Below are 113,474 nucleotides of genomic sequence, written 5' to 3' on the forward strand. Positions count from 1 at the left end.
CCGCTGCCACCGGCGGTCAGCGAGACGACGGTGCCGGTACCGCGGTCGAGTTACGGTACACAGAAGTTGATGTGTGAACATCTGATCGCGGACTGCACCCGCCGCGGCTTCATCGACGGGCGGGTCGTGCGGCTGATGACGGTGGCGGTACGTCCGGGCAGGCCCAACGCGGCCGCCTCCGGCTTCCTGTCCGGCATCGTCCGCGAGCCCCTCGCAGGTCTGCCCGCCGTCTGCCCGGTCGATCCCGGCCTGAAGGTGGCACTGTCCTCCCCTCGGCGCACCGTGGCAGGAATCCTCCGCGTCGCCGAGGCGGAACGCGGCAGCGGACCGGGGCACTTGGACGGGCCGCTGCCGGTCAACCTGCCCGCCCTGACCGTCTCGGTCGCCGACATGCTCGCGACCCTGCGACGGGTGGCCGGTGACACCGTCGCCGACCGTGTCACCGTCGCCCCCGACCCGGCGGTCGAAGCGATCGTCGGCTCATGGCCGGCCGTCTTCGACCACCGACGCGCCGCCGCACTGGGCCTCGGCCCCGACCCGAGCTTCCTGTCGGTGCTCCAGGACTACCTCACCGATCACCCGGACGCGGTCGCCACCCCAGTGGACTGACCCACGGCAGACGGCCATGTCGGACGGCACCGGCGGGTTGGTCGATCAACACGGGCCGGCCGGCCGACTCGCGGGCAGGGCGCGGGCACGACGAGAGAACGCCGGCAGCACCCTCACAGCGGGTGACCGGCACCGGGGGCGCCACCTGATTACCATGCTCACGGAGGCGAGTCGCCCCCCCCGTGAGCCGCCGGCCCGCCACCGCAGCCACGGACCGGCCTCTCGGTGGATCCGTCAAGGCAGGATCTCGACGTACCCGTCGGTTCCGTGCACGCGGATCCGCTGTCCGTCCCGGATCCGGCGGGTGGCCTGCTCCACGCCCACGACGGCCGGCAAGCCGTACTCGCGGGCGATCACCGCGCCATGGGTCATCAGACCGCCCACCTCCGTCACCAGGCCCGCGATGCCCACGAACAGCGGCGACCAGCTGGGATCCGTGAAGGTCGTGACCAGGATGTCGCCCTCTTCGAGCTCGGCCTCCGCGATGTCGAGGATGACGCGGGCCCGTCCCTCGATGGTCCCGGTGGAGACCGGCAGGCCGACCAGGGCGCCGTCCGGCACGTCGTCGCGTCGGTACGCCCCGTTGAGAGCCTCGCCGTCCGAGGTGAGGACCCGGGGAGGTGTCAGCGCCTGGTACGAGCGGAACGCGTCCTTGCGTCGCTGGACGAGCCGGTCGTCGACCTGCTTCGAGCGCACGACGTCGTGGAACTCCTGGAAGGTGAGGTAGAAGACGTCCTCCTTCCCGGCCAGCACGCCCGCCCGAACGAGGCGCTCGGCCTCCGCCAACAGGGCCTGCTTGTAGACGAAGTAGCGGCTGATGATGCCGTACTTCGGGTACTCCCGGTATCCGATGAAGGTGCGGACCCGCTCGATCATGCCCTTGGTCTCGTCGGCCTTCCGTTCCCCGTCCGGCAGGGTCCGCAGGCGTGACAGCACCTCCTGTTCCTTCTGCTGCGCCCTCCGGCGCCCTTGCTCGAAACGCCGCTGGGCCGCGCCCTGTTCGAAGTTCCTGACGTTGTCGAGGATCACGGGAACAAGGGTGCTGGGGCGCTCGCGCCAACGCGGCCTCGTGATGTCGATCTCGCCGACGCAGCGCATGCCGTACCGGTCGAGGTAGTCCTCGATGGCATCGCGCGCTTCGGTCCCGCCCGGGAGCTTCACCAGCTCGTCGAGGAAGCCGTCGTCCTCGACGCCCTCGAGGAACCCGACCACCTCCGGATGCGGGCGGATCGCGTCCGCGACGTCGAGCAGCGCGAGTCCCATCTCGGACGTGACGTTGCCGGGGGCGGACAGGGTCAGCGTGTCAGCCGCGTTCTTCTCGCCGAGCCACTCCTCCAGCTTCTCGTTGAGCCACCATGTGGCCTCCATTCCCGCCATGATCACCTGGAGGTTCAGCGGATCACCGAGGACTCGTTTGTGCTCCTCGAAGGCCTCCAGCAGGAAGTCGAACAGCGCCGGTCCGGTCTTTGCCCGGGCGTCGCGCCGGAGGGCGGCGACGGACGCCCGGCTGCGCTCGATCAGCCCGGTGACGACGGCCGGATCGGTCGCGATCGGAGCAGGCGGGGAGGCGGCCGACGGCCTGCCGGGAGGCGCGTCCGGAAGCGACGGGACGAAATCCTCGCGGTCGAGGACGGTCTCCAGCGCGTCCCGGACCAACGGGTCGCCCTTTCCCATGAGGTCCAGCAGGCCCGTGCGGCTCGCGGGCGATGCCAGGCGCCGGGTGACGTCGACGAACAGCCTCCCGCCGGCCTCGTGCATCGGCACCATGGCCGTCAGCCGCCACAGGGAGAGGCCCAGGGGCTTCATGGCGTCGGTCATCATCTGCTGATGACCGACGGAGACATAGACGTGGTTCTCCTGGTCGTCGCTCTCGGGGACGGGGAACAGCGTGGTGATCGGCCTGCTCTGCACGATGTGGAAAGCGTCGTCGACCAGGCACCATTCGATGTCCTGCGGGCGGCCGAAGTGCGCTTCGATCCGCCTCCCGAGCTGCACGAGCCGGACCGCCTGCGCGTCCGTCAGCGCCGGCTGCTCCTGTCGCCGCGAGTCGATCTCCACCTCCTGTGTGCCGCCGGACGGCAGGGCGTGAACGGCACGCTGTTTGGCGGAGATCGTCCCGGCCACGACTTCGCCGTGCCGCACCTTGAAGACGTCCGGGTTCACCAGACCGGAGACCAGGGCCTCGCCGAGGCCGAAACCGGCGTCCACGGTGGCGACCGTCCGGTCGCCCGTGACGGGGTCGGCCGTGAACAGGATGCCGGACGCCTGCGGGAAGACCATCTGCTGCACGACCACGGCCATGTGGACCGTACGGTGGTCGATGCCGTTGCGTCGGCGGTAGATCACGGCCCGTTCGCTGAACAGTGAGGCCCAGCACCGGCTGATGTGCCGAAGGATCGCCGTCGGTCCCACCACGTTCAGGTACGTGTCCTGCTGGCCCGCGAAGGAGGCCGTCGGCAGGTCCTCCGCCGTGGCGCTGGATCGCACGGCGTAGGCGGCCTGCTCATCGGACCGGGCGAGCGCCCGAGTGATCGCCGCCGCGAGGTCGCCCGGGACGGCGATCTCTTCGATGGCCCGGCGGATCTCCGCGCTGAGTGTGCGGATCGCCTCCTGATCGTCCGCGTTCACGCGCGACAGCTGTTCGAGTTGATCGTCGATCGACGGCGTTTGCGCCACGACCCGCCGGAAGGCGTCCGTCGTCACGCAGAAGCCCGCCGGTACGCGGATGCCGTCGATCCGGGACAGGGCGCCCAGGTGCGCGCCCTTGCCGCCGACGACGCCGATCTGACTCTCGTCAATCTCTTGAAGATCCAGCACGTACCGCTCGGTCATCGCAGTACCGTCCCCGGTTGCGTTCCCCGTCGACGAGTCGGTCGAGAACAAGTCGTTTCCCCATCTCCGCAGGTTGTGGCCTCGGCCGACGATTGTGCGCGGTGACCCGGGTCTTGCCGCAAGCCCCCCTGCGCGCTATAACTTGAGAGTGGCAAGGAGAGTTCTCTCCTTGCCTTTGCCTTTTGCCGTCCGCTGGGATTCACACGATCTCGCGAAGCGTCCAGGCCGAGCCGCCTGATGTGTTCGCCGCGAGTGGCGCTCGGGTCGGGTCGAGGAGTGATCATGTGCTTGCTCGGCGACTGATCGGGTACCGCGTTTGAATGAGGGTGGTATCTGCATGGCCAGGCGATGACTGAAAGCGATGCGTGTGTGACTCGTCTCAGTGGCTCGGGTGATGACCCGCTCTCCGTCGCATGGGAGATCGCCGATGCCGTGGACGGTCTCGCGAACGTGTGGTCGGTGGCCGCTCAGGGGGCGAGTCTGAGGTTGTCGCCGCACCAACTGAGAGCCCTTCGGGTCCTGGAGTCGGAACCGGGGCTCAATCTCACCACTCTGGCGGAGAGCATGGACATAGGGCCGCCGACTGCCAGTCGGTTGTGCGACCGGCTGGAGGCGGCCGGCCTGCTGGAGCGGCTGCTGCATCCGCACAGGCGACGTGAGGTGCAGCTCGTTCTCACGGGGCGTGGCCGGCAGATCCTGAACGAAGTCGCCGCGCGCAGATCTCAGGCGCTTGCCGTGGTCCTCGCGGCCATGGAGCCCGGCGAGCGGGCGGCGCTGGGCGGCGGCCTGCGGGCTTTCCTGACCGCGCAGGGCGATACCGGCACGCCGAGCGACGACCCCGAGCGCTGACGGTCCGCCCTGGCGTCGAGGCTCTGCCGCAGGAGCCGCTCGCCGAAGCCGCCCGTCGCGGAACGGGTGCCGTGGACACCGGTGTTGACCACGATGAGACGGTCGCCGGGCTCGACGTGGAACGTCTCCTCCGCGTGGAGAGGTCGGTGAGACCGGGTCCCATGCCGTCGGCGCCGGTGGACCGGCCCAAGGTGTTGTCGCCGATGGCACAGACGGGTTCGAGGCGGCCGCCGAGGACGTACGCCTCGCGGGCGCAGCCCCGGCCGGGCAGGAGCTGCCGTCGCATCTCGGCGGCGAGGGGCGGCCGACGGGGGCGGCGGGCCTGGGGGGTGGACGGCGGTGTCGCGGTCCGCGGCGGTGAGCTCGTGTCCGAGTGCCGTGGCGAAGTCTCCGAGCTGGAGCACAGGTGGGTCACCGGTGGCAGGACGGCCAGGCCGTTGCCGGCGACCGGGAGTGACCTCTGCTGTGCGCCTACCCGTTCGGCTGTGGTTCAGAGGCTTTCACGGCGTCACGGTGTGGCACAGCAGCAGGCAGACGTCGTCGTCCCGTTCGGAGTCGTGCAGGAGGGGTTTGAGCAGCGCGTCGGCGGCGGCGTTCAGGTCCTGTTCCAACTCCGGTGTGTTCAGCGCCGCGAGGGCGTGGCTCAGACGGCCGATACCGGGGTCGATGCCCTGCCCCCGGCGTTCGACCAGGCCGTCGGTGTACAGGACCAGGGAGGAACCGGCGGGCAGGTCGGCCCGGTGATCCGTGTACACGTAGTGCAGCGGGATGCCGAGCATCACGCCGGGTTTGGCGTCCAGGACCCGTACGGTGCCGTCGGCGGCGCGCACGACCGCGGGCGGGTGGCCGGCCGACGCCCAGACCACTTCCGGTTCGCCCGGCCGGAAGCGGGCGATCAGCGCGGTGGCGTACAGGTCGGGCTGCAGGTGGCCGAGCATGCGGTGCAGGCGCGTGAGGATCTCGCCGGGGGTGGCGTTCTCGACGGCGTAGGCGCGCAGGGCCGTGCGCAACTGGCCCATGACGACTGCGGCGTGCAGTCCGTGGCCGGTGACGTCCCCTATGACGGCCAGCAGGCTGCCGTCGGGCTGGAGGAAGGCGTCGTACCAGTCGCCGCCGATGTTCATGCCCCAGGTGGCGGGCAGGTAGCGCGCGGCGAGCAGCACGCCGGGCGGGGTGGGCAGTTCGGTGAGCTGGGCACGCTGCAGGGCCACGGCGGTGTTGCGGGACTGCTGGTAACGGTGGGCGTGGTCCAGGGCGACGCCCACGCGGCGGGCGAGTTCGACCAGCATGACGGAGGTGTCCTCGTCGAAGCGGGGGCCGGGGGCGGTCAGGGTGAGCACGCCCAGCAGGCGCTGTGCGACCAGCGGGATGGCCAGCAGCGGCCGCTGGGGGGACAGGACGGAGGGCGGGAGGTCCTCGACGCCGGGCAGGCCGCCGGGGTGGGCCGCGGCGTGCTGGGGACGGCCCGTGCGGGCGGCGGCGACGGCGGCGGCCGAGTGCTCCCGGACGCGGAGTGCGTGCTCGTCGTCGTGGTCCGCGTACTCCTCCTCGTCGAAGAGCCAGACGTCGAGATGCTCCGCGTAGTCCGGCACCAGCATGTCGGAGAGGCGGCGCAGGATGGCCGTATGACTGAGCGACGAGGTGATGGCGGCGCTGGCGTCACCGAGAAAGGTCAGCAGGCGCCGGGCTCGTTCCGCCTCGGCGCGCGCGGTCCGCTCGGCTTCCAGGAGGTCGCGCTGGGCGCGTGCCGCGGCCTCCAGGTCGGCATGGAGCGCAAGAACGCCCTGGTTGGTCTGATGCAGTTCCTCCCGGTGCAGCCGGACCAGGCTCTCCTGCTCGTCGAGGAGGTTCAGCACCGCCGCGGTGTTCTCGTCGGCGCGCAGGAGGGCCTCCGGCAGCGAGGTGGCGACGCCCAGTCCGTCCTGGGCGCGCTGGTGAGGCAGGGAGCACGTGAGTGAGGGCGCTGCGTCCAGCGGGCCCGGCCCGGACTGGCCCACCGGGCTCAACCGAGCCTCGAGTCGACCGGTCTGCCCGGTGGCGGACTGCCGGACGTGGAGCAGGAGTTCCCACTCTCCGCCCCGGCCGAGGCAGCGGCGCAGCCGCGCCGTCAGCGCGGTCAGGAAGCGGGTTCGTTCCAGCGCCGGTGCCCCGGCGTCCGTGGCGATGCGGTCGACGGCGGCGCGGGCCCGGGCGGCGTCGGCGACGGAGGCGATGTTCCAGACGTCAGGGGGTGCGGTCATGCGGGTCCGTCCGGGGAGCAGGGGTCAGTACGGCCACACTGGCGTCGTCGCGCAAGGGGCGGGCGGCGCTGCCGGCGTCCCTCAGGACGACCGCGGCCACCACGGCCGGGTCGTGCAGGCCGAGTTGGGGATCGCCGGGAGGCACCCAGCGGCTGGGGAGTCCGTCGCTGTGCAGGACGAGCAGACTGTCCGGCGCCCAGTCGGTCGCGGCCAGCGGCACGGTGGCGGGGAAGTGGGCTCCGACGATGCCCGGGTGGGAGATGAGGGGCCGCCACGCGCCGTCGGTGCGCAGCCTGGCGCCGATGTTGCCGACACCGGCGAACGAGAGCCGGTCGCTGTCCTCGTCCAGCTGTGCGACGCCGACGGCCGCGCCTCGCGTGGCCCGCAGCGCTGTGTGCAGTTGCCGAAGGATCTCGGCCGGGGGCAGGTCGGCGCACCGGCGCAGTTCTTCTACGGCGGCGGTGGACGCCTCGGCCGCCTTCTGCCCGTGGCCCAGCCCGTCCACGAGCATCAGCGTGACGCGCGGACCGGAGCGCACCCGGCTGAAGGCGTCTCCGGAGAGCTCGGCGTGAGCGAGGGAGGTGGTGATCCCTCCGGCCCGGGTGCCCGTGCGCGAGCGGACCTCCCGGGGCTGAGGGCCGCCGGGCGCCCGGGCCGGGGCGATGCGTGCCACCGCGACGGTGCCCCCACCCGGTCGGCTGTGCAGGTCGAACTCGCTGGAGATGCGTCGGCAGGTGCCCAGGCCCGCCCCCAGGGAGGAACGGGCGGTCGTGTGACCGTCCCGCATCGCTGCCGGGATGTTGTCGATGCCGGGTCCGTGATCGAGCGAGGTGATCTGCACGCAGGGCACGTTCTCGGCGCAGGTGTCGGAGGGGGCGGCCAGATTGATGAGGACGCGCCCGCCGCCGGCGTGCTTGACGAGGTTGGTGCCCAACTCGGTGGCCACCAGCGCCGCGACCGCCGTGGAATGCGCGTCCAGTCTCGCGCCGGCGCAGGCGGCTTCGGCGGCGACGCGTACGTCCCGGACGCGGGTGCTGTCCTGGACCGGGATGTCCCACACCCTGCTCAAGGCGCACCTGTGCGGGGCGCGGGCAGGCCGGAGACCCAGTCGGTGATGGTGACAGTGGTGCCCTGGCCGGGACGGCTGTCGAGAGCGAACTCCTTGACGAGCCGCTTGGCCCCGCTCAGCCCCATGCCCAGGCCGCCGCCGGTGGTGTAACCGTCGGTCATGGCGAGCTCGACGTCCCGGATGCCGGGGCCCGCGTCGACGAAGGACAGCCGCAGTCCGCGGTGGGTGCCTTCTGCCAGCACCGTCATCTCCATGTGCCCGCCGCCGCCGTGCACGAGGGCGTTGCGGGCCAGTTCGCTGGCGGCGGTCACCAGTTTCGTCTGCTGGACCAGATTGAAGCCGAGGTCGGCAGCGCTCTGGCGCACTTGTTGTCGTACCCAGGCCAGGTCGGCGTCCGAGCCGATGGGCAGACGCGTGGTCGCGGTGATGGGGGCATGCATCATGCACCCTCTTCCAGGTGAGCGGTCGGAGCCGCCGAGGACGCCCGGCCCAGCAGGGACAGCGCCTTCTCGACGTTCAGGGCGGTGCTCAGGCCGGGCAGGGTGAGACCCAGTTCGACCAGGGTGATGGCCACCGCCGGACGCATGCCGGCCAGTGTGGTGCGCGCGGCCAGCAGGCGTGCGCTCGCGGCGATCTCGGCCAGGACACGGCCGAGGAAGGAGTCGATGATCTCCACGCCGGAAAGGTCGATCACCACACCCGCGACGGGCATCGGACTGGACGCTATGCGCCGGGAGATGTCGTGCTGGAGTTGTTCGGCGGCCCCGTCGTGCAGTTCTCCCTGCAGGGTGACCAGCAGGACGTCTCCCAGGGCCAGTACCGGTACGGGGCCCGGTCCGGGATGCATGGCGGGGAGGCCGGTCACCGCGGGCCCGCCTCCGTGACGGGGCGCGCGGAGACGACGATGCCCTGCCGGGTGAGCGCGTAGGCCAGCGCGTCGGCGAGGCCGGCCCGAGTGATGATCGACCCGAGGTCGATGCCGAGCTGGACGATGGTCTGCGCGATGGCGGGACGGATCCCGGAGACGATGCACTCCGCGCCCATCAGCCGGGCCGCGGCGACCGTCTTCATCAGGTGCTGGGCCACGAGCGAGTCGACGGTGGGGACGCCGGTGATGTCGAGGATGGCGTACGCGGCCCGCTGGTCCACGATGGCTTCGAGCAGGCTCTCCATCACGACCTGGCTGCGGGCGCTGTCCAGGGTGCCGATCAGCGGTACGGCGACGACGCCGTCCCACAGCTTGATGACGGGCGTGGCCACCTCCAGGAGCTGCTGGCGCTGCCGGGCGATGAGCTCCTCGCCCGCGCTCACCGTCGTCTCCATGATCACCAGGCGCAGCGTGGAGGTCAGGACCGTCACCGCCTGCGTGCAGGCGGTGACCCGCGCGTCGTCGGCGTCGTCCTGGAACTCGGCACGCAGCAGCGCGGTCACGGGCTCGCGCAGGCCCGCGACCTCGCCGGCGATCTGCGTCGGCGTGAACCCGGCCCGGGCCCGGGCCGCGGCCATCCGGCCGAGCTGGTCTCTCACGGTGAAGAATCCGGGAGCCTCGACATCCTCCAGCCGTCCGGAGCGGGACACGTCGGCCAGGGCGTCCACCACCGCTTTGCACGCCTCGACCGCCTCGTCCCGGGAGACGGTGAAGACCGTACGGAACAGGGCGGCGTCCGCCCAGCGTTGGGCGATCTGTTCACGACGGTGTTCCAGAAAGGCACCCAGCTCCTTCGCCGTCCCCGGGGCCGTGTCGTGCTCCGCCACCTGCATCGTCTCCTTGCCTGCGAGGCCGTAGGGCCCGCCGGGCGGTCAGGCCATGTAGCAATTATTGCCGCATGGCAAACGTTAACGCGAGCGTGTGGGGCGAACAACATGCGGTCGCCGCCATGGGATCGTTCGTCCGTCACGTGAACTGTGGCCTGCCACGCCAGTCCAGACACACGATCAGCGCGTCGTCGTCCGGCATGGCTTCGCCGCGGTGGCCGGTGAGCTCCCGCAGGATCGCGCGCGGCACCTCTGCGGCGGGCAGCAGTCGCGTGGAGTGGATGGCCCGGGCGAGCGCTGCCTCTCCGTAAGCCTCTCCCTTGGGGGAAGCCACGGCATGGACGCCGTCGCTGACGAAGACGAGCCGGTCACCGGGCTCGACGTGGAAGTCCTGCGCCACGTAGTCGGTCTCCTCGAACATGCCCAGCGGGAGCTGGGCGTCGAAGGCGACGCGTTCCACGCTCCCGCCGCGCAGACGCAGCAACTGTGGGGAGCCGGCGTCCACGACGGTCGCCCGGCCGCTGGCCAGATCGAAGTCGAACATCAAAACGGACACATAGCAGTGTCCCCGGTAGTGGGCGTAGACGGCCTGGTCCGACAGGGCCGCCTGGTCCGCGATGGAGAGCCCGGCACGCCGTGCGTTGCGCAGCGCTTTGATGGCCAGGTTCGTCAGCAGGGAGGCCTCGATGCCCTCGCCCATGCCGTTGGTGACGTACAGCATCAGATGGTCGGCGGTGGCGGACCAGTCGAAGTTGTCGCCGAAGATGGCGTAGGCAGGCTCCAGTTGGGCCCCCAGGTCGTACTCCGGGCGGGAGCAGGCGCGGCCGGGCAGCAGCTGCCACTGCATCTCGGCGGCCAGCGTCAGCCGGTCCTTGCGCCGCGCCTGGAGATACACGTCGGTATCCCGCTCGGCCACGACCACCTCGTGCCCCAGTACGTCGGCGATGTCTGCCAGTTCGGACTCCCACCGGTGCGCGGCGTCGCCGTCGGACAGCGTGAGCGACAGCACGCCGAGCCGGTCGCCGCGCACACTGACCGGCAGATGCAGGCGGGTCCGCCCGTTCCGTCCTTCCTCCCGGTACGGCTTCTGGGAGCCGAAGGCCCGGCCGGGCGGGCTGTTGTGCACCGACATCGGCACCAGCGTGTGCGGCAGCACCGACACCGGCTGGAGCACGCTCAGGCCGTAGTCGGCCATGAACAGCTCGACGTCCTCCGCGCCGTACTGCTCGATCAGTACGGCGCGGATGGCGTCGAGCAACTCGTGGGGGGCCGCTGTACGCAGAGCGCGTTCAACGGCCAGAAATCTCTTCATGATGTGAAATACACCTGTCCTTCGCCGGACGACGTACGGGGTCCCACTCATCCCGGTCCCGTGTGGTCAGCGCGTGTGCCTAGTAGGCTGACAGCAGCCCAGTGCCTGCGAGAGTGTGATCGTGACTGCCTTCCGCCGCCGCTCAGAGCGCGATGAGGTCGCACGCGTGACCACCACAGCCGTCGAGCTGCTGGAGGTCGTGTGGGGCCGGGCCTCGACCGCGCCCACCTCCGCGTCGCAGCTTCGGGTGCTGCACATCCTCGAACACCACGACGGCATCAACCTGCGCACCCTCGCCGAGTCCCTCGCCTCGACCCCGCCGTCCACCAGTCGGCTGTGCGACAGGCTGGTGGCGGCCGGGTTCGTCGAGCGGGTCGTGAGCGAGGAGAACAGGCGTGAGGTGCGGCTGCATCTCAGTGGTCCGGGCCGCGCCTTCCTCGTCGACCTGCGCGCCCGCAGGGAGAGGGAGTTGCAGACCGTGCTGGCGGACATGCCTGCCGCCAAGCGGGTCGCGCTGCTGGAAGGGCTGGAGGCGTTCTGCGTCGCCGCGGCCACGCAGATACACGACGACGCGGCGGATTCCGGCAGCCGGACCGCCTGAACCGACCATCGCGCCGACAGCGTCTTTGTCACCTCTCGACAGGTCCTTCCCCATACGTCCGACACGGTTGCTGTGTTGCTTCCCGGCTTTTGTTGTCAAACGGCAACAGTGCGTCTGACCGCCCTTACCCGAACTCGGTTACCCCGTCATGGCGAGTTCTTCGGTGGGTGTGCCGTTTGTCTCTCGAACGAGGGAAGCCGTGCATGTGCGGAGCCATCCGGGGAAGGGGATGGATTTCTGCTCAGCCGAAGCGCAACGTACGCGGCGCGAAGGTGCCTTCGGGGCCGTCGGCGCGGCCGACCGACCACACCGTGTCGGTGCCTGGTACCGGTGTCAGTCGCAGTGTCCGGGAGTCTCCCTCTCCCGCCACCGTCGGTTCGCTGTACTCGGTGAACGACTGGCCGTTCCAGGAGAGGAAATCCGGCCCCGGGACAAGCGGCGGAGAGCTGCCGGCCGGGCCCCACTTCTGCGAGCGGGCCACCGACACCCAGGCCAGTCCGCCGGACGGGGAGGCCGCCAGTGAGCTGATCGAGCCGAAATCGGTGGGGACGCTCACCCGGTTCCACGTCTGCCCGTCGAAGCGGAGCAGCAGCGGTGGAATCGGCCGGCCCGGCGGGCCGCCGACGAACCCGGCCGTGCCACCCGCCCATACCTCGGTCGGCGAGACCGCCAGCACACTGCCCACCGCCGACCGCGGGAAGCCGTCCACGATCGTCTGCTGCCACGCCTGCCCGTCCCAGTGGGACACGGCCGCACCGGAGTCGGTGGCGCCCGCGGCCCAGACGTCGTCGGCCGCCTTGACGTGCAGGCCGTACACCGCGCCCGGCGGCACGGGCATGTCCCGCCAGCCGCTCCCGTCCCGGCGCAGCAGCACCTGGGCACCGTCCCGTGAGCCGATCAGCCAGGTCTCATCGCCGCCGGTGACGACTTCGGTCAGCAGCACACCGGACGGCGGCCGGCTCTCCGACCAGGCGATGCCGTCGAAGCGGAGCAGACGGGCGCCGCCCGCCGCATCGCGGCCGACCGCCCAGACCATGGTCGGTGAGGTGGCGGCGATGGACAGCAGCTCTCCCTGCCAGCCGATCCCCCACAGGCTCTGGCGGTGCCACGCGGTTCCGTCCCAGCGCAGCACCAGCGGGAAGCCCGGCGCCTCGCGCCCCACGGCGTCCGCGCCCACGGCCCACGCCCGGTCCGGGCCGAGGGCGACAGCCTCGTTCAGCGCCGCCTGGGGGCGTACCTGTGCCGGAACCGGAACGTGCTGCCAGGACAGGGGCTGCGCCGCGGCCGAGCCCATGACCGCGATGAGGGTCATGGCGACAGCGAGGGCCGCGACGAGAAGTCTTCTTGTCATGCTCAGCCTCCCAGACGCTCGCTCATCAGGTTCGGTTTCGAGCCGTAGATCTCGACGGTGCCGAAGGACAGCAGTGAGGACCCCGCCCTCGTCAGCACACGCGGTGTGACGTCGATCGCGTTCGTGCGCTCCGGACCGTAGGAGAAGGTGGTGCGGGGGCCGTCCACCCGCGCGTACTTCGACTGGAACGCGCGGTCGCTGCGCACCGGCAGCCACAGAGCGCCGTCCGGGCCGCGCACCATGCCCTCGGTATAGGTGTCGCCCAGCGGCGGGTGGGAAATGCGCCAGACGCGTCCGTTGAAGGTCATCAGGTAGGTGCGGGCCACGCCGTCGGTGTACTGGCTGCCACCGATCGTGATCCGGCCGGAGGGTTCGAGCAGCAGCGTGTGCACGTTGCTGTCCGGCGGCAGCGGTACCTGCGCGTCCTGCCATGCCGTGCCGTCCCAGTGCAGGACGGCGGTCCCGGTGCTGGTGTCCGCCCAGGCCCACGCGTCGTCGGCGGCACGCGCGGTGACTCCCATCAGGTACAGCACGCCGGCCGGGGTGGTCTGTGCGGTCCAGCGCGAACCGTCGTAGTGCAGCACCTTCAGCCCCGTGGCGTCCTCACCGACCACCCACGCGGCTCCCGGCGTCGCGGTGAAGTCCTGGTAGGTCCACAGGGTTTGCGGCAGCGGGAGGGCACTCCACCCACTCGCCGACCGGCGCAGGATCTCGCCCTCCCCCGCGCGGTTGTGGAAGATCCACACGTCCGTGCCGACGAACTGCACCTTGCCGAGCCAGCCCGGCTCACCGGCACCGGGGAAGGTGGTGTCCCGGCTCCACGTCGTGCCGTTCCACCGGTACAACATCGGCCGCAATCCGTCGGAGGCCTGTTCGTACCCGGTCGCCCACGCCTCGGCCGGCCCGCGGGCGGCCAGATCGGACACGGTCACGGGCGGGGCCGCCGCGGGCACCGGTAGCGCCGACCAGCCCGGTGTCACGGCAGGGTTCTGTGGCACGGCCGCAGCCGGCGACACCACCGCGGCACACGCGATCACAAGACAGACGACGACCGCACGGAGACCGTTCACGAGACCTCCCAGAATGCGAAGGCCGCACACGTTATGGGCCTTCACCGATCCGTGGACAGACGGCATTCGGCCGATCGCGGTCCCTGGGAGCGTGGGGCAGCAGGGTTGCGGGTTCGGGCGGGGGCGCGAGATCGTTTGAGGCGATACTGCTGGTGTCGTCCTTCGGAGGCCCTGCGTGAGCGATCCCGTGCCCGCGTCGCTGCCCGCCCCGCCCTATTACGCGGTGGTGTTCACGGCAGTGCGGACGGCCGGCGACAACGGCTATGCGGAGATGGACGAGCGGTTGTTCAAACTGGCTGCCGACCAGCCGGGATTCCTCGGTGTCGATGCCGCTCGCGGTGCGAACGGCCTGGGGATCACGGTGTCGTACTGGAGGGACGAGGAATCGATCGCCGCATGGCGGGATCACGCAGAGCACGTCCTGGCCCGTGCGTACGGACGCGAGCACTGGTATGCCTCGTTCTCGCTCCACGTGGCCAAGGTCGAGCGTGCCCACGCCTTCACCCGCCCGGCGGACGCGTAGGTCCTGTTGCGTTCGGTCGGGCGGGCGTGGGCTCGAGGCGTACGACGATGCCCTTCGACGTGGGCTGGTTGCTGATGTCGGCGACGCTGTCCAGCGGCACCAGGACGTTGGTCTCGGGGTAGTAGGCAGCCGCGGAGCCCTGGGCGGCCGGGTACGGGACGATCTCGAAGTTCTCGGCGCGGCGCTCGGTGCCGTCCGCCCAGACGCTCACCAGGTCGACGTGGTCGCCCTGGGCGAGGCCGAGTTCGCGCAGGTCGGCCGGGTTGACGAGCACGACGTGGCGGCTGCCGTGGATGCCGCGGTAGCGGTCGTCGAGCGTGTAGGGGATGGTGTTCCACTGGTCGTGCGAGCGCAGGGTCTGCAACAGCAGATGGCCCTCGGGCGCCTTGGGGACCACGCCCTCGTTGCGGGTGAACAGCGCTTTGCCGGCCGAGGTGTTGAACACGCCCTCGTTGACGGGGTTGGGCAGTTGGAAGCCGCCGGGTCGTGTCACCCGCGCGTTGAAGTCGTGGAATCCCGGCACGATGCGGGAGATGCGGTCACGGATCGTGCCGTAGTCCCCCTCGAACCGGTCCCAGGGGATGTCCGGCTTGCCGTCGAGGGCGCGGCGGGCCAGCCGGCACAGGATCGCGACCTCGCTCAGCAGCAGGGGGGACGCCGGTTCGAGGCGCCCCTGGGAGGTGTGCACCTCGCTCATGGAGTTCTCGACCGTGACGAACTGCTCGCCGTCGGCCTGTACGTCGCGTTCGGTGCGGCCGAGGGTCGGCAGGATGAGCGCCGTGTCACCGCAGACGGTGTGCGAGCGGTTCAGCTTGGTGGAGATGTGGGCGGTCAGCCGGCACGAACGCATGGCCTCCTCGGTGATCTCGCTGTCGGGAGCGGCGCGTACGAAGTTGCCGGCCAGGGCGAGGAACACCTTGACGCGGCCCTCGCGCATCGCCTTGATCGCGTTCACCGAGTCGAGTCCGTGCGGGCGCGGCGGATCGAAGCCGAACTCCTTCTGCAGCGCGTCGAGGAAGGAGTCCGGCATCTGCTCCCAGATGCCCATCGTGCGGTCGCCCTGGACGTTGCTGTGTCCGCGCACAGGGCAGACGCCGGTGCCGGCGCGGCCGAGGTTGCCGCGCAGCATCATGAAGTTGACGATCTCCCGGATGGTGGGCACGCCGTGCTTGTGCTGGGTGATGCCCATCGCCCAGCAGACGACGACACGTTCGCTGCGCAGGACCTCGTCGTGGACCTTCTCGATCTCCGCGCGGGTCAGCCCGGTCGCCGCGCGCACGTCGTCCCAGTCGACGCTCCGGGCATGCCGCGCGAACTCCTCGAAGCCGGCGGTGTGGGCGTCGATGAAGTCGTGGTCCAGGACGGTGCCGGGCCGGGCGTCCTCGGCTTCCAGCAACAGGAGGTTGAGGGCCTGGAAGAGGGCGAGGTCGCCACCGGGCTTGATGTGCAGGAAGCGGTCGGCGATCTGGGTGCCCCGTCCGATGACCCCACGTGGTTTCTGCGGGTTCTTGAAACGCCGAAGCCCGGCCTCGGGCAGCGGGTTGACCGCCACGATGCGGGCGCCGTTGCGTTTGGCCTCCTCCAGGGCCGTCAGCTGGCGCGGATGGTTGGTGCCGGGGTTCTGCCCCACCAGGAAGATCAGGTCGGCGTGGTGGAGGTCGTCGAGGCTGACGGTGCCCTTGCCGGTGCCGAGCGTCTCGCTCAGGGCGAAGCCGCTGGACTCGTGGCACATGTTGCTGCAGTCGGGCAGGTTGTTGGTGCCGAAGGCACGGGCGAAGAGCTGCAGGACGAAGGCGGCCTCGTTACTGGCCCGGCCCGAGGTGTAGAAGACGGCCTCGTCCGGGGTGGCGAGGGAGGTGAGTTCTCCGGCGAGCACACCCAGGGCGTCGTTCCAGCCGATGGGCTCGTAGTGGTCCGAGCCCGGCCGCTTGATCATGGGTTCGGTGAGCCGGCCCTGCTGGTTGAGCCACATGTCGGAGCGCGAGGCGAGGTCGGAGACGCTGTGCTCACGGAAGAAGTCGGCGGGGATCCGGCGTTTCGTGGCCTCGTCGTTGATGTGCTTGGCGCCGTTCTCGCAGTACTCGTTGCGATGGCGCTGCCCCGGGACCGGATCAGCCCAGGCGCAGCCGGGACAGTCGATCCCGCCCACCTGGTTCATGGCCAGCAGGTCCACCCCGGTCTTGCGCGGGGAGGTCTGCTCCAGGGAGTACTCCAGCGCGTGCACGACCGCGGGGACCCCGGCCGCCCACTTCTTCGGCGGTGTCACCGAGAGGGTGGTCTCCGGCTCCTCGCCGGACGGGTTCTGCATCGCTTCGCCTTTCTCTTGCCGCGTCCGTCCTGCCGCGTCCGGTACGGGGGTCAGCCGACGGGCCACTGGGCCACACGGCTCCTCGGCGGTTCCGGGTGGTCGTGCTGTACCCGGCCGTTGCGGATGGTCCCGCGCCAGGCCCCGCCCTCCTGTCCCAGCCCCTCGATGAACTGCTTGAAGTGCTGGAGCTCGCGGCGGACCACCCGGGCGGTCACCTGCGTGACCTTGGAAGAGCCGGTGAGCCGTTTCGCGGCCCCGCGTGGCTCGAGCAGCATCCGGACGGTGATGGCCGTGCCGCCCGACTCCGTCGGCCTGAACTCCACCTCGCCCTGGTGCGAGGGGCGCTGCTCCAGGCCACGCCAGGCCAGGTAGGAGTCGGGGTCCTGCTCCACGATCTCCACCGCGAAACGGCGGCGCAGCGGCCCGTAGCCGATGGTCCACGCGGTCACGGTGGGCCTGACCTGTTCGACGCCGTGCACCACGGGCGAGAACCGGGGGAAGGTCTTGAACTGCGTCCACTGGTTGTACGCGGTCCGCACGGGCACGGCGACCTCGACCGTCTCCTCGACGTGCTGCCTCGGCAGCGGCCGGCGGCGGGTGACACCGTCGGGGTCGGGGCGCATGCCCGGCGTGTGCGGGACGGCCTGCCGGGAGTCCTGTTCGCGCGCCATCGTGGCCTCTCCTCCGGTGCAGGGATCCGGGCCTCGTGCACCCGCCTCCCTCTCGTGTGTCAGTGCTCCTCTCCCGGTTCCCCCATCGCGGTCTTCGAGTCGTGCGAATGCGCCTCCATCCTGCTCGGTCCCCGGCGTCGGGGTCCGGGGCGCCGTCGGCGGTCACCCGGCACAGGGGCAGCGCCCCTCGACCGGTCGTAGGGACCGTCAAGAGGCGCTGTGCCGGGTCGGACCTGCTGACGCTCAGCGCGTCGCGGCGCGCGTCCTGCGGCGGCGAAGGGCGAACACCGTGGTCGTGGCGACGGCGGTGGCGAGCCCGGCGGCGAGCGTGATCGGCAGGGCCGGGGAGGTGCTGCCGCTGTCGGCGGCGTTCTGTGCCTTGAGGTCCGCGACGTACGGCGCGTACGGGGTCGTGTCCGACGTGGCCGAGGACGCCTGGAAGTGGCGCGGAATCCTCTGCACCGACTTGACCGAGCCGTCGGTGTTCAGCAGGACCTGCTTGTTGTGGGGGTGCCGGAAGTCGAACATGCCGGTGAGGCTGCCCGCCCGCTGGTCGAAGGAGGCGCCGCCGATGCGGCCGGTGCGCCAATTGTTCTCGATGAACTGGGTGATCGACGTCTGCTCGGTGGCGGTGTGGTCGACCTTGTTGACCTTGCTGTAGGGGGAGATGACCAGCAGCGGCTGCCGGGTGCCGGGTCCGCACCGGTTTGCGTCACCGCCCGCGGCGGCGGGACCGGACTGGCAGGCGGGGCTGTCGAGGGCCTTGCCGTTGGAGCCGACGGTCGTGTCCTGGGAACCGTTGAGCACCTCGGAGGTGACGTGGTCGTACCAGCCGTCGGAGTCGTCGTAGGCGATCACGATCGCGGTGGACGTCCACTCCGGGGACTTCTGGAGGGCGTTGATCTCCTTGACCAGGAAGTGCTGCTCGTCGAGCGGGTCGGAGTAGCCGGCGTGGCCGTCCTGGTACTCGCCGGCCTTCAGGAAGCTGACCGCGGGCAGGTTTCCGGCATCGAGCGCGGCGTCGAAGTCGCTCAGGTCGTAGTTGTGGTTGGCGCGCCCGTCATGGCCGATCTCGGCGACGCTCCTGGGGGCGAGGTGGTGCGGGTTGGCCGTCGACTTGTAGTAGGCGAACGGGTTGTGGTGCGGGCTGTAGTCGACGGCCGCCGCGCCGCCCACGTTGGTGTGGGCGGTGTCGCACTTGGCGTAGTCGCTCCGCTCGCCGTCCCACGCGGTGCTGGGCCGGAAGCCGCCCTGGAACCAACCCCAGCTCACGCCCTTGGAGTTGAGCAGGTCACCGATGTTCCTGCCCTGCATCGCGGCGAGCGCGCTGGTGCTGGTGTGGTCCCTGTCCGCGCAGTCGTCGTAGGCCGGGTCGGGGTCGTTGACGACCGTACCGACGCCCTTGGCGTCCGGCGAGACCACGGCGTACGAGTCCGGCGTCCTCGTCTGCTTCGGGTTCTCGGTGCCGGTGGACGGGTCCACGGAGATGACGCCGTGCGTCTGACCGGAGACGAGATTGAGGGCACCTGGCGTGGAGGGGCCGTAGACCGAGCTGAAGGAGCGGTCGTTGAGGGAGTAGTGCTGGGCGTAGTTCCACAGCGCGGTGACGGTGTTGCCGTCGTAGTAGTCCACCACCAGGCCGGGCTCGCCGAACAGCCCGGTGCACTTGGTGACCTCGGTGTTCTCGACGTACTTGTCGGCCTTGCCGCCGTCGGCCGCGTACTGCTCGGGGCCGTAGGAGTGGTTCTGGTCGCAGGTCATGGCCTGGGAACCGGCCAGCCGCTCGGGGGCGTACAGGTTCGGGTTGTTCTTCAGCAGCCCGGCGCTCAGGAGGTTGTCGGCCTCCGGGGTGTGCTTGGCCGCGGTGAACCGGGTGCCGTCGGTGTTCGCCGCCTTGGGGTAGGTGGCGAAGTAGTGGTCGAACGAGATGTTCTCGTCGTAGATCACCACCATGTGCTTGATCGGCGTAGTGGTCGGAGTGGCGGGGTGGCCGTGGTGTGCGGTGGCCGCCGTGGCGGGCACCGCACCGGTCGCCGCGAGGGCGGCCGCGCCGAGCAGGGCGCCCACGGTTCTTGCTGTGGTCGAGCCGATCATGCTGTCTCGCCTTTCCAGGGAGCACGGGGGAGGGGGTTGCTCCAGGAACCCTCGGCCATGGTGACGGTGGATCAGGGGAGCGGCGATGACGCGCGGGCGAATGTTCGGTCAGGAACATCTCATGGGATTTTGAGCCGTTCTTGACCGGTATCGGCGGGCGGCATCACGCCATCAGAGCGCGACCCAGCCAGTCGGACGTGTTCCTCACCCCGGGCAGGGCGAAGAAGTAGCCACCGCCGAACGGGATGACGTAGTCGACCAGCGGCTCACCGGCCAGCCGTTTCTGCACGGTCTCGAACTGCCGGGTCAGGTCCTGCTGGTAACAGCAGAAGAGCAGACCCATGTCGAGGTTGCCGTTGCTGTCCGTACCCCGGTCGTAGTTGTAGCCGCGGCGCAGAATGCGCTGGTCGCCGGTGGAGCCGGTGCGCGGATTGGCGAGCCGGATATGGCTGTCCAGCGGGATCACCTCACCCTGCGGATCCTGCGCGTACCGCGGTGCGTCCCTCTCGTGGCGGCCGTCCAGCGGGGCGCCGGTGTCCCGGGCGCGGCCGAACATCCGTTCCTGCTCGGTGATCGAGACCCGGTCCCAGAACTCGACCAGCATCCGGATAAGCCGTACGACCTGGTAGCTGCCGCCCGCCGCCCAGTCCGGCTCACCGCTGTCCGCGCCCACCCACACCAGGCGGTCCATCGCCCGGCCGTCGGTCACGTCCGGGTTGGCGATGCCGTCCTTGAACCCCAGGTGGTTGCGCGGGGCCCCGGAGGGCCGGGAGGGGCTGACGAAGCCGTCCATGCGCCAGCGCACCTGCATACCGCCGCGGGTGTGCCGGGCGAGGTCGCGCAGGGCGTGCAGCACGGTGTCGATGTTGTCTGCGCACAGCTGCACGCTGAGGTCACCGTGGCACCAGGCGGCATCGAGGTCGTCGTCGGGGAAGGACGGCATGGTGGTGAGCCGGTGCGGTCTGCGGGTGGCGAGGCCGTAGCGGTCGTCGAAGAGCGAGGCACCGACGCCGACGGTGACGGTGAGCCGGTCGGCGGGGACCTGCGGGCCGAGGGTGCCGGAGTCGGCGGGCGGGGCGGTGATCCCGGGGGAGTCCGGGGAGCCTCCGGTGGTCAGGAAACGGGCCCGTTCGGTGAGCGTGCGCAGCAGATCGGTCAGTTCGGTGCGGTCTTGGGCCGTCGCGTCGAAGGACACGAACGCCGTGGCGCGCTGTGCCGGCGTGAGGATGCCGGCCTGGTGGCGGCCGTGGAAGGGCACGCTCGGGGTGTCGCTCGCGGCGCCCTCGGGAGCACCGGCCGCCACGAGGCCCGTGCCCGCCACGACGGCCGCTCCTGCCAGGAAGCCCCGGCGGCCCACCTGGTTCGCGGAGATCACGCGGTCCTCCGTACGTCGGTGAGGGCGGCGACATCGGCCAGCCGTTCGACAAGTTCGCCCAGGTCGGCGTCGACCTTCTCCCGCTGGGCGCGGGACAGTTCGGCGAGCGGGGTCCAGCGGCCGTCGTGGGCGAAGGCGTCCAGAGTGTGCCGGGCGCGGTTCGTCCACGCGTCGATTCCGGTCAGCCCGGTGGTGCGGGTCTTGAGGAGCGGGCGCAGGTAGCCGAGCAGGACCCGGGTGCCGTCGAGGTTGGCGCGGGCCGTGGCGAGGTTGGTGCCGCTGCCGTAGTCGGTGCGGCCGGTCAGTTCGAACTGCACGGTGTTCTCCAGGATCTCGTGGGCCCGCAGGCCGACGTCGGCCGGATCCATCCGCTGGTCGGGCCACCTGTCCCGCAAGGCGTGCACGGCTTCGTCGAGCCGGTCGGCCGGCCCGCGCAGGCCGCTCGCGGACTCGCCGTGCCACAGCCCGTACTCGACCCGGTGGAAGCCGGTGAAGTCCCGGTCACGCACCCCACCGGCCAGCCCGGCCGTGGTCCCGTCGATCTGCGCGTCGGCGTCGCCGAAGGTGCCGTAGGCGGCACCCATCCGCTCGTACACGAGATGCGCGGGCAGCCAGGCGGCCCGCGCGGCGGCCAGGTCCCCGCGGTCGACGGCCGCGCGCAGCACATCGGTCTCGCGGGCCAGCTCGACCGTGCGGGCCTGGATCCACTTCTGGTAGGCGAGAGTGGGCGGGATGAGCTCCTGCTGCGTGACCGGCACGGCGGCCGGGCCGCTCTTCACGCTCCCGCCGCCGGTGATCCGCACGGTGGGCCCGGTCACGGCGTCGGCGTCGTCGGGCAGGCAGGTGAAGGCGTACGAGCCGTTGCCGAGAGTTGCCCGGAGAGGCCGGGTCGTGCCGGGGCCGAGCCCCTCGACCTCGCCGTGGACCGCGCCGGTTCCGGCGTCGGTGAGATACACCTCCGCCGGGGTGGCGGAGGTGTTGTGCAGGTCGAAGACCTGGGGCCCCGGCACGGGGTGGGTCCAGCCGCGTCCACAGCCGCTGGTGGCGACCTGGATGGTGGTGTGGGGCAGACCGTCGGGGGCGAGGGCCTGTCCGTCCCTGCCCGCTCGTGCGTCTCCGGTGGCCAGTACGGCCACCGTCACCCCTGCCGAGACCACGAGGGCACCGGCCGCGAACAGCACGCCACGCCGCCGGAGGACCGGGAGGGGCGCGGCGGCCACGGCTCCGGGTTCGGGTGGGGACACGCCGGGGCTCCAGAGGGTCGTACGGGATTCATCGGGGCGCTGACGATCGTAAGCAGGCCGTCGGTCCCTGAAGCGCCTTCCTGACCAGCTCCTGACCAGAGGGAAAGCCAGAATTCGTCGGCGGTTCATCCACGGCTCGCCGCGTGCGGCGCGGGGAGGTTCACCCGAACGGCCTGCCCTGCAAGGCCCTGCGCGTGCCGTCCGTCCGGGTCTCCAGGGCGTGCAGCACGGCCACCATGTCTTCAGCGCTGCTCAGCTCATCCGGCGCGACGGGGTCGCCGCCACCGGCATGCGTGAGGTCGCCGCACACGCCGGCGCGCCGCGCGGTTCGCTCCAGCACTACTTCCCCGGCGGCAAGGAGCAACTGGTCAACGAGGCGGTCGAGTGGGCAGCCCGGTACGCGGGCAACCGGGTCGCTCGTTTCCTCGCCGCCCTGCCCGAACCGACGCCTGGCGGGCTGTTCGCGGAAATGGTGCGCCAGTGGACCGACGAGTACGAGAGCGTCGGCTTCGCGGGAGGCTGCCCCGTCGCCGCCGCCACAGTGGACTGGGCGGAGTCGACCACGTCCACCCGGGCGGCCGTCGCGGACGCGTTCGCCACCTGGACCGCTCCGGTGGCCCGGGCGCTGACCGGCATGGGCGTGCCCGGGGAACGAGCGGCGGCGCTGGCCACCCTCATGGTCAGCGCCTTGGAGGGAGCGATCCTCATGGCCCGGGCGGAGCGGGACGTACGTCCGCTGACGACCGTGGCCCGCGAACTCGGCCCCCTCCTCGACGCGGCGGTGAGCAAGGACGGCTGACCGACGAGGGTGGCCAGGGTCACGCCGAGCAGGGGAGTTCGAACTGCGAGGGGTCGCTCCTGCTGACGCGCGCGGAGGCGATCGAGATGGCCGGTCCGCTTCCCCTGGCACTGGCTGGGCCCGGTTGACGCATCGGCGGAGACGGCCGAGCTCCGGGACGCGACCACCGGACCGGTGACTCGCCACGGCCACGGGCGTGCAGCACCACGAGGCCTGGGAGAACAGCGCGGTGGAGTGGTCCGCCACGTCCAGGCGACCGTGTCGACATCAAGCGAGCGGTGTGACCGGGGACCACTCGCCCATCCACTGTTCGGCGTCCCACTTGACGAACCTTTGCACCTCGGTGAACCCCAGCCTGGCCGCGAGTCGCATCGAGCGGGCATTGGCGGTCTGGGTGTAGAGCACCACCGGCACGCCGGGACGTGCGTGGGCGAACCAGTCGAGTGCCGCTGCGCACGCCTCGGCGGCGTACCCGCGTCCCCATGCGCCCGGCAGGAACAGGTAGCTGAGCTCGGCCTCCCCGGCGTCCGCACGGACATTGCCACGACGCTCCGCTTCGCGCCGGCTGACCTCGACAGTGCCGATCATCGCTCCGTCGAGCTCGATCACGAAAAGGCCAGGGCGCCGCCCGGGCGTCTCGGGCACCGAGCGCTCGAGCTCATCACGCGGTTGTGGTCCACCGAGGTAGGTATGCACCTCCGATGAGGCGAGCAGCTCGATGAACGCGGCACGGTCCCGGGCCTCGGACTCGCGGAGCACGAGCCGCTCGGTTCTGATGGGGGCAAGTGGCCAGGCGACGACACCGAGTTCAGTCATGACGGGCAACTTATCGCAGGCCCGGGAGACCGAGCCGTCGCGTCGGCTACAGGTCCGGTCGGTCGGGGTTCCACCGGTACTGCGCGTCCTGGTTCTTCAGCAGCAGGCCATGCGCCCACGCCCACAGACTCCACGGACCGCACCGCACCCGTACGCCTGAGAACGGACACCGGCGCCCCGTACCGCGCCCGGCATGACAAGCTGTGATTCCCACTGCCCGAACCCAGGAGGTCACGATGACCGCAGAAGCTGCATCCCCAGAAGGTTCGGAGCCGGCTGAGCCCGAGACGTCCGCACTCGCGCCCGACAGCGACGGCAACTACGACCTCAAGCGCAAGTTCCGCGAGGCCTTGGCGCGCAAGCGCGGTGCGCAGGCGGATGCCGCCGACCTCGCTGCCAACCCCCAGGCCTCGAAGATCCGTGGAGCGCACGGCCCGGCTGCGAGCCAGCGGTCGTTCCGGCGGAAGAGCGGGGGCTGAGCCGGAGCGGTTCCGGGAAGCTGCCGCTGCTGAGGGGCGACGACGTCGTCGTGGCCGCGCTGTGATGGCCACGACCAGAACCCGATCCACCATGCCGACGGACTGACGGCAGCCGGTCGCTCGGACGGGCTGATGGAGCAACGACCGCCCGTGGGGGAGTTCATGAATTCCCCCACGGCGATCTGGGCTCTGGTCTTCAGTGGCCGATGGTGAAGCGGCGCTGAACGAAGCCCGAGCTGGTCGAGGACGGTGTACAGGACTCTTCGGAGTTCGGCGCGCACCGCTCCTGGTTCGATCCGGAGGCTGCCGGCGCCGCCGATCACGATGATCGCCGCACGGTGTCCTCACGCCCCGCCTTCCCCGACCTGCCACCCGCAGCCGTCGCCCACCTCCCGCGTATGTCGGCCCTCCAGCGCCGGCACTGAACGGAGGCCTGGGCGGCCACGCGCCCGACCGACCCGCGCTGCGTGTGCAACGGCCCGCGCTCCGAGGCTGGTCGAGGTGGCTGTCACCCCCGCCGGGATACCCCGTTGAACGAGCTGTCACCGCCACATAGGTTCCGCGTATGACGAACGTACGGATCGGCGTGATGTACGACCGCGACTGGGCCCCGGAGGGGCTGCCCGACTTCGCGCGGCAGGCAGAGGCGCTCGGCGTGGACGACGTGTGGGTGGTGGAGGACCTCGGGTGGAACGGCGGGGTGTCGGCAGCGGCCGTGGCCCTGGGAGCCACGGAACGCATCAAGGTGGGCATCGGCATTGCCCCGGCCCCGTTGCGCAGCCCGGCGCTTCTGGCGATGGAACTGGCCACGTTGGCACGGGTGTTCCCCGGACGGCTGGTGGCCGGCATCGGGCACGGGGTGCAGGAGTGGATGGCCCAGGTGGGCGCCGCGGCCCGTTCCCCGCTGGCCCTGCTGGAGGAGACGATCACCTCGGTACGCGCCCTGCTGCACGGAGAGCGGGTGGAACTCGCGGGCCGCGAAGTGCACCTGGACGGAGTCCAGTTGACACATCCGCCCGCCGAAGTGCCGCCGGTGGTCGCGGGCGTTGTGCGCGCTCGCTCCCTGGAACTGTCCGGCCGGGTCGCGGACGGCACCGTGATCACTGAGGGCCACGGACCGCGCGACCTGGAGAACGCCCGCGTGCTGACCGCCAAGGGCGGCGCCGCGTCCGACCACGCCCTGACGGTCTTCGCCTTCGCCTGCGTCGGTGAGGACGCCGACGAAGTGGCCCGGGTCCTGCACCCGCACATCGAGGGCCACGGCGCCTGGCTCGGCCGCCCGCCGCACGAGGTGTTCACCGTCTCGGGCCCCGCCTCGCAGGCAGCCGAGCGTCTTCGTGCTCTGGCGACGGCCGGCGCGGACACGGTCGTCCTGCGGATCGCCGGCCCTGATCCGCTACTTCAACTGGAAGCCGTACTGGATGCCCACCGCGGTGGGACCGCGGAACCGACGCCCCGGAGCCGGTCGGTGAACCCGATCTGATCGGCGTCTACGACGCGGCCGCCGAGCCGGCCCGGGGACGGCTCGGGTATGCCTCCGAAGAAGTTCCACTCCTGGGGTCCCAGTGATACCCGGACCGGCCGGCCGCTTGGCCAAGGGGTCGTGGCCCGGCGGGTGATGCGCGAACGCACTCCCGCCGGGACCGCGAACCCACCGCACCCCAGGGCCGCGCCCGCCGTCGCGCCCATGGTCCGTGGGACATGGCAGCGGCCGCGACCACTACTTGGGCGGCAGACTCGCTGCGAAGGCGCGTCCCTCGTCGATCCACGCTCCCAGGGCCTCGTCCTCCGTCACGGCGGACCCGGCGACCACGACCCAGCCGCGCATCGGGCGGCCGGTCATGTCGAAGACGCGCGCCCCGGGCCGGGCGAGGGCCGCGTCGGCGGCGTCGGGACCGATCCGGACCATGAGCTCGTCGCCGGTTACGCCGACGGCCATGTTGCCCCGGTACAGGAAAACGATGCTGCCGAACATGCGCTTCTCGGTGATGTCGTGATCCGCGCCGAGGTATTGGCGGATGCGCTCGGCGAGCCCTTCGTCGTACGCCATCAGATGTCTCCTTGCCGCTCGGAGAGTCTGCGCTCGAGGTCACGCAGATCCTTGGTGAGGGAGGAACGGACCTGGCGGGCGAGCAGGGGTGATGCCAGGCGCAGAACACCGTCGGGGCCACCGCGGACCCGGATGGCTGCGAGTGTGCCGCGCGGGTGCGCCTCGAAGGAGTAGGTCACGTGCATCGGCATGGGAGCGACCACGGAGACCATGTCCAGCAGCCTCGGGGGTTCGTACGCGGCCACACGCAGGACGTAGTCGATGCGCCGGCCGAGAAAGTACGCCGTACGGGTGACCTCGGCGCCCGTCCCGAATCCGCCGCCGTCCGTCTGCCGGGTCAGCTCCGCCCTACGGATGCCCTGCGTCCACTCGGCGTCGTGTCGCCAGTCCATGGCGTACGCCGCCACCCGCTCGGGCGGCAGCGGGATCTGGCGCCGCACTGTCACGTCGATCGTCATCGTCTCACCGCCTCGTACCCCTGACCCCGGTTGCCGTCGGTGCGCTCCGTCGCTTCCAGCATGGCCGTGATCGTCGGCGGGTGCGCGCCGCAGGGGTCGCGCCCACCTCGGAGAACGACTCCACCAGAGGTGGGGACGGAACAACGGGAGAAACGACCTCTGAAGACAGTCGACCGATTGTTTCGCGTAAGACAACCTTTGTCAGAGCCTGAACGTCCAATGAACAACAGGAGACGCATAGTCTCCGTTGGGGGGAGCGTTCATGCTGAAGGTCAGCATCGTGGTGCCCGTCTACAACGCGGGTCGTTACATAGACATATGTGCGCCGTCACTCTTACGTCAGACCCTGGGGGATGACGCGTACGAGATCATCTACGTCGACGACGGCTCGACCGACGACTCCGCGCAGCGGCTCGACGAGTTGGCGGGCAAGCACGCCCATGTGCGCGTGATCCACCAGGAGAACTCCGGCTGGCCCGGCAAACCCCGCAACGTCGGCATCCGGGAGGCCCGCGGGGAGTACGTCCAATTCGTCGACCAGGACGACGAGTTGACCCCGACGGCCCTCGAACACCTGCACCGACTGGCCACCCGCAACGGCTCCGACATCGTCCTGGGCAAGGTCGTGGGCACCATGGCCGGCCCCAGCAACGTCTTCAAACGCACCCTGGAGCGCTGCACGGTCGAGGACGCACCGCTCATGGAAAGCCTCACCCCGCACAAGATGTTCCGCCGCGACTTCCTGCTCGCCCACGACCTCAGGTTCCCCGAGGGCCCGGTGCGGCTGGAGGACCAACTGTTCATGGTCCGCGCCTACTTGCGCGCCAAGACGGTCTCGATCCTCGCCGACCACCCCTGCTACGTATGGAAACGCCGGGACGACGGCGGCAACACCAGCAGCCGCGCCTCCACCCCGGAGGACTATTACGGTCACCTCCGCACCGTCGTCGAGGCCATCAAGCAGGAGACCCGACCCGGCCCCCTGCAGAACCACTTGCTCCGCCGCTCCTACCGCGTCGAACTCCTCCGTCCGGTGGGTGAGCCCCGTGTTCTCCAGCGCACCGGCAAGAACCTCGAGCGCTACTTCGACGTCGTACGCGCCATGGCCCTCGAGGCCTACCCGCCCGGTGTCCGCGACGGCCTCCCCGCACTCACCCGACTCCGGGCGCACCTGCTGGAGGAGGGCCACCTGGACTCCCTCGTCGAACTCACCCGCCGCACCCAGCGCATCAGGCCCGAGGTCACCGTGGACGACATCCGCTGGCGCGACGGAAAGCTCCACGTCACCACCACGATCGGTATGCGCCGCGCCGACGGTGAACCCCTCGCCCTCGTCGAGCGCTACGGCCGTATGCTCCTCGACCCCGACCTGTTGGACGGCATCAAGGGCGCCGAGGGCTGGGAGGCCCCGCACCCCCTTGGCCACGCCTACGGCGAACTCCTCGTCCACGACACGGCCCAGGACCTGTGGTGGTACCCGGACGCCGACCTGACCCCGCGCACGCAGCCGCTCGGCGGTGGCCGCCACCGCGTCGTGCTCACCGGTGAAACAGCCATCGACCCCCTCACCCTGGCCGGCGGCCGGCCGATGGAGCCCGGCACGCACGTGGTGTGGGCGAGCGCCCAACTCCTCGGTGTGGGCCGCAGGGCGCGGGTGACACGCAGCGACACCGCAACGCGCGGTGTCGGCCCAGGCCCCGGGGTCGTCCCCGTCCCCGTCCCCGGTCTCGGCTTCGGCTCGGTCAGGGTCGGTACTCCACCCCACCTGGTGGTCTCGGGCTGGGGCGGCGCGGCCGGCCAACTCCGCCTCGCCGTCCGCCCACCGGGCCGGGCCACGCTCCCACACCGCATCTACCTGCGCACCACATCGGTCCCGCCCATCCGCCGCGCGGCCCGTACGGTCCTCCACCGTCTCCCCCCGGACGCACGCCGCCGGGCGAAGAAGCTGGCGCGCAGGGCGGATCCCTGGAGCGGCGCCTGAGAAGCGGGGGACACGCGGCGGAGAGCAGGCTTCCGGGCTGACCTGCCGCCCGCAGGGGTACTTGCAAGACCTGCGGTGGCGGTGGTGAACGTTCCCGGGGAGGTCTTGTGGCGCACCTGCCCGGGCGACGGTGGCGGGGGTTGAATGGCCATCATGTTGCGTAGAGGAACGTCATCCACCCCCGCCGTTGCCCTGGTTGTCGCTTGCGTGTTCGCCGTCCTCACGTCGTGTTCCTCGGATTCTTCGGACGGGCCCTCCGCCGGAGGCCAGGCCGGCAGGTCCGGATCCGGGTCGGCGTCCGATCGCACACAGACGGCCACGCCGTCGCCCTCGCCGACGGGACCATGTGCTGACGGGACGTGCGAGATCAAGGTCGCCGTGGGAGACGCCGTGACAGTTCCGGAAGCGTACGGTCTGGGGCCGATCAAGGTGACCGCGATCGCCGACGGAGAGGTGAACATGGTCGCTCAGCTGACCGGGTCGGGTTACAGCATCTCGGGCTGTTCCGGTGGCGGCAGCGTGTCGTCGGACGGCGGAGGCGGTGTCGGGTTCAGCTGCGGCGAGGGCCCGGCTGCGACCATCAACGACGCCATGAGCCTGACGGTCGTCGACATCCTGGATTCGACCGCCGTCCTCCGCATCAAACCCGCCGGTTGACGTACGGCCCGGTGCTGGTGGCGGGGCCGTCCCTTCGTCATCGAGGTCGTCGACGATGCGATAGCTGCCCTTGCCGCCCATGGCGGCAAGCACAGCGCGGACCCCCGGGTCGCGGAACGCAGAGTTCAGGTCGGAGACACGATCCTCGGCGCGAAGTCCGCAAGACGTCAGTACTTGAACAGACTGTCCAAGGAGTCCGTGCCGCGATCTTGCCGCGCACGTCCAGCCGAAGCCAAGCCCCGCGGAGCAGTCACTCGTCGGCAGGCGAGCAGGCAGGCGTGTGCGGAAGAGTCGTGAGGCGCTGAAGCAGATCGAGGAGGGTTGCGCGGTCCGCGTCCGGCAGGGCGGAGAAGCAGTCGGCGAGCACTTCGTCGGCGATCTTGTGGCCGGCCGCCAGGATTCTTCGGCCGGCGGGTGTGAGGTGGTGTTCGATGCGCCGGCCGTGTCCTGGTCGGCGTTCCACGAGGTCCTGGGCGGTGAGGCGGCCGGCGAGTGTCCCGAAGGCCTGTTCGGTCTGGAACGTGGCTGCGGCCAGTTCACGGGCGGACGCTCCGGGGGAGCGGCTGATCGCGCGCAGGGCGTCCCACTGGGCCAGTGTCGTGTCGATGGCCTGGAGGGCGCTGTCGAGGGCCCGATGCTGACGGTACTGGGCCTGTTTGACCGCTCTGCCGAGTTCTTGCAGCTCAACGTGCATGCATCGAGTCTACGCCATGACCAAGCTAGCTTATATAAAGATGTTTAGTTACTATGGTCGGCATGTCCATCAACGCATCAGCCATGTACACCGACCTGTCCCTGACCCTGTCCGAGGCCGGAACAGGCAGGCCGGTCCTCGTCCTGCACGGCGGCGGAGGCCCCGCCACCGTCGCCGGCCTCGCCCAGCACCTCTCCCGCACCGCCCACACGATCACACCCGTGCACCCCGGCTGGGACGGCGCCCGCCGCCCCGCCGGGCTCACCGGCATCGACGACCTCGCCCTCGCCTATCTGCACATGCTGCGCGAACGCCGACTGCGCGACGTTCTCGTCGTCGGCTCCTCCCTCGGGGGCTGGATAGCCGCCGAGATGGCCGCACGCGACAGTGCGGGAAGCATCACCGGCCTCGTCCTGATCGACGCGGTGGGCGTGCAGGTCGAGACGGAACCCATCACGGACTTCTTCGCCCTTGACGCCCGCGGCGTTGCGGAGCACTCCTGGCACGACCCGGACCGCTACTACCTCGACCCGGCCGGCATCCCGGGCGAGGAACTCGCGCGCAGACAAGCCAACATGGCCACCATGCGCATCCTCGCCGGCGATCCCTACATGCACGACCCCACGCTGCTGCGCCGGCTCGGGCAGGTCCAGGTGCCTTCCCTTCTGCTCTGGGGGGAGAGCGACCGCATCGTCACCCCTGCCTACGGCGCCGCGTACGCCGCAGCATTCGGCGACGGCCGACTCGAAGTCGTCCCCAAGGCCGGCCATCTTCCGCAGATCGAACAGCCGGAAGCCACCTTCGCTCTGATCGACGCACACCTGCGCCAGTCGGGCAGTCGGTCGGATCAGCAGTGACCGGGTGTTGGCGAGGGGGTGACCCGCCTGTACGGCGCCTACGGCTTGGCCCGTCTGGTCTGCCGTCCGGTTGAGGGTTGTGCGGACTCGGCTTCTTCGACTTCTCGGGCGAGTTTCGCGATTCTTGTCTTCGCTGGGGTGATGCCGCGGAGGATGAGGCGTAGGTTGGGTGGCGGACTGGGGTACGACCGCCTCGAGTTCGTCCAGCCGTCGCTGTTGCGCGCCGAGTGCGGACCTCAGTCGTGCGGCCCGGTCGGGGGGTGGGGGAGGGGCGGTCCCGTTGAAGACGACGTTGTGCAGGGGCCGTTCGGCTTGGACGGCTTCACGCTCGGCTGCGTGTGCGTCGTCGGGGTAGTCGATCTGGATGGCGATGACGCGGCGGCCCCAGGGCTGTTGGTGCAGGTGGGTGCGGATGCGGGTGAGCGGACAGGTGGAGATGCCGACGTAAAGCAGGCCTTCGGGGCCGTGGAGCCGGTACAGGGCGGTGCGGCCGGCGGTGTGCAGGCTGCCTTCCTCGTCGAACAGGCTGCGCAGGAACTGTGTGTCGATGTCGGTCATGACGCGGCCTTCCTCGGCTCAGGGCGCGTGGTGACCGGCGCGGCGTCGACCGCGCGCCGCTTGTCCATCTCCTCACGGTCCCACGTGGGTGTGACAGAGCCTCTCCGACCAGCACGTCAGGCGTCGGGGCGGATCAGCTGCAAGTGCTCCGCGGCCGGGCTGGTGGCCACAACCGGTCCATGGGCAGGGGTGCGGTGCGGATGCCCCTGCGTCTCTGCCGAACATGGGCTCCGGCCCCAGCCCTGTCTCCGATAGCCATGTACCGTTCCGCGACTACGGATGTGAGTCCGGTGAGGGCGCACCTTCCTGCGACGGATGGGACCTGGGTCAGAGGTCCTTGGCCGGTCAGTCCAGCAGCCGCGCGCCGATCACGGCCGTCTGGAGCAAGTAACGGTGGGCGGGATCGGCCGGGTTGGCGCCGGTGAGTTTGTGGATGCGTTCCAGGCGGTACGTCAGCGCGCGCACGCTGAGGGGCAGGCGGCGTGCGGCCTCGGCGGCGACGCAGCCGGAGTCGAAGTACGCGGTCGATCTGTTGCCGGGTAAGGCGTCGGCCGGTGGCCGAGACGTCCGTCAGGATGCTGTCGTAGCCGTCGAGATACTGCCAGGGCGTCTCCCGGTCGGTCACTTCGTCCCCGATTCTTGACGCGTCGATGACGGATTCTTCACGGCCACCGGCAGGCAGACCTTGGTGAACACTGCCGGGAATCGGCAATGCGCCGCCGGGATTCGATCGTGCAGCATGGTCGTGGGGAGCACGGCGGATGGTTCCGGTGCCGGATACCGGCAGGTGTCCTGCACCGGAGTCCGAAGGGGCCGTGCACCGTCGCACTCGACGGTTGTGCGGCGCGGCTGGGGAGGGGGACCGGGGGATGCGGACGTTTCTGGTGGCCGCCACGGGGCCGCCCACGATCCTGCTGACCGCGGCCCTCGTCGTGCTCGCGTGCTTCTGGCTGCTGGTCGCAGGGGGCGTCACCGACGTCGACACCTTCGACGCGGACGTGGACCTGCGGAGGTGGCGCCTGGACGGGGTTCCCGCGATGGTCGCCGTCTCGCTGCTGACGGTGATCGCCTGGTCCTTGAGCGTCGGGGCGACGGTTGTGCTGGTGGTGTTCGCGGCTCCGGGACCTGCCACCGGGCTGTTGCGCCTCATCCTCCCGGTGGGAGCACTGCTCGCCGCCTGGGGCATGACCTGCCTGATCGTACGGCTGTTGCACCGCCGCTTCCCGGACGAACCCGCGCTGTCCGGGCTGAGCGAAACTCGCACCACAGGCGGAGCGCGGGATGCCGGCGGCCCGGATCCCTGCGGGGGCGCGTCGACCGGCACCGCGCTCTGGCCGGGCGACCGCGCCGCCTGAGCCGCGAGGGCGCCGGATGCCACCCGGCACCTGTATTTCTCACGCTCAACTCCCTTACGCCTCAAGGACGTATGCCATGACTGCCATGATCGCGGGTATCGGCGTGCTCGTCGCTGCCTGCCTGCTCGCCGTACTCGTCGTCTCCCTGCTGTTCCGCAAGGTGGAGCAGGGCAAGGCACTGATCGTCTCCAAGCTGCGGAAGGTGGACGTGACCTTCACCGGGCAGGTCGTGTTGCCGGTGCTGCACAAGGCCGAGGTGATGGACATCTCGGTGAAGACCATCGAGATCACCCGGGCCGGCAAGGACGGGCTGATCTGCCGGGACAACATCCGTGCGGACATCCGCATCTCGTTCTTCGTGAAGGTCAGCAAGACCGTCGAGGACGTCATCAAGGTCGCCCAGGCGGTCGGGACGGCACGGGCCAGCGACCGGGACACGCTCCAGGAGCTGTTCCACGCGAAGTTCTCCGAGGCGCTGAAGACCGTCGGCAAGCAGCTGGACTTCACCGACCTGTACACCAAGCGTGAGGAGCTGCGGTACCGGATCATCGAGGTCATCGGCGTCGACCTCAACGGCTACCACTTGGAGGACGCGGCGATCGACTATCTGGAGCAGACGCCGCTCACCCAACTGGACCCGGCCAACGTCCTGGACGCCCAGGGCATCCGCAAGATCACCGAGTTGACGGCCATCGAGCACGTGCGCACCAACGAGTTCCAGCGCACCGAGGAGAAGGAGATCACCCGGCAGAACGTCGACGCCCGCGAGGCCATCCTGGAGCTGGAGCGCCGTCAGGCCGACGCCGAGATCAAGCAGCGCCGCGAGATCGAGACCGTCCGGGCCCGGGAGGAGGCCGAGACGGCTCGGGTGGTGGAGGAGGAGCGGCTGCGTGCGCAGGGCGCGTTCCTCAAGACCGAGGAGCAGCTCGGTATCCAGCGTGAGAACCAGGCCCGCGAGGTCGCCGTCGCACAGAAGAACCGTGAGCGGGTCATCGCCATCGAGAACGAGCGCATCGAGAAGGACCGGCTCCTCGAAGTCATCGCACGGGAGCGGGAGACCGAGCTGACCCGCATCTCCGCCTCGAAGGAGGTCGAGGCGGAGAAGCGGGAGATCGCCGAGGTCGTGCGCGAGCGCATCGCGGTGGACCGTACGGTCGCCGAGCAGGAGGAGTCCATCAAGAAGCTGCGTGCCGTCGAGGAGGCGGAGCGGCAGCGGCAGGCCGTGATCATCGCCGCTGAGGCCGAGGCGCAGGAGCAGCTGGTCAAGGACATCAAGGCCGCCGAAGCCGCCGAGCAGGCCGCCGTGCACCGCGCCGCGGAGGAAGTGACCCTGGCCGAGGCCCGGTTGAAGAGTGCCGACCTCGACGCGCGGGCCAAGCTGCGGCTCGCCGAGGGGGTCCAGGCCGAATCCGCGGCCGAGGGGCTCGCGGCCGTCCAGGTCCGTGACAAGGAGGCCGAGGTCATCGAGAAGGCCGGCCGCGCCGAGGCCGGAGCCGCCGAGGCGCGCATGCGCGCGGAGGCGGAGGGCGCCCGGGCGAAGGCGCTCGCGCAGGCGGAGGGCATCGGCGAGAAGCTGAAGGCCGAAGCGGCCGGTCTGACCGAGAAGGCCGCCGCGATGGCGGCGCTCGACGACGCCTCCCGCGGTCATGAGGAGTACCGGCTGCGTCTGGAGGCGGAGAAGGACATCCGGCTCGCCGGTCTTGACGTGCAGCGGCAGGTCGCCGAGGCACAGGCCACGGTGCTCGCCACCGGGCTGGAGAACGCCGACATCAGCATTGTCGGTGGGGAGTCGGTCTTCTTCGACCGGTTGATGTCCTCCATCGCCCTCGGCAAGGGCGTCGACGGCTTCATGCAGCACTCCGAGACCGCGCAGGCGCTCGCGCAGCCCTGGCTGGACGGCACCTCCAGGTTCACCGACGACCTGAGCCGTGTTCTCGGCTCCGTCTCGACGGCCGACGTGCGGAACCTGACCGTGTCCGCCCTGCTGAGGAAGCTCATGAACAGCGCGGACACGAACACCGGAGAGGTGAAGCAACTGCTGGACAGGGCCGGTGAGCTGGGCCTGGCCGACACCTCGCTCGCCGCGCTCAACGGCAGCGCAAGGGCCTGACCCGCCGGGTCCTGACCGGCACGGCCAGGACCCGACCTGCGGGACACGGCCTCACCCGGCCCGTGGTCCGGAGCTGCCGCACAGGGGACGGCAGCTCCGGACCACGTATTTTCCGACTTCCGAGAGGGACCCCATGACCACCGGTCCGGACACCGGCACCTACGAGGTGCTGCGCGACCGCCTCGCCGCGCAGGCCGGCGAACTCGCCCGCCGCGCTGAGGCGCTCAACTCCCGTCGCACCAAGGAATTCGGCTCCACCCGGCTGGAGTTGACGCGCACCGAGCGGCTGCGCACGGCACACACCTGCGTCCCCCGCGACATCGTTTCCCTCGGCGACGCCGTCCTCTTCGGCCACAACCTTTTCCCCGGCCGGGGGCCCGAGACGACCGTCGGTGACGTCTTCACCCTGCACGACCGCGACCTGAAGCGGCTCCCCGACAACGCCGTGCCCGGCCTGCTCGACGACCCCGCCTTCGTCCGCGAGTTCGCCGCCCTCTACCGCTACTACCGCCAGGCCCACCTCCTCCAACTGCGCCGCACCGGCGGCAAACTGCTGGCCGTCTTCCAGACCGGGGAGAAGACGGACGACATTCGCGTGCTGCGCTGGGCGCTCACCGACGAGGGCCGGGCAACTTTCCTGGACGCGCGCGGCGAGCGCGATCACGCCTTCCCGCCCTCGCACGACGTCCCGTGGACGCGGACAACCCGCGAGGACCACGTCCTCGGCCGTCACCCGCACGTCTCCGTCCAGGGCGAGGTCTTCGTCGAGACGGTGGCAGGGACGCTGACCGTCAAGGTCGAGGACGACACCGAGACGGGCGAGGGCATCTACTCCGAGCCGGTCGCCGAACCACTGCAGTCCCTCGCCGACGCGGACATCGCGTACGCGCGCGTGGGCGCCCTGATCCTGCTGGACGTCCTTCCCTACAAGGAGGACGTCCACCGCTACCTGGTCTTCAACACCCTCACCAAGAACGTCGTCCGCCTCGACGGCATCGGCCAAGCCTGCCGCCGCCTGCCCGAGGACCAGGGCATCGTCTTCCCCGGCGGCTACTGCCCGGCCACCGGCGCGGACAAGACGTACGACCTCGACACCGAGGGCCTGGAGTTCGAGCGCGAGGTGCGCTCACCGAACGGCGAGGACGTCCTCTTCGTCTTCCACGCGCGCGAGGAAGGCCGCAGCCTGCTCCTGCCGTACAACATGATCCGCAAGGAGATCGCCACCCCCCTGTCCTGCCACGGCTGGGCCCTCTTCGACGACGGCACGCTCATGATCCTGCGCGCCGACAGCGCCGAGCCGGCCCGCGTGCACCCCCTCCAGCTGTGGCACTCCCCGTACGTCTCCGACACCCATGCCGCCGCCCAGCCGGTCGGCAGCGGCCCGCTGGCCCGCCTCGGCAACGCCGACCTCGTGCGCGGCATCTCCGACTGCCTGTCCCTCGCGCGCGCGGTCACCGGGGTCACCCCGACGAGCGGGGTCTACGAGGCCCTGGTCACCGCATGCGTCCGGGCTGCCGACTCCTCCCACTGGCTGGCCGAGAGCGAACTGGGCGACCTGCTCGAGCCGCTCACGCAGGTGAGGTCCACCGCCGAGCAGGTGCTGGCCGAGTTCGAGACCGTCCAGGCCCTCACCCGCCAGGCCGCCGACGCGCTCGCTGACGCGGCCACGCGCGTCGCCATGGTCGTACGGCGGCTGCGTGGCGAGTCTCCGCGCAGCGCCGCCGCCTGGGTGTCGGGGCTGACCGAACTCCGGCAGGCCCAAGGGCACTTGCTCACCCTCAAGAGCATGCGGTACGCCGACACGCCCCGCATCGACGAGCTCGCCGCCGACGCGGAGTCGGACCTGGCCGCCTTCGGGCAGCGGGCCGTCACCCACCTCGCCCGCGAGGACGCCTTCGCCGGCCATCGGGCGGACATCGAGCAACTTGTCGCCGACGCCGAGGCGATCGCCACCGTCGCCGAGGCGGCACGTCTCGCCGCCCGCCTCGACGAACTGGCCGACGGGCTGCGGACGGTGACCGACGTCGTGGCCGGCCTCGACTTCGGTGACGCGACGGTCCGTACGTCCATCCTGGAGCGCATCGCCGACGTACTGGGTGGTGTCAACCGCGCCCGCGCGAGCCTCGTCGGCCGCCGCCGCGCACTGTCCGACCGCGAGGGACGCGCCGAGTTCGCCGCCGAGTTCGCCCTGCTCGGCCAGGCCGTCACCGGCGCGCTCTCCGCCGCCGACAGCCCCGAGACCTGCGACGAGCAACTCGCCCGCCTGCTCGTGCAGGTGGAGAGCCTGGAGTCCCGGTTCGCCGAGTACGACGACTTCCTGGGCGACCTCACGGACCAGCGCGAGGAGGGTCTCGAGGCGTTCGCCGCCCGCAAGCAGACCCTCGCCGACGCCCGCGCCCGCCGTACCGAACGCCTCGCCGACTCGGCGGCCCGCGTCATGGAGACGCTCACCCGGCGCTCCGCCGCCCTCCCCGACGCGGATGCCGTCGCCACGTACTTCGCCTCCGACCCGATGTCCGCCAAGGTCGGCCGCCTCGCCGACGAGCTGCGCCGACTTGGCGACCCCGTGCGCGCGGAGGAACTCGACGGCCGCCTCAAGTCCGCCCGTCAGGAGGCGTTGCGCGCCCTGCGCGACCGCACCGACCTGTACGGCGACGACGGCCGCACCCTCCGCCTGGGCACCCACCACTTCGCCGTCAACACCCAGCCCCTCGACCTGACCCTGATCCCGCACGGCGACACGCTCGCCTTCGCACTCACCGGCACCGACTACCGCTCCCCGGTCACCGACCCCGACTTCGCCGCCACCCGCCCGTACTGGCACCGCCCGCTGCCCTCCGAGTCGCCCGAGGTCTACCGCGCCGAACACCTGGCCGCCCGGCTCCTGGACGAAAACGGCCCGGCGGCTCTCGCGGAGGCCGACGACCTTCCCGTCCTGGTTCGACAGGCGGCACAGACGGCGTACGACGAGGGATACGAGCGGGGAGTCCACGACCACGACGCGGTGCTGATCCTCACCGCGGTGCTGCGCCTGCACGAAGGCGCAGGCCTGCTCCGCCACCAGCCGGCGGCCCGCGCCACCGCTCAGCTGTTCTGGGCGCACCGCACCACGCCCGAGGCGCGCGGGAGCTGGACCCGGCGTGCGGTGTCCCTGGCGCGCGCCAGGGACACCTTCGGCCTGGCGCCCGCGATCGGCGATCTGCGGGGGGAGCTCGCGCAGGCGATCACCGGAGAGGCCGCGGATGCCGCCGCCGCGTACCTCTTCGACGAGCTGACCAGCGGCCCCGAGGGGTTCGTGGTCAGCGGAGGCTGCCGCACCCTGCTGGACACGTTCCGTCGTACGGTGGGCACGTCGGCCTACGACGACGACCTCGCCGCCCTCGGCGACCTGGCCGCCCGCCGGCAGCTGGTCGAGGCGTGGCTGTCGTCGTACGCGGCCTCAACCGGCGCGGATCTCGCCTCCGGTGATCTGGCCGAGGCGGTGGCCGCCGAGCTGTGCCCGGACCTGGCCCGCTACGAGTCCGACGCCCCGCTGACCGAGACCGTCGAGGGGCTGCTCGGCACCCACCCACGCATCATCGGCCGTACGCTCACCATCCGTGTCGACGAACTCCTCGCCCGGACACGAGAGTTCCGCGCCCACGAGGTCCCCGCCCACCGTGCCTACCAGCGCCGCCGGACAGCCTTGGTGGCGGCCGAGCGCACCCGGATTCGGCTGGACGAGTACCGGCCGCGGGTGCTGTCCGCTTTCGTGCGCAGCCGGCTCATCGACGAGGTGTACCTGCCCCTGATCGGCGACAGCCTCGCCAAACAGCTCGGCACCACCGGTGAGTCCGAGCGCACCGACACCGGCGGTCTGCTCCTGCTCGTCTCCCCGCCGGGCTACGGCAAGACGACGCTCATGGAGTACGTCGCCGACCGCCTCGGCCTGATCCTGGTCAGGGTCAACGGCCCGGCGCTGGGACACTCCGTCACCTCTCTCGACCCGGCCGAAGCCCCGAACGCCACGGCCCGCCAGGAGGTCGAGAAGATCAACTTCGCGTTGGAGGCGGGCACCAACACCCTCTTGTACCTCGACGACATCCAGCACACCTCACCCCAACTGCTCCAGAAGTTCATCTCGTTGTGCGACGCCACCCGCCGCATGGAGGGCGTGCGGGGCGGTGAGTCGCGGTCGTACGACCTGCGGGGCAAGCGTTTCGCGGTCTGCATGGCCGGCAACCCCTACACGGAGTCCGGCAGTCGCTTCCGCGTGCCCGACATGCTCGCCAACCGCGCCGACGTGTGGAACCTGGGGGAGGTCCTGACCGGCAAGGCGGACGCCTTCGCCCTCAGCTTCATCGAGAACGCGCTGACCTCGAACCCGGTCCTCGCCCCGCTGGCCGGCCGCGAGCGCACCGACCTCGACCTGCTGATCCGCCTGGCCGACGGTGACACCACGGCCCGTGCCGACCGGTTGACCCATCCTTATGGGCCCGCTGAGCTGGAGCGGATCCTGGCCGTGCTGCGCCACCTGCTGACGGCACGCGAAACGGTCCTGGCCGTGAACGCCGCCTACATCGCCTCGGCCGCCCGGACCGACGCGACCCGCACCGAGCCGCCCTTCCGCCTCCAGGGCTCCTACCGCAACATGAACAAGATCACCCAGCGCATCCAGCCGGTCATGAACGACACCGAGTTGGCGGCGTTGATCGACGACCACTACACGGCCGAGGCCCGGACTCTCACCACCGGAGCCGAGGCCAATCTGCTGAAGCTGGCCGAACTGCGTGACACGCTGACCACGGAGCAGAGCGCGCGCTGGTCCGAGCTGAAGGCGGCGTACGTCCGCACGCAGACCCTGGGTGGCCCCGAGGGCGACCCTCCCCCAACCTTCGGCCGGGGGGACCCCCATCTCGCTGCGCTCGCCGGCGCCGTTGCCGCCCTCGGGCTGCTGGCCGAGCGCGTTGCGGCCGTTGAGTCGGCGATCAACCGCGCAGTCGACCCGCGCCGGCTCCTTGCCAACAACGAGGGTCGGCTCGCGGATCGCTGGGCGCCTGTCCACGAGGAGCACTGAGGTGCCACGGACCGGTCGGGAGCCGCTGGCTCGGGAGCTGCCGGACACGGCCACGACCCGCCGGCGAGCGTGTGCGGGTCTGGGCCTGGTCGTGGCGATGCTCGGGCTGCCCTTCGCCGTCGGCGCCCTGGTCCGGTCGGGGACGATGCTGGGGCTGCTGACCGGTCCCCTCGCCTTCCTGCTCTTCGTCGAGCTGTGTACGGAACGTGGGTCGACGCGCTGCTCGTCGGCCAGGTTGACCGCGCGGACCCTGACCGGCATGCGGTCCGTCGACCTGAGCCGCATCACGAGTGTCCGGCTGCAGACGACGTTCGCGTACGGCACCGTCCACCGGGTCCTCCTCGTCCGCGACGCACACGGGGTACGGCTCGGCATCACCTCCACTTCCGGGCGGCGCACGCTGCGGCGGGCGCTCGAACGGCAGTCACGGGCCGTCAGGCGGTCCCCTCCCCGGGTGAGCCGGGCGGCGCGTGCCTGCCTCGGGAGCGGGCGGCCCGGGCAACTCGCCGTCCACACCGTGCTCGTGTTCCTCGCGCAGGTGGGGCTGGTGTGCGCGTATGTCGTGGTGCTGGTGGAGATCGGCGGGATCGGCTGACGCGAGCCCTAGGGAGAACGCCAGTGTGATTGCCGAGCTTCCGCAGGGTGCCGCACAACCCCTGGGAAGGATTACCGGTCTTCTCTACGGGCACCAGGTGTCCCAGGAGCACAGGGCAGCAACCGCAGGTCACGCACCCGCTCCGAAACGCGGTCGGCGGGTGAGACCCGCGGGCCCGTTCTGCCAGGAGGCACGGGATGGCTGCACGTCGTGACACATCGGAGGGCTTCCCGAACTGCTCCCGCAGGCGCGGCGAGGCCCCCATCGGGAGCCTTCAGTCCGCTGTGGAACGCGTAGACGTCAGGCAAGAGGTGGTCGAACCACTGCTGCGCCGCGCCGACGTGCTGTCGCAGCTCCTGCGGATCGGCCACGCACACGGCCTGCAGGGACAGGAGATGTAGAGGCCCCCGGGCGTCGTTGGTGGATCGCGCTGGACCATCAGGCACGAACAGGGCGGCTACCCGCGCTCGCGTTCTACGCCGGTGCCTTTGGCCCCGGGAGCGGAGCCGTATGTCAGTGGAACCCGCCGTGCGCCGGTGCGTCGCAGCGGGACAACGCGCGCATTCCGCGAGACGCTTCCGCCGGGGACGGCGCGAAGTCTCCGTCCCCGCCCCCGTCCGCTCTCCTCCCGGAGGCCGCCATGGCAGCATCGCCCGCCCCAACCGAGGACAAGTACCGCTTCGACGACCTGCGTGCGCTCTTCATCAATTGCACACTCAAGCCGTCCCCTCAGCTGAGCCATACCCAGGGGCTCATCGACAAGAGCCGGGCGATCATGGACGCTCGGGGGGTGACCACGGACGAGATCCGTGCCGTCGACCACGACATCGCCCCTGGCGTCTATCCGGACATGACCGAACACGGCTTCGCCTCGGACGCCTGGCCCGCGCTGTACGAGCAGGTGATGGCCGCGGACATCCTCGTGCTGGCCGGGCCGATCTGGCTGGGCGACAACAGCTCGATCACCAAGCAGGTCATCGAGCGGCTGTACAGCTGCTCCAGCCTCCTCAACTCCGCGGGACAGTACGCCTATTACGGACGGGCCGGCGGGTGTCTGATCACCGGCAACGAAGACGGCGTGAAGCACTGCGCCATGAACGTCCTCTACAGCCTCCAACACCTCGGCTACACCATCCCGCCGCAGGCCGATGCGGGCTGGATCGGTGCGGCGGGTCCCGGTCCGTCCTACCTGGACCCCGGCTCGGGAGGCCCGGAGAACGACTTCACCAACCGCAACACCAGCTTCATGACCTGGAACCTGATGCACCTGGCGGCCCTGCTCAAGCGCGCCGGAGGGATCCCTGCCCACGGCAATCAGCGCACGGAGTGGGACGCCGGTTGCCGGCCCGGGGCCGACAACCCCGAGCACCGCTGAACCAGACCAGGAGGCGTCAGTGCACACCGCTCCGTAAGGATTCCGTCATCACTCGCGGGGTACGGGACGGCCGCCCGTCGCCGTTGAATGGGCAGACAATCAACTCCCAGGAGACGAGGCAGGGATGGGGCGCGGGCGCAAGGTGCAGACCAGACCGTTGGTCATCGCGGTGCTGGTGGTGGCCTGTGGGGTTGCCTTCGGACTGTACTGGTTCCAGCCGTGGAAACTGTGGCAGGACGAGACCGTCGAGGAGGCCCTGCCCGGGGTGGTGGAGACGTCCGCTCCTCCTGCTGAGGCGCCCTCGTACAAGCCCTCCGAGCAGCCCTCGGCCACCGGTCCGCAGACGTTGGCCAGGGGAGAGCTGATCAGCCACGAGCATGCGACATCGGGCACGGTGAAGCTCGTACGGCTGGCCGACGGCTCCCACGTCGTCCGACTGGAGAACCTCGACACCAGCAATGGGCCGGATCTGCGTGTCTGGCTGACCGACGCCCCTGTGAAGGAGGGGCAGGCCGGCTGGCATGTCTTCGACGACGGGACGTACGTCAGCCTGGGCAGGCTCAAAGGCAACAAGGGGAGCCAGAACTACGCCCTGCCCAGGGACGTGGATCCGTCGAGATACAACAGCGTGAGCATTTGGTGCGACCGTTTCGACGTCTCATTCGGCGCCGCGGAACTCGCTCGCGTCTGACAGCGGTACGGCCGCCTCTCACCGCGCCGGCACGGACTTGTTGCTGCGGGGCGAAGCCGGTCCTTCGGGGCCGTACCCGAGGCGGATCACCATCTGCGCGTGGGAGGGGTGGGTGTCCGGCGACGGCATGAGTCGTTCAGCCAGGTCCGGCCATTCCAGTGCCTGGTGCAGGAGGGACGCCCGGATGCCATACGCGGTGGCGACGAGGAGAACCCGTTCCACAGCTTGGCCCGCGCGGAGCCAGTCGGTTCGACGGTCGTGGGCGGTGGACAGCACGGCGATCGACGGCTGCTGCTCGAAGGAGCGAGCGGGGTGCGCGTGCCGGTGGGCGCCGAAGTCCCGCATCGGGATGTGCTCCCGGTAGTCCTGCGGGCCGAGCACCTCTGATGGCATGCCCAGGCCGGTGCCGTTTCCTTCCGTCACCCAGCGGCGGCTTTCCCTCGCGCGGTCCGTGTCGGTGGTGTTGCGCTGCTCCGCCTCCCTGGTGAGCCGGAGCACGCTGTCGGCCCGGTGCGGTGAAAGGTGGTGCAGCCGTGCCCCTTCCGCGTGAGCCGCCTCGGTGAGTTCGGTGATCACAGCGGTGGGCAACGGCCGTTCCGAGAAGGGGAATCGGCTGCTGTGCCGACGCCACACGGCGTCGTACAGCGAGGTGTACGAGGATGTCCTGGCGCTGCCGCCCAGACGTACGGTGGCCAGCAGGTCCGGCTCGTCGGGGCGCGGGAGCAGCCGGGGCACCGGTTCCCATCCGAAGTGCTCGATCGCGATCCGCAGATTCAGTACGGCGCAGCCGACGGACAGGTGGAGGGCCCGTCCGGCCGGGTCGATGTGGCGCAGGCGGCGTCGCGTGGCCGCGCGGATCTCCAGCGTGAGCGCGTCCGAGTCCAGGCGGAAGCGCCAGGGCTGGGTGTTGTGGATCGACGGTGCGGCCACGGCCGCGGAGACCAGCGTCTCCAGGGTTGTCGCGTCGAGGACGGTGGTACGCATCGGGGGTTCCTCCCCGCCCTGCGCCGAAGGAAAGCGTCGGGGCTTCTCGGTGACCGGGTCAGCGTGGCACCCGGCACACGGGGAGGAGCAGGGGCCGTCCGGCCCGGGTGGGCTCCGAACGGCCCGGGCGGAGCTATGTCGTGGGACGGCCGCCGGGGTGCGGCTGTTCCAGGTGGGACGCCAGGACCGCGGCCTGGACGCGGCGCTGGACACCGAGTTTGGCCAGGAGCCGGGAGATGTGGTTCTTGACGGTCTTCTCCGACAGGTAGAGCTTCTTGCCGATCTCGCGATTGGTCAGGCCGTCACCGATCAGGGCGAGGATGTCCCGCTCCCGGGGCGACAGGCCGGCCAGTTCGGGTGCCGGGGCGGGTGCCGCGGCGGGTTCGGCGCGCAGCGAGCGCATCAGGCGGGCCGTGGTCGCGGGGTCGAGCATCGACTGGCCCGAGGCGACCGTACGCACCGCCGAGGCCAGGTCGGATCCCCGGATCTGCTTGAGCACATAGCCCGAGGCCCCGGCCATGATCGCGTCCAGCAGTGCGTCCTCTTCGTCGAACGAGGTCAGCATCAGACAGGCCAGCTCCGGCATCCGGTTGCGCAGCTCCCGGCAGACCGTGATGCCGTCGCCGTCCGGCAGGCGTACGTCGAGGACGGCGACGTCCGGGCGCAGCGCCGGGCCGCGGACGAGGGCGTGCTCCACGGTGTCCGCGTCACCGACCACCGAGATATCCGGTTCGGCGTCGAGCAGGTCGGTGATACCGCGTCGTACGACCTCGTGATCGTCGAGCAGGAAGACACGGATCGGATCCTGCTCCGTGAAGCTGCGTGTCCCGGTCATGACGGCCCCTCGTTCCCGGCGACGTACGGGCTGCGGGTTGCCCGCGAGCACGATCATCGCTCGCCGGGGCCGGTCGCACCAGGGCCGACCGGCCCCATCGGCTTGGGCGTGCGCCCCTCACCGGTCCCCTGGTCATGGCCCGGTGGTCCCTGCTGCCGGGCGGTTCCCGGCGGCGTGGCGACAGCACTGAGAGGGGACCGGCGATGACCATCACCGCGGCAGCAGACATCCGGGCGGCCGGAGCCTGGTCGGAATGCGCGGGACCCGGCCGGCGCGAGCGCGTCGACGTGCGGGACTTCATCCAGGCAACCACACGCCCTACGGACGGATGACCAGGACGCCATCGATGGCCTGGCCGGCTTCGTGGCCCGGCCCGGCTCCGTCGAGCGCGTGGACGTCCTGCCGTTCCACAAGCTGGGCGTCGCGACGTACGAGGCCCTCGGCTTCCTCCCCTTCCCCGCGCGTGACACGCCGAGCCCGACGCGACATTCGGTCGAGCGGGAGCAGTTCCGGGCGCATGGCCTGACGGCTTGCTCAACGAGGACTTCACCCCAACGGTCCCTGAAAACAGGGCCGTTCAGTCCTGAGGTCACGGACCTTCGGCATCCCGTGGCAGCCGCCGTACGCGACGAGAGTGAGGGGCGTCAGGTACCGAACGGACCTTCTCGCTCCTCCCCGAAGGGATCACCACCATGGCCGTGCACGAGCACCCTCACCGGAACTCCGGCCTCCACCTGCCGAACTTCCGCAGGAACCGGACCGCCTCCGGCTCCGATTCGGCGGTGTCGGCACGCACCGGCACGCAGACGGCGCGGGCCTTTGCCTTCGCCTCGCTGCGTCTGCTCACCGGGTTCGTCTTCCTGTGGGCCTTCCTCGACAAGACCTTCGGCCTCGGCTACGCCACGCAGTCCGGCAAGGGCTGGATCGACGGCGGCTCGCCCACCAAGGGCTTCCTCGGCGGTGTGGCCGCGGGGCCGATGGAGTCCACCTTCCACTCCTGGGCCGGGGACACCTGGGCCGACTGGCTGTTCATGCTCGGTCTGCTCGGGATCGGCGTCGCGCTGATCGCCGGGGTGGCACTGCGGTTCGCGGCCGTCGCGGGCACCGTGATGATGGCGCTGATGTGGGTCGCCGAGTGGCCGCCCGCCCAGCACCTCTCCGACGGCTCGCCGAGCATGTCGACGAACCCCTTCGCGGACTACCACCTCATCTACGCCGTCGTCCTGATCGCCCTGGCCGCAGCCTCCGCCGGAGAAACCCTCGGCCTCGGCAGGGTCTGGGCCAAGCTCCCGCTGGTGCGTCGCGGCCGCTGGCTGCGGTGAGCGCGGGAGGCGCGGCGGGCCCGTCGGCAGGGTCCGCCGCACCACATCGACGCGGGCCAGGGCCGGTCGGCCCATGGCAGGGACCTGTGGCCCCTGCCGGCGGCCAACGTCCGAAGACCAAGCTCGAATCGGGACCCCCGATCCAGAAGGTGGAGATCATGACCCGTACCCTCACCGTCGGCCTCGACGGCTCTCCCGAGAGCCGGGCGGCGGCCGAGTGGGCCGCCCGTGAAGCACAACTGCTCGGCCTGCCGCTGAAGTTGGTCCAGGTCTGGGAGCCGGTTCCGGCCCCCATGGCCCAGGCGCCGCTCCTCGGTCCCGAGACCCACCAGCACTGGACCGAGCGGATCCCCCGGGAGACGGCCGAAGGCATCCGACTGCGCCACCCCGGCCTCGACGTGATCACCGAGCAGTTGTCCGGCCGGCCCGCCGAAGCGTTGGCGGACGCGGCGAAGGACGCCGAGCTGCTGGTCCTGGGCTCCCGTGGGCTGAGCGGGATCGGCGGGTTCATGGTCGGTTCCGTCGGTCTGTGCGTCGTGGCGCATGCCGAGCGTCCGGTCGTCCTGGTGAGGGCCGGCGAGCAGGCTGCCGACGAGCACGAGATGGACCCGGTCGGCATCCCGTCCGCCGCAGCCCCGTTCCGGCCCGTCGTCCTCGGCCTCGACATCGAGAGCCCCGACGAGGAGCTGATCGCCTTCGCGTTCGCGGCCGCCGTCCGCCGGAGCACATCCCTGCGGGTGGTCCACGGGTGGAACCCGCCGCCGTACTACGCCTACGGGCTCTCCGTCGACCTGGAACTCCACGGAGAACTGGCCCGGTCCGAGACCACCGCCCTGGCCGAGGTCCTGCTCCCGTGGCGCGAGAAGTTCCCGGACGTCGAGGTCTCCGGGGAGTCCTCCTACGGCAGCCCCGGCAACCACCTCGTCGACGCCTCCCGCGAGGCCTCACTGGTCGTCGTGGGACGGCGCATCCGGCGCAGCCCGTTCGGCGCCCACATCGGCTCGGTCACCCACACCGTCCTGCATCACTCCACCGCCCCCGTCGCCGTCGTCCCGCACAACTGACCTTCACCCCCAAGGAGCAGACATCATGAAGGCAGCGGTCGTACGAGCCTTCGGCGAACCTCTGGTCATCGAGGACCGGCCCGACCCCGAGCCCGGCCCCGGCCAGGTCCGCGTCCGGGTGGAGGCCTCCGGGCTGTGCCACACCGACATCCACGCCGCCCGGGGCGACTGGCCCGTCAAGCCGACCCCGCCCTTCGTCCCCGGTCACGAGGGCGTCGGCCTGGTCGAGAAGCTCGGCGAGGGCGTCACCCACCTGAGCGTCGGGCAGCGCGTCGCCGTGCCCTGGCTGGGCAAGGCGTGCGGGCGGTGCGAACACTGCCTGTCCGGCTGGGAGACGCTGTGCGAGCGGCAGATCAACACCGGCTACGGCTGTGACGGCGGGTACGCCGAGAAGATGCTGGCCTGGGCCGACTTCGCGCAGCCGGTGCCGCACGGCGTCACGGCCTTCGACGCCGCCCCGCTGACGTGTGCGGGCGTGACGACGTACAAGGCGCTCAAGGTCGCCGGCGTGCGGCCCGCGCAGCTCGTCGCGATCTCCGGCGTCGGCGGCCTCGGTCACCTGGCCGTGCAGTACGCGAAGATCGCCGGGGCGCAGGTCGCCGCGATCGACGTCACCGACGAGAAGCTGGAACTCGCCGCCGAACTCGGCGCGGACCTGGTGATCGATGCCCGCAAGGACGACGTGGGCGAGGTGCTCAAGCGGTACGGCGGAGCCCACGCGGCGATCGCGCTCGCGGTGAACGAGGCCGCTTTCGCCGCCGTCAACTCCGGGCTGCGGCGCGGCGGAAAGCTCGTCATGGTCGCCCTGCCCGCGCACGGCACGATCCAGGTCCCGATCTTCGACACCGTCCTGAACGGCACGAGCGTGATCGGTTCGATCGTCGGCACCCGGCAGGACCTCGCCGAGGTGTTCCAGCTGCACGCGGCCGGCCGTACCCGGGTCATCCACGAGACCCGCCCGCTGGCGAGCGTGAACGAGTCCATCGACGACGTCCTGCGGGGCGAGGTCAAGGCCCGGATCGTCTTCGACCTCGGCGTGGGACGGTGAGGGCGATGGACCTGCCGATCGTCGTCGGTGTCGACGGCTCCGAGGCCGGACTGCGGGCCGTCGACTGGGCGGCCGACGAGGCCGCCCTGCGCGGGCTGCCGTTGCGGCTGGTGTACGCCTCACTGTGGGAGCGGTACGAGGGCGAGGCGCTCGCCGAGGACCTGGGCCGGCCGTCCGAACAGGTGCGGGCCGAGGACATCGTGGCGGCCGCCGCCCGGCGGGCCGCCCGGCGCCGGGCCGACGTGAAGATCTCCACCGAGGTGCTGCCCGAGGAAGCCGAGTACACGCTGGTGCACGAGAGCCGCGGGGCCGCCCTGCTGGTCACGGGCACCCGGGGCCGCGGCAGCCTCGCCGGGGCGCTGCTGGGCTCCGTGAGCCTGACCGTGGCCGGGCACGCGCACTGCCCGATGATCGTGGTGCGCGGCGACCAGGACGACCGGGCCCGCCCGGGACAGCATGACCGCGTCGTCGTCGGCGCCGGAGACACTTCGGCCGCCTCGGAGACGATGCGCTTCGCCTTCGAGGAGGCGCGGCGACGGGGTGCCGTACTGGAGGCCGTCCGGGCCTGGCGGTGCCCCGCGTACGAGACCACGGACCACCCCCAGCTCGCCGGTGAACCCGCCCGGCTGCACGAGCAGCACGCGGTGGACGCCCTGGAAGCGGCACTCAAGGAGGCCCCCGACGACGTCGTGGTGCGTCGGCGCACTGTGGAGGGCCACGCCAGGACCGTCCTGGTGGGGGCCTCGCGCGACGCCGACCTCCTGATCATCGGGGCCAGGCGCCGCCCGCGGCACTTCGGGCTCCAGCTGGGCCGCGTGGCCCATGGGGTACTGCTCCACTCCGACTGTCCGGTCGCCGTCGTGCCCGAACCGGTGTGACGATGGTGATCGTGGCGACGGCGACCGTGGTGACCGGCTGCTCAGAGACTCGCCGCGTGGTCGGGGACGAAGGTCTGCAGATCGCGCGGCGGGCGCTCGTAGCCGGTCGACTCCGGGCGCACCGGCAGCTCCAGCACCGGCGGGGGCACGTCGTGGTAGGGCAGCGAACCCAGCAGGTGGGCGATCATGTTCAGCCGCGCCTGCCGCTTGTCGTCGCTCTCCACGATGTACCACGGCGCCTCGGAGATGTCGGTGTGCACCATCATGTCGTCCTTGGCCCGCGAGTACGCCTCCCAGTGGGTGATCGACTCCAGGTCCATCGGCGAGAGCTTCCAGCGCCGCAGCGGATCCTCCAGCCGCTTGCGGAACCGCTCCTGCTGCTCGGTGTCGCTCACCGAGAACCAGTACTTGCGCAGCACGATCCCCGCTTCGACCAGCATCCGTTCGAATATCGGGCATTGCCGCAGGAAGAGCTGGTACTCCTCCCTCGTGCAGAAGCCCATCACGTGCTCGACCCCGGCCCGGTTGTACCAGGACCGGTCGAACAGCACGATCTCTCCGGCGGCCGGCAGATGCTCGACGTACCTCTGGAAGTACCACTGGCTGCGCTCGCGCTCGGTCGGCTTGGGGAGCGCCGCGATCCGGGCGACGCGGGGGTTGAGATGCTCCGCGACCCGCTTGATGGTGCCGCCCTTGCCCGCCGCGTCCCGCCCCTCGAACACGACGACCACCCGGGCGCCCTCGGCCCGCACCCACTCCTGGAGCCTCACCAACTCCGTCTGAAGACGCAGCAGTTCCTTCTCGTACGTCTTGCGCGGCACCTTCGCCGCGGCCTTGCCGGCCATGCCGCCTCCACCGCCCGATGACCTACTCACGGAGCCATCCCATGTCCGAGGCACAACGCGTCGAACACCAGGACGCCACCGTACTTTCCGACGACGAACTGCGCACCCTGGACGCCCACTGGCGAGCCGCCAACTACCTGGCCGCCGGGCAGATCTACCTGCTGGCCAACCCGCTGCTGACCGAGCCCCTGAAACCGGAGCACATCAAGCCCCGGCTGCTCGGCCACTGGGGCACCTCGCCCGGACTGAACCTCGTCCACACCCACCTCAACCGCGTGATCAAGGCGCGCGGGCTCGACGCGCTGTGCGTGTGGGGGCCGGGGCACGGCGGGCCGTCGGTCCTCGCCAACTCCTGGCTGGAGGGCAGTTACAGCGAGACCTACCCGGACGTGCCGCGCGACGGCCAGGGGATGGAGCGGCTGTTCCGGCAGTTCTCCTTCCCGGGCGGGGTGCCCAGCCATGTCGCCCCGGAGACACCCGGGTCGATCCACGAGGGCGGTGAGCTCGGTTACTCCCTCTCGCACGCCTACGGAGCGGCCTTCGACAACCCCGATCTGCTGGTCGCCTGTGTGATCGGCGACGGCGAGGCGGAGACCGGGCCGCTCGCCGCCGCCTGGCACTCCAACAAGTTCCTCGACCCGGTGCACGACGGCGCGGTCCTGCCCATCCTCCACCTCAACGGCTACAAGATCGCGAACCCGACGGTGCTCGCCCGCCTCCCGGAGGCCGAACTCGACGCGCTGCTGCGCGGCTACGGCCACGACCCGATCCACGTCACCGGCGACGACCCGATGACCGTCCACCGTGCCATGGCCCATGCCTTCGACCAGGCCCTGGACCGGATCGAGGTGATGCAGCGGACGGCCCGCGAGGACGGCGTGAGCGAGCGGGTGCACTGGCCCGTCATCGTGCTGCGCACGCCCAAGGGCTGGACCGGCCCGGCGGAGGTGGACGGCGTGCCCGTCGAGGGCACCTGGCGAGCCCACCAGGTCCCGCTGGCCAACGTGCGCGAAAACCCCGAGCACCTGCGGCAGTTGGAGGCCTGGCTGCGGTCGTACCATCCGCAGCAGCTGTTCGACGCCGACGGCCGCCCCGTGGCGGACGTCCTGGCCTGTGTGCCCGAGGGCACCAAGCGCCTCGGTTCCGGTCCGCACGCCAACGGAGGGCTGCTCGTACGCGACCTGCCCGTCCCGGACCTCGACCGCTTCGCCGTACCCGTCGACAAGCCGGGCACCACCCTGCACGAGCCGACCCGGGTCCTCGGCGATCTCCTCGAGCAGGTCATGCACGACACCTCAGCCCGCCGGGACTTTCGTGTCGTCGGCCCCGACGAGACCGCCTCCAACCGCCTCCAGGCCATCTTCAACGCCAGTGGCAAGGCCTGGCAGGCCGAACTGCTCCCGGCCGACGAACACCTCGAACGGCACGGCCGGGTGATGGAGATCCTCTCCGAACACACCTGCCAGGGCTGGCTGGAGGGCTACCTTCTCACCGGGCGGCATGGACTGTTCTCCTGCTACGAAGCCTTCGTTCACATCGTCGACTCCATGGTCAACCAGCACATCAAGTGGCTGAAGACCTCACGGGAGTTGGCCTGGCGCGCTCCGATCGCCTCCCTCAACTACCTGCTGACCTCGCACGTCTGGCGCCAGGACCACAACGGCTTCTCCCACCAGGACCCCGGCTTCGTCGACCACGTCCTCAACAAGAGCCCCGAGGTCGTCCGCGTCTATCTTCCGCCGGACGCCAACACCCTGCTCTCCGTGGCGGATCACGTGCTGCGCAGCCGCGACTACGTCAATGTCGTCGTCGCCGGCAAGCAGCCCTGCTTCGACTGGCTGTCCATGGACCAGGCCCGCGCCCACTGCGCCCGCGGGGCCGGGATCTGGGACTGGGCGGGCACCGAGGACGGCTCCCGCGAACCCGACGTCGTCCTGGCCTGCGCCGGTGACGTACCCACGCTGGAGGTGCTGGCCGCCGCCCAGCTGCTGCGCCACCACCTGCCCGACCTCGCCCTCCGCGTGGTCAACGTCGTCGACATGACCCGGCTGCTGCCCCGCGAGGAACACCCGCACGGAATGAGCGACTTCGAGTACGACGGCCTGTTCACCACCGACAAGCCGGTGATCTTCGCCTACCACGGCTACCCCTGGCTCATCCACCGCCTCAGCTACCGCCGCACCGGCCACAAGAACCTGCATGTGCGCGGCTACAAGGAGTCCGGCACCACGACCACCCCCTTCGACATGGTCGTCCGCAACGACCTCGACCGCTACCGCCTCGTCATGGACGTCATCGACCGCGTCCCCGGCCTCGCCGTCCGCGCCGCCGCTCTGCGTCAGCAGATGGCCGACGCCCGTACCCGCCACCAGGCGTGGATCCGCAAGCACGGCACCGACCTGCCCGAGGTCGCCGACTGGACCTGGAACGCCTGAACACCTGCCTCGTGCGTCTTCGACCCGGGCTGCACCAACCGGCTCCTCGACCTCACGGACTCGTCGCCGACGCCTGACCCACCCGGACGGAGACCGGTGCCGCCGATCACCGGTCTCCTTCCATGCACCAGGACGACCAGCGGATCGACCCCGTAGGTGGCCGAGACCATCGGCGACGCCCCGCACAACGACGGGCTGACCATGGACGTGCTACCCGCCCGGCAGATGGCGAGCGTGTCCTCGTACGACGCCGTCGCGCCCTCGCCGAACGCGCCCTTTGGCTCTTCAGCACCGGGTCGCTCGACGCCTCGTCCTCCGAGCGGGACATTCCGTCCGTGTCCGGAGTGCAACGGGCCATGACCCGGCTGGGCACCAGGGATCACTCCATGTTCGGCAGACGGCGGCCACGGTGCCCGTGTTCCGGGCACCGTGGCCGCCTGCCGAGCCCTGCCTACGTGGGCACCACGGCGACGGGGCACAGGGCCTCGGTCAGGAGTGCCCGCAAGGTCGGCCCTGGCTCGCGCTCCTGAGTCCGGCCCACGACCACCAGCGCGGCGCTCGCGGAACGCCGGCTCAGCGCCTGGGCCGGAGGCAACAGCCGGACGTCCTCCAGTACGTGTACGTCGGAGTGCCTCTCCCGCCACGGTCGGAGTGCGTCGGAGAGCAGCTGCACCTCGTGGTCCTCCCAGGCGGCCCGGTCCTCCTCCGGCACACCGAAGGGCAACTCGGCGGCGCAGGAAGGGAACCTCCAGGCGTACACGGCACGCAGCCGCACGCCCCGCATCCTTGCGGTGTCGAAGGCGAAGTCGACGGCCGCTCGAGCGGGTTCACGGGCGTCCACGCCCAGTACGATTCCAGCGCCGGAGCGTGCCGAGGGGGGAGCGGCGGGCACCTCGGGAACCAGCACGAGAGGGCAGCCCGGGAGCACGACGCCGTCCGGGTCTCGTGCGCCGGTGACGACCAGCTCCGCGTCGTTCAGCCCGTCGGGTTGCCCGTCGTGGACAACCCGGAGCGCGCTTCCGCGTCGTGTCGCTTCCTGACGGGCCCAGCGGACGACTGACTCGTGGTGCGTCGAGCCTTGAACACGGGCGACGATGACTCGTTCCATGAGGTTCTGTCCCCTTCAACCGGTCCTGTGCCCCCACTTCGGACCCAGCAGGTCCCACTCCCGTCCCCAGCTGTCGATGCGCTGCCGGTCGAGCCGCCACCGTACGACCGCTCCCACGCCGAGGACCGCGCCGGTGAGGGCGAGTCCGGCGGCGGTGCCCAGCGCCCCGGCCTCGACAGCGGCTTCCCCGGCACTCGGCGGTGCGGTGGCCGGCGCGCCGTGGGCGTCCTGCCAGACCACGACTCGAGTTCCGGCCTTCAACCCGGTGTCGACCAGGGCGCGCCCGGTGCGGGCGGAGCCGTCGGGGGTCGTCCAGCGGACGGTGGCCGAAGCCTTGTCGTCCGACGACTGCGCCGCCGACATGTGCTTCGGCGTGTCGGTGAGGAGCACCGCGTGGGTGGAACGGCGATCGGTACGCAGTTGTGCGAGTGTCTCGTCCGCGGCGTGTGCCGTCACCAGGCCGACAGCGGTTCCTCCCATCGCGACGACGGCCCACAGTGCCAGGATGATCCATGCCTCGGCGATGTCGTCGCGCCGCCTCAACGGGTTGTTCCGCCAGCGCCAGAACCACTTCTTCGTCCGTTTGCCGTGGGCCATGGCTTCGCACCCCTTCCGGTCGTCACACCGTCGACGGTGGCAGCCCCGGGCGGGCGACGGCATGGGCCGAAGGGGCTGCACTCACGGGCCGCTCGGGACAGGTTTCCGGCCGTGGAGAGGGCCGTTCGGCCCACGGGTACCGGAACGGTGAGGCGCGTACATCGCCGTGCGCGTCATCCCGCGGCGGCAGGGAGAAACCCGACGGTCGGCGGGGGAGTGGCCTGTGCCGCCGGCAGGTGCGGGTGTATCTCGAAGACACCGCCCAGACCGGTGGCCCGGAGGACCCGCAGCAAGCGGCTGCTCCCGCTGACCAGCCGGAGTCGGCCGTGCCGAGCCTGGATCCGGTTCCGGGTCCGGCACAGAACACTCAGCCCGGCGCAGTCGATGAAGGACACGGAACGCAGGTCGATCACCAGGTCGGGGTGGCTGGCGGAGGACAGGACGTCAAGGTGGGCGGCCAGCGAGATCGCCGTCACGAGGTCGATCTCGCCGTGCGGCGTCACGACGGTGGTCCCCTCGACGGTGCGTACCGTGTGAGGCGGGGCAGACCTCGCTTGGTTCTCGGACATGGTGAGATCAAAGCCGCGCCGACGGACGACGCGGAAGGGCCGAACGGTCCCTGGCCACCGGGCCCGGTCGGCCCACGAACGGCTCGTGACAACCATGGGGAGCATGCCCTGTCGGTCGGGAAAGGGGCCCGACCGGCCCAAGCGGTCTCCGCACCGGCGGGCCACGCTGGAGGTGCGGGGCACATCCGGCGCGGGGACGACGCCAGACTCTCACCGGCAGCCGAAACCCCACCCCACCGCCGATCCCGGGCTCCGCAGCCGATCGAGTGGATGAGGAGCGTCATGAAGGGCTATGTGTTCCACGGCGCCGGACAGGCCGCCTGGGAAGAGGTCCCCGACCCGGCGGTCAAGGACCCCACCGATGCGATCGTGCGCGTCGTGGCCGTCACCATCTGCGGCACCGACCTGCACATCCTCAAGGGCGACGTCCCGGAGGTACACCCCGGCACCGTGCTGGGGCACGAGGCGGTCGGCGAGATCGTCGAGGTCGGCAGCGATGTACGGACCGTGCGACCGGGGGACCGGGTTCTGGTCTCCTGCATCAGCGCGTGCGGGCGCTGTCCCTACTGCCGTCAGGGAATGTACGGCCAGTGCCGCGGCGGAGGAGGCTGGATCCTCGGCCACCTGATCGACGGTACGCAGGCCGAATACGTCCGCGTCCCCCACGCCGACCTGTCCGTGCACCCGCTGCCCGCCGCGATGAACAGCGCGGACGCCGTCCTGCTGGCGGACATCTTCCCGACGTCCTACGAGGTGGGCGTGCTCAACGGTCACGTACGCCCCGGAGACACCGTCGTCGTGGTCGGAGCAGGCCCCATCGGACTGGCGGCCATCGCCACGGCCCGGCTGTTCTCTCCCGAGCGGATCGTCGCCGTGGACCTGGCCCCGGCCCGGCTGGACGCCGCCCGACGGCTCGGCGCCGATGCCGTGGCCGATGCCAGGGAAGCCCCCGAGCAGCTGATCGCCGACCTCACCGACGGGCTCGGCGCGGACGTCGTCATCGAGGCCGTCGGTGTGCCGGAGAGCTTCGAGCTGTGCACCCGCATGGTCCGCCCCGGCGGTCACGTCGCCAACATCGGCGTGCACGGGGCCCCCGCGACCCTGCACCTCGAAGACCTGTGGATCAAGAACATCACCATCACGACCGGACTCGTCGACACCCACTCCACCCCGACCCTGCTCCGGATGGCGGCCGCCGGCCGGCTGCCCACCTCGGAGCTGGTCACCCACACCTTCCCGCTGGACCACATGCAGGAGGCGTACGACGTCTTCTCCCGGGCCGTCGACACCGGCGCCCTCAAGATCGTGCTCGGCGCGGAGCAGCACCAGACCGTCGCCGTGCGCGAGGGCTGACGAAAGGACGTGACGACCATGGCCGAACACAGGGAGGCCGAAAGGCCGTTGGGCGACCTGGGCCGCCGTCTCGCCACGCGCCGCGCACAACTCGGTCTGAGCCGAAAGGAAACGGCGACCAGGGCGGGCATCGCGCCCGGCTACCTGAGGCACCTGGAGGAGAACCCCGGCGCCACGCCGAACCGGGGAACACTTCTCAGCCTGGCTGCGGCTCTGGAGACCACGGTGGCGGAGCTCACCGGCGCAGCCACGGACCTGCCTCCCGGCCTGGAACAGGCGGCCCGTACCCCCGAGTTCACCGAGCTGAGCATGGACGAGTGCAGAGCTCTGCTCGGAACGCACGGCGTGGGGAGGATCGCGGTGACCACCGAGTCCGGGCCCGGCATCGTTCCGGTCAACTACAGCGTCACCGAAGGCACCATCGTCTTTCGGACCGCTTCCGGTACGACACCGTCGCTGGCGGCCGGTCACCAGGTGGCTTTCGAGGTCGACCACATCGACGACGCCTTCAGCCGTGGCTGGAGCGTGTTGGTGCGCGGACACGCTCGGACCGTGACGGACTCCGGCGAGGCCCACCGGCTCGCGGACCAGGCGTACAGCACGCCCTGGGCGGGAGGGAGCCGTGATCTGTGGGTGCGTGTGGAGCCGGACACGATCACGGGACGCCGGATCAGCGTGTGACACGGGCAGAGACGGATGGCTGATCCACCCGCGTCAGGCCGTCCGCAACGGCCCTGCTCGGCACGACACGCGGGAGGCGGAGCGGCGCGGTCTGCGACTGCATGGCCTGCACTCCGGGACGCACCGGCACCGCGATCGCGTGACCCACACCGCCGGCGGCCGGGCGGGCAGGGCTCAGCCCTCGTCCGCCCGGCCGCCGGCGGTGAGCCTGATGCCCGTGACCAGCTCGGGCCGGATGCGGATCGCGTAGTCCATGGGCTGATCCACCCACGGCTCCAGCATCGCCTGGTAGCGGTCCAGTTCACCGGGGTCGGTCACCGGCCGGGCGTACCCCGTCACCACCACGCTCCAGCCCAGATGCGTCGTCGCGTCGATGTCGTCCGCCTCGTAGGCGACGACGACACCGGGGCCGTCGGCCTGCTGCGTGTACGAGGTCAGGGCGGTGCCCTCGTGCGTGCGGATGACGACGTCCCCGCCGTCCAGGACGTGGTTGACCGTGCGGACGGTCGGGAGCGCGTGCAAGGTGAAGACGATCCTTCCCAGGGACACGCTGCCCAGCAGTCGCAGTGCCTCGGCGCTGTCGAGCTCGATGCGGCGGCGCGGTCCTGCGAAGGCCGGCCGCCCGGCGTTGTGGACCATGACGGACTTTCCGTTGGGGTTTCGTGGCGTACTGCCCGGTCGGAATACACACGGAGCGACACCGCGGGGGATCGGTGCCGCTCCTTCTTCAAGCTTCTCCCTGGCCGAGGGCCGCGCCAAGGGCCGATGGTCCCCGACCAGGGACCGGACGGCTCTCACTCATCGGGAGCCGAACTCCCGCGGCTTCCGTCGCCGCGCGTCGCGCCGCCGCGCCACGGAGGCGGCCCGGCCGACCGGCGGGCCGTGTCCGTGAGGTGCACGGCCCTGTCCGCGCGGGCGCGCAGCCGGTCCTCCAGCCGGTCCGCGAGCGCGTGCGCGTCGGCTTCCCGAAGGTGTACGACGACGAGGTGGCCGCCCATCCGGACCTCGGCCCCGGCGGACCACGGCAGGACCTGGTGTGCGGAGGCCCTGCTGATCGTCACTCTGCCTCTGACGGCCGGAAGTCCCGGCCGGGTCAGGGCCGCGTGGACCTTGGCCCGGAAGTACGCGAGTGCTTCGTCGTCCACGTCGCCGTCCGTCCGTACCCGGACGGCGAGGGGTGTGTCCTGGGTGCTGACATCCCTGTCGGTCATGTGATCCGCTCCTGTGATCGTTCGGTGCGTGCTGCCGGTCCCGTACGGTGTGCCCTCACCGGCTGTCGCTGCCCTCGGTGTCGGACAGCGCCGCCCGGCCCGCCTCCAGACGCGCCACCGGGACCCGGAACGGCGAGCAGGACACGTAGTCCAGGCCCGCCGCGTGGAAGAAGTGGACGGAGTCGGGATCGCCGCCGTGTTCGCCGCAGACGCCGAGCGTCAGGCCGGGACGGGCGGTGCGGCCCTCTTCGACCGCGATCCGGATCAGCCGCCCCACGCCGTCGCGGTCGATCGTCTCGAACGGCGAGGTGGGGAAGACGCCCTTGTCGAGGTAGGCGGAGAAGAACGCCGCCTCGACGTCGTCGCGTGAGAAGCCCCAGGTGGTCTGGGTGAGGTCGTTCGTGCCGAAGGAGAAGAACTCCGCCTCCTCGGCGATCCGGCCGGCGGTGAGCGCGGCGCGGGGCAGCTCGATCATCGTGCCGACCGGGCACCGCACCGGAACACCGGACTCGTACGAGACCTCGTCCAGCACCCGCTCCACCTCGGCGCGCTCGATCCGCAGTTCCTCGACCGCGCCGACCAGCGGCACCATGATCTCGGCCCGCGGAGAGCCTCCGGCCCTCGTGCGGGCCACGACGGCCTCGGCGACGGCCCGTACCTGCATGGCGACCAGGCCCGGAACCACCAGCCCCAGGCGCACGCCGCGCAGGCCGAGCATCGGGTTCTCCTCGTGCATGCGGTTCACCGCGGAGAGCAACTCGGCCTCGTGCGGCTCCGGTTGCTCACCGCGGGCCTCGGCGGCCGCGATGCGTACGGCGAGTTCGGTGCGGTCGGGCAGGAACTCGTGCAACGGCGGATCCAGCAGGCGGATGGTCACGGGCAGTCCGTCCATCGCCTCCAGGATGTCGGTGAAGTCCTGCCGCTGGAGCGGCAGGAGAGCAGCCAGTGCCCGGTCGCGATCGGAGTCCGTTGCGGCGAGGATCATCGCCTCGACCAGCTTGCGGCGCTCGCCGAGGAACATGTGCTCGGTACGGCACAGTCCCACGCCCTGCGCGCCGAACCGGCGGGCGCGCCGCGCGTCCTCGGGGGTGTCGGCGTTGGCGCGGACCTCCAACCGCCGTAGGGAGTCGGCCTGTTCGAGAGAGCGGGCCACCGCGGCCACGACGCCGCCGGGCTGCTCGCCGGTCTCCAGGTACCGCATCGCCTCGGAGGCGACCAGCGGCACCGCACCCGCGTACACGGCTCCGGCGGTGCCGTCCACCGAGATGACCGTGCCCTCCCCCACAACGGTTCCGTCGGGGGTGGTGAAGTGCCGGGCCGCGGTGTCCACGGCGAGTTCCTCCGCGCCGCAGACGCACACCTTGCCCATGCCCCGGGCGACCACCGCGGCGTGGCTCGTCTTGCCGCCCCGGCTGGTCAGCACGGCCTCGGCGGCGACCATGCCGGGCAGGTCGTCGGGGGTGGTCTCCTGGCGGACGAGCACCGTCCTCTCGCCGGCCGCGGCACGCCGTACGGCCTCGGCGGAGTCGAAGACCGCCGCGCCGACCGCCGCGCCGGGGGAGGCCGGGAGGCCGTGGGCGAGCGCGGTACCGGTGACGTCGGTGTCGAACCGGGGGAACATCAGCCGGGCCAGGCCCTCGCCGCTGACCCGGGCCAGTGCCTCCTCCGCAGTGATCTGCCCTTCCTTGACCAGTTCGGCGGCGATGGCGAACGCGGCCTCGGCGGTGCGCTTGCCGACCCGGGTCTGGAGCATCCACAGCGTGCCGCGCTCGATGGTGAATTCGATGTCGCACAGGTCGCGGTAGTGCCGCTCCAGGGTCCCCATGTGGTCGCGCAGGCGCCGGTAGGAGTCAGGGTCCAGTCGCTCCAGTTCGGTCAGGGGCACGGTGTTGCGGATGCCGGCGACGACGTCCTCGCCCTGGGCGTTGGCCAGGTAGTCGCCGTACAGTCCGGGCCGGCCGGTGGCCGGGTCGCGGGTGAAGGCGACGCCGCTGCCGGAGTCGGGGCCGAGATTGCCGTAGACCATGCGCTGCACGGTGACCGCCGTGCCGAGGTCGTCGGGGATGTGCTCGCGGCGGCGGTACAGGCGGGCGCGTTCGCCGTTCCAGGACCGGAAGACGGCGAGGATCGCGAGGCGCAGCTGCTCGGCGGGCGACTGGGGGAACGCCCGGCCCGTCTCGTCGAGGATCAGCCGCTTGTACGTCTCGACCAGCCCGGCGAGGTCGTTCGCGTCCAGGTACAGGTCGTCGGGGGCTTCGCGGGCCTCCTTGAGCAGGGTCATGGCCTCGTCGAACCGGGCGGTGTCGACTCCCATGACCGTACTGCCGAACATCTGGACGAGCCGGCGGTAGGAATCCCAGGCGAAGCGGTCACTGCCGGAGGTCTTGGCGAGGCCCAGGACGGAGTCGTCGTTCAGGCCGATGTCCAGGACGGTCTCCATCATGCCGGGCATGGAGAAGCGGGCCCCGGACCGGACGGACACCAGCAGCGGGTCGTCCCGCTGCCCCAGTCGGCGCCCGGCGGACTCCTCCAGGGCAGACAGGTGCCGGGAGACCTCGGCCGACATGCCCTCCGGCTCGGCGCCGGTCGCCAGGAAGGCCCGGCAGGCGTCGGTGGTCACGGTGAAGCCCGGCGGGACCGGCAGGCCCAGCCGGGTCATCTCGGCCAGGTTCGCGCCCTTGCCGCCCAACAGGTCGGCCATGTCCCGGCGGCCCTCGCGGAAGTCGTGCACGTAACGGACCATGACGCTGCGCTCCTCGGCTCGGCGGACCCGGTTCGGCTCCTCGGTCACGACGTGGCCTCAGCGTCGAACACCGCCGGGTCCACCCGGCAGGTGCTGTCCGTCCCCGGTCCGGGGCCGAACGGCCCCAGTGCGGCCCTGCGAGGTAGGGCGGATGCCCGGTACGCGTCCGTTCACGGCAAAGGCGGTCACCGGACCCTCTGTCGCCGATCCGAATGCGTACCGTCACCCGCCGTCGGCCGGTAGCGTGGTCCACGACCGGAGCGGCAGGTGTGAGCCCGTCCGAGGGACCCGAGGAGACGCAGGTGGCAAGCCCCCAGGAGCCGCAGGAGGCCCGTGTACGGCTGCCGCAACTGAGGCTGGACGAGCTCCTAGAGGAGCTTCAGGCGCGGCTGGACGCGGCCCGTGGCACCCGGGACCGGGTGCACAGCCTGCTGGAGGCGGTGCTCTCGGTCGGCCGCGAGCTGGATCTGGAGCAGGCGCTGCACAGCATCGTCGAAGCCGCCGGAGTGCTCGTCGACGCGGAGTACGCGGCCCTCGGCGTGATCGGTCCGGACGGCAGGCGTCTCTCCGCCTTCCACACCGTCGGGGTCACCGAGGAGCAGATCGCCCGGATCGGCCCCTTCCCCGAGGGCCACGGCATCCTCGGTGAGCTGATCCGCCATCCCGAGCCGCTGCGCCTGACGAAGATCTCCGAGCATCCCTCGTCATACGGCTTCCCGGACCACCATCCGCCGATGAACAGCTTCCTTGGCGTGCCCATCCGCGTGCGCGACCAGATCTTCGGCAACCTGTACCTCACCGAGAAGCGGGGCGGCGCGCGGTTCGACGAGGACGACGAGTCCGTTCTCTCGACCCTGGCGGTGGCGGCAGGGGTCGCCATCGACAACGCCCGCCTCTATGAGGACTCCCGGCTGCGGGAGCGCTGGCTGCGGGCGAACGCGGAGGTCACCCACAGCCTCATGTCCGGCGGCGGGCGCACCGACGTGCTCGGCCTGATCGCCGAGCGGGCCGGCGAGATCACCGGATCGGCGCTGGCCGCGGTCGCGCTGCCCATGGAGGACACCGGGTCGCTCGCCGTGGAGATCGCCGTCGGGCTGGATTCCGACGCGCACAAGGGGCTCGTGCTCCCGGTGGACGCGACCTTGATGGGGCTGGCCTTCTCCAGGGTCGCCCCTGCCGTCAGTGCGGACGTCTCCCACGACGAACGCGTTACCCCGGAACCGCCCCGTTTCCAGGGGCTCGGTCCCGCCGTGGCCGTGCCCATCGGGACGGGCGAGGACGGAGTCCGAGGCGTGCTTCTGCTGGCACGGGAGGCCGGTCGGCCGGAGTTCACCACGACCGAGACCGAGACCCTGCAAGGCTTCGCCGCGCAGGCCGCCGTCGCCATGGAACTGGCGGAGCGTCGTCAGGACGCCGAGCAGATCGCGGTGCTCAAGGACCGCGACCGGATCGCCCGTGACCTGCACGACCTGGCGATCCAGCGGTTGTTCGCCACGGGAATGACCCTGCAGAGCGCTGGCCGGTTCATCGAGCATCCAGAGGCGGCCGAGCGTGTCGTCCGGGCAGTGGACGACCTGGACGAGACCATCAAGATCATCAGGTCGACGATCTTCGGGCTGCGAGCGCGTGACAGCGGGGCCGGGGCGGGACTGCGCGCCCGGGTCGTACGGGCCGTCGGTGAGGCGGCCCCGGTGCTGGGCTTCACGCCCAGCGTGCGCATGGAAGGACTGCTCGACACCGACGTGCCGCGCGAGATCGCCGACCACGCGCTGGCCGTGCTCTCCGAGGCCCTCACCAACATCGCCCGGCACGCCCACGCCGACCGCGCCGACCTGGCGCTGGAGTGCGACGGCCGCCAACTGCGGCTGACGGTCACCGACAACGGCGTGGGAGTTCCGGCCGGCGGCCGCCGCAGCGGACTGCTCAACATGGCCGAACGGGCCGAACAGCTGGGCGGCGAACTGGAGTTGAGCAGTACGCCTGACGGCGGCGCCACACTGGTGTGGCGGGTGCCGGTGGGGGAGCGGTAGCGGAGACGGGGCCCGCGCCATCCCTGACATCGTGATGCCCCGCTGAAGGGCCGCGCACGGCACTCCGAGGACGAACGCGTCGTCGACCGTCCGGCCGCCGGCCGTTCGGCGATGACGGCGACGCCATGGGCCGAACGGCCCCGGTCGGGGCCCGTTCGCCCCTGCTGCGTTCCGTCCGCGAGTGCGACGCTGACGTCGGAGCCCTGTGCCGCACGACGGCGTGCGGCCCGGCAGAAGGCGGTGGGAATCATGGAGCTGCCCCTGGTCGTGGGTGTCGACGGTTCGGACGCGAGCCTCGCGGCGGTCGACTGGGCCGTGGACGAGGCAGCCCGGCTCGGACTGCCGCTGCGCCTGGTGTACGCCTCCCTCTGGGAGCGCTACGAGGGGGCCCTGCCCTTCGGCGGGCTCGAACGCCCCTCGCAACAAGTGATGGCGGACTCGATCGTCGGCACCGCTGCGGAGCGCGCCCACCGGCGCAACCCCGAGGTGAAGGTCGTTTCCACGGAGGTGATCCTCGCGGAGGCATCGGACGCCCTCCTGCGCGAGGCCAACAACGCCCATGCCCTGGTGACCGGCTCCCGGGGCCGGGGCGAGCTGACCGGTCTGCTGCTCGGCTCGGTGAGCCTGGCCGTGGCGGCCCGCGCGCACTGCCCGGTGATCGTGGTCCGGGGCGACCGGGCCGGCCTGGCCGGCACCCACGAGCGGATCCTGCTCGGCGCGGGCGACTCCGCGTCCGCCGGTGAAGCGGTGCGGTTCGCCGTCCGGGAGGCAGAGGCACGCGGGTGCACGCTGGACGCCGTACGCGCCTGGCGGTGCCCCGCGCAGGAGAGCGCCGATCACCCCCGGCCGGCCGAGGACCCGGCCCGCGACCACGAGCAGCGCGCGTCCGCCCTGCTCGACGCCGTGCTGCACGACGCGAGCGCCGACCACCCCGGTGTACGGATGCGTCGTACCACCGTGGAGGGCTCGGCCCGCAAGGTACTGCTCGACCGGTCGGCCGCCGCGGACCTGGTGATCGTCGGGGCGCGGCGCAGGTCCGGCCACTTCGGCCTCCAGCTGGGCAGGGTCGGGCACACGCTGCTGCACCACGCCCAGTGCCCGGTGGCCGTCGTACCCCAGCGGGTGTGACGGTGCGCCGCCCGCCGCCCCCGGTGGCGTCCCGCGACACGCTCGCACCCGTGCTGCGGGACGTTTGGGCCGTGGTCTTCGACACCGACGGAGTGATCACCGACTCGGCCCGCGTGCACGCCGCAGCCTGGAAGACGGCCTTCGACGCATTCCTGCGCGCACACCCGCCCGAGGATCCCGGTCTGCGCCGCCCCTTCGACGCGCGGGACGACTATCTGCGGTACGTGGACGGCAAGTCCCGCCTCGACGGCGCCGCCGCCTTCCTCGCCGCACGCGCTGTCGGTGCGTCGGGGGAGACGGTGCGCGCCGTCGCGGCCGAGAAGGAGCGACTGTTCAGCGGGCGGCTGCGCGAACACGGTGTCGACGCCTACCCGGGGACCGTCCGGCTGGTGCGGGCCCTGCGCCGGGCGGGGATCCCGGTGGCGGCGGCCTCCGCGTCCCGGCACGCCGGTGAACTGCTCGCCGGCGCCGGGGTGTCGGACCTCTTCGACGTCCTGGTCGACGGCGGCGAGGCGGCCCGGCTGGGACTGGCGGGCAAACCCCGGCCCGATCTCTTCCTGGAGGCGGCCCGAAGGCTCGGGGTGCCCGCCGACCGTGCCGCCGTCGTCGAGGACGCCCTGGCCGGCGTCGAGGCGGGCCGGAACGGCGGTTTCGCCCTCGTCGTCGGCGTGGACCGTGCCGCCGGCCCGGACACCGCGGCGAGACTGCTGCGGCACGGCGCCGACATCGTCGTACGCGATCTCGAAGAGCTGCTTGCGGGAGGGACGCCGCGGTGACCGACCGGACCTGGGAGTACGAGGGCTACGACGCCGCCGAGGAGCGGCTTCGGGAGTCGCTGTGCACGCTGGGCAACGGGTACTTCGCGACCCGGGGTGCCCTGCCCGAGTGCGTCGTGGACGAGGTGCACTACCCGGGCACGTATGCCGCGGGCTGCTACAACCGGCTGACCTCCCGGGTGGCGGGGCGCGCGGTCGAGAACGAGGACATGGTCAACCTGCCGAACTGGCTGCCGCTCAGGTTCCGCCTCGACGGGGAACGGTGGCTCACCCCGGACGCGGCGGCGGTCACCGGTCACCGCCTCGTCCTGCACCTCACCTCGGGACTCCTGGAGCGACACACGCGCTACGACCTCGGCGAGGAACGGGAACTGACAGTTCGGCAGTTGCGGCTGGTGCACATGGGGGACCCACATCTGGGCGCCCTGCGCACCGAGTTCACCTCCCAGAACCTCGCAGGGGAGCTGGAGGTGGAGGCGGCCCTCGACGGAGGCGTGACCAACGCAGGTGTGCCGCGCTACCGGGATCTGGACGGTCGCCACCTGACCCACGTGCACACGGGAACCGCTGCCGACCCGGCGACGGTGTGGCTGCGCTGCCGTACCACCACCTCCGACATCCGTATCGGCATGGCCGCCCGTCTCACCGCCGACGCCCCGATCGCCGTACGGCACGAGACTCCACGGGCCGTCCAGCAGCTGCGCCTGAACCTGGAACCGGGCCGCACCGTCACCGTCGACAAGGTCGTCGCCCTGCACACCTCGCGCGACCCCGCGATCAGCGACCCCCTGCACGCGGCCGTCGAACGAGTCGGCCGCGCCCCCGGCTTCGACGATCTCCTGGAGACGCACCTCACGGCCTGGGACCAGCTCTGGCGGCGCGCCGACCTGACCGTGCCCGGGGAACCCGGCCGCATCCTGCGGCTGCACCTGTTCCACGTGCTCCAGACGCTCTCGCCGCACACCGCCGACCTCGACGTCGGTGTGCCCGCGCGGGGGCTGCACGGGGAGGCGTACCGAGGACACGTCTTCTGGGACGAGCTGTTCGTGCTGCCCTACCTCAACCTGCACTTCCCCGAGGTGTCCCGCGCCCTGCTCCGCTACCGCCACCGCCGCCTCGAACAGGCCCGCACGGAGGCGCGCGCCACCGGTCGGCGCGGCGCCCTGTACCCCTGGCAGAGCGGCAGCGACGGCCGTGAGGAGACCCAGCAGCTGCACCTCAACCCACGCTCCGGGCGCTGGCTGCCGGACAACTCCCGGCTCCAGCACCACGTCGGATCGGCGATCGCGTACAACGTGTGGCAGTACTGCCAGGCCAGCGGAGACACCGAGTTCCTGCACACCAAGGGTGCGGAGATGCTTCTTCAGATCGCCCGCTTCTGGGCCGACTCGGCCGTCTACGACGAGTCCCTGCGGCGCCACCGCATCCGGGGTGTGGTCGGCCCCGACGAGTACCACGAGGCCTACCCCGGAGCCTCGGAGCCCGGCCTGGACGACAACGCGTACACCAACGTCACCGCCGCCTGGGTGCTGACCCGCGCGCTCGAGCTGCTGGAGAGCCTGCCCGAGCCCAGGCGCCGGGAACTCGTCGAGCGCGCGGGCCTGGACGGGGGCGAGCTCGAGCAGTGGGAGGACGTCTCGCGCACCCTCCACGTCCCCTTCCACCAGGGAGTCATCAGCCAGTTCGACGGCTACGGCGACCTCGCCGAACTCGACTGGGACGGCTACCGCAAGCGGTACGAGGACATCCGCCGCCTGGACCGGATCCTGGAGGCGGAGGGCGACACGGTCAACCGTTACCAGGCCTCCAAGCAGGCCGACGTGCTGATGCTCGGCTACCTGTTCTCCCCGGCCGAGCTCCGCTCCCTCTTCGAGAGGCTGGGCCACCGCCTCGACGACGACATCTGGCGGCGCACCGTCGATCACTACCTGGCCCGCACCAGCCACGGCTCCACCCTCAGCGGCCTGGTCCACGGGTGGGTCCTGGCCCGCGCCCGGCGCGCGGACGCCTGGACCTACTGCCAGGAGGCCCTGCGCGGAGACATCGCCGACCTCCAGGGTGGCACCACTGGAGAGGGCATCCATCTGGGCGCCATGGCCGGCACGCTCGACCTCGTCCAGCGCGGCCTCACCGGCCTGGAAACCCGCCAGGGCGCCCTGTGGCTCGACCCGGTACCGCTGCCCGAGCTGTCGTCGTACGGCTTCTCCTTGCGCTACCAGGACCATTGGGGGGTGCGGCTGCGGCTGGAGCGGCGGCTGCTGGAGATCACCGTGCCGTCCTCCGACGCGGCCCCGATCGACGTACACCTGCCGGACCGCTCGGTGGGCCTCCAGCCCGGAGAGACGGCCCGGCTGGTCCTGCCGGAGTGAGCGGGGTCACGGCCGTTCGTGGGCGTGGATCCCGGAGATCAGGTGCGTGCGGTGCGGCAGGCCCGGGAGTCCTGGGAAAGCTGCCGTCGATCACTCCGTTCTCCAGTCGACCCGCCGTACGAAGGCACTCCGCGGTGCGACATACTCTCCCGATGAGTTCACGCACTTCCCCGATCGGCCGGCCGATCACCATACGGAGGGCCGTCGCACGGGATGCCAAACGGCTCACGCGGCTCGTGCGTGGCTCAAGCGCCTACCAGGGTAAGTACGCAGCCGCAGTCGCGGGCTACCGGGTCGGTCCTGATTACATCGAGGCCCACCGCACCTTTGTGGCTGTCGGCGCAGACGAGCATGGAGGCCGGGTCCTCGGGTTCTACTCGCTCATCCTCGCCCCACCGGAGCTCGACCTGCTGTTCGTCGCCGACGAAGCTCAAGGACGGGGTATCGGACGGCTCCTCGTCGCGCACATGCAGTCCGAGGCCCGCGCCGCCGGCCTCGACCGCCTCAAGGTCGTGTCGCATCTTCCCGCCGAGGACTTCTACCACCGCGTCGGTGCGGTGCGGACCGGGACCGCGTTCGCGAACCCACCCGCCGTGCCGTGGGACCGTCCCGAATTCGAGTTTCGCATTCCCCCGGAATGACGCGCGGCGCCGTTTCGCGCGGCACGGGCTTCGCCTGCGAGGCGCAGCGGGCGACGGTGTCAGTCACCGATCGCGGAGACGCCATCGGGCTTCACCGCCCCGTACACCTGAGACAAACACTCCCGACCGCCCACCGCTGGTAGCGGAGATCCAGTACCAGCTGCTGCCCGCGTCACCGTCGTGCCGTCGTGCCGTCGTGCGAGGCAGCACAGCTCACTCTGTGCGGCAGCCTGGACGCCTCCGAGGCACTCAGCGGCGACACCTTCGTCCTTGCGGGCGCCCTGCGCGGCGTCCACCGCGAAGGAGCTGGCCTCGCCGAACAAGCCCACCCGGCCGACCACAAACGCGGCCACGTCAACCGGCCTGCACCCGGCCGCCGTCGGCCGGGTTGTCCGCGAACTCCCCCGGAATTGTCCTTGATCGGTAACGGACGCATCCTGTGGCCGTCTTCGCTCGTCCTGCCAGGTGGGTCGCAAGGTGACCAGGGAATCGGCGAGAACTGCGTGAAGGCGGGACGGACATGGCACGGCACGGCGGGCGGGGCTGGAACGGCAAGGTGCTCGGGGCGGCGCTCGGGGTGACGTTGCTCGCTGCCGGTGCCTCGGTGTGGACCGCGCAGGCCGGAGCGTTGGGCAGCCAGTCGCCCAAGGTGACCACGTCGACCACGCAGGGAAGTGCCGTCAAGCCGGTCGCGGTGGACATCGCGCACGCCTCTGACCAGGGGGCGCGGGGCGTCAACATCACCATCGACGACGGCCCCGACCCCGTGTGGACCCCCCAAGTGCTCGACGTGCTGCGCCAGTACGGGGTCAAGGCCACGTTCTGCATGGTGGGCACACAGGCGCAGGCCCACCCGGACCTGGTCAAGCAGGTGGTCGCGGCCGGGCACCGACTGTGCGACCACTCGGTGTCCCACGACACCACCATGGACAAGAAGCCCCAGGCCTACCAGGCGCAGCAGATCCTGGACGCCGAACGCATGATCACCCAGGCGTCCGGTGGCGTACGGCCGATGTACTACCGAGCCCCCGGCGGCGCCTTCACCCCGTACAGCCGCCACCTCGCCGCCTCCCGGGGCATGCGCCCGCTCGGCTGGAACGTGGACTCCAAGGACTTCGAACGGCCGGGGACGGCCGCCATCGTCGACACCGTGGAACGGGAGCTGCCGGGCGGGCCGACGATCCTCTTCCACGACGCGGGCGGCGACCGCTCCCAGACCGTCGAGGCCCTGCGCCAGATCCTGCCGCGGCTCAAGGAACAGGGTTACTCCTACGGCTTCCCCGTGCGCTGAACCCGGCAGCCCCAGCAGCCCGCACACCAGCAGCGCGCCCGGCGTGACCCCTACTCGACGAAGTCCGGCTGCCATGGCAACACCCGAAAGTCACCGGTGCCGCTCTTCACGCGCTCGAACGGCGCCGAACTCACGCATTTGGGCAGGTCCTTGGTCTCCACCGGATTGCCCACGGAAGCCCAGCTGTAGCCCAATCGGTCGTGCCGGCCCACGTCGTGCACGGTGAAGCCCACCCGCTTGCCCTTCGCTCCCGGCAGATCGCTGCCGGGAGCGCCGCGGAACCATCGCCGATCCGCTCAGCTGCAACTGGCCGAGGTGAGAGCGGACACGACGGTGCGCACCTTCAGCGTGAGCCACTCGGGCCGTCGCCCGCCTGGCCCCAGCACGCAGGCAGGCCCGACGAGCACCCCAATCAGGGTCTGTCGTACGGGGCTTGCCGTCGGCAGGACACTCGGCCCGTCGCAGCCCGCGTAGAGAACAACGTCGGCGACAGACGCGGCGAGCAGGAGACCAACGGTGAGTCCGTGGGCGCGGCCCGGACGGAAACGGTCCTCATGCTGATCACCGTAGGCCGGCGCCCCGGCAGTGGGATCGGCCGAACGGCCGAGGGCCCGCCCGCGATCCCGACCGTTCGGCCGAGGCGCGCGCCCGGGCCCGCGGGCGAGGGTGGGATCGCATCCTCACCACGGACATCAGGAGTACGCGATGCAGCGCAGCAAGTTTCTCCTCGGCCTCGTCGGAGGCGCGACCGCACTGGTTGCGCTGGGCGGGCTCGGTACGCATCTGCTGGCCGGCACCGAGTCGACCAGTCGCCTGGACGAGTACAGCACGGCGTCGGTGGACGGCCACAAGGCGCTCGCGGCGAATGTCGTCGCCGGGCGCACCGAGAGCAAGTTCCACCCGCTGCCCTGGGTCGGCGACAAGGTCTCCGGTGTCACCTGCCCGACCGGGCTCAAGGCCGTGGCCGGAGCCACCCTCACCTGCACCGGTGAGAAGAGCGACGGCGAAAGCGTCGAGATACCCGTCCGGGTGACCCGGGCCGACGCCAAGAGCGTCACCTGGAAGTTCGAGCGCTGAGAAGGGGCGACGAGACACCGTGAGCACCGTCCTGGCCGGGTACGGCCTGGTCAAGAAGTACGGCTCCACCACCGCACTGGCCGGGGTGGATGTGGAGGTCCACGAGCGCGACTCGCTGGCGATCATGGGCCCGTCCGGGTCCGGCAAGTCCACCTTGCTGCACACCCTCGCCGGGATCGTCCGACCCGACGACGGTCAGGTGCTGTTGCGCGGCGAGCGCATCGACAACCTGGGCGAGAACAAGCTCAGCGCCCTGCGCCGCAAGCGGTTCGGGTTCGTGTTCCAGTCGGGTCAGCTGCTGCCGGAGCTGCCCGCCGAGGAGAACGTCGCGCTGCCGCTGATGCTGGAGGGCATGCCGCGCAAGGAGGCCGCCGCCCGCGCCCGCCGCTGGTTCGCGCCGCTGGGCCTGGACGGGTTGGAGCTCCGCCGTCCCGGCCAGCTCTCCGGCGGCCAGGCACAGCGCGTCGCCATCGCCCGCGCCCTGGCCACCGAGCCGGACGTGGTGTTCGCCGACGAGCCCACCGGCGCCCTGGACCAGCGCACCAGCACGGAGGTGGTCCACCTGCTGACCTCCGCCACCCGGGAGACGGGCGCCGCCCTGGTGATGGTCACCCACGACGCCGACGTGGCCGCGCACTGCGACCGGATCCTCCAGGTCCGCGACGGCCGTATCGGCGGCCACTGCCAGTACACCGTCGCCTGACCCCCCGGAGGCAGCCGTCATGCGTTCCCCCGTCCTGCCCCTGACCTGGCACCTCGCCAGGTCCTCCGGCCGTCGCGGCCTCCAGTCCCAGCTGCTCGCGGCCGGTGCCGCCGCCGTCGGCTCGTTTCTCCTGCTGCTGATGACTGCCGCCGCCCTCGGTGCGGGGGCTCGCGCCGACCACACCACGTGGCGCACCCCCGACGCCGTATCGGCCAGGGAAGCGACGGCGGTCCAGGCCACGACCACGACATACGTACGCCAGGAACCCGTGAGCGTCGTGAACCTGGCCCGCCTGCCCGGCCGTGGACAAACCCCGGCGCCTCCCGGCCTGAGCCGCTTCCCGAGACAGGGTCAGGTGTACGTCTCTCCTGCCCTGGCCGAACTGCTGCGCAAGCTCCCCGCTGCCCAACTCGCCGACCGCTTCCCGAAGGTGAGCTCCTACGGCACGATCGGCGCCGCCGGTCTCGCCTCGCCCGACGAGCTGGTCGCGGTGATCGGACGGGCGCCCGGGGACGCGGCCGTCTCCAAGGCGGCCGGGGAGCAGAACTACTACGACGAGGGGCTGACGAAGCGCGCATGGGTCTCCGGGTTCTCCGGCACCAAGGCCAGTGTGTTCACCGGCATCGACCGGGGGGCCGTGCTGCTGGGCGTGGTGCTGCTCGTCATGCCGGTCGTCGTGCTGGCCTCGGCGGCCGGGCGGCTCGGCGCGGCTCGGCGTGAACAGCGGCTGGCCGCGCTGCGGCTGGCCGGGGCGACGCCGCGGCAGATCCTCGCCATGACCGCCGTCGAGGCCGCGGGAGTCGGCGCAGCCGGGGCGATGGCGGGCGCGCTCGCCTACACGGCACTGCTGCCCGCGCTCGCCGACATCCCGTACGGCGTCGGCACCTGGTACACCGGCCGGCTGTGGGTGGGGCTGCCCTGGCTGGCGGCCGTGGTGGCGGCCGTCACCGCGCTGATCACCGTCAGCGCGGTGACCATGCTGCGCCAGGTCGCCACCTCGCCCCTGGGCGTCGCCCAGCAGGCGAACCCGCGCCGCACCCGCGCGATCCGTCTGCTGCTGTTCGTCGCGGTCCTGGGCTACATCTGGGCGACCACGGGCGACAGCGGACAGCTCAAGCCCCGGCAATTGCTCGCCCTGCTGGCGCTCTTCTACGGCGCGTTCTGGCTGTTCGGCCCCTGGGTCGTGGACCGATTGGGCCGGATCGTGGGCCGACGCGCCAGGCGCCCGGCCACGCTGCTGGCCGCGCGTCGGCTCAGCGACGACCCGCGCGCGGTCTGGCGCACCGTCAGCGGCTTGGTCCTCGCCGGGTTCGTGGCCGGGTTCTTCTCCGTCAGTACGCTGTACTTCGACGGTCCCAGCCACCGCGACCAGGTCGGGGTGATCACCGCGAACGCCGCCGACGCCCGGCATACCGCCGCCCAGGCCCGTACGCTCCTGCGGCAGGCCGGCGTCATCGCGACCGTCACCGTCACGAGCGAGGACGACTACGACAGTCTGCTCGGCGGTGCCGACGGCGTCATCGCCCACGTCTCCGGCGGCCAGGCCCGCATCGACACCGGCGTCACCGCGCTCACCCCCCTCGGATCGGGCCGCTACCCGTTCACACAGGAGTACGCGTCCGCGTCGGACGACATGGTCGTCGCCCGCGTCGCCACTGTCAGCACTGCCACCCTGGTGCTGAGCTTCCTCGTCGCAGCCGCCTCCGCCGGCCTTACGGCCGCTGCGAACGTCCTCGACCGACGCCGGATGTACGGCCTGCTGCGGCTGGCCGGCACCCCGCTTCAGGTGCTGGACGGGGCCCGGATCCGCGAGACCGTCATCCCGCTTGTCGTCCTGGCAGGCGGCACCACCGCCATGGGTGCCTTCGGCGCCATGCAGCTCAACAAGGCGGCCGGTACCACGATCAACGCCTCCGGTGTCGTGCAACTGGTGATCTGCCTGGCCGTCGGCACGCTGGCCATGCTCACCGCGATCACCGGCAGCAGGCCCCTGCTGCGGAACGTCACGGAGGGGCCGGCACAGACGGCGGACTGATCCCGTACCGACGGCAGGCCGGCTGCTCGCGACGCAGCCCCGACATCACGCAATGAGCGCGCCGACGACGGGACGGCAGCGCCAAGAGGAAATCCCGAGCCCGGTTGACAGTGCCTTGACACTCGGGCCGTTCGAGGCCGCTTGGCTATCACCGCCTGGGGCCGAAGCCGACTGGGCTACCCGGTGGTGAGCGCTTTGCCGTAGACCGTGGAACTTCGCTGGACGGTCATGCCGATCCGTTCGTACAGGGACAGCGCGCCGGTGTCCGAGTGCGTCCACAGCGTGCAGGTCTGCTTCCCCTGCCGGTAGAAGGTGCGGAACGCTTCTCGCAGCAGCATGCGAGCGATCCCTCGATTGCGGTGGTCGCGGCGTACCGCAACCCGCTCGACGTACCCCTCGTCGCCACCCGGAACGTCCAGCGACAGTACCGCGCCGACCATCTGGCCGCCGGCGAAGGCCACCGGTGACGCCGCAGGTTCGAACGTTGCTTGTTCGACCGTGTGCCTGGCCCACTCCGCGTAGGTCTTCCGCCGCTGCTGCCACTCGTCGAAAGCGTCCTCGGTGAGCTGGTACGCCGCCTGTTCGTCGCCAGGCCGAAACGCTCGGACGGTGATGGCCGCCGGCGTCTCGGGCACCTCCGGTTCGACGGGCATCGCGATCTCCAGGAGCCACTCGGTGACGAGCCGGGAGTAGCCACTGGACCGCAGGAGAGCTGTCGCCGGGTGATCGCTGTCGGAGACCGTCTGGGCAATGCGGTCGCTTCCCAACTGCCGGGCCCGTGCCTCGGTCCAAGCCAGAAGCGAACTGCCAAGACCCTGCCCCCGGTGACCGGGGTGCACATGAACCGTGGCCCGCCGCCCCTTCACCCAGCTCCAGCCCGCGAGCTCTCCCTCGGAGTCGCGAACGAGCACCGTGTCGGACCTCAGTTCCAGGCCTGGCAGGCTGAGATCAGCCGCAATGCGATCGGAACCGGTCGATGCACGGCCATGCAGCTCGTTCTCGCATGCGGTGACCAGACAGTGAACTGCGTGGACATCAGCGGTTGTTGCCGATCGGCTCCGGTACCCGGCAGGCAGCGACTTCGGGGAAAGATCAGACATGAGGTGAACCCTGCGCCATACGCACTTTCATGTCGACCTGAATACCTGCTGTACCACCCCGGCCTCCACCACCGGGTCGCGTCGTCATCGGTCTGAACGGCTGACAGCACTCGGTGTGCGGCCCGTGAGCCGGACGGCGATCCACTCCTGCAACTGCCGGTCGGAGTAGGGGCTGTCCCGAAGCGCGAACCATTCCAAGTACTGCAAGATGTTCTCCGAGCGTTCCGGGTGGCCCACCGCGATCACATCGACGCCGATCTCGCCCGTCGAGGCGTTGACGTACACACTGCTGTCGAGGGCCATCATGGCGAAGCCCGGGTGGCCCGGGTGTATGCCGAGGAACGCCGACGCCGCGCCCCGGCCCATGATGTCCCAGCGTTTCAGGAGCCGGACCCGGTCCACACCGCCGGTGCGGTTCGGCGGCCACGTCACGGGCGCCAACCAAGGACTCGGCCGTGCCCTCGTCGAAGGACTGGCGGCCCGCATGCACCAGGACGACCTCGTCCTGCTCACCGGCCGCAGCCATCAGCGCGTGGCCGACGCCGCCCGCGAGGTCGCCCTGTTGCCCGGCACACGTGCCCGCGTGGAGGGCCGTGTCCTCGACGTCACGGACACCGATGCCGTCGCCCGCCTCGCCGAGGACCTCCGCGGCCGGCACGGAGGAGTCGACGTCCTCATCTCCAACGCCGTGGCTCGCCTGTTGCCCGAGGAGTCGCAGGCCGCGCGGGCGGACGAGTTCATCGACGTCTCCAACACCGCCACGCACGCGATCCTGCGGTCCTTCGGCCCTGTTCTTCGCCCGGGCGGCCGGCTGCTCGTCGTGGCCAGCAGCCTGGGCACCCTCGGTCATCTCGACCCGCGGCTGCACCACTTGTTCGACGGGGCGAGCCTGGAGCAGGTCGAGTACGCCGTCGAGTCGTGGCGCAGCGCCATCCACCGCAAGAGCGCGCAGGAGGCGGGCTGGCCCGTGTGGCTGAACGTGCCGTCCAAGGTGGCTCAGGTCGCCGCCGTCCGCGCTGTCGCCGCCGAACGCCGCGCACGCGACCTGGCCACCGGCACCCTGATCGCCTCTGTGTGCCCCGGCATGGTCGACACCGCCACGTCACGCCCCTGGTTCAGCGACTACAGCGGTGCGCAGTCACCGGCCCAGGCTGCCGCGGCCGTGCGCGACCTGGTTTTCGCCGATCACGTCGATCCCACCCTGTACGGCGAGTTGGTCCGCTTCGGAAGGGCCCGGCCCTGGCACGACGGCACACCTCCACGGGAACAGGACCGGATGCTCACGCCCTGAACGCACGGGGCCCGCCATCAAATCAAATCTCCTGACCTTCTCTTCTTGGAATGGCTGCTGCAGGAGTATCGGCCGGAATTCAGTCGGGCTCTCTGGCTGATCTTCCGTGCGGAGCGTTACTGGAATTTGGCGTGGATGGAGTCATACGAGACAGTGCATCGGACTTTCGGGAGTTTTGAGCGCACGATCCTGGCACGCTTGCGGCGGCGCGGACGGCCGATACGGGCGGTCGCGTCAACGCCTTCGTTGTCGAGCGGAAAGAGAAGACAATGCGATCTTCTCTGGCCAGGGCACTCGTTGCCACGAGCGCCGTCGTCGGCATTGCCGCTGGAGGCCTTGCGGGTGCGAGTGCGAGCGTGGCGGCCGCGCAGCCGGTCACCAAGCCCGCGGTCAGCAGCCAGCGTGTCGCCCCCCAGGCGGTGAACAACCTGGGCCTGAACACAGCCCGAGCCAAGAACTGGCAGAGCTGCCTGAACGCTTGGGGCTTCAACGCCGGTACCGAGGACGGACACTGGGTACCAACAGCTGGAAGGCGGCCCAGAGAATGCTCAACGCCTGGGGCTACAACGCCGGTACCGTCGACGGGATCGTCGGAACCAACACGATCAGGGCGCTGCAGAATTTCTTGAACGCGGTTGGCGAAAATGCCGGAACCGCTGACGGGGTCGCCGGACCGCAGACCAGGGCCGCGTTCTGGAGTTACAACGCCACAGGCTGCTGAGTCAACGCTTCGTGTCGCGTCGGGCCGGTCGAGCGGGAATGGGCTGCTCGACCGGCCCGGAACACCGTCGTAGTCGTGAGGGCGGTGGCGTGTGTATCGCCGGCCTCGGCGGAGGGCGCGTTCGAGGTGGTCGTCGTCGGTGAAGGCGATCTTGGCCGGCGGACCTCGCCATGCGGTGACCAGATGCCAGAAGCGCCGCCGCAGTCATTTCACCTGCGGCCACGCGTCGTTCTTCCACAGCTCGACGCTCGTCGCCTTCCATTGGCCGTCGAGCGGGAGACTGTCAGGACCAGCCGTGTCGGTGCAGCAGCCGCCACACCGCCGCCATCGCGCAGCCGATGGCGAACAGCGCGAGGTGGCGACGCGGCTGCCGGCGAATTGTGGACGGCGGCAGCGGTGGCCGGCATCGACACCGAGGACTGGATCCGCGACGAACCGGAACTGCCCGGCATCTGCCTGCGGGTGGCCGCTCAGTCGGAGAGCGGGCCGGATACCGACCCGCCGGACTGACGATGCCGGGCCGTCCTCGCGGCGACCCGGGTGGGCTGTACCGGGTTGCGGAGCCCCTCATCACACGGCCGACCCCGTCCGTTCCGCAGCACTCGCGGGGCGGCGACGACCCGCGCCCGACACGGGGACACACCCCACATCGGCCGTCCCGCCCCGGCAAGTTCAGCTGTTGGTCTCTTCGGGCTGCGCCTCGGCCGCCGGGGTGGTCTCCGCCTCCGGTGCGGTGTAGTAGACGGAGGAGCCCTGCTTGGTGCGCTGGGCCTGGCTCCTGGCCACAAGTCCCTCGAGGGTGACGCGTACGACCTTGGTCTTGATGTCGCGCTCGGGATGGGCCTGGCCGAGCGCCGCGGAGATCTCCGCAGCGGAGCGCGGTTCCTTCTGCTCGGTGAGGTGGCTGCGGATGAGCCCCACCAAAGTGGGCTGGGCCGCCTTCGTCTCGGACTTGGCGGTGGACTTCTTGGCCGTCGTGCCTTCCTGCGCAGCGGTGGACTTCCGTGCGGTTTGCTTGCTGCGCGGTGCGGCCTTGGCCTTCTGCCGGGGAGCCGGCACCTTGGCGGCCTCGGCCGAGGGTGTGGACTCCTTGGTCGTCTGTGTGACGCCGAGCGCCTGCTGGATGCTCACCAGCACGCTGTGATCATGCTGTAGGGCGACCAACTGCTGTTGCAGGGCAGCGATGTCCCCGCTGATGCGTTCCTGCTCCTTGAGGTTGGTCTCGAGATCGGTGGCAACTTGGGTGCTGTACTGGTGTGTCAGTCCCGTGGTGTCGGTCGTGCTCTCGGACATGATGCTGGCCTTTCCTCGGTGTGCGGCCGTGACGCAGAGGCGGAGCGCAACGCTGAACCGGGCAGCGTGGGCTGCACTGGCAGCGCGGATGCCGTAACTGCCACAGAATTCCTTGGCATAGAGATACTACGGACAAGCGGAGCCAACTGTTCTCTGCGCGCAGCATCTGCTGTCCCCTGGCGAGGTCATGGCTGCCATGTCCGGGCGGCCGGGGCCGGACTTCAACGTGGCAGGGTGGGCCATGTACACGGAAGGGGGAGGCGCCGGAGTGCCTCGTCGGTGTCCCGCTGGTGATGCGACGGAGGCAGCGCTCGGACTCCTGCGGCCGCTCGGCACACGCTGACACGGTGAGCGCCCTGGACGTGACTGCGACCGTCCGGCCGTACGGTCGCAGTGAACTCGCGCACTGGGCCGGTTAGGATCCTGGCATGGCCCTGACCTTCAGCGACGTGGATCGGTTCGAGGCGGCCAGGCCGCGTCTCGAGGCCATCGCCTACCGCATGCTCGGCTCGGCGAGCGAGGCGGAGGACGCCGTACAGGAGACGTATCTGCGGTGGCAGGCCGCCGATGTCGGGCGCATCGAGGTGCCCGAGGCATGGCTGACCAAGGTGCTCACCAACCTCTGCCTCAACCAGCTCACGTCCGCCCGCGCGCGTCGCGAGACATACGTCGGCCAGTGGCTGCCCGAACCTTTGCTCGAAGGGGACCCGATGCTGGGCCCGGCGGAGACGGTCGAGCAGCGCGAGTCGGTGTCGTACGCCGTGATGGTCCTCTTGGAGCGGCTCGCGCCCAACGAGCGGGCGGTGTACGTGCTGCGCGAGGCATTCGCCTACGCCCACCGGGAGATCGCCGAGATCCTGGACCTGAGCGAGGCGGCCAGCCAGCAGATCTTCCATCGTGCGAAGAAGCATGTGGCGCAGGGCGGGGCGCGGGTCGAGATCGACCAGGCGGCCGTGCGCCGGATCGTCGAGGAGTTCCTCGCTGCGGCGACCAGTGGTGAGACCCAGCCGTTGATCGAGCTGCTCACCTCGGACGCCATCGCGGTGGGCGACGGCGGCGGAAAGGTGCCGGCCCGGGCCAGTGCCTTCGAGGGCGCACGTGCGGTGGCGAAGTTCCTGCGCGGGTTGTTCAAGCCGACCCGGGCCAAGCGGGATCTGCTCGGCGGTTCCCCCGACTTCTACGCCGCCACGGTCAACGGCGGCCCCGCGGTCATCGCGGTGGTCGAGGGCCGTGTCTTCGGCATCATGTGCCTGGAGCCGACACAAGAGGGCATCGTCGCGGTGCGCAGCCAGGTCAATCCGGACAAGCTGGAGCGGGTGACGCAGCGTTGGGCGGCGGGCGATTTCGGTCCTCCCGTCCTGACCGAAGCCCTCTGACTTCTTGCGTGACGCAGGTCACTCCTGTCTCCTGTCAGGAATCGGCGGGCTGCCCGGTTCAAGGGGCGTGACCGGGCCAGAAGGCACCGGACCCGCGCAGACAGGAGCAGGAACATGCAGCACCGGATCATCGTCCTCGGCGCCGGCTACTCCGGAGCGATCGCGGCAGGCCGACTCGCCAAGCGGCTGCGTCGTGAGGACGTCGCCATCACCCTCGTCAACGCAGAGCCCGACTTCGTCGAGCGGGTCCGGATGCACCAGTTGGCCGTGGGCCAGGGGCTGAAGCCGCGCCCGCTGCGCGAGATGTTCGCGGGCACGGGAGTCGAACTGAAGCTCGGGAAGGTCACGTCGATCGACGTGGACCGCAAGACGGTCGTGGTGCAGGGCGCCGAAGAGGCGGCGGAGTTGCCGTACGACACCCTCGTCTACGCCCTCGGCAGCGCCGGCAACGACAACGGCGTCCCCGGCGTCGCCGAGCACGCCCACCAGATCGCGAGCCGCCCCGGCGCGCTCCGGCTGCGCGAGCGCCTGAGCCGGCTCGCCGAGGGCGAGACGGTCCTTGTCGGGGGCGGCGGCCTGACGGGCCTGGAGTTCTCGACGGAGGTGGCCGAGGCCCGCCCGGACCTTGACATCACCCTCGTCACGCGCGCCGGACTGGGCGACTGGCTCTCCCCGAAGGGCCGCGCGCACCTGCGCCACGTCATCGACGGGCTCGGCATCACGGTGTATGAGAACGCCGCGGTGACCGCGGTCGAGGCGGACCAGGTCACGACGGCGGACGGCCGGACCCTCCCGGCTGCCGTCACCGTCTGGACCACGGGCTTCGCGGTGCACCCGCTGGCCGCGGCCACCAGCCTCGAACTCGCGGACACCGGCCGCATCGTGGTCGACGCGACGATGCGCTCGATCTCCCACCCGGACCTGTACGCGATCGGCGACGCCGGCCATGCCCTGGGCGCCGGAGACAAGCCGCTGCGCATGTCCTGCGCCTCTGGCACCCCCATGGCCTGGCAGGCCGCCGACTCCATCGCCGCCCGCCTGACCGGCGGCAAGCTGCCGAACGCCCCGCTGCGCTACTTCAACCAGTGCATCTCTCTCGGTCGCAAGGAGGGCCTGATCCAGTTCGTCACCGCCGACGATCGCTCCGTCAACCACGCCCTGACCGGCCGCTTCGCGGCCCGCTACAAGGAACTGGTCTGCAAGGGTGCGGCCTGGGGCGTCGCCAACCCGACGATGGGCATTCCGGTACGGCGGCGACGGGTGGCGGCCGGACGGATCGCGTCGAAGGGGGCGGCGCGTGTGTCGGCGTGATGGACGACTTCGTGCGCGACATCCCGGCGTGCGCACGGCAGGCACGGCGTACGCCGTAGGCGTGGCTCGGGGGGCGTATGGGACGCGGCCGACCCTGCGTGAACCGTCGGTGACAGGCCGGTCGGGTTGAGGCGAGTCCGGTGCGTCCGGCTGCTCGCGCGGGATGGGTGACGGACCTTGCGGCGGTCCTCCACTTGCCTGAGGGTTCCAGCCCGCCGTGCGTCACACAGCCCCACCTGTGACACGGCCGGGCTACGGAGCGTTGACGCATGCCGATATAGGCATATGATGACGTCATGGCACGAGCGGCGACGACCTCGGACGCGTTCAACGCGATCGCCGAACCACAGCGGCGGGAGATCCTGCTGCTGTTGCGGGGCGGCGAGCGTCCGGTGACCGACCTGGCGCGGGACCTGGGGATGACCCAGCCACAGGCGTCCAAGCACCTGCGGGTCCTCCGGGAGGTCGGGCTCGTGCGGGTCCGCGGGGCGGGCAAGCAGCGGCTGTACGGCCTGGACGCCCGCGGGCTGCGCCCGATCCACGAGTGGGTGGGCGGCTTCGAGCGGTTCTGGAGCGAGAGCTTCGACCGGCTGGACGAGTACGTGCGCGATCTGCAACAGGCAAGACAGGAGGAACCAGCGGATGACGACGACGAGTAGCGGTGCGGAGCCCGACCGCCCGACCGCGGACCGCGAGATCGTGATCTCCCGGGCCATCGGCGCCCCACGGGAGCTGGTGTTCGAGGCGTTCACACAGGTCCGGCACCTGTCGCGATGGTGGGGACCGGAAGGGTTCACCACCACGACGCGGTCCTTCGAGTTCCGCGTCGGCGGAGCCTGGGACTTCGTGATGCACGGCCCGGACGGGACCGACTACCAGGAGTGGATCACCTGGCGGGAGATCGTTCCGCCGGAGCGGATCGCGCTGCTGCACGGCGAGTCCCGCGACGACCCCAACGCCTTCGAGTCGGTCCTGGCCTTCGAGCCGGCCGGCGACGACACCCGGATCGTGATGCGCACGGTGTTCCCCACCAAGGAACTCCGCGACGAGGCGGTGGAGAAGTACCACGCGATCGAGGGCGGCGAGCAGACCCTGAGCAACCTGGCGGCCTACGTCGCCGAACTCACCCGGAACGACACCGGCCGCGATGAGGCCACCCCGAAGGGAGCGGAGAGCTGATGACCGGGAAGGTGTTCTTCAGCGTGACGATGTCACTCGACGGCTTCGTGGCACCCGAGCCCGTGCCGCCCGAGGACGCCTTCTCGCCCGAGAAGCAGGACGATCCGAGCGTCAGGCGCTGGATGTCGAAGTGGGCCGAACTGCAGGCGTGGGCGTTCCCGCAGCGGTGGTTCCGGGAGAACCTCAAGCTCGGCGAGGGCGGCGAGGAAGGAATCGACAACGACATCGCACGGGCGACGTACGAGCGCACCGGCGCGAGCGTCATGGGTAAGCGCATGTTCGACGCCGGCGAGCCGGCCTGGCCGGAGGAAGCGCCTTTCCACACGCCGGTGTTCGTCGTCACCCACACCAGTCGTGCCCCGTGGGAGCGGCCGGGCGGCACCACCTTCCACTTCGTCAACGACGGCATCGAGAGCGCCCTCGACCGGGCCCGCGAGGCAGCCGGCGACCGCGACGTGCGCATCGCAGGCGGCGCCGAGACGATCCAGGAGTACCTGGACAGCGGCCTGATCGACGAGTTCTCGATCACGCTCGCACCCGTGCTGTTCGGCACCGGCATCCGCCTGTTCGACCGTGTGGACCCCGACCGCCTGTCTCTCGCCCAGACCCGGACCGACGCATCGTCCCGGGTGACCCACCTGACCTACACCGTCGGCAAACGCTAGGCGGCGTTCCCGCAGCGTGCGGAGCAGGCGTGTCCCCGGAGGGCGAGGTGATCGGACGCATGCCGCGTGACCGCCTGGGTGAGCAGGCAGCCAAGGCCCGGCCCGTGAACCACCCGTGTGGCTCACGCGCCCTGAGCACAGTGAACCCGGCACTTCGACTGCTGAAGCACCAGCTCGGCCGGGATCTCGACGCCACTAACGCCCAGGCCGAGCGGCTCCTCGGGCGGCGGCCACATCCCATCGAGGACACCATCGCGGAGACCGCCGAGAGTCTCCTCGCCCAGGGCATAAGGAACTGACCCGCTCGTAACCGACCGACGCGGCAACCCTGCGCGCCGATCGGGGCCTGGAACTGCAGGCAGGAAGGCAGCGGGGACCATCCATCCCCCGGGCGCGATCGGCCCGACTCCTGGGCGACTCCGGGACGGCGGGACATTGCCGGCCGGGCGATGTCGCTGACTGACGAGGCCCGACCGATGGCGGGACAGTCCTACAGCCGGTCATCCACGGGCGAGCCCGCGGTGACCGCTCCGGCCGCGGCGGCAGCAGCGGCTCGATCAGCATCCACAAGCCGGCGTCCACGGCCACGGCCGGGTACGCACACCTCACGAACGGCCCAATCGGCACACGTGTCATGCCCGACCGCGCGGCACACCGCCTCCATCTGGTGCTGTTCGCGGCGTACTTGGTGTGGGCGGTCTCCCCCCAATGGCATCGGCTCGCGGCCCGGGGGACGTGCCGCCCAGCCCCGGGACCAGTACCGCCGCCACTGCCAGGTGCATCAGAGCGAGGGAGACCCGGGTGCCGCTGGCGATGCCGTTGCCGATGAACGGCAGGAAGGAAACGGTCAGTACGGCGCCCGCCACCGCCGTCCAGATGGCGTGGGCGCGCCGCACCCCGAACCGCTCCAGGGCAGCCAGCAGCCCCCACCCGGAGAGTGACGCGAGCAGTGCGACGACGCCCACAGGCGCGGCGCCGAGGTCGAGCGTCTGCTCGCCGTCGGTGATTCCCAGCCGGTGCCCCAGCAGTGGGTCCGCGACCAGCCACACCAGGACGGCGGCCAGGACCGCCAGGGCGACTACCCGCAGTCGCCTCCTCCTCACGCTCACTTGGCGCCCGATGAGAGCGCCCCGTGCAGGAAGACCTCCGCCAGCTCCTGCGGGGTGAGGTCGGGCTCGTCGTCCGTACGCGGCTGGGTGAAGAGCAGTCCGAAGAAGAGGGCCGCGATCTGCTCCGGCGGCCGCCGAAGAGCGGCCCTGTCGGGCTCCAGCAGATCCGCGAGGGCCGCGCGGATACGGGTTGTCGACTCGGTGCGGCCCGCGCCGCGCACCGTACCGGGGTGCTTGCCGCCGCCATGCCCCAGCGAGCCGGCGATCGCGCCCATCCTGGCGAGGTGCGCCTGCAGTGCCTCGGCCGCCTCCGCGAGCCGGTCGGGCAGCGGCTGGGACAGGTCGATTGCGTCGAGCTCACGGATCGCGTGCTCGGGGGAGAGCGCCTCGGCCATGCAGGCGTGCAACAGCTCGTCCTTGTCGGCGAAGACCCGGAAGATCGTTCCCTCGCCGATGCCTGCGGCGCGGGCGATCTTCGCGGTCGTCACCGCGGCGCCGTACTCGGCGATCAGCGGGATCGCGGTCTGGATGATCATCGCGCGCCGCTGCTCCGGCGACATGGCGGGGGCGCGGCGGCGGGTGGTCTGGTTCTCCTTGGGTGCTGTCATGACTACGAGACTACGGAGTGAGTCCTCACTCCGTCAATGAGTGAGGACTCACTCCGCTCATATTCTTTTCCGACCGACCTGACGCCCTGTCCCGGGATTGCTCGTCCTTGACAATAGGCAGGTGAATGCCTGCATAATGGTGGGTGTGAGCCTCGAAGCAACAGCGATGGACTCGGTGTTCAAGGCGCTGGCCGATCCCACCCGGCGGCTCCTGCTCGACCGGCTACGCGAGCACAACGGGCAGACCCTGCGCGAACTGTGCGAGCGCCTCGGCATGGCGCGCCAGTCGGCGACGCAGCACCTGGACATCCTCGTGCGGGCCAATCTCGTCACGGTGGTACGGCGCGGCCGGGAGCGGCTGCACTACCTCAACCCCGCCCCGATCCACGAGATCGAGGACCGCTGGATCTCCGGCTTCGACAAGCCCCGCCTGCAAGCGATCAGCGCCATCAAGCACCAGGCAGAGGAGTACGCCATGACCAACGCACCCACACCGGTGCCGGACTACGTATACGTCACCTACATCCGCGCCAGTGCGGAGCAGGTGTGGCAAGCTCTGACCGACGCCGACCTGACGGCACGCTTTTGGGGACACGCCAACGTCTCCGACTGGCAGCCGGGCTCGGCCTGGGAACACCGGCGAGCCGACGGATCAGGCAAGATCGACGTGGTGGGCCGTGTCCTGAAGGCCGAGCCCCCGACCCGGCTGGTCATCACCTTTGACGACGCCCCCGATGCGGAATCGCCGGGAGAGCCGTCGGTCGTCACCTTTCTCGTCGAACCGCATCAGGACATCGTCCGCCTCACCGTGACCCACGAGAACCTCCCCAACCAGGAGATGCTGGGCGGCATCTCGGCCGGCTGGCCCGCCGTGCTGGCGAACCTCAAGTCGATGCTGGAAACCGGCGAGGTCCTGCCGCAGGCGCCCTGGGAGATGACCCGCGCCCACACCTGAGCCGCGACTCGCCGCCTCCTGTTCATTCCGCCTGCGCCCGCACAGAGAGGTGCAAGACATGCTGGACACCGCCCCACTCCAGGACGCCTACCGCGCACTGCTCGACGCAGCCGCCACCGTGGCCGACGCCGACGACCCCAACCCCGCCCCGCCAGAAGGCGAGTGGAACGCCGACCAGATCCTTGCGCACGTCTCTCTCATCAGCGCCGCCACGATCGCCTCCGTCGCGGGTATCGCTGCGGGGGCCAACACGACGTACGACAACCGGATCGCCCTCGACGTCTGGACCATCGAGCAAACCATCGCGCACGCCGGCGGCAACGCCGTGCTCCGGGACCGCATCAGCGGCCAGGCAGCCGCCCTGTGCGCACTCGCCGGAGGTGCGGCGCTCAGCGACGCCGAGCTCAGTACCCCAGTGCTCGCACGACTCCTGTCCCACGACACCCTCCTGGTCGATCAGCCCATGTCACTACGCGACATCGTCACTGGCCTGGCGGAGGCGGAACTGCCCGGCCACACGAAACAGCTCCTCGCCCTGCTCCCCGACCGGGCCGGTGCCGAGGCCCCGCGGTGACCAGGTCACAGCGAACCTGACTTCGGCTCGTCAGGGAGGTGTTCGGCGAACTTGCCGATACCGATGGGCTGTTGGCTGTACACCGCGGTGCGTGAGCCGGAAGTCGGCCTACCAGTGGCACCGCGTATGGCGGGACCGACGCGAGGAGCCGGCAAGCGGTCCGGTTGGGCCTTCATGGCCTCCGTCCACCTGGCGCCGGTCTGACCCTGCCGGCGCCATCCGGCATCCTTTCGGAAGCCGCACAGCCGGGCACCCCGTGGGTCTGCCGCAGGTTTGGGTGACAGGTTCGGTCACGCGGCCTGGAGGGCCGGTGTGGTCATGACGGTTTCGTATTCGATGGGGGTCAGCCGGCCGAGTGCGGCTTGTCTGCGGCGTCGGTGGTAGGTCCTCTCAATCCAGGTCACGATCGCGATCCGCAGCTCCTCGCGGGTGCTCCAGCTCCGGCGGTCGAGGACGTTTTTCTGCAGCAGGCTGAAGAAGGGGCGCGTCAGACGCCTTGCCGTCTCCTCCGACGACAGACCTGTCGCGGGAGCCGCGTCCGAGCGTCGGCTTGCCTCGGCAGCGGGCCTCTGGCCGTCACCGCGGCGGTTCACGGTCGTCGCCGAGGTGTGCCCGGACGGCTCTGCGTGCTGGGTGCCACAACCGCTCCCGCCCTGTGACCGGCCGCCCCTTGAGGACGGAACCCCGTTCCTCAGAGTGCCATCCCTGCTCGTTCACGGCTGAGCGCCGTCGCGGCCGTGGTCGGCGGCGTATGCGGCGAACACTTCCGTCGGCGGGCCGCCCGTGCGGAGGAAACGCTGGTCGAGGATGTCGGCGAGGTCCTTCAGCGCCCCGGCGAGTAGGGTGCCGGCCAGTCGCACCTCCGGCCGTCCAGCCGCCTCCCCGCGCTCGGCCAGCACGGCGGCGTAACCGATCATGGCCGCCAGCGACGAATGGTCCTCCCCGTCATGGAAGTAGTACGCCTCGGCGTACTGGGTGAAGTCGATGCGGACGCATGCGACGTCGGTAACCAGGCTGTCCAGCAATAGCGCCCCCGCGGTGCAGTCGATCTGCCGTGTCGTCGGATCCGCGTCGCGCAGCAGAGCCAGTCGGACGGCCAGGACCCTCCTGCGGGTAAGTGCCGGGTAGATCTCCAGCACCCAGGAGACGGTGGCCGTCAGGAGGGCGAAACCGATGAGGGCTTCGAGCGGTGAGACCAGACGGAGCCAGCCCTCGGCAGGCGCGATGTCGCCCAACCCGAGGGTGGCCACCGTGACGAGCGACAGGTACACGGAGTCGAGCAGCGCCGGCTCCTGCGCCGCCTGGGAACCGGGGGAGAAGGTGAACGCCCCGGGCATGTGGGGCCAGTAGACGATCGCCCAGCCGAGTACGACGGTGACGGCCCACATGCCCACGACCGTGACCATGGCGAGCGGTCCGACGAGCCCGACCACGCGGCCGGGTGCACGGAATCGCCGGGCGAGGCGCCACAGTGCTGTCATCACGAGGCGGCTCAGGCCACCGTGGCGGGTGGGGTGCCACAGCGTATGGAACAGATCCCGCAAGGTGACCATGACGAGCCCGCCACCGACCAGCGAGACCAACCACTTCATCCGCGTCTCCCAGGGCCCTTTGGCATGAAACGGAAATCCGCTTCGGAGCCTAGGCGGTGTGCGGCACGTGACGGTGCGGATGCGGGTGCGCCACGCTCATTCGCTCGGATCATCCGCCTTCAGAACGAGCGTGCAGGTCTCCCCGGGCGCGATCGTCACGGCTCGGTCGGCCAGCACCACGCGGATAGCTGATTCCTCCGAGTCGGGCACGCCGATCTGCAACTGTCCGCTCAGGCGCCGTATGCCTACCCCCCAGTGGCCGCGATAGCGCAGCGAGAAGCCGTACTCGGAGAGCGCCGGAAGAGGCACGGGGTCCAGCCACAGGGCGTCCTCGCGCGTCTCCAGTCCCGTCAGTCCACGCTGGACCAGGTCGAGGGTCCCGGCCATCGCCCCGAGGTTCAGCCGGATGCGATCGCGCAGTTCCTCCCGGCGCCAGGCGGGAAGGCGCCGCAGGAGGTCCAGGGCGCGGCCGAGTACCCAGGCGGCGGTGACGTTCGTGTACGCGTTGTCGTTCAGCCCCGGCTGAGCGGCGCCCGGGTAGGAGTCGTGGTACTCGTCGGGGCCGACGACTCCGCGGATGTGGTAGCGCTCCGTCGCGGGATCGAAGGCCGCGAGGTCCGCCCAGAAGCGGGCGATCTGCAGCAGCATCTCCGCACCCCTCGTGTGCAGGAACTCGGTGTCACCGGTGGCCTCGCAGTACTGCCACACGTTGTACGCGATCGCCGAGCCCACGTGGTGCTGGAGCCGGGAGTGGTCCGGTAGCCAGCGCCCCGAGCGGGGGTTGAGATGCCACTCCTGGGTCTCCTCGCGACCGTCGCTGCCGCTCTGCCAGGGGTACATCGCCCCGCTCCGGCCGATGGCGGCGGCGGCTTCACAGGCCCGCGGGAGGCGTCGGTACCGGTAGTTCAGCAGAGCCCGGGAGACCTCCGGAAAGTGCAGGTTCAGGTGCGGCAGGACGAACAGCTCGTCCCAGAAGACGTGGCCCCGGTACGCCTCGCCGTGCAGGCCCCGGGCGGGGACGCCCGCGTCCAGGTCCGCGGTGTGCGGGGACAGCGTCTGCAGGAGGTGGAAGAGGTGGAAGCGCAGGACGCGCCCGGACTGACCAGGCACCTGGATCTCCGCGCGCCGCCACAACCGATCCCAGGCCGCTACATGGGAGTTCAGCAGGCCCGCGAAGTCGTCCGCCGAGGACAGTCGGTCTACCGCCGCCCCGAGAGGATCGCTGATCGCCGTGTCGCGTGAGGTGTGCAGCGCCACGGTCTTCTCCACGGCGACGGGACGGCCGGGAGCGAGCGGGAGCACCAGGCGGTGAACGGCACGGTGGCGGGCCGGGCGGAGCTCCGACAAGGCCGGTGGCCGGTCGGTGACGATCGTCCGGGCGGCCATGGCCACACCGATGTCGGAGGTACTGGTCCGGCAGGTCAGCCAGACCGTGTGGGGTTCCCTCGCCCCGGTCCGCACCTGGGTCAGCTGGTGGCCGTTGAGGGCACGGTAGCGGTGCACATTGCCGTTGGTCACCTCGCCGTCGAGGCAGGACTCGATCTCGACCTCTCCCGACCAGTCCTCGGCGGTGAAGACCGTCCGTAGTGCGGCCAGATGAGGATCACCCATGTGCACGAGGCGGGTCTGCTCGACGGCGACCACGCCTGTTCTCTCGTCCCGGTGGCGGAAGGTACGGGTGAGCGTTCCGCGGCGCAGATCCAGGGTGTGCCGGTGGGCGAGGAGGGTGTGCGGACGGGGGGCGAACCAAGGGCTCCACGCACCCTCGGCGCGGCGCAGGCGGAACCGCAGGAGCAGCCAGTTCGGGAGATTGACCAGGTCCTCGTTCACCACCTGTCGTCCCGCCACCGTCGACTCCGGGCGGTTGTAGCATCCGGCCGCGTAGGTTCCCGGGTAGTGCACCAGGCCCGCCCGGCACTCGGGCACCGCGCCGCGTGTGGCGAAGTAACCGTTGCCGAGCGTGCAGAGCGATTCCCGCAGCTGTTCGGCAGCGGGGTCGTATCCCTTCCACGCCCAGGTCCACTCCGACATCCGTCGCCCTCCTCAGTTGGTGAGCCGTGGGAGGGTGCCTGCACCGGCGAACCTCAGACCCGATGAGGGACGACGGCGACCGGGCAAGCGGAGTGGTGCAGCAGGGCGTGGGCGACACTGCCGAGTTGCAGACCGGAATGCCCGTGCCGGCGCAGAGCACCGACGACGATCAGGTCGGCATCGGCCGACGCCTCCAGCAGGACACGGTGGGCGGGGCCCTCGACCGCGCGGTGGCTGACATCGACCTGGGGGTGCTCCCGTACGACCTCGCGCAGCGCGTCGCCGAGGGTGGCCGATACTTGCTCCTCGGGCGCCACGGCGGCGTCCGCCGCGAGCCGGGGGCCGCCCGGGAGGGACTCAGTGGGAGGGGAGCCTGGTTCGTGAACCGGACTGCGCCAGGCTCGTACGGCGGTCAGAGCGCAGCCGCGCACCTCGGCCTCGCGGGCGGCGAACCGCACGGCACCCGCGCCTCCAGTCGCATCGCCGACTCCCACCACGACCCGGCCGAGGGATCCCCGGAGGTTGCGCTCGTCGCCTCGGACGACGATGACCGGGCACATGGCGCGAGCCGCCACCGTGAGGCTGACCGATCCCAGTAGCAGCCCGGCGACCTCGCCGCGGCCATGAACGCCCGTGACCAGGGCGAATGCCTCGGACCCCGCTCGAAGCAGCGTGGACACCGCATCGGCGGCCACCACGTCGGCGGACACCTTCACCTCGGGGTCGCGGAGCCTGGCTCGTTCCGCGCAGGAGGCGACGATGTTCTGCGCCATGACCTCTCCGGCGGGGCGATCGGTGCTGAAGGCGGGCCGGGCTCTTTCGTAGTGCTCCCAGAGGGAGGCATGGACGAGCCGCAGCGGCAGGCTGTGGCGGTCCGCTTCGTACACCGCCCAGTCGACCGCCAGCAGACTGGATTCCGATCCGTCGACGCCCACGACCAGCGGGAGTTCCATCGGGGCCACCGCCTTCCGTCCCGTTGCTGACAGACCCCCTCTGAATACCGTCGCACCGCCCGCACGCCGCCGCGACATTCGGGCGGCACTCGGACCGGGGCCGTCGCCGGGTTGCGGTGCGTCGGGTCGCGACGACCCTGGAGACGACGGCTGGGCGTGGTCCCCGGCCGTGGACAGTCCAGGGTCAGGCTTCGATGTCGAGTACCTCCGACACAGGGCGGCGTGGTGTGCCGGGACCGTGGGGGCCGTAGCCCAGGCGCAGCAGGACCTGCGTGTAGCCCGTCCCGGTCATCGGGTCGCGCACTGGCCAGCGCAGGTCCGTCCATTCGAGAGGCTGGGTCACGAAGGAGCTGGCGAGCCCCTCGCGAGTGGCCAGCAGCAGGACGTGTTCCATCGCCTGGCCGGCGCGGAGCCAGTCCTCCGGGCGGTCGTGATCCGTGCTGATCAGAGCCAGTTGAGGGTTCTGCTCGAAGTCCGCCGCGTCACGTCCCGCCACCCGCCGAGGGCCCGCGAAGTCGCGCATGGGAGCCTTGCCCCCGCGCTTGCGCGGACCGAAGGCGTAGTACGGGACTCCGTCGTCGGCGGCGCTCACCGACGGGGCGTCGATACGCGTCCACCGGGCCAGGTCCTGGTCGCTGCCGCGGTCGGTGATGTTGCGTGCCTCCGCTTCCTGAGCCAGTTCCAGCACTTCCCCCAGATGCCATGAGGTGGGGAACGTCAATGCCGCTCCTTCGGTGAGAGCGGCCGCGGCGAGAGCCTCCCGCACGGCCTCGGGGAGCTGTCTCTCCTCGAACGGGTAGCGGCTGCTGTGCCGTTGGCGGATCGCCGGATACAGTGCGTCGAGGCCGCTCTCACCGCTCGTACGGCCGGCCAACCGCACGCTCGCGAGGAGTGACCGGTCGGTGAGGTCGGGCAGCAGCCGGGTTTCCGGGTGCCGGCCCTCGTGGACGATGGCTGCCCTCAGGTTCAACAGGGCGGCACCGCAGCCGAGATGAAGGCCGCGGGTATCGGGGTCGGAGTGCGGCATGGTGCGCTCGAAGTCGGCCCATACCTCGAAAGCGCGGCTGCGCCGGAGATAGCGGAAGCGCCAGGGCTGCACGTTGTGCATCGACGGCGCGGCCACCGCGTCGTGTACCACGGAGGCCACCCACTCGTCGGACGGTGCTGGCCGGCTCATCAGAACACCCTTCGGTAGCCGTCGGGACGGGAGCGCTCTTCCATGACCGGCGACTGCCTGGTCATTCATCGGCTGGAGTGATGCGGCGGCCCGTGAGGTGTGTGGGCCGGATCGACACCCACATCTCGCGTTCACCGCCCGGCCATGGCGTGGTGTGGGCGTCTTCGGTGAGTCTGCGCACGGTGTCGGGTTCCGTCACAACGCTCGCGGGGCCGACGGCGAGGACGCTCCAGCCCCGGCTGAGGGCTTCGTCCATGTGATCGACCTCGAAGGCGACCTCGGTTCCGACGGCTGCCGCGGGTGTGAGGTTGGGCGCGGTCCGGAAGACGATCGCGTCATCGATGACGTCGTAGTTGACCGGCACGACCGCCGGGCGGCCGCCCTGCGCCGACACCGCGACGCGCCCCACGCCGTGGGTGGAGAGCAAGGTGCGGCATTCCTCCGGGCCGATGTCCAGCAGCTGAGGATGCTGCAGTGCCTGTCCGTGGCCGGGTGGCAGATCCATTCCTCCTCCGCGCAGCGTGGTGACGGTGGTGCCCAGCGCGTCGGCCAGCCTGATGAGGGTCGCCATACTCGGGTCGGCAGGCTGTTCCTCCAGGTAATCCAGATAGCCGGAGGCCATGCCGGCGCGGCGGGCCGTCTCCTCTCGGCTGAGGTTCTGTCTCCGGCGTTCGGCGGCCACGCGTCGGCCGATGTCACCGGGGCCGGGTGCCCTGGGCGGCATGACGTTCGCCTCGGCCGTGTCGGGGCCGGAGGGGGTGAGGGTGCTCCCGGGCTGTCCGTGTTCGAGATGGCGGATGTGTGCGTCGGGCCCGGGGAACACGAGCGTCACTTCGTCCGTGTCCGACCAGCGCACGTCGTAGGGAGGCGTTCCGTCCTCGTGATGGAGTCCGACGATCTCGCCGTCGCGCTTGGCGGCGCCGGTCGTCGTGCGTTCGATGACGAGTTGGTCGCCGAGGTGAGCTCGCATGGCGTCCGCCCTCTCCTCAGAATGAGGCTGTGTCCAACGTGTCACGCGCGACGGGCGGCCGCGTGGGACCGGTCAGCCGCGGAGGCCACCCCACCCGGCTCCGGCACACCCGTCGCCCCGCTCAGCCGGTGATCTCGATGCGCTGAGCCTTGCCCTTCTCGGTCTTGGGGACCTTCACCGTGAGGACTCCGTTGTTCAGATCCGCGCTGATGTGCTCGGTGTCGGAGTTCGGCGGCAGAATCGTGCGGTAGTCGAACTGGCCGATGTGACGGGTCTGTCGGCGGACCGTCCCGGTGTGTTCCTTCTCCTCGATCTCACCGTGGATGTCGAGTTCACCTTCGGCGACCTCCACGGTGATCTGGTCCTTGTCCACTCCGGGCAGCTCCAGTTCCACCAGGTAGGCGTCCTCGGTGTCCTCGATGTCTGCCAGGGGGCCCATGGCTCGGCCGTACCGAACCCGGGGAAGCCGCCACCAGAAAAGGCGGTGTGCATGAGCTGGTCCACCCTGGTACGCAGGTCCTCCAGCTCCCGCAGGGCTGCCGGAAGACCACCTCTGCTGTGTCGTGCGGGGTGTGTCATGGCTGATCCCTCCTTGACTTCCTTCTTGGGTGTCGCTGTGTCGCCGTCGGTCACGTGGGCCACCCGGTGACCTCCCGGCTGTGTGGCTGCGATGCGCCCATGCCCTCGATGTCGCGCTCGGCGGTCTTCAGCAGCTGCCTGGCCAGGTTGTTCATGGCCCGGCCCGCTGCCAGTTCGTCACCGATCTCCGGCACGTTCGCGTCCGCCGGATGGCAGTGCGCGGTGCCGCGACCGGTGAGCTCTGTGGCGCCGGTGTCCAGGGTCAGATGTGCCTTCGTCGTTCCCGTGTCGTCCTCGAACAGGTGAAGGTGAATCGTCCATTCCAACGTATGCGGCATCGCTCTCCTCCTCACCTAGGTACGGACCGATGTGATCCGGGCGGGGCACTTTCTGGGACCTGGGGCCGTGCGGAGGCGGCAGGCATCTCGTCCTCGATGCGCTGCCGGACGCGGGCCGTGAGTACGCTCAGTCGCTCGGAGGTCGTCGCCCGGGGCGCGACGGGCGCTCGGATCCGGCGGGCGGCCGAGGGCAACTCTCCCAGGTCCGCGGCGAGTCTGGCCCGGCACTCGTCGAGCATGGGCCGCCTGCCGGTGCGCCGCCCGTTCAGCATCACCGTCTCCAGCAGCGGAGCGCCGTCGGCGGGGGGCTGCTCATGGGCGAGAGCGATCTCGTCGGCGCAGCCTGGGCGGCGGAACACCTGTTTGCGGCCGGGCGCCGTCACCTTCGCCGACGAGAGCTTCATCACCGGGCGGCCGTCGAACTCGACCAGCTTGTAGGCGGAGTCCAGATACGGCGCGTCGGCCGACACGCCGACACGGGTGCCCACGGCGTACGTGTCGATCGGTGCTCCGGAGCGCACGAGGTCGTCCACGGCGTACTCGTCGAGACCACCACTGGCGACGATCCGCACGTCCGGCAACCCCGCGTCGTCGAGGAGGGAGCGGGCGCGGGCCGCCAGGCTCCCGAGGTCGCCACTGTCCAGACGTATGGCTGAGCCGGGTCCGCGGTCGAGGTCCCGCAGTACGCGTGCCGCTACGCGGACTCCTTCTTCGGTGTCGTAGGTGTCCACCAGCAGGGTCACCGGGCCGGGGTGGGACCGGGCGAAGGCGCGGAACGAGTCCTCCTCCGAGGCGAACGCCTCCACGAAGGAGTGGGCCATCGTGCCGACGGCGGGGATGCCCTCGGCGGTGGCCGCCGCCACGTTGCTGGTCCCGGCGAAGCCGACCGTCGCACCCAGACGAGCGGCCTGGAACCCCGCCTGCGGCCCGTGGGAGCGCCGCAAGGAGAAGTCGACGACCGGATGACCGGCCGCCGCGACGACACAGCGCGCGGCCTTCGAAGCGATCGTCGTCTGATGGCTGAGTTGGTTGAGCACATACGTCTCTACCAACTGCGCCTGCGGAAGCGGTGCGGTCACCTCCAGCAGCGGCTCGCCCGCGAGCACGATCCGCCCCTCCGGCACCGCCCGCACCTGGCCGGTGAATGTCAGGCCGAGCAGCGGCTCCAGGTCCCCTGGCGGCCTGTGCAGCGCGGAAGCGAAGGCGTCGACGTCCTCGGGGCCGACATGAAAGTCGGCCAGGTAGTCGAGTGCCGACTCGAGCCCCGCCGCCACCAGGAAGCCGCGTTCAGGGGGCAGGTTGCGGACGAAGAGGCTGAACGTCGCCTGGCCGGTCATCTCCTCCCGCAGGTAGGACATGGCCATCGTGACTTCGTACAGATCGGTGGTCGTCGCATCCGACATCGGTGTCACCTCCTGGGGTTCCGTCCCGCCTCCTGCTCGTCACCGGCGGAAGCGCGCGGACCACTGCGGTTCCACCAGGTCCCATTCGGCGTCCCAGTGCGCATACCTTCTCCGGTCCAGGACCAGGCGCATGCCTGCCAAGGCCGCGTAGGATCCGGCGGCCACGCCGAACGCCGCCATGGCGCCCACCATCCAGCCACGGCTCGTCGCATTGAGAGTGCTCGTCGGCGGACTGGTGACGGTTCCCTCCCGCGTCACCCACACCCGCACGGTGGCGCCTTTGGGAGTTCCCGGCTTCACGAGGGCCGCTCCCGTCCGCACGACACCGTTGGTGTCGGTCCAGCGGACCTGAGCCGGTCGCTTCGCCCAGCCCTCGTCGCTCTGGACGCCCGCTGTCAGTCGGGCGGTGACCTGGTGCCGCTCCGCCGCCTGGGAACGCACGGTGCCCATCGACGCTTCGTACGCCGTCAGTCCCGCGCTGACCGCGGCTGCCGGCAGCCCGAGGACGAGAACGACCATCAGGACGCGGCGGACCCAGCATTCGAATCTGTCGGAGGTACGTCGCAGGGAGTTCGCGCCCTTGTACGCGTGATCGCCGCGCCGGGACGGCGGGCCGGATGCATACGGCGAACCTTGTGCGCTCATGAGTCGGCCTCCAGCATCTCGCTGGTCCGTCCCCCACCACCAGCTCCCACAGTCGACCGGCAGCGGGCTCGCGGCACAGGGCCGAAAGTCCCTGTGGGGCGGGTTTCCGGCCCAGGTTTTCGCCGGACGCCGACCTGGTCCCTCGCCGTAGACCCCGGTCATGTCGGTCATACCTGGGGAACGACCGCGACGGGACACGGCGAGTGATGCAGGAGTGCGTGATTGATCAAGCCCAGCTGCAGGCCCGGGTGGCCCTGCCGCCTGCGTGCGCCGACGACCAGCAGGTCCGCCTCCGATGCCGCGTCCAGCAGTGCTCGGCGGGCCGGGCCCTCGATGACCATGGGGTTCGCCCGGGCGTCGCGATACCGCTGCACAAGGCCACGCAGGGCGGAATCGAGGCGGAGCGACATACTGTGCCGGGCCGGCTCGGCGGCGCCCCAGTTCACCGCCACCGCCTCCAGGCTCGATTCGGATCCGTCGATGCCGATCACCACGGGAATCGCCACCGCACCCGTCTCCTCTCGTGGCAGGTGCCATGTGCCAGGTGCCTGGACTTCCTCCCCTCTACGGCTCCGCATGCGCCGGGGAGGATATTGGGGTACTCCTCGTAGGAGAGAAGCACCGCGCTCGGCATGTCGGCGACGTCCGGAGCATGCACGCCATCGGACTCGTTCACCGTCACCCACCGTCGTATCCAGTTTCGTACGAGACGGAGGCCGCCGCCATGCAGCCAGTGATCACCGTGGGCCTCGACGGCTCACCCGAGAGCCTCGCCGCCGCCCGTTGGGCCGCCGACGAGGCGGACAGGCGCAAACTCACGCTGCGCCTGCTGCACGCGTGGCCGCTGCTGGTGCCGGAACCGGCCCGTGTCCCTTCGGAAGTGGATCAGAACTACTGGGCGAAGCGCTTCGTCCACACCGCGCGCGCGGAACTGGAATCCAGCCACCCGGGTCTGACCATCATCGGGAGCCTGGTGGCCGACGACGCCCGGAAGGCTTTGCTCCAGGCGGCGTCGGACTCCGAGCTGATCGTGCTCGGCTCACGGGGGCTGGATTCCGTCGGAAGCTACTTCCTGGGTGACGTCAGCATGCCGGTCGTTGCCCGGACAGAGCGGCCGGTGGTCCTGGTCCGCACGGGATACGGGACAGCGCAGCCGACGCCGGCGAACCGTGTGGTCGTGGCACTGAAACTCCACGGATCCAGCGACGAACTGCTCGACTTCGCCTTCCACACCGCCGCGGTCAGAGGGGTTGCGCTCCTGGCCGTGCACGGCCGAAGCGTGCCGTTGCACGCGCGCGTGCCCTGGGGCGTGGACCACGCCGTGACCGAAGAGATGACAGGGGACGCGCAGCAGGAGCTGAGCAAGGCCCTGCACCGCTGGCGCGAGAAGTACCCGCAGGTGGACGCGGCCCACGCCATCCGGCTCGAGACGCCCGCGAAGGCCGTCGTTCATGCTGGCGAAGGCGCCGCGCTGCTCGTCGTCGGCCGGCGCACACACCGGCACGACATGGCACCCCACCTGGGCCACGTGACCCACGCCGCCATCCATCACGGGCGCTGCCCCGTCGCCGTCGTCCCCCATGGCTGAGCCCGGCCACCCCGGGCCACCGCGCCCGCGCGCGCAGGTGTGCGAGACCCATACCGCAATCGTTTTCTTCGCCGGAGACCGCGCCTACAAGGTCAAGAAACCGGTGGACCTGGGATTCCTGGACTACACCTCGCGCGCGGCGCGCCAGGACGCGTGCGAACGCGAAGTCGCTCTCAACCGCCGCTTCGCCCCCGACGTCTACCTGGGTCTGGGCGAGTTCCGCAGTCCCGACGCGGAGGCGCCCGAACCTCTCGTGGTGATGCGACGCATGCCCGCGGACCGGCGTCTCTCCCGCCTGGTACGAGAAGGGGCCGTCCCGGACGATGTCCTCCGGGCCGTCGCCCGGCACCTCGCCGCGTGGCACGCGGAAGCGCCCCGTGGCCCGGACGTGGACGAGCAGGGCACGCGGGACGCCCTGTCGTCGCGCTGGGAGGCCAGCTTCGCGCAGGTCCACGCGCTGGCCGACGACGGCTCCGTGCCCGAGGGGATGACGGAGACGGAACAACTGGTGCGCCGCTATCTCGCAGGCCGCGAGGGGTTGTTCGCGTCCCGTGTCGAGCAAGGGCGCGTGGTCGACGGCCACGGTGACCTGCTCGCCGAGGACATCTTCTGCCTCGATGACGGACCCCGTGTCCTGGACTGCCTGGAGTTCGACGACCAGCTGCGCTACGTCGACGGCCTGGACGACGCCGCCTTCCTCGCCATGGACCTGGAACAGCTCGGCGCCCCGGAGGCCGCCTCCTCCTTCCTCGCGCAGTACAGCGAGTACTCCGGTGATCCGGCACCCGCGTCGCTGTGGCACCACTACGTCGCCTACCGCGCGTTCGTCCGTGCCAAGGTCTCACTGATCCAGGCCCGCCAGGGCGCGCCAGACGCGGGGGCGGCATCACGCAGGCTGGTCTCGACGACGCTGCGCCACCTGCGCACCTCCGCCGTCGGCCTGACCGTTGTCGGCGGGCTGCCGGGCAGCGGGAAGTCCACCCTCTCCGGTGCGCTGGCCGACCGGCTGGGGGTCACCCTGCTCAGCAGCGACCGCGTCCGCAAGGAACTGGCGGGTATGCCCGCGGAACAGTCCGCGGCGGCCGGCTACGGCGAAGGGCTGTACACACCCGAGTGGACCGCCAGGACCTACGCCACCCTCCTCGACCGGGCGGCCGCCCTGCTGTCCGCCGGCGAGTCCGTCGTTCTGGACGCCACCTGGTCCGACACGGCACAGCGTGAATCGGCACGGCTTGTGGCCGAACGCACCAGCGCCGACCTGGTCGCCCTGCACTGCCACGTCCCGGACGACGTGTCAGCGGCCCGCCTGAACACGCGCGCCTCCGGGCCGTCGGACGCCGATCTCGACATCGCCACCGCCATGGCGGCCAGGGAACCCGAGTGGCCCGAGGCCGTCGCCGTCGACACCAGCGGTCCGTTGGAGTCCGCGGTCGCCCGGGCGCTGGCAGCCGTACGCCCCTGGGGCACCGGCCAGGCCCCGGTCTTCCGCCGCCCCTATATGGAGCCGGACTGACGCAACACGCACGACGACCCGGTGCTCCGTGTTGCCGGGGTCTCCCGCCGGGGCGACCGTGGAGGTGGGGGAGCGAGGGAGTGAGTACCGTGCGAGCGCTCGTCTACCACGGCCCGGGGCACATCTCCTGGGACACCGCCCCGGACCCCGCGATGGAGGAGACGACCGACGCGATCGTGCGCGTCGACGCCACCACCGTCTGCGGCAGTGATCTGCACATCCTGGGAGGAGACCTCCCCGAGGTGAAACCGGGGAGGGTCCTCGGCCACGAAGCCGTGGGTGAGGTCGTGGAGGTCGGCCGTGATGTCCACGGCCTGCGCCCCGGCCACGAGGTGATCGTGTCGTCCGTCTCGTCCTGCGGCCGCTGCCAGGCGTGCCGAGACACCATGCGCGGGCAATGCCGCGGGGGCGGTGGCTGGATCCTGGGAAACCAGATCAACGGAACCCAGGCCGAGTTCGTGCGGGTCCCCTTCGCCGACCACTCGACCCACAGACGGCCTCCCGCGGTCCCGCTCGACGACGCGCTTCTGCTCGCCGAGGTTCTGCCCACCGCCTACGAAGTAGGGGTACGGAACGGACACGTCGGCCCTGGAGATCTTGTCGTCGTGGTGGGCGCGGGTCCCGTCGGTCTCGCCACGGTCGCCGTCGCGCGGCTGTACTCACCCCGCCGGATCATCGTGGTGGACCTTTCCGACGCCCGGCTGGAAGCCGCCGCTCGCGTGGGGGCCGATGCCGCCGAGGTGCCGGGGAAGATGATCGCCGAGCTGTCCGAGGGACCGGGCGCCGACGTCGCCATCGAGGCATCGGGCGAACCGGACGGCTTCGTCCTGTGCACCCATGCCGTCCGGGCGGGAGGGCACATCGCCAACATCGGGACGCACGGCAGACCGGCCACACTGCATCTCGAGTCCCTGTGGCGGAAGAACGTGACGATCAGCACCGGCCAGGTGGACACGTCCTCCACGCCGTGGCTGCTGGAACTGCTGAGGTTCGGACGCCTGCCCGTCTCCCAGTTGGTCACCCACTCCTTCGGCCTCGACCGGATGGAGCACGCCTACGAGGTGTTCTCGCAGGGCGCCACCACAGGAGCCCTCAAGGTCGCGCTGCACCGGGAGTGAAAGGAGCCTGGAAGCGGGAGGCCGAACGGGGCGGCCGGTCCATCGGACGCAGTGCCGGGAGGAGCACCGATGCACTGGGAAACCCTCGGCAAGGACACCACATCGGTCGTCCCACCCCGTCTCGCCGAGTGCAAAGGGCGACAGGCTGCACTGGCTCGACCTGGAGGTGCCCGACGACCGTTTCGTGGCCTCCACGCTGCTGCTGCAGTCCCGACATCCCGGCTCCGCGATCTATGTCGCCACCAGGGAGTGCGGGCTCGATCAAGGGGCCTCGATGAACGGCAGCCCGAGGTCCGGGTCTTGGATGACCGGGACCACCAGATCCGGGTGGACGACGGGATCAGCGCCAGGGCGGCGTTGCTGGATACACCAGATGATCCACCCTGTCACGCTCGCACCCAGGGCGCGGAGGATGCCGTTGCCCGCCGTTCGGGCGAGGGCGCGCAGACGGCGGACTCATCTCGCTGGTGCCTGTGGCGGCCCTGACGACGGCGCAAGGCTGACGTTCAGCCCCTGGGCCCCCACGGTTCGCGGGTCGAGGGCTCGGCTGTTCTACGGAGCCGGGCTGATGTCGCCGTTGGTGTTCATGTCGAAGATGCCCTGGGCCTTGCCGTCGACCTTCAGGTGCTTGAGCCAGTGCTTCGAGAGGTTGTGGACGTTCTTGTGCTGCATCTCCCACACCACCGAATGCCCGGCGCAGTCCAGCTTGACCATCAGCTTGTGGTCGCCGGCGATGGCGTTGTACAGCGCGGGGACCGAGAAGTTGAGTTCCGGATCTCCGCTCGACGTGTTCGCCTGCTTGTCGTGTTCCCCGTACGCGATGAGGACCGGCACGCTGCCGCCGAGGACGCCGCCCTGTGCCGCGGTGGTCTTGTTCCAGCCCCACCGGACGAAGTTTCTGATGCGATTGCGTCCTTCACCCTCCGGCCCCCACGTGCTGCCCACCGGATCGCTTTTCATGATCGCGTTCCATACCTTGTCGCGCATCTCTTCTTCGCGCTGGCCCTCGCAGTGCACTTCGTTGCTCCACCCGTTCCAGGTTCCGTCTTTCGTGCTCAGGAACGTCGGGAAGCCGGGCTGCGGCAGCGGGTCGGGGGCGTTCGACGTGCCCTCGGGCGGGAAGATCGGCGCCAGCAGGAACAGGCTCGACACCTTGCCCGGGTTCTTGACCGCGTATGGCCCCATCGTGAACGCGGCCGCGGACCAACCGATGAAGGCGACCTTCTTCACCCCGCGCTCGCGGATGATCCACTCCACGACGGTGTTCAGCTCGTCCCGGTCGCTGTTCGAGTTGGTCAGCTGGAACGGATAGTTCGGCGGGCCCGGCGTGAAACCTGGAGGTCTCGGCTTCAGAAGGTTCTGCTGGGCGGGGTTGACGTTGCGAGGGTCGCCCATCTTAGGCCGCGGCGACAGCCCCGAGCCCTGGAGGTCCATCATGAAGACGTCGTAACCGGCCTGCGCCAGCGCATCGGCCCAGCTGTACGACTTGAAATCGAGATCAAAGCCCGCGAGCACCGGAACGCTCCGGCCGTGGAGCATCAGGACGGCCGTGCGCTCGTTGAGGTGGCCGGGGGGCGTGCCGTCGCGCTCCCGCACGAAGAGTTCGACGTCCTCGCCCTGATTCGCGGGGACGGTGGACTTGTGGGGTACCCGGTGGTCTTTCACGGTGACGGGCATGAGGATCCGTTCTATGAGCTCGGCCGGGGCGTCGTTGTCCCGCCCAGATCACGCTCGATGCGCGGGACCGTCCGCGCCACAGCAGGGGGCCAGTCGTGTGACGTGCGCTTTCTCCGTGTCGGCGGCGGCCTGCTCCTGCTCGTCGTCCTCCGACGGCGACAGCGACACCCCGTCGGCGGTCAGCTCGCCCGCCAGCCCCGCCAGCCCCGCCAGCCCCGCCAGCCCCGCCAGCCCCGCCAGCCCCGCCAGCCCGGCGTGCCGCTCAGCGACCACCCGCACGATCCGCCCCGGCGTGTTCCCCGCGTCCATCCGCCGCCCGTTGCGGGAGGTGAGCAGCGGCCTGGAGGCAAGCGCCGACGCGGCTGCGCTACGAACGCCAGACCGGCAGGCGAAGAGACCAGGCCGGTAGGACGCGCCTCATTGTGTTAGCCACTGTTCGGTGGGTGTGATCAGGCCGCGGTGGCCGTCGTAGCAGTGGTACAGGACATTGCCGCGGCCGGTGGCTGTCGTCGGCGAAGAGCACGAACGGGAACCCGGTGAGGTCCAGCCGCTGTCGTGCTTCGGCCACCGGCATCGGGGACGGCGGCAACTTGCTGACGGTCAGTGGTGCGGACTCGTTGCCGACCGGTGTGCGGGGGTGCATCTGGGTGACCCGGTATCTGATCGGCCCGGAACGACCATGGTGTCCTCACCAGGGCCGGCGTCGGCGCACAGATGGAAGCCGTAGTCCCCTCGACTCGAGTTCGAAGGCCGCTTCGTCCGGTGACTCACGGGCGAGACCGACGCCCCGACGGGCAAGCGCTCTCGGTGGGTTTCCCAGCGTTCGGCCAGCCGAGCCGGCCGGTTCGCCAGTCGGCCCTGGAGCAGGATGAGGGTCACCGCCCTTGTGTGCCGGCTGTGGTCTCGCTCTCTGCGCGGAGGTGATTCGTGACATCGACGACACCGTCGACGCTCTCGGAGAGTAGTACTGCGATGGGGATGAGACTTTCCTGCGGCACGGTGCCACTGAGCGTCACCCGTCCGTCGGCGACCCGGACGGTGACCTCGCCGGATCGCAGGCCGAGGGTTCGGGTCAGCACATCCGTCGTGATCTCCTCCTGGATGGCGACGTCTCGCCGCAGGAAGACGTGCAGCAGGTCATCACGGCTGACGATACCCACCAGCCGGCCGACGTCATCAACGACGGGCAGCCGTTTGACGTGATGGTGAGCCATGGCGCGGGCCGCCTCCACGACCGACCACTGCGGCCGCGCAGTGACGGCGGGGCTTGTCATCAACCCCTCGGCGGTCAGCGCGTGGGCCTTGGCGCTTTCTGTGGGTAGCAGGTGTGCGGCGGTCACGTGTCCGCCCGGATCCGCATGGCTTTCCTGTTTACGCAGCAGGTCCGCCTCCGAGACCACGCCGATCGGGCGGCTTTGATCGTCGACGACGGGCACTGCGGTGATGTCGTGCTCCGTGAGGTGCTGGACGATGTCCTTGAAGCCCATGTCCCGCCGCACACTCACCACGGCCGTGGTCATGAGGTCTCCGACCAGTCGATGCAGCATGTCGCTGCTCCCTCCTCGGGCGCTCGCGGGACAAGTCTCTCTCCACTGTCCGCTCCTTGGAGAGCGCCTGCATTTCACGCGTCCTGGGCGCACGGGCCGGGCGAACGAGGAGCGCACCCTGGTTGCCTCCGCCGAGCCGCGCCGGCCCGCGCTCGCGGTCGGCGCCTCCGGGGGGCCGACTCAATCATCGGTGTCGCAGTTGACGGGCCAGCTGCCCGCTCGCCGCTACGGGTGGCCGTGGCTACCGGCGGAGGGAACACCCCCACGGCTGCCATCTCTGGCCATCGGCGTTGCCAGAGGCACCGGCAGCGGGGTCGTTCGGCCGTAGCGCAGGGGCGCGGGCGGCCGCCGCGGAGGGAGCGAGAACCGTGGATCTCGTCCGGGTGCCCGTCGTCACTGTTCCCGGCCACACCTGGCACGCGGGCTCACCGGAGAGCACGCGACCGACCAGGGCCCAGGTCACCGTTGTCAGCGGCCAGGCGGATGCCGGGCGTTCGCGCCGGCTCCCGCCCGGTGCGCTGACCGGCGAGGGTCGAACCCGGCCGCGTAGCAAGTGCCCGGACAGCGGACGGCAGCAGCCCGTCCGTGACGCCAGTGGTCCGACACACTGGCTTCCTGTAGTTGCTTGGCTCACTCATGGGGGATGACGGCGACCGGGCAGCGTGCGTGGTGGACGGCGGCCTGGGCCACGGAGCCCAGGCGTGGTGCCGGGGCGTGGTGGATGCGCCGACCCACGATCAGGAGTTCGGCGCGTTCGGCGGCTGCTACGACGACCCTGGCGGGGCTTTCGAGGCGGATGTCGTCCGTCACGGCCACGCCCGGAAACTTCTCGCGCCAGGGGCGGAGGGCCTGGCTCAGGTGTTTCTGTGCGTCCTGGATGATCCCCTGGGTCACGGTGTGGTCCACGCCCCACGGGGCGTACGCGTGGATCGGGATGGCGCGGCCGTGGACGGCGCGGAGGGGCACGCCTCGAACTGCTGCGGTAGTGAAGGCAAATTCGAGCAGGTCGTTGCAGGGGCCGTGCATTTTCAGCCCCACCACCACTCCGCCTGCCGCACCTGACTCAGGCGTCGAGGCCCCTTCCGCACGCTTGTCGGCGCGTACGAGGACCACGGGCCGCTCGGCGCTTGCCACGACGGACAGGGCGATGTCACCGAGGAAGTAGCTCTCCGCCGGAGTCAGGCCCTGCGAGCCGAGCACGAGCATCTCCGACTCGGACGCCGCGTGGATCAGTGCGTCCTGCGCGTCGTCGGCGACCAGGTTGCCGACGACGGTGAGGCCGGGATGGGGCGCCTGGAGTTCCTTCTGGGCGTTGTGCACGAGGCGCTTCGCCCAGTAGTTGTGGTCCACTTCGGAGGGGACGGCGGTCGGTTCCGGCACCAGTAGCGGCCACGCGTGCAGCAGGCGCAGGGTGAGTTTGCGCCGCTGGGCTTCGTCGGCGGCCCAGTGGGCAGCGGCGAGGCTCTCGGGTGAGCCGTCGAGGCCCACGGTGAGGACTCGTTCCATGGCGACTGCCTCCGTCTCGTACGAAGCTGGAAGGACGGCGAGTGTGGCCGCTTTCCGGACTGCTGCGGTCTCGGTGAGTCTTTGGCCGCGCGAGCCGGCTGTGGGACGTAGTCAGCGCAGCGCATGAGCCTCTGGGCCGGCGCGTTGAGCACGGCGCTTCTTCCCTGAGGAGTACCCCAGATCTCCTCGCGGCTCATGTGGTCCCGGAACGGCGGCGAACGGACGGACGTGAAGTCCGGAACGAGGAGGAGGCGGAAGCGATGGCGGTTCCCCTGGTGGTCGGCATCGACGGGTCCGAGGCGAGCCTTGAAGCGGTGGAATGGGCCGCGGACGAGGCAGCCCGGCACGAGGTGCCGCTCCGTCTCCTGCACGCGGCCTCAGCGGATCATGACGTGTCAGATGTGGTCGCCGCTGCCTCGGAGCGAGCCAGAAAGAGTGCTGCTGCGGTACGGCTGTCGAATGAGGTGCTGACCGAGGACGCGGCGTCCGCGCTGGTCAGCGAGGGACGCAACGCCTTCGCTCTGGTCCTCGGGTCCAGAGGGCTGGGAGGTCTCGCCGGACTGCTCCTCGGTTCGGTCAGCCTGGCTGTGGCCGCCCGTGCCGACTGCCCGGTCGTCGTCGTGCGCGGCGGGGTGGAGCAGCGGCACGGAGGGTTCGGGTGCGTCGTCGTCGGAGTCGAGGACGGGGAGGGCAGCGGTACGGCCGTGGACTTCGCGTTCCGCGAGGCTCGTGTGCGGCGCTGTCGGCTCCTGGCGGTGCATGCCTGGAGTGTCCCGGTCGGGAACCCTGGGCCTCCGGGCTTGTCCGGCTACGCCCTTCAAGCCCTTGAGCGGCCGCCTGCCCAGGTGCTCGCTGACGCCTTGCGCGAGCCCGAGCAGCGGTACCAGGACGTGCCGGTGAGCAGGGAGGTGGTCGAGGGCTCGGCACGACAGGCGCTGCTGAATGCCGCGTCCCGTGCTGATCTGCTCGTCGTCGGAGCCCGCAGACGACATGGGCACGTCGGTCTGCAGCTGGGCCTGGTCAATCATGCGGTGCTGCATCACGCGCCGTGTCCGGTCGCGGTCGTTCCGCAGATATGAGGAAGTAGGGGCGGGATGGGTCCGTGTCCGCTCAAGGCGCGAACCCGTACGGGGCGCCGCATTCCTTCGGTCGAGAGGTGCGTGAGAAACGTTCTCGACCACGTAGTGACGCGTGCCCAGCGCGCCGACGCAGGCCACTCCCATCACTGCACGCCACCTGGTCCAGACGGAGTGCCGGACTCGCCGCCGGTGAGGTGGGGCTCGACGTCCACGACGCCCTCCACGGCGCGCACGAGGCGCACGGCGACCGAGATGAGCGAGGTGTCGCGGATGTGTCCGCGGAGGGTGACGACCCCCTCGTGCACGTTCACGTGGATGGCGTGGCTGAAGGCCGGGAAGAGGTAGGAGACCACGGTGCGGCGGACCTCCTCCTCGATGTCCTCGTCCGACCGAAGGAAGACCTTCAGCAGATCGGCTCGGCTGACGATGCCCTGGAGCATGCCGATGTCGTCGACCACGGGCAGGCGCTTGACGTGCCGGACGGCCATGATTCTGGCTGCCTGGGCCAGGGTGACGTCGGGGTGGACCGTGATGGCGGGGGTGCTCATGAGCTCCTCCGCCGTGGCTCCTCCGGCCTTGGCGACGTCGGACAGACGCCGACGTTGCTCCAAGAGGCTCGGGTCGTCGTCGCGGAACTCCTCCTTGGGCAACAGGTCGGCTTCGGAGACGACACCGATCACGCGGCCTTCGCCCTCAAGGACGGGCATCGCGCTGACTTTCCACTGCTCCAAGGTCCGGACGATCTCTTTGAAGGGCGCGTCGCGGCCGACAGCCACAACCGTCTGGGTCATCACATCGCTCACGATGTGCGGGGTCTGTGGCACTTCGAAGCACCTCGTCTCGCCTCGTCAGGGAACCTCGCCCGCACCGTGGGGCGCGTACAGGTCGAGCAGTCGCACCCGGGCGGACCTGAGCCGACGCGCGAGCACGCCGGAGACGTAAGTGCACAACTCGTGATCCAGACCTGGGTCCTTCGCGCACAGCTCACGCACCGCCGTCGCGTCGAACTCGTAGGCTCGCACCGGGCTGTCGGCCTCGGCTCCCAGATGCCAGTGATGGGGAGGGACGAGCCAGGACCAGCCCAGCATCTTGCCCGCGCCGAGGGTCTCGACGACCGCTGCCCGCCGCCCAGGCACGTGAAGGTCGAGAGCGACCGTTCCCGTGTGGATGATCCAGAAGTGGTCTGCCTTGCCACCCTCGTTGAAGATGCGCTCGCCCTCCGCGAACGACACCTCACGAGCGAGTGACATGAGCTGCTCGCGATGTTCCTTGGTCATGGCGCCCAAAACGCCGGTCCTCGCAACCACGATCGCCGTCCCTTCCCCGCGACCTCGAAGTGGAGACGGGCTCCTGTCCGGTCACGGACGTCTCATCACGCGGCAGATGCGAAAGCCATGGCGGCGGGTGGGACCCAGCGGCGTCTTACTCCCGGCCGCATGACTCCACCATCGCCGCTAATCGGCGTGGCGCAACCCGGGCGGAGACATTCCGAGTGCGGGGCGCGTGTCGCGGTGGGTCCAGGCCGGTGCGACGGTCTTCACAGGGGCTCGCACAGTGGCTGGGCGGAAGGGCGGTGGGACGATGGAGTTTCCGCTGGCCGTGGGGGTCGATGGATCGGATTCCAGCCTGGAGGCCGTGGACGAGGCGGCGCGCCACGGACTGTCAGTGCGGCTTGTCCAGGGCTCGCGGTGGGAGCGGTGCGAGTGGCGCCTCCCCAGTTTCGGCACCGACCGCCCGTCCGGAGTGATCATGGCGGAGAGCATCGCCGCGTCGTGCGCGGAACATGCGCGGCTGCGAAACCCGGAGCGGTAGGTCTCCGGCGAGGCGTGGCTCGAGGACGCTGCGTGCTGCTGCACGACGGGCCACGAAGTGTCTGCCCTCGTCACAGGCCCCCGAGGCCGTGGTGAGTTTGTTGACGTACACCGCCAAGCGGCCGAAGGCCCCGCTCACACCTGAACGCCGCACCGCGCTGCGCACCGCTGCTGTTCGGCGCGCACGGCGGCCGACCGGTCGACCTCGAAGGTCGAGAACAGCTGCTCCTGCACCTGTCGCGGATGACGAGCGACCTGCCGCAGCTCGTCGAAGCCGACTTCAACGCCGTCCTGGCGACACCCGGCGAGGCCACGGTGCTCGACGCACGTGTACGCCTGCTGCCGCGTCGGGCCCAGGGCCCTTACCTGCGTCGACTGCGCTGAAGAGGAAGGCACATGAGTGGTGGTCGACAAGCCTGCATGAGGAAGGCCACGAAGGCCATAAGAGGAGGCGGACCGGCGTGCTGAGCAGGGTGCTGGTTGCCTACGGAACGACGAACGGGTCGACCGCGCAGACTACGGAGGCCATCACCGACGTCCTGCGTAAGGACGGACTGACGGTCGAGGCGATGTCCGCCCGGTCCGTGACGCCTGGAGGCGAAGGACAGGAGGCCGAGCGCCTACCGTCCAGGCCCCTTTGGCGTCCGGCGCCGAAGGGCGGGGTGCCCAGCCCGTGCACGGTGGGGAGTGCGGCCAGTGGCGCGGCGATTACGCCCGCTCTTCCGGAGTGGCGGCCTCCGAGCCGCCCAGGTCCAGGCGGAACGGTGGGTACTTGTCCGTCATCAGAGCGGCGTACGCGGTGACTCGCAGGACCCACCGGTTGAGGCCGATGATCAGGTCGAAGAGATCTTTCGGATACTTCTCGGTGAAGGCCAGGATCACGGCCGCGATGACTGTCAGCAGGGCGATCAGGCCACCGGACCACCAGCCGAGGTGGGCGCCGCCGAGGAAGAAGCCGATGACCATGTAGTGCGGGATGGCCAGGAGCCACCATTTCACCAGCACCAGGCCGCGGGAGAGCCGCTCCGGGTAGGCGATGTCCAGCCGTGCCGGGTAGTCCGCTTCCTCGCCCAGGCTGAACGGGGGATACCGGTCGGTGCCCAAGGCGTCGTACGAGTAGTACGAGACCCGCCAACTCCAGCGCAATACTCCTAGGTTGAAGTCGAACAGGGCTCGGGGATAGCGCTCGGTGAACAGGATGGCGAAGAAGGCGATCACGGTCACCACGGTGAAAGCGATCCAGAGGAAGAACAGCACCACGTAGTGCGGAATGGCGAGGAGCCACTTCACGAGCCACAGCCATCGGGACAGTGGCGAGTCGATGTGCGCGTTCACCCGGACCGGGCGGTCGTGGAATCCCACCGGTGTCGTCATGGTGATCAGCTCCCTCCCCCCGGCGTGTGTGTCGCCGGGCGGGCTCATGACCAGCCTGACTGCTTCCACCCTTCCTCGCGAGGGCAGTGTGGGTCCGTTCCGGTGGCCTATCGGCCTACGCACCCGCCGGCGGATCGTCCTGGTGTCCCGGATCGTCGTCGGTGTCGTCGTCGGCGGCCTCTGGACGATCGGCGCATCACTGGCCGAGCGTCTGGTGCCCGCCCGATCGGTGGGCCGCGCCACGACCGTGATCTTCTCCGCGGTGCCGCTGGGTTCGGTACTCGGCGTTCCAGCCCGGCACTTCATCGGGGATCTGGTCGGCTGGCGCACCGCATTCGCCGTGATGAACGCCCTCACTGTCGGCGTGCTGATCATGCTGCTGGTCGTCACGCCGCCCCTGCCGCCCACGTAAACCATCCGACTCGACGTAGTGCGCGGCATGCTGAAGTGCGTCAATACCCGCTTCGCACTCGTGCTGACCATCCTGGTCGTGCTGGCGCACTTCGGGGCCCACACCTAGGTCACGCCGTTTCTCGAGCAGGTCACCGGCGTCTGCCCTCGACGGATCACCGTCTTCCTGCTCGGCTACGGCGCCGCGGGCATCATCGGGAACTTCCTCGGCGGCGCACTGGTCACTCGCCATCCCCGGGCCGTCCTCGGTCTCGCCGCCGCCGTGATCGCGGCCACCCCTCTGTTGCTCCCCGTCCTGGGGCAGTGGCAAATCGGCGCTGTGGCACTACGGCGCAGTCCCCGTCACATCTCAGACCTTCCCTAGGGGCACTGGCCGGCGGCTTCGTCGTGGACCGCACCTCGCCGTCCACGGTCATGACGCTCGCAGGTGTCACACGCTCATGGTCGGGGCCGTGTCGGCTCACTCCGCCCGACGACTGGCGTGGCCGGACAACCCCTGAGCCCCATTTCATAGCGCCGGCCGGCCATAGAGGCCGCGACCAACACACCAAGGAGAGGACAAAGGGCGGGACGTGAGAAGAAACAGATGGGAGGCACGGGCTCGCTCGGTAGGCATGGGCTTCGACACGCCCGTGATCACCGACACCGTGCGCCGCTCGGCAGACCGCTCACCTTGCCCGAGGCGAGGGCGTCGAGCTGTGCCGTTTGCCGGTCCGGCAACTTTGTGTGCGCATCAGCACGGGTCCCGGCACCATCGACAACGAGCCCCGCACGCCGATCAAGGATGGATGATCAGCGGGGCGACGCGACACAGCATCACGAGCAACGGGAGGCATCCGGTGTCAGGTCACCACGAGCACGGTCGAGGCGGCGAGCACGACGAGCAGGCGGCCGCCGCGATGTTCGAGCCGGCGGGTTGGGACGAGCGCTACGCGGGGCAGGAGCGGTTCTGGAGTGGCGAGCCCAATCCACAGCTCGTCGCCACCGCTGGTGAGCTCACCCCTGGAACGGCGCTGGACGTCGGATGCGGCGAGGGCGGTGACGTCGTCTGGCTGGCCGGTCAGGGCTGGCGCGTGACCGGCGCCGACTTCTCGGCCGAGGGCCTGGCCCGCGCCGCCCGCCACGCCGAGCAGGCCGGCGTGGCCGACCATGTCGACTGGTGGTGGGTGGACGCCAGGACCTTCGATGCCGGCGACCGCTCGTACGACCTGGTCACCAGCCACTATCTGCACGCCCCCGACGGCGGCATGGTCGAGGTGACCCGTCGGCTCGCCACAGCCGTTGCCCCGGGCGGGTTGCTCCTCGTGGTCGGGCACGCGCCGTCCCATGAGTTCACGCAGCTCGCCGAGAGCCACCGCAAGGCGATGTTCCTGGCCGCAGAACTCCTCCCCGGCTTGCCGGACGACTTCGAGCCCGTCGTCGTGGAGCAGCGCACCCGCACGCTCAAACGGGACACCGGGCCGGTCGAGGCCGAGGACTCGGTGCTGTTGGCACGCCGCGCGGAGCGCTGAACATCCGCTGAGGACTTGCGGCGCGGTCACTGAGCGAGTGACGCCGGTGGTGTGCGCCACGCGCGAGGCTCCCGCGCTGTCACGAGAGGTGTTCCAAGCCGCGACCTCGACGTCGACCGGGATGGTCAGGGCTTGCGGGCGAGCCCGGCGGCGATGAGGTGTTCCCAGACCGTGAGTTGCCGTTCCCCGCTGTTGTTCCAGGGGGTTTCGATCTGGTCGGGGCGCCACAGCGGTGCGGGGACGATACCCGGGTCGAGGATCTCCAGGCCGTCGAGGAGGGAGGCGATCTCCGCGTCGGTGCGCCACCGGCCGCGGCCGAACGTCTGCTGGAGGACCTTCTCGGCCTCCCGTGTCTCCGGGTTGTTGCCGGAGCGGAAGTGGCTGATGAAGAAATGGCTTCCGGAAGGCACCTGGTCGCGCCAGTAGCGCACGATGCCGGCCGGGTCCTCGTCGTCGTTGACGTGGTGGAGAATCGCGCTGAACACGACGGCGACGGGACGAGTGAAGTCGATCATGTCGCGGGTGTCGGGGTGGGTGCGGACACCCTCGGGGTTGCGTACGTCGACCGCGACGACCCGGGTCCGCTCGTCCTTCTCCAGCAGCGCCCGACCGTGGACGAGGACCTGAGGGTCGATGTCGACGTAGACGACCCGGGCCTCGGGCGCGTGCCGTTGCGCGACCTGGTGGACGTTGTCGGCGGTCGGCAGACCGCTGCCCAGATCGATGAACTGCCGGATGCCGGTGGTTTTCACGATCTCCCCGACCGCGCGGGTCAGGGCTGCGCGGTTGGCGAAGGCGATGGCCACCGAGCCGGGCAGGTCACGCTTGAACACGTCGCCGATCTCTCGGTCCACGGCGTAGTTGTCCTTGCCGCCCAGCAAGTAGTCGTACACGCGGGCGATGCTGGGCTTGGACGGGTCGATGGGGGAGCCTTCGTACGTCATGACGGCCATTTTCCCCACAACGCCGCCCGGTGACCATGGTTTTGGGATGCCTGGCCCTTTGCCGGCCGCCCGGTATGCCGATCCGGAGCCCGCGCCGCAGCAGACTGTCGTACGACTTCTCCGTGCGCCCGCTGAAGCAGTCGCCGGTGCCGGAGTCCTGGGAAGGCCGCCGAGGACCCCGGCAGTTCGGCTCAGCGGACCCGGATGAAGACCACGTCGTAACCGCTGTTCGTGGAACGGGACTTGACGTAGACGCCGTCGCTGCCGCCGTTGGGGTTGCTCGTGTTGCCCTCGACGGTGGTGAAGGACGACCCTGCGGGCGCCGTGCGCACGATGCCTATGTGCTCGTGGCCACCGGTGAAGTCGCTTCCGCCGTCCCAGTCGAAGGCCACGATGTCACCCGGCTGCGGGTTGGTGGTCACCGACAGGTGGTAGTTGCCGGCCCGCGCCTGCTTGACCCAGCCCGAGACGTAGGTGTTGCGGTAGGACGTGGCTCCGGTCTGCTTGGCCACCCAGCTCACGAAGGTCGCGCACCAGGCGTAGTTGCTGGTGGACAGCGAAAGTCCCACGGATGAGCCGTAGCTGTTCGCGCGGGCGCTGCCCTCGACCGTGCCCACCTCGGCCGCCGCCACATCGAGGATCTTGGCGTACCCGCCGCCGGGCGGGGGCGACGACGGCGGGGTGACCGCACCGTACAGGGCGGCCTTCGTGTTCGGCCCCACCTGGCCGTCGACCGAGAGGCCCTTCTCGGCCTGGAAGTCCCTGACGGCACTGTCGGTGAGCGGCCCGAAGTCGCCGTCGACGGCGAGATCGGCACCATGGTGGTTGAGCAGGCTCTGCAACTCGGTGACGCAGCCGCTGCGCTGGCCCTGCACGACCTCGTTCGGGCAGGAGGCGGAGTTCAAATTGATCGGCGCGGGCGCGCCGTTGCCGCCGCCACCGCCGATGTTCGAGTACAGGGCGGCCTTGGTGTTCGGGCCGACCTGACCGTCGGCGGTGAGGCCGCTCGCGGACTGGAACGCCTTTACGGCCGCCAGGGTCTGCGGGCCGAAGCTGCCGTCGACGGCGAGGCTCTGCCCCTTGCCGTTCAGCAGGGATTGGAGCGTGGCGACGCAACCGCCGCTCTGCCCCTCCACGATGTTCGCCGGGCAGGACGCCGACCTCAGGTCCAGGCCCGTCGACGGTGACTCGTCGGTGTCGTACAGCTCTCGCTTGGTGTTCGTGCCGACCTGGCCGTCGGCCGTAAGACCGTGGGCGGACTGGAAGCTGCGGACGGCGCTCGCGGTCCCCGCGCCGAAGTCGCCGTCCACGTCGACCGCGTAACCGTGGTGAACGAGCAGCCGCTGGAGCTCGGTGACGCATCCGCCCTTGGCGCCCTGCACGATGTTCGCGGGGCAGGAGGAGGAGTTGAGGTTGACGGGGGCGGGCGCCGAGCCGCCGGTCGCGTACAGCTTGCCCTTGGTCGCGGGGCCCACCCGCCCGTCCACCGCGATCGCTGTGGCGGCCTGGTACTCACGGACCGCGTACAGGGTGGCCGACCCGAACTGACCGTCCACCACCAGACCGGCGCCGTGGGCGTTGAGCAGGTTCTGCAACTCGGTGACACAACCGCTCGCCTGGCCCTGCACGATCTCGTTGGGGCAGGACGCGGACGTCAGCCTGATCGGAGCCGGCGCCGCCGACGCCGGGCCGGCGCCGAGCACGATGGCGGCCGAGACCATCGCCGCGGTGGCGGCGAATGTCCCGACGCGGACACGCCAGCCGGCCCGGGTGCGGTGCGCGACCCGGTGCGGTGGGTTTTTGTCTTCGGCGTGAACGAGGAACGGGGGTCTTCCCATGGCGGCGAGGTTCTCCTTCTCGAGACGGGCGTGGGGTGGGGACGGGGGGGAGCGGGAACACACATCCGCGGCCCGTCCTTGCGGGGCAAGGACGGGCCGCGGCCGGTCAATCGACGATCAGCCCGGTTGGGCGGGTCGTACCGGTCAGGCGGCGAATCGCTTGAATGCCGCCCGGGTGCCCGAACCGGCGATGCCGTCGATGGCGCCCGTGTAGCCGTAGTCAGCCTTCAGCAGACGCTGCAGCGCCTTGATGGTGTTGGGCCCCGGGTCCCCGTCGATGTCGTCCGTGTAGCCCCAGTACGTCGCGAGGCAGCGCTGGAAGGCCTTCCAGCTGTTGGTGCCCAGCTGGCCGTCGATGCCGCCCGTGTAGCCCCAGTAGTCCGCGAGGAAGTTCTGGACGTTCTTGGCCTCGGCCGTGGTCAGACCGAAGTTCTGCGTCGCGGCCACGGCGGCGGGCTGGGCGACGGCAGCCGTCCGCGCGGTGCTCGTGGTCGCCGCGAAGCTGGTGCCCGCGGTCGCCACACTGCCGGCGGCGAGGCCGGCAACGGCGATGACGCCGGCGATGGTCCTGCCCAGAGCGTTCGGTCGCATGTGTTCCTCTTTCGTTTGTGGGGTCGGCACCTGTCACGCCGAGCGGGCCAGGTGGCGGGACCAAGGTGCCTGGCGCCCGGGCACCGCGGCCACGGCTGCGGCCCAGGTGGCGGTCTTACGGGACGACCACCCTGCTGACCTGCGGTGACAGCATCCGGTGGGACGGTGATGTGGGACACCTGTGACAGATGTGGCGTGCTCATGCAGAATGCGCAGGAGCGGAGGGGGCCGCTGCTCACGCACACGACCATGGTGATGACCGCTTTGGGGGAAACATGCCGCGCTCCAGGACGCTGCCCGCGGAACTCGACCCCGGCGCACGGCAGTTGGTGACCCGTTTACGCGGGCTGAAGGACCACAGCGAGCTGACGATGCGTCAGCTCGCGGTCAAGACCGGCTACAGCGCCAAGTCGTGGGAGCGTTACCTGGGAGGCACGTCGCTGCCACCACGGGAGGCGGTGGAGGCCCTGGCCCGGATCACCGGCACCGACCCCGTTCCCCTGCTCGCGCTGCACGAGATCGCCGTCGACGCCCGGGACGGCCGCCGCGCAAGGCCCGCCGCACAGCAGCAGAACGAGCAGCGCGAGCGGGAACAGGAGCAACCGGCCCGTGCGACGACGCCGCATCCCGGGCCACCGGCCGCAGCGACACCGCGCACGCCGCCCCGTGCCACCGGACCGGCCTCCGGTCGCTTCCCGCACGTCGCGCTCACCGCAGGCATCGCCGCCCTGGCCGTAGCCCTTTCGGCGGCGCTGCTGCTCATGCTGCGCCTTGACGACGAAGCCGGTCGGGCAGCCGTCACCGCTTCGCCCCGCACCACCGCGGCCTCCCCACCGCCCTCCTACACATGCCGCATCGCACGGGTCGACGGCCGCTGGTCGGCGGGCATCAACAAGGGCCGCGACACCGAGATCGTCTACGGCGCCACCGGTGCCGACG

The 113,474-nt window shown here is 70.5% G+C and carries 100 protein-coding genes and 7 pseudogenes (2 of these 107 running past the window's edge); 51 read left to right on the forward strand and 56 right to left on the reverse strand.

Features of this window, described 5'->3' with window-relative positions:
- Positions 1-609, forward strand: the 3' portion of a protein-coding gene (gene denD, locus OG841_RS44180) for a D-erythronate dehydrogenase (protein WP_328636209.1). 408 nt of this gene lie to the left of the window's left edge; the window shows 609 of its 1,017 coding nt (coding positions 409-1,017); its start codon lies beyond the left edge, outside the window; the stop codon is at positions 607-609.
- 234 nt (positions 610-843) lie between these two features.
- Here the strand turns inward: denD and rph are convergent, their stop codons facing one another.
- The gene (rph, locus tag OG841_RS44185; RefSeq protein WP_328636208.1) at positions 844-3,441 is read right to left on the reverse strand and encodes a rifamycin-inactivating phosphotransferase; all 2,598 of its coding nucleotides are present in this window, start codon (positions 3,439-3,441) and stop codon (positions 844-846) included.
- Between the two features lie 369 nt (positions 3,442-3,810).
- Between rph and OG841_RS44190 the strand changes: the two genes are divergently transcribed.
- Positions 3,811-4,290 carry a MarR family winged helix-turn-helix transcriptional regulator gene (locus OG841_RS44190; RefSeq protein ID WP_328636207.1) on the forward strand — a complete coding sequence of 160 codons (480 nt, stop codon included), beginning with the start codon at positions 3,811-3,813 and terminating at the stop codon, positions 4,288-4,290.
- A gap of 500 nt (positions 4,291-4,790) precedes the next feature.
- Here OG841_RS44190 and OG841_RS44195 read toward each other — a convergent pair whose 3' ends face one another.
- The 6 genes from OG841_RS44195 to OG841_RS44220 all read right to left on the reverse strand — a co-directional run bounded on the left by OG841_RS44195 (position 4,791) and on the right by OG841_RS44220 (position 10,666).
- Entirely contained in the window at positions 4,791-6,530 is a 1,740-nt protein-coding gene (locus OG841_RS44195; RefSeq protein ID WP_365120436.1) for a PP2C family protein-serine/threonine phosphatase, read from the reverse strand.
- Positions 6,514-7,599, reverse strand: a complete 1,086-nt coding sequence (locus tag OG841_RS44200) for a SpoIIE family protein phosphatase (RefSeq protein WP_328636205.1) — start codon at positions 7,597-7,599, stop codon at positions 6,514-6,516. Before OG841_RS44200 ends, OG841_RS44195 begins: the two co-directional genes overlap by 17 nt.
- The gene (locus tag OG841_RS44205) at positions 7,596-8,039 is read right to left on the reverse strand and encodes an ATP-binding protein (protein WP_328643435.1); all 444 of its coding nucleotides are present in this window, start codon (positions 8,037-8,039) and stop codon (positions 7,596-7,598) included. Before OG841_RS44205 ends, OG841_RS44200 begins: the two co-directional genes overlap by 4 nt.
- Positions 8,039-8,464: an STAS domain-containing protein gene (locus OG841_RS44210; protein ID WP_371569977.1), complete on the reverse strand. Its 426-nt coding sequence runs from the start codon at positions 8,462-8,464 to the stop codon at positions 8,039-8,041. Before OG841_RS44210 ends, OG841_RS44205 begins: the two co-directional genes overlap by 1 nt.
- Complete coding sequence (locus OG841_RS44215) at positions 8,461-9,360, reverse strand: STAS domain-containing protein (protein ID WP_328636204.1); 900 nt, start codon at positions 9,358-9,360, stop codon at positions 8,461-8,463. The genes OG841_RS44210 and OG841_RS44215 overlap by 4 nt, the downstream gene beginning before the upstream one ends.
- A 133-nt stretch (positions 9,361-9,493) precedes the next feature.
- On the reverse strand, positions 9,494-10,666 hold the full coding sequence (locus OG841_RS44220; RefSeq protein ID WP_371569979.1) for a PP2C family protein-serine/threonine phosphatase: 1,173 nt from the start codon (positions 10,664-10,666) through the stop codon (positions 9,494-9,496).
- A gap of 166 nt (positions 10,667-10,832) precedes the next feature.
- Between OG841_RS44220 and OG841_RS44225 the strand changes: the two genes are divergently transcribed.
- Complete coding sequence (locus OG841_RS44225) at positions 10,833-11,267, forward strand: MarR family transcriptional regulator (RefSeq protein WP_328636202.1); 435 nt, start codon at positions 10,833-10,835, stop codon at positions 11,265-11,267.
- A 241-nt stretch (positions 11,268-11,508) separates the two neighbouring features.
- Here the strand turns inward: OG841_RS44225 and OG841_RS44230 are convergent, their stop codons facing one another.
- A complete protein-coding gene (locus tag OG841_RS44230) occupies positions 11,509-12,618 on the reverse strand; it encodes a hypothetical protein (protein ID WP_328636201.1) in 1,110 nt (369 codons plus the stop codon).
- 2 nt (positions 12,619-12,620) lie between these two features.
- Positions 12,621-13,688, reverse strand: coding sequence for a hypothetical protein (locus tag OG841_RS44235; RefSeq protein ID WP_328636200.1), 1,068 nt, complete (start codon positions 13,686-13,688; stop codon positions 12,621-12,623).
- Between the two features lie 175 nt (positions 13,689-13,863).
- Between OG841_RS44235 and OG841_RS44240 the strand changes: the two genes are divergently transcribed.
- Complete coding sequence (locus tag OG841_RS44240; RefSeq protein WP_328636199.1) at positions 13,864-14,211, forward strand: antibiotic biosynthesis monooxygenase family protein; 348 nt, start codon at positions 13,864-13,866, stop codon at positions 14,209-14,211.
- Here OG841_RS44240 and OG841_RS44245 read toward each other — a convergent pair.
- The 5 genes from OG841_RS44245 to OG841_RS44265 form a co-directional block, all read right to left on the reverse strand.
- Positions 14,189-16,519: an FdhF/YdeP family oxidoreductase gene (locus tag OG841_RS44245; protein WP_328636198.1), complete on the reverse strand. Its 2,331-nt coding sequence runs from the start codon at positions 16,517-16,519 to the stop codon at positions 14,189-14,191. The genes OG841_RS44240 and OG841_RS44245 overlap by 23 nt on opposite strands.
- A 50-nt stretch (positions 16,520-16,569) precedes the next feature.
- The gene (locus tag OG841_RS44250) at positions 16,570-17,190 is read right to left on the reverse strand and encodes an SRPBCC family protein (protein ID WP_328636197.1); all 621 of its coding nucleotides are present in this window, start codon (positions 17,188-17,190) and stop codon (positions 16,570-16,572) included.
- Positions 17,191-17,433: 243 nt separating this feature from the next.
- Complete coding sequence (locus OG841_RS44255) at positions 17,434-19,284, reverse strand: phospholipase C (protein ID WP_365120441.1); 1,851 nt, start codon at positions 19,282-19,284, stop codon at positions 17,434-17,436.
- 163 nt (positions 19,285-19,447) lie between these two features.
- Positions 19,448-20,659, reverse strand: a complete 1,212-nt coding sequence (gene efeB, locus OG841_RS44260) for an iron uptake transporter deferrochelatase/peroxidase subunit (protein WP_328636195.1) — start codon at positions 20,657-20,659, stop codon at positions 19,448-19,450.
- Positions 20,656-21,903 (reverse strand): EfeM/EfeO family lipoprotein, encoded by a 1,248-nt coding sequence (locus OG841_RS44265; protein WP_328636194.1) that lies wholly within the window; start codon positions 21,901-21,903, stop codon positions 20,656-20,658. Before OG841_RS44265 ends, efeB begins: the two co-directional genes overlap by 4 nt.
- A gap of 220 nt (positions 21,904-22,123) precedes the next feature.
- Here OG841_RS44265 and OG841_RS44270 point away from each other — a divergent pair, with 220 nt between their 5' ends.
- Entirely contained in the window at positions 22,124-22,702 is a 579-nt protein-coding gene (locus tag OG841_RS44270; protein WP_365120443.1) for a TetR/AcrR family transcriptional regulator, read from the forward strand.
- A gap of 267 nt (positions 22,703-22,969) precedes the next feature.
- On the opposite strand, the gene OG841_RS44275 is transcribed toward OG841_RS44270, so the two are convergent.
- On the reverse strand, positions 22,970-23,518 hold the full coding sequence (locus OG841_RS44275; protein ID WP_328636192.1) for a GNAT family N-acetyltransferase: 549 nt from the start codon (positions 23,516-23,518) through the stop codon (positions 22,970-22,972).
- A 236-nt stretch (positions 23,519-23,754) separates the two neighbouring features.
- Between OG841_RS44275 and OG841_RS44280 the strand changes: the two genes are divergently transcribed.
- Positions 23,755-23,997, forward strand: coding sequence for a DUF5302 domain-containing protein (locus tag OG841_RS44280; RefSeq protein ID WP_059209864.1), 243 nt, complete (start codon positions 23,755-23,757; stop codon positions 23,995-23,997).
- Between the two features lie 565 nt (positions 23,998-24,562).
- On the forward strand, positions 24,563-25,480 hold the full coding sequence (locus tag OG841_RS44285; protein ID WP_328636191.1) for an LLM class flavin-dependent oxidoreductase: 918 nt from the start codon (positions 24,563-24,565) through the stop codon (positions 25,478-25,480).
- A 237-nt stretch (positions 25,481-25,717) separates the two neighbouring features.
- Here OG841_RS44285 and OG841_RS44290 read toward each other — a convergent pair whose 3' ends face one another.
- Together OG841_RS44290 and OG841_RS44295 are read right to left on the reverse strand one after the other, a co-directional pair.
- Positions 25,718-26,047, reverse strand: a complete 330-nt coding sequence (locus tag OG841_RS44290; protein ID WP_365120446.1) for a TfoX/Sxy family protein — start codon at positions 26,045-26,047, stop codon at positions 25,718-25,720.
- The gene (locus tag OG841_RS44295) at positions 26,047-26,505 is read right to left on the reverse strand and encodes an SRPBCC family protein (RefSeq protein WP_328636189.1); all 459 of its coding nucleotides are present in this window, start codon (positions 26,503-26,505) and stop codon (positions 26,047-26,049) included. Before OG841_RS44295 ends, OG841_RS44290 begins: the two co-directional genes overlap by 1 nt.
- Before the next feature lie 262 nt (positions 26,506-26,767).
- On the opposite strand from OG841_RS44295, the gene OG841_RS44300 reads away from it, so the two are divergent.
- Positions 26,768-28,486 carry a glycosyltransferase family A protein gene (locus tag OG841_RS44300; protein ID WP_365120449.1) on the forward strand — a complete coding sequence of 573 codons (1,719 nt, stop codon included), beginning with the start codon at positions 26,768-26,770 and terminating at the stop codon, positions 28,484-28,486.
- A gap of 390 nt (positions 28,487-28,876) precedes the next feature.
- On the forward strand, positions 28,877-29,143 hold the full coding sequence (locus OG841_RS44305; protein ID WP_328636187.1) for a hypothetical protein: 267 nt from the start codon (positions 28,877-28,879) through the stop codon (positions 29,141-29,143).
- A 48-nt stretch (positions 29,144-29,191) separates the two neighbouring features.
- On the opposite strand, the pseudogene OG841_RS44310 reads toward OG841_RS44305, so the two are convergent.
- Both OG841_RS44310 and OG841_RS44315 read right to left on the reverse strand, forming a co-directional pair.
- A pseudogene (locus OG841_RS44310) lies at positions 29,192-29,455 on the reverse strand (LD-carboxypeptidase); the annotation flags it as partial.
- Positions 29,394-29,837, reverse strand: coding sequence for a MarR family winged helix-turn-helix transcriptional regulator (locus OG841_RS44315; RefSeq protein ID WP_365120451.1), 444 nt, complete (start codon positions 29,835-29,837; stop codon positions 29,394-29,396). The gene OG841_RS44315 and the pseudogene OG841_RS44310, both read right to left, overlap by 62 nt.
- Positions 29,838-29,899: 62 nt before the next feature.
- On the opposite strand from OG841_RS44315, the gene OG841_RS44320 reads away from it, so the two are divergent.
- On the forward strand, positions 29,900-30,694 hold the full coding sequence (locus OG841_RS44320; RefSeq protein WP_328636185.1) for an alpha/beta fold hydrolase: 795 nt from the start codon (positions 29,900-29,902) through the stop codon (positions 30,692-30,694).
- Between the two features lie 903 nt (positions 30,695-31,597).
- On the opposite strand, the pseudogene OG841_RS44325 reads toward OG841_RS44320, so the two are convergent.
- A pseudogene (locus OG841_RS44325) lies at positions 31,598-31,777 on the reverse strand (helix-turn-helix domain-containing protein); the annotation flags it as partial.
- 344 nt (positions 31,778-32,121) lie between these two features.
- Here OG841_RS44325 and OG841_RS44330 point away from each other — a divergent pair.
- The 7 genes from OG841_RS44330 (at position 32,122) to OG841_RS44360 (ending at position 42,434) form a co-directional block, all read left to right on the forward strand.
- Entirely contained in the window at positions 32,122-32,607 is a 486-nt protein-coding gene (locus OG841_RS44330) for a hypothetical protein (protein WP_328636183.1), read from the forward strand.
- Positions 32,608-32,683: 76 nt separating this feature from the next.
- A complete protein-coding gene (locus OG841_RS44335; RefSeq protein WP_371569989.1) occupies positions 32,684-34,717 on the forward strand; it encodes a flotillin family protein in 2,034 nt (677 codons plus the stop codon).
- Between the two features lie 133 nt (positions 34,718-34,850).
- Positions 34,851-39,773, forward strand: coding sequence for a DNA repair ATPase (locus OG841_RS44340; protein ID WP_371569991.1), 4,923 nt, complete (start codon positions 34,851-34,853; stop codon positions 39,771-39,773).
- Position 39,774: 1 nt separating this feature from the next.
- Positions 39,775-40,368 carry a hypothetical protein gene (locus OG841_RS44345; RefSeq protein WP_328636180.1) on the forward strand — a complete coding sequence of 198 codons (594 nt, stop codon included), beginning with the start codon at positions 39,775-39,777 and terminating at the stop codon, positions 40,366-40,368.
- 197 nt (positions 40,369-40,565) lie between these two features.
- On the forward strand, positions 40,566-40,769 hold the full coding sequence (locus tag OG841_RS44350; RefSeq protein WP_328636179.1) for a hypothetical protein: 204 nt from the start codon (positions 40,566-40,568) through the stop codon (positions 40,767-40,769).
- A gap of 239 nt (positions 40,770-41,008) precedes the next feature.
- Positions 41,009-41,743 carry a flavodoxin family protein gene (locus tag OG841_RS44355; RefSeq protein WP_328636178.1) on the forward strand — a complete coding sequence of 245 codons (735 nt, stop codon included), beginning with the start codon at positions 41,009-41,011 and terminating at the stop codon, positions 41,741-41,743.
- A 124-nt stretch (positions 41,744-41,867) separates the two neighbouring features.
- The gene (locus OG841_RS44360; RefSeq protein WP_328636177.1) at positions 41,868-42,434 is read left to right on the forward strand and encodes a DM13 domain-containing protein; all 567 of its coding nucleotides are present in this window, start codon (positions 41,868-41,870) and stop codon (positions 42,432-42,434) included.
- Positions 42,435-42,452: 18 nt separating this feature from the next.
- Here the strand turns inward: OG841_RS44360 and OG841_RS44365 are convergent, their stop codons facing one another.
- Positions 42,453-43,418 carry an Acg family FMN-binding oxidoreductase gene (locus OG841_RS44365; RefSeq protein WP_328636176.1) on the reverse strand — a complete coding sequence of 322 codons (966 nt, stop codon included), beginning with the start codon at positions 43,416-43,418 and terminating at the stop codon, positions 42,453-42,455.
- Between the two features lie 133 nt (positions 43,419-43,551).
- On the reverse strand, positions 43,552-44,253 hold the full coding sequence (locus tag OG841_RS44370; RefSeq protein WP_371569994.1) for a response regulator: 702 nt from the start codon (positions 44,251-44,253) through the stop codon (positions 43,552-43,554).
- Between the two features lie 692 nt (positions 44,254-44,945).
- Here OG841_RS44370 and OG841_RS44375 point away from each other — a divergent pair.
- The 4 genes from OG841_RS44375 to OG841_RS44390 all read left to right on the forward strand — a co-directional run bounded on the left by OG841_RS44375 (position 44,946) and on the right by OG841_RS44390 (position 48,565).
- Complete coding sequence (locus tag OG841_RS44375; protein WP_328636173.1) at positions 44,946-45,575, forward strand: hypothetical protein; 630 nt, start codon at positions 44,946-44,948, stop codon at positions 45,573-45,575.
- Between the two features lie 158 nt (positions 45,576-45,733).
- Positions 45,734-46,639, forward strand: a complete 906-nt coding sequence (locus tag OG841_RS44380; RefSeq protein ID WP_328636172.1) for a universal stress protein — start codon at positions 45,734-45,736, stop codon at positions 46,637-46,639.
- Positions 46,640-46,664: 25 nt separating this feature from the next.
- Entirely contained in the window at positions 46,665-47,687 is a 1,023-nt protein-coding gene (locus OG841_RS44385; RefSeq protein WP_328636171.1) for a zinc-dependent alcohol dehydrogenase, read from the forward strand.
- 5 nt (positions 47,688-47,692) lie between these two features.
- A complete protein-coding gene (locus tag OG841_RS44390) occupies positions 47,693-48,565 on the forward strand; it encodes a universal stress protein (RefSeq protein ID WP_365120467.1) in 873 nt (290 codons plus the stop codon).
- 41 nt (positions 48,566-48,606) lie between these two features.
- Here OG841_RS44390 and ppk2 read toward each other — a convergent pair whose 3' ends face one another.
- A complete protein-coding gene (gene ppk2 / locus OG841_RS44395; protein ID WP_328636169.1) occupies positions 48,607-49,410 on the reverse strand; it encodes a polyphosphate kinase 2 in 804 nt (267 codons plus the stop codon).
- Positions 49,411-49,451: 41 nt separating this feature from the next.
- Here ppk2 and OG841_RS44400 point away from each other — a divergent pair, with 41 nt between their 5' ends.
- Positions 49,452-51,845 carry a phosphoketolase family protein gene (locus tag OG841_RS44400; protein WP_371569997.1) on the forward strand — a complete coding sequence of 798 codons (2,394 nt, stop codon included), beginning with the start codon at positions 49,452-49,454 and terminating at the stop codon, positions 51,843-51,845.
- Between the two features lie 451 nt (positions 51,846-52,296).
- On the opposite strand, the gene OG841_RS44405 is transcribed toward OG841_RS44400, so the two are convergent.
- The 3 genes from OG841_RS44405 to OG841_RS44415 form a co-directional block, all read right to left on the reverse strand.
- Positions 52,297-52,953, reverse strand: coding sequence for a universal stress protein (locus OG841_RS44405; protein WP_371569998.1), 657 nt, complete (start codon positions 52,951-52,953; stop codon positions 52,297-52,299).
- 15 nt (positions 52,954-52,968) lie between these two features.
- Positions 52,969-53,550: an Rv1733c family protein gene (locus tag OG841_RS44410; RefSeq protein ID WP_328636166.1), complete on the reverse strand. Its 582-nt coding sequence runs from the start codon at positions 53,548-53,550 to the stop codon at positions 52,969-52,971.
- A 173-nt stretch (positions 53,551-53,723) separates the two neighbouring features.
- Entirely contained in the window at positions 53,724-54,119 is a 396-nt protein-coding gene (locus OG841_RS44415) for an STAS domain-containing protein (RefSeq protein ID WP_371570001.1), read from the reverse strand.
- 282 nt (positions 54,120-54,401) lie between these two features.
- Here OG841_RS44415 and OG841_RS44420 point away from each other — a divergent pair, with 282 nt between their 5' ends.
- The gene (locus tag OG841_RS44420; RefSeq protein ID WP_328636164.1) at positions 54,402-55,472 is read left to right on the forward strand and encodes a zinc-dependent alcohol dehydrogenase family protein; all 1,071 of its coding nucleotides are present in this window, start codon (positions 54,402-54,404) and stop codon (positions 55,470-55,472) included.
- A gap of 18 nt (positions 55,473-55,490) precedes the next feature.
- Entirely contained in the window at positions 55,491-56,153 is a 663-nt protein-coding gene (locus OG841_RS44425) for a helix-turn-helix domain-containing protein (RefSeq protein WP_328636163.1), read from the forward strand.
- 174 nt (positions 56,154-56,327) lie between these two features.
- On the opposite strand, the gene OG841_RS44430 is transcribed toward OG841_RS44425, so the two are convergent.
- The 3 genes from OG841_RS44430 to ppdK form a co-directional block, all read right to left on the reverse strand.
- Positions 56,328-56,792: a pyridoxamine 5'-phosphate oxidase family protein gene (locus OG841_RS44430; RefSeq protein ID WP_328636162.1), complete on the reverse strand. Its 465-nt coding sequence runs from the start codon at positions 56,790-56,792 to the stop codon at positions 56,328-56,330.
- A 155-nt stretch (positions 56,793-56,947) separates the two neighbouring features.
- Positions 56,948-57,364 carry a hypothetical protein gene (locus tag OG841_RS44435; RefSeq protein WP_365120479.1) on the reverse strand — a complete coding sequence of 139 codons (417 nt, stop codon included), beginning with the start codon at positions 57,362-57,364 and terminating at the stop codon, positions 56,948-56,950.
- Between the two features lie 55 nt (positions 57,365-57,419).
- Positions 57,420-60,107, reverse strand: coding sequence for a pyruvate, phosphate dikinase (gene ppdK / locus OG841_RS44440; protein WP_371571009.1), 2,688 nt, complete (start codon positions 60,105-60,107; stop codon positions 57,420-57,422).
- A gap of 302 nt (positions 60,108-60,409) precedes the next feature.
- Here ppdK and OG841_RS44445 point away from each other — a divergent pair, with 302 nt between their 5' ends.
- The 6 genes from OG841_RS44445 to OG841_RS44470 all read left to right on the forward strand — a co-directional run bounded on the left by OG841_RS44445 (position 60,410) and on the right by OG841_RS44470 (position 68,342).
- On the forward strand, positions 60,410-62,137 hold the full coding sequence (locus tag OG841_RS44445; protein ID WP_371570004.1) for a GAF domain-containing sensor histidine kinase: 1,728 nt from the start codon (positions 60,410-60,412) through the stop codon (positions 62,135-62,137).
- Positions 62,138-62,386: 249 nt separating this feature from the next.
- A complete protein-coding gene (locus OG841_RS44450; protein WP_328636159.1) occupies positions 62,387-63,265 on the forward strand; it encodes a universal stress protein in 879 nt (292 codons plus the stop codon).
- Between the two features lie 50 nt (positions 63,266-63,315).
- A complete protein-coding gene (locus OG841_RS44455) occupies positions 63,316-64,041 on the forward strand; it encodes an HAD family hydrolase (RefSeq protein WP_328636158.1) in 726 nt (241 codons plus the stop codon).
- Positions 64,038-66,410 carry a glycoside hydrolase family 65 protein gene (locus OG841_RS44460; RefSeq protein ID WP_371570006.1) on the forward strand — a complete coding sequence of 791 codons (2,373 nt, stop codon included), beginning with the start codon at positions 64,038-64,040 and terminating at the stop codon, positions 66,408-66,410. The genes OG841_RS44455 and OG841_RS44460 overlap by 4 nt, the downstream gene beginning before the upstream one ends.
- Positions 66,411-66,562: 152 nt before the next feature.
- The gene (locus OG841_RS44465) at positions 66,563-67,051 is read left to right on the forward strand and encodes a GNAT family N-acetyltransferase (protein ID WP_328636156.1); all 489 of its coding nucleotides are present in this window, start codon (positions 66,563-66,565) and stop codon (positions 67,049-67,051) included.
- 520 nt (positions 67,052-67,571) lie between these two features.
- Positions 67,572-68,342: a polysaccharide deacetylase family protein gene (locus OG841_RS44470; RefSeq protein WP_328636155.1), complete on the forward strand. Its 771-nt coding sequence runs from the start codon at positions 67,572-67,574 to the stop codon at positions 68,340-68,342.
- 50 nt (positions 68,343-68,392) lie between these two features.
- Here the strand turns inward: OG841_RS44470 and OG841_RS44475 are convergent.
- Positions 68,393-68,605 (reverse strand): annotated as a pseudogene (locus OG841_RS44475) (hypothetical protein); the annotation flags it as partial.
- A gap of 442 nt (positions 68,606-69,047) precedes the next feature.
- Between OG841_RS44475 and OG841_RS44480 the strand changes: the two are divergent.
- Genes OG841_RS44480 through OG841_RS44490 form a run of 3 tightly spaced genes read left to right on the forward strand, consistent with a single transcriptional unit; the run spans position 69,048 to position 72,157 of the window.
- Entirely contained in the window at positions 69,048-69,419 is a 372-nt protein-coding gene (locus OG841_RS44480) for a DUF4333 domain-containing protein (protein ID WP_365120486.1), read from the forward strand.
- Between the two features lie 19 nt (positions 69,420-69,438).
- Positions 69,439-70,122, forward strand: a complete 684-nt coding sequence (locus OG841_RS44485) for an ABC transporter ATP-binding protein (protein WP_365120488.1) — start codon at positions 69,439-69,441, stop codon at positions 70,120-70,122.
- Positions 70,123-70,141: 19 nt separating this feature from the next.
- The gene (locus OG841_RS44490; RefSeq protein ID WP_371570010.1) at positions 70,142-72,157 is read left to right on the forward strand and encodes an ABC transporter permease; all 2,016 of its coding nucleotides are present in this window, start codon (positions 70,142-70,144) and stop codon (positions 72,155-72,157) included.
- A 176-nt stretch (positions 72,158-72,333) separates the two neighbouring features.
- Here OG841_RS44490 and OG841_RS44495 read toward each other — a convergent pair whose 3' ends face one another.
- Both OG841_RS44495 and OG841_RS44500 read right to left on the reverse strand, forming a co-directional pair.
- A complete protein-coding gene (locus tag OG841_RS44495) occupies positions 72,334-73,257 on the reverse strand; it encodes a GNAT family N-acetyltransferase (protein WP_328636151.1) in 924 nt (307 codons plus the stop codon).
- An 84-nt stretch (positions 73,258-73,341) separates the two neighbouring features.
- Positions 73,342-73,689 carry a hypothetical protein gene (locus OG841_RS44500; RefSeq protein WP_365120540.1) on the reverse strand — a complete coding sequence of 116 codons (348 nt, stop codon included), beginning with the start codon at positions 73,687-73,689 and terminating at the stop codon, positions 73,342-73,344.
- Between OG841_RS44500 and OG841_RS44505 the strand changes: the two genes are divergently transcribed.
- Positions 73,625-74,548 carry an SDR family NAD(P)-dependent oxidoreductase gene (locus OG841_RS44505; RefSeq protein WP_365120536.1) on the forward strand — a complete coding sequence of 308 codons (924 nt, stop codon included), beginning with the start codon at positions 73,625-73,627 and terminating at the stop codon, positions 74,546-74,548. The two genes, OG841_RS44500 and OG841_RS44505, sit on opposite strands and share 65 nt — an antisense overlap.
- A gap of 544 nt (positions 74,549-75,092) precedes the next feature.
- Positions 75,093-75,269, forward strand: a complete 177-nt coding sequence (locus tag OG841_RS44510; RefSeq protein ID WP_371570012.1) for a peptidoglycan-binding domain-containing protein — start codon at positions 75,093-75,095, stop codon at positions 75,267-75,269.
- Positions 75,270-75,941: 672 nt separating this feature from the next.
- On the opposite strand, the gene OG841_RS44515 is transcribed toward OG841_RS44510, so the two are convergent.
- Positions 75,942-76,562, reverse strand: coding sequence for a hypothetical protein (locus OG841_RS44515; protein ID WP_328636147.1), 621 nt, complete (start codon positions 76,560-76,562; stop codon positions 75,942-75,944).
- 428 nt (positions 76,563-76,990) lie between these two features.
- Between OG841_RS44515 and OG841_RS44520 the strand changes: the two genes are divergently transcribed.
- The 6 genes from OG841_RS44520 to OG841_RS44545 all read left to right on the forward strand — a co-directional run bounded on the left by OG841_RS44520 (position 76,991) and on the right by OG841_RS44545 (position 81,392).
- Positions 76,991-77,938, forward strand: a complete 948-nt coding sequence (locus OG841_RS44520; protein ID WP_365120496.1) for an RNA polymerase sigma-70 factor — start codon at positions 76,991-76,993, stop codon at positions 77,936-77,938.
- A gap of 114 nt (positions 77,939-78,052) precedes the next feature.
- Positions 78,053-79,249, forward strand: a complete 1,197-nt coding sequence (locus OG841_RS44525) for an NAD(P)/FAD-dependent oxidoreductase (RefSeq protein ID WP_371570014.1) — start codon at positions 78,053-78,055, stop codon at positions 79,247-79,249.
- Between the two features lie 296 nt (positions 79,250-79,545).
- Positions 79,546-79,908 carry an ArsR/SmtB family transcription factor gene (locus OG841_RS44530; protein ID WP_365120501.1) on the forward strand — a complete coding sequence of 121 codons (363 nt, stop codon included), beginning with the start codon at positions 79,546-79,548 and terminating at the stop codon, positions 79,906-79,908.
- Positions 79,892-80,428 (forward strand): SRPBCC family protein, encoded by a 537-nt coding sequence (locus OG841_RS44535; protein WP_365120504.1) that lies wholly within the window; start codon positions 79,892-79,894, stop codon positions 80,426-80,428. Before OG841_RS44530 ends, OG841_RS44535 begins: the two co-directional genes overlap by 17 nt.
- Complete coding sequence (locus OG841_RS44540) at positions 80,428-81,093, forward strand: dihydrofolate reductase family protein (protein ID WP_365120507.1); 666 nt, start codon at positions 80,428-80,430, stop codon at positions 81,091-81,093. The genes OG841_RS44535 and OG841_RS44540 overlap by 1 nt, the downstream gene beginning before the upstream one ends.
- A 59-nt stretch (positions 81,094-81,152) precedes the next feature.
- Positions 81,153-81,392 (forward strand): hypothetical protein, encoded by a 240-nt coding sequence (locus OG841_RS44545; protein WP_365120509.1) that lies wholly within the window; start codon positions 81,153-81,155, stop codon positions 81,390-81,392.
- Between the two features lie 333 nt (positions 81,393-81,725).
- Here the strand turns inward: OG841_RS44545 and OG841_RS44550 are convergent, their stop codons facing one another.
- Together OG841_RS44550 and OG841_RS44555 are read right to left on the reverse strand one after the other, a co-directional pair.
- Positions 81,726-82,202, reverse strand: a complete 477-nt coding sequence (locus OG841_RS44550; protein WP_328636140.1) for a DUF6069 family protein — start codon at positions 82,200-82,202, stop codon at positions 81,726-81,728.
- Positions 82,199-82,810, reverse strand: coding sequence for a TetR/AcrR family transcriptional regulator (locus OG841_RS44555; protein ID WP_328636139.1), 612 nt, complete (start codon positions 82,808-82,810; stop codon positions 82,199-82,201). Before OG841_RS44555 ends, OG841_RS44550 begins: the two co-directional genes overlap by 4 nt.
- 166 nt (positions 82,811-82,976) lie before the next feature.
- On the opposite strand from OG841_RS44555, the gene OG841_RS44560 reads away from it, so the two are divergent.
- Positions 82,977-83,765, forward strand: a complete 789-nt coding sequence (locus tag OG841_RS44560; RefSeq protein ID WP_328643432.1) for an ArsR/SmtB family transcription factor — start codon at positions 82,977-82,979, stop codon at positions 83,763-83,765.
- Between the two features lie 58 nt (positions 83,766-83,823).
- Positions 83,824-84,339: a hypothetical protein gene (locus OG841_RS44565; protein ID WP_328636138.1), complete on the forward strand. Its 516-nt coding sequence runs from the start codon at positions 83,824-83,826 to the stop codon at positions 84,337-84,339.
- 290 nt (positions 84,340-84,629) lie between these two features.
- Here OG841_RS44565 and OG841_RS44570 read toward each other — a convergent pair.
- The 11 genes and pseudogenes from OG841_RS44570 to OG841_RS44620 all read right to left on the reverse strand — a co-directional run.
- Positions 84,630-84,818 (reverse strand): annotated as a pseudogene (locus OG841_RS44570) (IS3 family transposase); the annotation flags it as partial.
- A 234-nt stretch (positions 84,819-85,052) separates the two neighbouring features.
- A complete protein-coding gene (locus OG841_RS44575; protein WP_328636137.1) occupies positions 85,053-85,931 on the reverse strand; it encodes a potassium channel family protein in 879 nt (292 codons plus the stop codon).
- A gap of 96 nt (positions 85,932-86,027) precedes the next feature.
- Positions 86,028-87,962, reverse strand: a complete 1,935-nt coding sequence (locus OG841_RS44580; RefSeq protein ID WP_328636136.1) for a glycoside hydrolase family 65 protein — start codon at positions 87,960-87,962, stop codon at positions 86,028-86,030.
- Positions 87,963-88,015: 53 nt separating this feature from the next.
- Positions 88,016-88,915: a universal stress protein gene (locus OG841_RS44585; RefSeq protein ID WP_371570019.1), complete on the reverse strand. Its 900-nt coding sequence runs from the start codon at positions 88,913-88,915 to the stop codon at positions 88,016-88,018.
- A gap of 184 nt (positions 88,916-89,099) precedes the next feature.
- A complete protein-coding gene (locus OG841_RS44590; RefSeq protein WP_328636134.1) occupies positions 89,100-90,092 on the reverse strand; it encodes an Acg family FMN-binding oxidoreductase in 993 nt (330 codons plus the stop codon).
- A 61-nt stretch (positions 90,093-90,153) separates the two neighbouring features.
- Positions 90,154-91,062 (reverse strand): DUF1918 domain-containing protein, encoded by a 909-nt coding sequence (locus tag OG841_RS44595; protein ID WP_328636133.1) that lies wholly within the window; start codon positions 91,060-91,062, stop codon positions 90,154-90,156.
- A gap of 121 nt (positions 91,063-91,183) precedes the next feature.
- Positions 91,184-91,501: an Hsp20/alpha crystallin family protein gene (locus OG841_RS44600; RefSeq protein ID WP_371570021.1), complete on the reverse strand. Its 318-nt coding sequence runs from the start codon at positions 91,499-91,501 to the stop codon at positions 91,184-91,186.
- A 190-nt stretch (positions 91,502-91,691) separates the two neighbouring features.
- Complete coding sequence (locus OG841_RS44605) at positions 91,692-91,979, reverse strand: DUF1876 domain-containing protein (RefSeq protein WP_371570023.1); 288 nt, start codon at positions 91,977-91,979, stop codon at positions 91,692-91,694.
- 11 nt (positions 91,980-91,990) lie between these two features.
- Positions 91,991-93,382: a nicotinate phosphoribosyltransferase gene (locus tag OG841_RS44610; protein WP_365120517.1), complete on the reverse strand. Its 1,392-nt coding sequence runs from the start codon at positions 93,380-93,382 to the stop codon at positions 91,991-91,993.
- Positions 93,383-93,421: 39 nt separating this feature from the next.
- Positions 93,422-94,027 carry an Rv1733c family protein gene (locus OG841_RS44615; RefSeq protein ID WP_328636129.1) on the reverse strand — a complete coding sequence of 202 codons (606 nt, stop codon included), beginning with the start codon at positions 94,025-94,027 and terminating at the stop codon, positions 93,422-93,424.
- Between the two features lie 167 nt (positions 94,028-94,194).
- Positions 94,195-94,362, reverse strand: a pseudogene (locus OG841_RS44620) (universal stress protein); the annotation flags it as partial.
- A gap of 389 nt (positions 94,363-94,751) precedes the next feature.
- On the opposite strand from OG841_RS44620, the gene OG841_RS44625 reads away from it, so the two are divergent.
- The 3 genes from OG841_RS44625 to OG841_RS44635 all read left to right on the forward strand — a co-directional run bounded on the left by OG841_RS44625 (position 94,752) and on the right by OG841_RS44635 (position 98,246).
- The gene (locus OG841_RS44625) at positions 94,752-95,615 is read left to right on the forward strand and encodes a universal stress protein (RefSeq protein ID WP_371570026.1); all 864 of its coding nucleotides are present in this window, start codon (positions 94,752-94,754) and stop codon (positions 95,613-95,615) included.
- Positions 95,608-97,128 (forward strand): bifunctional aminoglycoside phosphotransferase/ATP-binding protein, encoded by a 1,521-nt coding sequence (locus OG841_RS44630; protein WP_328636127.1) that lies wholly within the window; start codon positions 95,608-95,610, stop codon positions 97,126-97,128. The genes OG841_RS44625 and OG841_RS44630 overlap by 8 nt, the downstream gene beginning before the upstream one ends.
- 89 nt (positions 97,129-97,217) lie before the next feature.
- On the forward strand, positions 97,218-98,246 hold the full coding sequence (locus tag OG841_RS44635; RefSeq protein WP_365121407.1) for an alcohol dehydrogenase catalytic domain-containing protein: 1,029 nt from the start codon (positions 97,218-97,220) through the stop codon (positions 98,244-98,246).
- Positions 98,247-98,798: 552 nt separating this feature from the next.
- On the opposite strand, the gene OG841_RS44640 is transcribed toward OG841_RS44635, so the two are convergent.
- From OG841_RS44640 to OG841_RS44655, 4 genes are all read right to left on the reverse strand, one after another.
- A complete protein-coding gene (locus OG841_RS44640; RefSeq protein WP_365121409.1) occupies positions 98,799-99,842 on the reverse strand; it encodes an alpha/beta fold hydrolase in 1,044 nt (347 codons plus the stop codon).
- A 129-nt stretch (positions 99,843-99,971) separates the two neighbouring features.
- Positions 99,972-100,202, reverse strand: coding sequence for a hypothetical protein (locus OG841_RS44645; RefSeq protein ID WP_371570028.1), 231 nt, complete (start codon positions 100,200-100,202; stop codon positions 99,972-99,974).
- Between the two features lie 596 nt (positions 100,203-100,798).
- The gene (locus OG841_RS44650) at positions 100,799-101,470 is read right to left on the reverse strand and encodes a CBS domain-containing protein (protein WP_328636125.1); all 672 of its coding nucleotides are present in this window, start codon (positions 101,468-101,470) and stop codon (positions 100,799-100,801) included.
- Positions 101,471-102,100: 630 nt separating this feature from the next.
- Positions 102,101-102,976 (reverse strand): universal stress protein, encoded by an 876-nt coding sequence (locus OG841_RS44655; protein WP_371570030.1) that lies wholly within the window; start codon positions 102,974-102,976, stop codon positions 102,101-102,103.
- Between the two features lie 260 nt (positions 102,977-103,236).
- On the opposite strand from OG841_RS44655, the gene OG841_RS44660 reads away from it, so the two are divergent.
- A complete protein-coding gene (locus tag OG841_RS44660; RefSeq protein WP_371570032.1) occupies positions 103,237-104,055 on the forward strand; it encodes a universal stress protein in 819 nt (272 codons plus the stop codon).
- Between the two features lie 143 nt (positions 104,056-104,198).
- Here OG841_RS44660 and OG841_RS44665 read toward each other — a convergent pair whose 3' ends face one another.
- Positions 104,199-104,879, reverse strand: a complete 681-nt coding sequence (locus OG841_RS44665) for a CBS domain-containing protein (protein WP_371570033.1) — start codon at positions 104,877-104,879, stop codon at positions 104,199-104,201.
- Between the two features lie 24 nt (positions 104,880-104,903).
- Positions 104,904-105,332, reverse strand: coding sequence for a Crp/Fnr family transcriptional regulator (locus OG841_RS44670; RefSeq protein WP_328636121.1), 429 nt, complete (start codon positions 105,330-105,332; stop codon positions 104,904-104,906).
- A 660-nt stretch (positions 105,333-105,992) separates the two neighbouring features.
- On the opposite strand from OG841_RS44670, the pseudogene OG841_RS44675 reads away from it, so the two are divergent.
- Positions 105,993-106,250: pseudogene (locus tag OG841_RS44675) on the forward strand (acetate--CoA ligase family protein); the annotation flags it as partial.
- Positions 106,251-106,574: 324 nt separating this feature from the next.
- Here the strand turns inward: OG841_RS44675 and OG841_RS44680 are convergent.
- Positions 106,575-107,240: a DUF4389 domain-containing protein gene (locus OG841_RS44680; protein ID WP_328636120.1), complete on the reverse strand. Its 666-nt coding sequence runs from the start codon at positions 107,238-107,240 to the stop codon at positions 106,575-106,577.
- 133 nt (positions 107,241-107,373) lie between these two features.
- On the opposite strand from OG841_RS44680, the pseudogene OG841_RS44685 reads away from it, so the two are divergent.
- Together OG841_RS44685 and OG841_RS44690 are read left to right on the forward strand one after the other, a co-directional pair.
- Positions 107,374-108,151: pseudogene (locus OG841_RS44685) on the forward strand (MFS transporter); the annotation flags it as partial.
- Between the two features lie 339 nt (positions 108,152-108,490).
- Positions 108,491-109,162, forward strand: coding sequence for a class I SAM-dependent methyltransferase (locus OG841_RS44690; RefSeq protein WP_371570035.1), 672 nt, complete (start codon positions 108,491-108,493; stop codon positions 109,160-109,162).
- 125 nt (positions 109,163-109,287) lie between these two features.
- On the opposite strand, the gene OG841_RS44695 is transcribed toward OG841_RS44690, so the two are convergent.
- The 3 genes from OG841_RS44695 to OG841_RS44705 all read right to left on the reverse strand — a co-directional run bounded on the left by OG841_RS44695 (position 109,288) and on the right by OG841_RS44705 (position 112,535).
- Complete coding sequence (locus OG841_RS44695) at positions 109,288-110,106, reverse strand: SAM-dependent methyltransferase (RefSeq protein WP_328636118.1); 819 nt, start codon at positions 110,104-110,106, stop codon at positions 109,288-109,290.
- A gap of 191 nt (positions 110,107-110,297) precedes the next feature.
- Positions 110,298-111,944, reverse strand: a complete 1,647-nt coding sequence (locus OG841_RS44700) for a peptidoglycan-binding protein (RefSeq protein ID WP_328636117.1) — start codon at positions 111,942-111,944, stop codon at positions 110,298-110,300.
- Positions 111,945-112,088: 144 nt separating this feature from the next.
- Positions 112,089-112,535: a peptidoglycan-binding domain-containing protein gene (locus OG841_RS44705; protein WP_328636116.1), complete on the reverse strand. Its 447-nt coding sequence runs from the start codon at positions 112,533-112,535 to the stop codon at positions 112,089-112,091.
- Positions 112,536-112,810: 275 nt separating this feature from the next.
- On the opposite strand from OG841_RS44705, the gene OG841_RS44710 reads away from it, so the two are divergent.
- Positions 112,811-113,474, forward strand: partial view of a peptidoglycan-binding protein gene (locus OG841_RS44710; RefSeq protein ID WP_328636115.1) — the 5' portion only. 167 nt of this gene lie beyond the right edge of the window; only the first 664 of its 831 coding nucleotides appear in the window; its start codon is at positions 112,811-112,813; the stop codon falls past the right edge of the window.

This window comes from Streptomyces canus (assembly GCF_041435015.1).
In the GTDB taxonomy this organism is placed as follows: Bacteria; Actinomycetota; Actinomycetes; order Streptomycetales; family Streptomycetaceae; genus Streptomyces; species Streptomyces canus_G.

Excerpts from the sequence above, each read along its gene's own strand:
- OG841_RS44585 (WP_371570019.1), bottom strand. The coding sequence starts at position 88,915 with ATGGAACTCCCGCTGGTCGTGGGCGTCGACGGATCGGAATCCAGTCTG.
- OG841_RS44650 (WP_328636125.1), bottom strand. The coding sequence starts at position 101,470 with ATGCTGCATCGACTGGTCGGAGACCTCATGACCACGGCCGTGGTGAGT.
- OG841_RS44350 (WP_328636179.1), top strand. The coding sequence starts at position 40,566 with ATGGCTGCACGTCGTGACACATCGGAGGGCTTCCCGAACTGCTCCCGC.
- OG841_RS44525 (WP_371570014.1), top strand. The coding sequence starts at position 78,053 with ATGCAGCACCGGATCATCGTCCTCGGCGCCGGCTACTCCGGAGCGATC.
- OG841_RS44280 (WP_059209864.1), top strand. The coding sequence starts at position 23,755 with ATGACCGCAGAAGCTGCATCCCCAGAAGGTTCGGAGCCGGCTGAGCCC.
- OG841_RS44430 (WP_328636162.1), bottom strand. The coding sequence starts at position 56,792 with ATGGTCCACAACGCCGGGCGGCCGGCCTTCGCAGGACCGCGCCGCCGC.
- OG841_RS44450 (WP_328636159.1), top strand. The coding sequence starts at position 62,387 with ATGGAGCTGCCCCTGGTCGTGGGTGTCGACGGTTCGGACGCGAGCCTC.
- OG841_RS44275 (WP_328636192.1), bottom strand. The coding sequence starts at position 23,518 with ATGACTGAACTCGGTGTCGTCGCCTGGCCACTTGCCCCCATCAGAACC.
- OG841_RS44575 (WP_328636137.1), bottom strand. The coding sequence starts at position 85,931 with ATGAAGTGGTTGGTCTCGCTGGTCGGTGGCGGGCTCGTCATGGTCACC.
- OG841_RS44660 (WP_371570032.1), top strand. The coding sequence starts at position 103,237 with ATGGCGGTTCCCCTGGTGGTCGGCATCGACGGGTCCGAGGCGAGCCTT.
- ppk2 (WP_328636169.1), bottom strand. The coding sequence starts at position 49,410 with ATGGCCGGCAAGGCCGCGGCGAAGGTGCCGCGCAAGACGTACGAGAAG.
- OG841_RS44315 (WP_365120451.1), bottom strand. The coding sequence starts at position 29,837 with ATGCACGTTGAGCTGCAAGAACTCGGCAGAGCGGTCAAACAGGCCCAG.
- OG841_RS44610 (WP_365120517.1), bottom strand. The coding sequence starts at position 93,382 with ATGTCGGATGCGACGACCACCGATCTGTACGAAGTCACGATGGCCATG.
- OG841_RS44255 (WP_365120441.1), bottom strand. The coding sequence starts at position 19,284 with ATGATCGGCTCGACCACAGCAAGAACCGTGGGCGCCCTGCTCGGCGCG.
- ppdK (WP_371571009.1), bottom strand. The coding sequence starts at position 60,107 with ATGGTCCGTTACGTGCACGACTTCCGCGAGGGCCGCCGGGACATGGCC.
- OG841_RS44510 (WP_371570012.1), top strand. The coding sequence starts at position 75,093 with ATGCTCAACGCCTGGGGCTACAACGCCGGTACCGTCGACGGGATCGTC.
- OG841_RS44590 (WP_328636134.1), bottom strand. The coding sequence starts at position 90,092 with ATGAGCCGGCCAGCACCGTCCGACGAGTGGGTGGCCTCCGTGGTACAC.
- OG841_RS44425 (WP_328636163.1), top strand. The coding sequence starts at position 55,491 with ATGGCCGAACACAGGGAGGCCGAAAGGCCGTTGGGCGACCTGGGCCGC.
- OG841_RS44555 (WP_328636139.1), bottom strand. The coding sequence starts at position 82,810 with ATGACAGCACCCAAGGAGAACCAGACCACCCGCCGCCGCGCCCCCGCC.
- OG841_RS44355 (WP_328636178.1), top strand. The coding sequence starts at position 41,009 with ATGGCAGCATCGCCCGCCCCAACCGAGGACAAGTACCGCTTCGACGAC.
- OG841_RS44705 (WP_328636116.1), bottom strand. The coding sequence starts at position 112,535 with ATGCGACCGAACGCTCTGGGCAGGACCATCGCCGGCGTCATCGCCGTT.
- OG841_RS44195 (WP_365120436.1), bottom strand. The coding sequence starts at position 6,530 with ATGACCGCACCCCCTGACGTCTGGAACATCGCCTCCGTCGCCGACGCC.
- OG841_RS44400 (WP_371569997.1), top strand. The coding sequence starts at position 49,452 with ATGTCCGAGGCACAACGCGTCGAACACCAGGACGCCACCGTACTTTCC.
- OG841_RS44230 (WP_328636201.1), bottom strand. The coding sequence starts at position 12,618 with ATGACAAGAAGACTTCTCGTCGCGGCCCTCGCTGTCGCCATGACCCTC.
- OG841_RS44385 (WP_328636171.1), top strand. The coding sequence starts at position 46,665 with ATGAAGGCAGCGGTCGTACGAGCCTTCGGCGAACCTCTGGTCATCGAG.
- OG841_RS44680 (WP_328636120.1), bottom strand. The coding sequence starts at position 107,240 with ATGACGACACCGGTGGGATTCCACGACCGCCCGGTCCGGGTGAACGCG.
- OG841_RS44300 (WP_365120449.1), top strand. The coding sequence starts at position 26,768 with ATGCTGAAGGTCAGCATCGTGGTGCCCGTCTACAACGCGGGTCGTTAC.
- OG841_RS44480 (WP_365120486.1), top strand. The coding sequence starts at position 69,048 with ATGCAGCGCAGCAAGTTTCTCCTCGGCCTCGTCGGAGGCGCGACCGCA.
- rph (WP_328636208.1), bottom strand. The coding sequence starts at position 3,441 with ATGACCGAGCGGTACGTGCTGGATCTTCAAGAGATTGACGAGAGTCAG.
- OG841_RS44435 (WP_365120479.1), bottom strand. The coding sequence starts at position 57,364 with ATGACCGACAGGGATGTCAGCACCCAGGACACACCCCTCGCCGTCCGG.
- OG841_RS44565 (WP_328636138.1), top strand. The coding sequence starts at position 83,824 with ATGCTGGACACCGCCCCACTCCAGGACGCCTACCGCGCACTGCTCGAC.
- OG841_RS44605 (WP_371570023.1), bottom strand. The coding sequence starts at position 91,979 with ATGCCGCATACGTTGGAATGGACGATTCACCTTCACCTGTTCGAGGAC.
- OG841_RS44335 (WP_371569989.1), top strand. The coding sequence starts at position 32,684 with ATGACTGCCATGATCGCGGGTATCGGCGTGCTCGTCGCTGCCTGCCTG.
- OG841_RS44405 (WP_371569998.1), bottom strand. The coding sequence starts at position 52,953 with ATGGAACGAGTCATCGTCGCCCGTGTTCAAGGCTCGACGCACCACGAG.
- OG841_RS44220 (WP_371569979.1), bottom strand. The coding sequence starts at position 10,666 with ATGAAGAGATTTCTGGCCGTTGAACGCGCTCTGCGTACAGCGGCCCCC.
- OG841_RS44630 (WP_328636127.1), top strand. The coding sequence starts at position 95,608 with ATGGCTGAGCCCGGCCACCCCGGGCCACCGCGCCCGCGCGCGCAGGTG.
- OG841_RS44615 (WP_328636129.1), bottom strand. The coding sequence starts at position 94,027 with ATGAGCGCACAAGGTTCGCCGTATGCATCCGGCCCGCCGTCCCGGCGC.
- OG841_RS44505 (WP_365120536.1), top strand. The coding sequence starts at position 73,625 with ATGTCCCAGCGTTTCAGGAGCCGGACCCGGTCCACACCGCCGGTGCGG.
- OG841_RS44545 (WP_365120509.1), top strand. The coding sequence starts at position 81,153 with ATGCCGCGTGACCGCCTGGGTGAGCAGGCAGCCAAGGCCCGGCCCGTG.
- OG841_RS44700 (WP_328636117.1), bottom strand. The coding sequence starts at position 111,944 with ATGGGAAGACCCCCGTTCCTCGTTCACGCCGAAGACAAAAACCCACCG.
- OG841_RS44655 (WP_371570030.1), bottom strand. The coding sequence starts at position 102,976 with ATGGAACGAGTCCTCACCGTGGGCCTCGACGGCTCACCCGAGAGCCTC.
- OG841_RS44495 (WP_328636151.1), bottom strand. The coding sequence starts at position 73,257 with ATGTCTGATCTTTCCCCGAAGTCGCTGCCTGCCGGGTACCGGAGCCGA.
- OG841_RS44420 (WP_328636164.1), top strand. The coding sequence starts at position 54,402 with ATGAAGGGCTATGTGTTCCACGGCGCCGGACAGGCCGCCTGGGAAGAG.
- OG841_RS44215 (WP_328636204.1), bottom strand. The coding sequence starts at position 9,360 with ATGCAGGTGGCGGAGCACGACACGGCCCCGGGGACGGCGAAGGAGCTG.
- OG841_RS44285 (WP_328636191.1), top strand. The coding sequence starts at position 24,563 with ATGACGAACGTACGGATCGGCGTGATGTACGACCGCGACTGGGCCCCG.
- OG841_RS44370 (WP_371569994.1), bottom strand. The coding sequence starts at position 44,253 with ATGACCGGGACACGCAGCTTCACGGAGCAGGATCCGATCCGTGTCTTC.
- OG841_RS44380 (WP_328636172.1), top strand. The coding sequence starts at position 45,734 with ATGACCCGTACCCTCACCGTCGGCCTCGACGGCTCTCCCGAGAGCCGG.
- OG841_RS44320 (WP_328636185.1), top strand. The coding sequence starts at position 29,900 with ATGTCCATCAACGCATCAGCCATGTACACCGACCTGTCCCTGACCCTG.
- OG841_RS44295 (WP_328636189.1), bottom strand. The coding sequence starts at position 26,505 with ATGACGATCGACGTGACAGTGCGGCGCCAGATCCCGCTGCCGCCCGAG.
- OG841_RS44205 (WP_328643435.1), bottom strand. The coding sequence starts at position 8,039 with ATGCATGCCCCCATCACCGCGACCACGCGTCTGCCCATCGGCTCGGAC.
- OG841_RS44250 (WP_328636197.1), bottom strand. The coding sequence starts at position 17,190 with ATGGCGCGCGAACAGGACTCCCGGCAGGCCGTCCCGCACACGCCGGGC.
- OG841_RS44560 (WP_328643432.1), top strand. The coding sequence starts at position 82,977 with ATGGACTCGGTGTTCAAGGCGCTGGCCGATCCCACCCGGCGGCTCCTG.
- OG841_RS44490 (WP_371570010.1), top strand. The coding sequence starts at position 70,142 with ATGCGTTCCCCCGTCCTGCCCCTGACCTGGCACCTCGCCAGGTCCTCC.
- OG841_RS44625 (WP_371570026.1), top strand. The coding sequence starts at position 94,752 with ATGCAGCCAGTGATCACCGTGGGCCTCGACGGCTCACCCGAGAGCCTC.
- OG841_RS44530 (WP_365120501.1), top strand. The coding sequence starts at position 79,546 with ATGGCACGAGCGGCGACGACCTCGGACGCGTTCAACGCGATCGCCGAA.
- OG841_RS44415 (WP_371570001.1), bottom strand. The coding sequence starts at position 54,119 with ATGTCCGAGAACCAAGCGAGGTCTGCCCCGCCTCACACGGTACGCACC.
- OG841_RS44340 (WP_371569991.1), top strand. The coding sequence starts at position 34,851 with ATGACCACCGGTCCGGACACCGGCACCTACGAGGTGCTGCGCGACCGC.
- OG841_RS44470 (WP_328636155.1), top strand. The coding sequence starts at position 67,572 with ATGGCACGGCACGGCGGGCGGGGCTGGAACGGCAAGGTGCTCGGGGCG.
- OG841_RS44290 (WP_365120446.1), bottom strand. The coding sequence starts at position 26,047 with ATGGCGTACGACGAAGGGCTCGCCGAGCGCATCCGCCAATACCTCGGC.
- OG841_RS44520 (WP_365120496.1), top strand. The coding sequence starts at position 76,991 with ATGGCCCTGACCTTCAGCGACGTGGATCGGTTCGAGGCGGCCAGGCCG.
- OG841_RS44330 (WP_328636183.1), top strand. The coding sequence starts at position 32,122 with ATGCGGACGTTTCTGGTGGCCGCCACGGGGCCGCCCACGATCCTGCTG.
- OG841_RS44360 (WP_328636177.1), top strand. The coding sequence starts at position 41,868 with ATGGGGCGCGGGCGCAAGGTGCAGACCAGACCGTTGGTCATCGCGGTG.
- OG841_RS44540 (WP_365120507.1), top strand. The coding sequence starts at position 80,428 with ATGACCGGGAAGGTGTTCTTCAGCGTGACGATGTCACTCGACGGCTTC.
- OG841_RS44580 (WP_328636136.1), bottom strand. The coding sequence starts at position 87,962 with ATGTCGGAGTGGACCTGGGCGTGGAAGGGATACGACCCCGCTGCCGAA.
- OG841_RS44390 (WP_365120467.1), top strand. The coding sequence starts at position 47,693 with ATGGACCTGCCGATCGTCGTCGGTGTCGACGGCTCCGAGGCCGGACTG.
- OG841_RS44535 (WP_365120504.1), top strand. The coding sequence starts at position 79,892 with ATGACGACGACGAGTAGCGGTGCGGAGCCCGACCGCCCGACCGCGGAC.
- OG841_RS44515 (WP_328636147.1), bottom strand. The coding sequence starts at position 76,562 with ATGTCCGAGAGCACGACCGACACCACGGGACTGACACACCAGTACAGC.
- OG841_RS44245 (WP_328636198.1), bottom strand. The coding sequence starts at position 16,519 with ATGCAGAACCCGTCCGGCGAGGAGCCGGAGACCACCCTCTCGGTGACA.
- OG841_RS44465 (WP_328636156.1), top strand. The coding sequence starts at position 66,563 with ATGAGTTCACGCACTTCCCCGATCGGCCGGCCGATCACCATACGGAGG.
- OG841_RS44695 (WP_328636118.1), bottom strand. The coding sequence starts at position 110,106 with ATGACGTACGAAGGCTCCCCCATCGACCCGTCCAAGCCCAGCATCGCC.
- OG841_RS44375 (WP_328636173.1), top strand. The coding sequence starts at position 44,946 with ATGGCCGTGCACGAGCACCCTCACCGGAACTCCGGCCTCCACCTGCCG.
- OG841_RS44410 (WP_328636166.1), bottom strand. The coding sequence starts at position 53,550 with ATGGCCCACGGCAAACGGACGAAGAAGTGGTTCTGGCGCTGGCGGAAC.
- OG841_RS44595 (WP_328636133.1), bottom strand. The coding sequence starts at position 91,062 with ATGCGAGCTCACCTCGGCGACCAACTCGTCATCGAACGCACGACGACC.
- OG841_RS44670 (WP_328636121.1), bottom strand. The coding sequence starts at position 105,332 with ATGACCAAGGAACATCGCGAGCAGCTCATGTCACTCGCTCGTGAGGTG.
- OG841_RS44600 (WP_371570021.1), bottom strand. The coding sequence starts at position 91,501 with ATGGGCCCCCTGGCAGACATCGAGGACACCGAGGACGCCTACCTGGTG.
- OG841_RS44365 (WP_328636176.1), bottom strand. The coding sequence starts at position 43,418 with ATGCGTACCACCGTCCTCGACGCGACAACCCTGGAGACGCTGGTCTCC.